At 32.0% G+C, this 115,343-nt stretch carries 112 protein-coding genes and 1 pseudogene (1 of these 113 running past the window's edge); 56 read left to right on the top strand and 57 right to left on the bottom strand.

The annotated features are described in order from the left end of the window. The 5 genes from HNQ03_RS04795 to gldG all read left to right on the top strand — a co-directional run. Positions 1-1,302 carry the 3' portion of a M1 family aminopeptidase gene (locus tag HNQ03_RS04795; RefSeq protein WP_173778527.1) on the top strand. 636 nt of this gene lie to the left of the window's left edge, so only the last 1,302 of its 1,938 coding nucleotides appear in the window; the start codon falls outside the window, past its left edge; its stop codon occupies positions 1,300-1,302. 65 nt (positions 1,303-1,367) lie between these two features. Next, positions 1,368-2,564, top strand: a complete 1,197-nt coding sequence (gene kbl, locus HNQ03_RS04790) for a glycine C-acetyltransferase (RefSeq protein WP_173778526.1) — start codon at positions 1,368-1,370, stop codon at positions 2,562-2,564. A 103-nt stretch (positions 2,565-2,667) separates the two neighbouring features. Then, on the top strand, positions 2,668-3,222 hold the full coding sequence (locus HNQ03_RS04785) for a CopD family protein (RefSeq protein ID WP_173778525.1): 555 nt from the start codon (positions 2,668-2,670) through the stop codon (positions 3,220-3,222). A gap of 51 nt (positions 3,223-3,273) precedes the next feature. Then, entirely contained in the window at positions 3,274-4,002 is a 729-nt protein-coding gene (locus HNQ03_RS04780) for an ABC transporter permease (RefSeq protein ID WP_173778524.1), read from the top strand. Continuing rightward, a complete protein-coding gene (gldG, locus tag HNQ03_RS04775; RefSeq protein WP_173778523.1) occupies positions 4,002-5,660 on the top strand; it encodes a gliding motility-associated ABC transporter substrate-binding protein GldG in 1,659 nt (552 codons plus the stop codon). The genes HNQ03_RS04780 and gldG overlap by 1 nt, the downstream gene beginning before the upstream one ends. A 118-nt stretch (positions 5,661-5,778) precedes the next feature. Here gldG and HNQ03_RS04770 read toward each other — a convergent pair whose 3' ends face one another. The 10 genes from HNQ03_RS04770 to HNQ03_RS04725 all read right to left on the bottom strand — a co-directional run bounded on the left by HNQ03_RS04770 (position 5,779) and on the right by HNQ03_RS04725 (position 14,929). Then, positions 5,779-6,609, bottom strand: a complete 831-nt coding sequence (locus HNQ03_RS04770) for a CPBP family intramembrane glutamic endopeptidase (protein WP_173778522.1) — start codon at positions 6,607-6,609, stop codon at positions 5,779-5,781. Between the two features lie 12 nt (positions 6,610-6,621). Beyond that, on the bottom strand, positions 6,622-7,050 hold the full coding sequence (locus HNQ03_RS04765) for a DUF4268 domain-containing protein (protein WP_173778521.1): 429 nt from the start codon (positions 7,048-7,050) through the stop codon (positions 6,622-6,624). Between the two features lie 532 nt (positions 7,051-7,582). After that, positions 7,583-8,305, bottom strand: coding sequence for a lipoyl(octanoyl) transferase LipB (gene lipB, locus HNQ03_RS04760; RefSeq protein ID WP_173778520.1), 723 nt, complete (start codon positions 8,303-8,305; stop codon positions 7,583-7,585). Between the two features lie 30 nt (positions 8,306-8,335). Next, positions 8,336-9,070, bottom strand: a complete 735-nt coding sequence (trpA, locus tag HNQ03_RS04755; RefSeq protein ID WP_173778519.1) for a tryptophan synthase subunit alpha — start codon at positions 9,068-9,070, stop codon at positions 8,336-8,338. Further along, positions 9,071-10,252, bottom strand: coding sequence for a tryptophan synthase subunit beta (gene trpB, locus HNQ03_RS04750; protein ID WP_173778518.1), 1,182 nt, complete (start codon positions 10,250-10,252; stop codon positions 9,071-9,073). Positions 10,253-10,284: 32 nt separating this feature from the next. Further along, positions 10,285-10,926 (bottom strand): phosphoribosylanthranilate isomerase, encoded by a 642-nt coding sequence (locus tag HNQ03_RS04745; RefSeq protein ID WP_173778517.1) that lies wholly within the window; start codon positions 10,924-10,926, stop codon positions 10,285-10,287. A gap of 9 nt (positions 10,927-10,935) precedes the next feature. Further along, positions 10,936-11,715 carry an indole-3-glycerol phosphate synthase TrpC gene (gene trpC / locus HNQ03_RS04740; protein WP_173778516.1) on the bottom strand — a complete coding sequence of 260 codons (780 nt, stop codon included), beginning with the start codon at positions 11,713-11,715 and terminating at the stop codon, positions 10,936-10,938. Between the two features lie 137 nt (positions 11,716-11,852). Continuing rightward, positions 11,853-12,839: an anthranilate phosphoribosyltransferase gene (gene trpD, locus HNQ03_RS04735; RefSeq protein ID WP_173778515.1), complete on the bottom strand. Its 987-nt coding sequence runs from the start codon at positions 12,837-12,839 to the stop codon at positions 11,853-11,855. 1 nt (position 12,840) lies between these two features. Beyond that, entirely contained in the window at positions 12,841-13,410 is a 570-nt protein-coding gene (locus HNQ03_RS04730) for an anthranilate synthase component II (RefSeq protein WP_173778514.1), read from the bottom strand. Positions 13,411-13,507: 97 nt separating this feature from the next. Continuing rightward, the gene (locus HNQ03_RS04725; RefSeq protein WP_173778513.1) at positions 13,508-14,929 is read right to left on the bottom strand and encodes an anthranilate synthase component I family protein; all 1,422 of its coding nucleotides are present in this window, start codon (positions 14,927-14,929) and stop codon (positions 13,508-13,510) included. A 363-nt stretch (positions 14,930-15,292) separates the two neighbouring features. Between HNQ03_RS04725 and HNQ03_RS04720 the strand changes: the two genes are divergently transcribed. Together HNQ03_RS04720 and HNQ03_RS04715 are read left to right on the top strand one after the other, a co-directional pair. Further along, positions 15,293-15,496, top strand: a complete 204-nt coding sequence (locus HNQ03_RS04720; RefSeq protein WP_173778512.1) for a hypothetical protein — start codon at positions 15,293-15,295, stop codon at positions 15,494-15,496. 18 nt (positions 15,497-15,514) lie between these two features. Then, a complete protein-coding gene (locus tag HNQ03_RS04715) occupies positions 15,515-15,925 on the top strand; it encodes a c-type cytochrome (RefSeq protein ID WP_226927426.1) in 411 nt (136 codons plus the stop codon). Between the two features lie 62 nt (positions 15,926-15,987). Here HNQ03_RS04715 and HNQ03_RS04710 read toward each other — a convergent pair whose 3' ends face one another. The 4 genes from HNQ03_RS04710 to HNQ03_RS04695 form a co-directional block, all read right to left on the bottom strand. Then, positions 15,988-17,118: an efflux RND transporter periplasmic adaptor subunit gene (locus HNQ03_RS04710; RefSeq protein ID WP_173778511.1), complete on the bottom strand. Its 1,131-nt coding sequence runs from the start codon at positions 17,116-17,118 to the stop codon at positions 15,988-15,990. A 4-nt stretch (positions 17,119-17,122) separates the two neighbouring features. Next, entirely contained in the window at positions 17,123-18,346 is a 1,224-nt protein-coding gene (locus tag HNQ03_RS04705) for a TolC family protein (RefSeq protein ID WP_173778510.1), read from the bottom strand. A 296-nt stretch (positions 18,347-18,642) separates the two neighbouring features. Then, entirely contained in the window at positions 18,643-21,813 is a 3,171-nt protein-coding gene (locus HNQ03_RS04700; protein ID WP_173778509.1) for an efflux RND transporter permease subunit, read from the bottom strand. A 121-nt stretch (positions 21,814-21,934) separates the two neighbouring features. After that, positions 21,935-22,294 carry a hypothetical protein gene (locus HNQ03_RS04695; RefSeq protein ID WP_173778508.1) on the bottom strand — a complete coding sequence of 120 codons (360 nt, stop codon included), beginning with the start codon at positions 22,292-22,294 and terminating at the stop codon, positions 21,935-21,937. Between the two features lie 224 nt (positions 22,295-22,518). Between HNQ03_RS04695 and lysS the strand changes: the two genes are divergently transcribed. From lysS to HNQ03_RS04660, 7 genes are all read left to right on the top strand, one after another. Further along, on the top strand, positions 22,519-24,216 hold the full coding sequence (lysS, locus tag HNQ03_RS04690; RefSeq protein ID WP_173778507.1) for a lysine--tRNA ligase: 1,698 nt from the start codon (positions 22,519-22,521) through the stop codon (positions 24,214-24,216). A gap of 30 nt (positions 24,217-24,246) precedes the next feature. Continuing rightward, the gene (locus tag HNQ03_RS04685; protein WP_173778506.1) at positions 24,247-24,708 is read left to right on the top strand and encodes a hypothetical protein; all 462 of its coding nucleotides are present in this window, start codon (positions 24,247-24,249) and stop codon (positions 24,706-24,708) included. Between the two features lie 31 nt (positions 24,709-24,739). Then, a complete protein-coding gene (locus HNQ03_RS04680) occupies positions 24,740-25,564 on the top strand; it encodes an OmpA family protein (RefSeq protein ID WP_173778505.1) in 825 nt (274 codons plus the stop codon). Positions 25,565-25,758: 194 nt separating this feature from the next. Further along, positions 25,759-27,690, top strand: coding sequence for a DNA topoisomerase (ATP-hydrolyzing) subunit B (gene gyrB, locus HNQ03_RS04675; protein WP_173778504.1), 1,932 nt, complete (start codon positions 25,759-25,761; stop codon positions 27,688-27,690). A 64-nt stretch (positions 27,691-27,754) separates the two neighbouring features. After that, positions 27,755-28,603, top strand: coding sequence for a diacylglycerol/lipid kinase family protein (locus HNQ03_RS04670; protein ID WP_173778503.1), 849 nt, complete (start codon positions 27,755-27,757; stop codon positions 28,601-28,603). Between the two features lie 40 nt (positions 28,604-28,643). Further along, the gene (locus HNQ03_RS04665) at positions 28,644-28,874 is read left to right on the top strand and encodes a VF530 family protein (protein WP_173778502.1); all 231 of its coding nucleotides are present in this window, start codon (positions 28,644-28,646) and stop codon (positions 28,872-28,874) included. 114 nt (positions 28,875-28,988) lie between these two features. Further along, positions 28,989-30,329 carry a M28 family metallopeptidase gene (locus HNQ03_RS04660; protein WP_173778501.1) on the top strand — a complete coding sequence of 447 codons (1,341 nt, stop codon included), beginning with the start codon at positions 28,989-28,991 and terminating at the stop codon, positions 30,327-30,329. A gap of 9 nt (positions 30,330-30,338) precedes the next feature. On the opposite strand, the gene HNQ03_RS04655 is transcribed toward HNQ03_RS04660, so the two are convergent. From HNQ03_RS04655 to HNQ03_RS04635, 5 genes are read right to left on the bottom strand one after another with little or no spacing between them, the layout of a single operon-like run. Beyond that, positions 30,339-31,637, bottom strand: coding sequence for a cryptochrome/photolyase family protein (locus tag HNQ03_RS04655; RefSeq protein WP_173778500.1), 1,299 nt, complete (start codon positions 31,635-31,637; stop codon positions 30,339-30,341). Then, positions 31,634-32,275, bottom strand: coding sequence for a MarR family winged helix-turn-helix transcriptional regulator (locus HNQ03_RS04650; RefSeq protein ID WP_173778499.1), 642 nt, complete (start codon positions 32,273-32,275; stop codon positions 31,634-31,636). Before HNQ03_RS04650 ends, HNQ03_RS04655 begins: the two co-directional genes overlap by 4 nt. A gap of 12 nt (positions 32,276-32,287) precedes the next feature. Continuing rightward, positions 32,288-32,998: an SDR family NAD(P)-dependent oxidoreductase gene (locus HNQ03_RS04645; RefSeq protein ID WP_173778498.1), complete on the bottom strand. Its 711-nt coding sequence runs from the start codon at positions 32,996-32,998 to the stop codon at positions 32,288-32,290. Positions 32,999-33,020: 22 nt separating this feature from the next. Beyond that, the gene (locus HNQ03_RS04640; protein ID WP_173778497.1) at positions 33,021-34,337 is read right to left on the bottom strand and encodes an ABC1 kinase family protein; all 1,317 of its coding nucleotides are present in this window, start codon (positions 34,335-34,337) and stop codon (positions 33,021-33,023) included. Then, complete coding sequence (locus HNQ03_RS04635; RefSeq protein WP_173778496.1) at positions 34,325-35,005, bottom strand: TetR family transcriptional regulator C-terminal domain-containing protein; 681 nt, start codon at positions 35,003-35,005, stop codon at positions 34,325-34,327. Before HNQ03_RS04635 ends, HNQ03_RS04640 begins: the two co-directional genes overlap by 13 nt. 89 nt (positions 35,006-35,094) lie before the next feature. Between HNQ03_RS04635 and HNQ03_RS04630 the strand changes: the two genes are divergently transcribed. The 6 genes from HNQ03_RS04630 to HNQ03_RS04605 all read left to right on the top strand — a co-directional run bounded on the left by HNQ03_RS04630 (position 35,095) and on the right by HNQ03_RS04605 (position 40,703). Continuing rightward, complete coding sequence (locus HNQ03_RS04630) at positions 35,095-36,570, top strand: phytoene desaturase family protein (protein ID WP_173778495.1); 1,476 nt, start codon at positions 35,095-35,097, stop codon at positions 36,568-36,570. 49 nt (positions 36,571-36,619) lie between these two features. After that, on the top strand, positions 36,620-37,462 hold the full coding sequence (locus HNQ03_RS04625; RefSeq protein WP_173778494.1) for a phytoene/squalene synthase family protein: 843 nt from the start codon (positions 36,620-36,622) through the stop codon (positions 37,460-37,462). Between the two features lie 123 nt (positions 37,463-37,585). Further along, positions 37,586-38,038: a hypothetical protein gene (locus HNQ03_RS04620; RefSeq protein WP_173778493.1), complete on the top strand. Its 453-nt coding sequence runs from the start codon at positions 37,586-37,588 to the stop codon at positions 38,036-38,038. Positions 38,039-38,040: 2 nt separating this feature from the next. Beyond that, the gene (locus tag HNQ03_RS04615) at positions 38,041-38,490 is read left to right on the top strand and encodes a sterol desaturase family protein (RefSeq protein WP_173778593.1); all 450 of its coding nucleotides are present in this window, start codon (positions 38,041-38,043) and stop codon (positions 38,488-38,490) included. A 306-nt stretch (positions 38,491-38,796) separates the two neighbouring features. After that, positions 38,797-39,282, top strand: coding sequence for an SRPBCC family protein (locus HNQ03_RS04610; RefSeq protein ID WP_173778492.1), 486 nt, complete (start codon positions 38,797-38,799; stop codon positions 39,280-39,282). Then, the gene (locus HNQ03_RS04605; protein ID WP_173778491.1) at positions 39,279-40,703 is read left to right on the top strand and encodes an SDR family oxidoreductase; all 1,425 of its coding nucleotides are present in this window, start codon (positions 39,279-39,281) and stop codon (positions 40,701-40,703) included. The genes HNQ03_RS04610 and HNQ03_RS04605 overlap by 4 nt, the downstream gene beginning before the upstream one ends. Before the next feature lie 255 nt (positions 40,704-40,958). Here HNQ03_RS04605 and ggt read toward each other — a convergent pair whose 3' ends face one another. Next, positions 40,959-42,647: a gamma-glutamyltransferase gene (ggt, locus tag HNQ03_RS04600; RefSeq protein ID WP_173778490.1), complete on the bottom strand. Its 1,689-nt coding sequence runs from the start codon at positions 42,645-42,647 to the stop codon at positions 40,959-40,961. A gap of 282 nt (positions 42,648-42,929) precedes the next feature. Further along, complete coding sequence (locus tag HNQ03_RS04595; protein ID WP_173778489.1) at positions 42,930-43,667, bottom strand: DUF6261 family protein; 738 nt, start codon at positions 43,665-43,667, stop codon at positions 42,930-42,932. Between the two features lie 635 nt (positions 43,668-44,302). On the opposite strand from HNQ03_RS04595, the gene HNQ03_RS04590 reads away from it, so the two are divergent. Continuing rightward, on the top strand, positions 44,303-44,707 hold the full coding sequence (locus HNQ03_RS04590; RefSeq protein WP_173778488.1) for a hypothetical protein: 405 nt from the start codon (positions 44,303-44,305) through the stop codon (positions 44,705-44,707). 149 nt (positions 44,708-44,856) lie between these two features. Further along, the gene (locus tag HNQ03_RS04585) at positions 44,857-45,819 is read left to right on the top strand and encodes an NAD-dependent epimerase/dehydratase family protein (RefSeq protein ID WP_173778487.1); all 963 of its coding nucleotides are present in this window, start codon (positions 44,857-44,859) and stop codon (positions 45,817-45,819) included. A 254-nt stretch (positions 45,820-46,073) separates the two neighbouring features. On the opposite strand, the gene HNQ03_RS04580 is transcribed toward HNQ03_RS04585, so the two are convergent. Together HNQ03_RS04580 and HNQ03_RS04575 are read right to left on the bottom strand one after the other, a co-directional pair. After that, positions 46,074-47,279, bottom strand: a complete 1,206-nt coding sequence (locus HNQ03_RS04580) for a metallophosphoesterase (RefSeq protein WP_173778486.1) — start codon at positions 47,277-47,279, stop codon at positions 46,074-46,076. A 76-nt stretch (positions 47,280-47,355) separates the two neighbouring features. Beyond that, positions 47,356-48,426, bottom strand: coding sequence for a 3-oxoacyl-ACP synthase III family protein (locus tag HNQ03_RS04575; RefSeq protein ID WP_173778485.1), 1,071 nt, complete (start codon positions 48,424-48,426; stop codon positions 47,356-47,358). 91 nt (positions 48,427-48,517) lie between these two features. On the opposite strand from HNQ03_RS04575, the gene HNQ03_RS04570 reads away from it, so the two are divergent. The 10 genes from HNQ03_RS04570 (at position 48,518) to HNQ03_RS04525 (ending at position 55,768) form a co-directional block, all read left to right on the top strand. Beyond that, positions 48,518-49,090: a hypothetical protein gene (locus tag HNQ03_RS04570; protein WP_173778484.1), complete on the top strand. Its 573-nt coding sequence runs from the start codon at positions 48,518-48,520 to the stop codon at positions 49,088-49,090. A 5-nt stretch (positions 49,091-49,095) separates the two neighbouring features. Further along, a complete protein-coding gene (gene ubiE / locus HNQ03_RS04565; RefSeq protein WP_194305154.1) occupies positions 49,096-49,815 on the top strand; it encodes a bifunctional demethylmenaquinone methyltransferase/2-methoxy-6-polyprenyl-1,4-benzoquinol methylase UbiE in 720 nt (239 codons plus the stop codon). 2 nt (positions 49,816-49,817) lie between these two features. Next, positions 49,818-50,600 carry a type IX secretion/gliding motility protein PorT/SprT gene (porT, locus tag HNQ03_RS04560; protein WP_173778483.1) on the top strand — a complete coding sequence of 261 codons (783 nt, stop codon included), beginning with the start codon at positions 49,818-49,820 and terminating at the stop codon, positions 50,598-50,600. A 143-nt stretch (positions 50,601-50,743) separates the two neighbouring features. Further along, positions 50,744-51,046, top strand: a complete 303-nt coding sequence (locus HNQ03_RS04555) for a hypothetical protein (protein WP_173778482.1) — start codon at positions 50,744-50,746, stop codon at positions 51,044-51,046. Next, the gene (locus tag HNQ03_RS04550) at positions 51,046-51,333 is read left to right on the top strand and encodes a cell division protein ZapA (RefSeq protein WP_173778481.1); all 288 of its coding nucleotides are present in this window, start codon (positions 51,046-51,048) and stop codon (positions 51,331-51,333) included. Before HNQ03_RS04555 ends, HNQ03_RS04550 begins: the two co-directional genes overlap by 1 nt. A 224-nt stretch (positions 51,334-51,557) precedes the next feature. Continuing rightward, positions 51,558-53,129 (top strand): ribonuclease Y, encoded by a 1,572-nt coding sequence (gene rny / locus HNQ03_RS04545; protein WP_173778480.1) that lies wholly within the window; start codon positions 51,558-51,560, stop codon positions 53,127-53,129. A gap of 77 nt (positions 53,130-53,206) precedes the next feature. Next, the gene (locus tag HNQ03_RS04540) at positions 53,207-54,181 is read left to right on the top strand and encodes a hypothetical protein (protein WP_173778479.1); all 975 of its coding nucleotides are present in this window, start codon (positions 53,207-53,209) and stop codon (positions 54,179-54,181) included. Positions 54,182-54,366: 185 nt separating this feature from the next. After that, entirely contained in the window at positions 54,367-54,828 is a 462-nt protein-coding gene (gene lysM / locus HNQ03_RS04535) for a peptidoglycan-binding protein LysM (protein ID WP_173778478.1), read from the top strand. Between the two features lie 248 nt (positions 54,829-55,076). Next, a complete protein-coding gene (locus HNQ03_RS04530; protein ID WP_173778477.1) occupies positions 55,077-55,430 on the top strand; it encodes an arsenate reductase family protein in 354 nt (117 codons plus the stop codon). Beyond that, entirely contained in the window at positions 55,427-55,768 is a 342-nt protein-coding gene (locus HNQ03_RS04525; protein WP_173778476.1) for an Ada metal-binding domain-containing protein, read from the top strand. Before HNQ03_RS04530 ends, HNQ03_RS04525 begins: the two co-directional genes overlap by 4 nt. A 50-nt stretch (positions 55,769-55,818) precedes the next feature. Here HNQ03_RS04525 and gcvT read toward each other — a convergent pair whose 3' ends face one another. Together gcvT and idi are read right to left on the bottom strand one after the other, a co-directional pair. After that, the gene (gene gcvT, locus HNQ03_RS04520; protein ID WP_173778475.1) at positions 55,819-56,898 is read right to left on the bottom strand and encodes a glycine cleavage system aminomethyltransferase GcvT; all 1,080 of its coding nucleotides are present in this window, start codon (positions 56,896-56,898) and stop codon (positions 55,819-55,821) included. Positions 56,899-56,944: 46 nt separating this feature from the next. Continuing rightward, on the bottom strand, positions 56,945-57,454 hold the full coding sequence (idi, locus tag HNQ03_RS04515; RefSeq protein ID WP_173778474.1) for an isopentenyl-diphosphate Delta-isomerase: 510 nt from the start codon (positions 57,452-57,454) through the stop codon (positions 56,945-56,947). Positions 57,455-57,634: 180 nt separating this feature from the next. Between idi and HNQ03_RS04510 the strand changes: the two genes are divergently transcribed. Next, a complete protein-coding gene (locus HNQ03_RS04510; protein ID WP_173778473.1) occupies positions 57,635-58,036 on the top strand; it encodes an LNS2 domain-containing protein in 402 nt (133 codons plus the stop codon). Positions 58,037-58,060: 24 nt separating this feature from the next. Next, entirely contained in the window at positions 58,061-59,023 is a 963-nt protein-coding gene (locus HNQ03_RS04505) for a D-2-hydroxyacid dehydrogenase (RefSeq protein WP_173778472.1), read from the top strand. Between the two features lie 76 nt (positions 59,024-59,099). Here the strand turns inward: HNQ03_RS04505 and mscL are convergent, their stop codons facing one another. From mscL to yidD, 4 genes are all read right to left on the bottom strand, one after another. Further along, positions 59,100-59,474, bottom strand: coding sequence for a large conductance mechanosensitive channel protein MscL (gene mscL / locus HNQ03_RS04500; RefSeq protein ID WP_173778471.1), 375 nt, complete (start codon positions 59,472-59,474; stop codon positions 59,100-59,102). Positions 59,475-59,545: 71 nt separating this feature from the next. After that, entirely contained in the window at positions 59,546-60,532 is a 987-nt protein-coding gene (locus HNQ03_RS04495; protein ID WP_173778470.1) for a DNA topoisomerase IB, read from the bottom strand. A gap of 57 nt (positions 60,533-60,589) precedes the next feature. Further along, positions 60,590-61,435 (bottom strand): prolipoprotein diacylglyceryl transferase, encoded by an 846-nt coding sequence (gene lgt, locus HNQ03_RS16165; RefSeq protein WP_173778591.1) that lies wholly within the window; start codon positions 61,433-61,435, stop codon positions 60,590-60,592. A gap of 476 nt (positions 61,436-61,911) precedes the next feature. Further along, positions 61,912-62,154, bottom strand: coding sequence for a membrane protein insertion efficiency factor YidD (gene yidD / locus HNQ03_RS04485; RefSeq protein WP_173778469.1), 243 nt, complete (start codon positions 62,152-62,154; stop codon positions 61,912-61,914). A gap of 70 nt (positions 62,155-62,224) precedes the next feature. Between yidD and HNQ03_RS04480 the strand changes: the two genes are divergently transcribed. Then, complete coding sequence (locus HNQ03_RS04480) at positions 62,225-63,502, top strand: replication-associated recombination protein A (protein WP_173778468.1); 1,278 nt, start codon at positions 62,225-62,227, stop codon at positions 63,500-63,502. 1 nt (position 63,503) lies between these two features. Here HNQ03_RS04480 and HNQ03_RS04475 read toward each other — a convergent pair whose 3' ends face one another. Then, a complete protein-coding gene (locus HNQ03_RS04475; RefSeq protein WP_173778467.1) occupies positions 63,504-63,932 on the bottom strand; it encodes a hypothetical protein in 429 nt (142 codons plus the stop codon). A gap of 135 nt (positions 63,933-64,067) precedes the next feature. Further along, positions 64,068-64,475 (bottom strand): acyl-CoA thioesterase, encoded by a 408-nt coding sequence (locus HNQ03_RS04470; RefSeq protein ID WP_173778466.1) that lies wholly within the window; start codon positions 64,473-64,475, stop codon positions 64,068-64,070. Between the two features lie 134 nt (positions 64,476-64,609). Here HNQ03_RS04470 and dnaA point away from each other — a divergent pair, with 134 nt between their 5' ends. From dnaA to HNQ03_RS04450, 4 genes are all read left to right on the top strand, one after another. Then, positions 64,610-66,064: a chromosomal replication initiator protein DnaA gene (dnaA, locus tag HNQ03_RS04465; RefSeq protein ID WP_173778465.1), complete on the top strand. Its 1,455-nt coding sequence runs from the start codon at positions 64,610-64,612 to the stop codon at positions 66,062-66,064. Positions 66,065-66,162: 98 nt separating this feature from the next. Further along, complete coding sequence (locus HNQ03_RS04460) at positions 66,163-66,597, top strand: low molecular weight protein-tyrosine-phosphatase (RefSeq protein WP_173778464.1); 435 nt, start codon at positions 66,163-66,165, stop codon at positions 66,595-66,597. 56 nt (positions 66,598-66,653) lie between these two features. Next, positions 66,654-67,352: an SAM-dependent methyltransferase gene (locus HNQ03_RS04455; protein WP_173778463.1), complete on the top strand. Its 699-nt coding sequence runs from the start codon at positions 66,654-66,656 to the stop codon at positions 67,350-67,352. Positions 67,353-67,421: 69 nt separating this feature from the next. After that, positions 67,422-67,799, top strand: coding sequence for a hypothetical protein (locus tag HNQ03_RS04450; RefSeq protein WP_173778462.1), 378 nt, complete (start codon positions 67,422-67,424; stop codon positions 67,797-67,799). A gap of 110 nt (positions 67,800-67,909) precedes the next feature. On the opposite strand, the gene metG is transcribed toward HNQ03_RS04450, so the two are convergent. Then, a complete protein-coding gene (metG, locus tag HNQ03_RS04445) occupies positions 67,910-69,943 on the bottom strand; it encodes a methionine--tRNA ligase (RefSeq protein WP_173778461.1) in 2,034 nt (677 codons plus the stop codon). Between the two features lie 183 nt (positions 69,944-70,126). Between metG and HNQ03_RS04440 the strand changes: the two genes are divergently transcribed. The 7 genes from HNQ03_RS04440 (at position 70,127) to guaA (ending at position 78,534) form a co-directional block, all read left to right on the top strand. After that, a complete protein-coding gene (locus HNQ03_RS04440; RefSeq protein ID WP_173778460.1) occupies positions 70,127-70,846 on the top strand; it encodes a pirin family protein in 720 nt (239 codons plus the stop codon). 28 nt (positions 70,847-70,874) lie between these two features. Further along, entirely contained in the window at positions 70,875-71,420 is a 546-nt protein-coding gene (locus HNQ03_RS04435; protein WP_173778459.1) for an NADPH-dependent FMN reductase, read from the top strand. A 251-nt stretch (positions 71,421-71,671) separates the two neighbouring features. Further along, positions 71,672-72,664, top strand: a complete 993-nt coding sequence (gene purM / locus HNQ03_RS04430) for a phosphoribosylformylglycinamidine cyclo-ligase (protein ID WP_173778458.1) — start codon at positions 71,672-71,674, stop codon at positions 72,662-72,664. A 151-nt stretch (positions 72,665-72,815) separates the two neighbouring features. After that, positions 72,816-73,382 carry a phosphoribosylglycinamide formyltransferase gene (gene purN, locus HNQ03_RS04425; RefSeq protein WP_173778457.1) on the top strand — a complete coding sequence of 189 codons (567 nt, stop codon included), beginning with the start codon at positions 72,816-72,818 and terminating at the stop codon, positions 73,380-73,382. Positions 73,383-73,539: 157 nt separating this feature from the next. Further along, complete coding sequence (gene purH, locus HNQ03_RS04420) at positions 73,540-75,054, top strand: bifunctional phosphoribosylaminoimidazolecarboxamide formyltransferase/IMP cyclohydrolase (protein WP_173778456.1); 1,515 nt, start codon at positions 73,540-73,542, stop codon at positions 75,052-75,054. 63 nt (positions 75,055-75,117) lie between these two features. Continuing rightward, a complete protein-coding gene (gene purD, locus HNQ03_RS04415) occupies positions 75,118-76,356 on the top strand; it encodes a phosphoribosylamine--glycine ligase (protein ID WP_173778455.1) in 1,239 nt (412 codons plus the stop codon). Positions 76,357-77,004: 648 nt separating this feature from the next. Next, complete coding sequence (guaA, locus tag HNQ03_RS04410) at positions 77,005-78,534, top strand: glutamine-hydrolyzing GMP synthase (RefSeq protein ID WP_173778454.1); 1,530 nt, start codon at positions 77,005-77,007, stop codon at positions 78,532-78,534. Positions 78,535-78,568: 34 nt separating this feature from the next. On the opposite strand, the gene HNQ03_RS04405 is transcribed toward guaA, so the two are convergent. Continuing rightward, positions 78,569-78,973 (bottom strand): hypothetical protein, encoded by a 405-nt coding sequence (locus tag HNQ03_RS04405; RefSeq protein ID WP_173778453.1) that lies wholly within the window; start codon positions 78,971-78,973, stop codon positions 78,569-78,571. Continuing rightward, on the bottom strand, positions 78,973-79,431 hold the full coding sequence (locus HNQ03_RS04400; RefSeq protein WP_173778452.1) for a hypothetical protein: 459 nt from the start codon (positions 79,429-79,431) through the stop codon (positions 78,973-78,975). The genes HNQ03_RS04405 and HNQ03_RS04400 overlap by 1 nt, the downstream gene beginning before the upstream one ends. A gap of 133 nt (positions 79,432-79,564) precedes the next feature. Between HNQ03_RS04400 and HNQ03_RS04395 the strand changes: the two genes are divergently transcribed. The 3 genes from HNQ03_RS04395 (at position 79,565) to HNQ03_RS04385 (ending at position 85,518) form a co-directional block, all read left to right on the top strand. Next, positions 79,565-81,202, top strand: a complete 1,638-nt coding sequence (locus tag HNQ03_RS04395; RefSeq protein ID WP_173778451.1) for an ABC1 kinase family protein — start codon at positions 79,565-79,567, stop codon at positions 81,200-81,202. 332 nt (positions 81,203-81,534) lie between these two features. Beyond that, positions 81,535-82,887 carry a DEAD/DEAH box helicase gene (locus HNQ03_RS04390; protein ID WP_173778450.1) on the top strand — a complete coding sequence of 451 codons (1,353 nt, stop codon included), beginning with the start codon at positions 81,535-81,537 and terminating at the stop codon, positions 82,885-82,887. Positions 82,888-82,980: 93 nt separating this feature from the next. Next, positions 82,981-85,518: a phosphoenolpyruvate carboxylase gene (locus tag HNQ03_RS04385; protein WP_173778449.1), complete on the top strand. Its 2,538-nt coding sequence runs from the start codon at positions 82,981-82,983 to the stop codon at positions 85,516-85,518. A gap of 101 nt (positions 85,519-85,619) precedes the next feature. Here the strand turns inward: HNQ03_RS04385 and HNQ03_RS04380 are convergent, their stop codons facing one another. Both HNQ03_RS04380 and HNQ03_RS04375 read right to left on the bottom strand, forming a co-directional pair. Then, positions 85,620-86,267: a DUF4279 domain-containing protein gene (locus HNQ03_RS04380; RefSeq protein ID WP_173778448.1), complete on the bottom strand. Its 648-nt coding sequence runs from the start codon at positions 86,265-86,267 to the stop codon at positions 85,620-85,622. 63 nt (positions 86,268-86,330) lie between these two features. After that, a complete protein-coding gene (locus HNQ03_RS04375) occupies positions 86,331-87,932 on the bottom strand; it encodes a S8/S53 family peptidase (RefSeq protein WP_173778447.1) in 1,602 nt (533 codons plus the stop codon). Between the two features lie 49 nt (positions 87,933-87,981). On the opposite strand from HNQ03_RS04375, the gene HNQ03_RS04370 reads away from it, so the two are divergent. From HNQ03_RS04370 to galE, 3 genes are all read left to right on the top strand, one after another. Further along, positions 87,982-89,106 (top strand): DegT/DnrJ/EryC1/StrS family aminotransferase, encoded by a 1,125-nt coding sequence (locus HNQ03_RS04370; RefSeq protein ID WP_173778446.1) that lies wholly within the window; start codon positions 87,982-87,984, stop codon positions 89,104-89,106. 5 nt (positions 89,107-89,111) lie between these two features. Continuing rightward, on the top strand, positions 89,112-89,531 hold the full coding sequence (locus HNQ03_RS04365; RefSeq protein ID WP_173778445.1) for a hypothetical protein: 420 nt from the start codon (positions 89,112-89,114) through the stop codon (positions 89,529-89,531). Between the two features lie 78 nt (positions 89,532-89,609). Then, positions 89,610-90,626 carry a UDP-glucose 4-epimerase GalE gene (gene galE / locus HNQ03_RS04360; RefSeq protein WP_173778444.1) on the top strand — a complete coding sequence of 339 codons (1,017 nt, stop codon included), beginning with the start codon at positions 89,610-89,612 and terminating at the stop codon, positions 90,624-90,626. Positions 90,627-91,687: 1,061 nt separating this feature from the next. Here the strand turns inward: galE and HNQ03_RS04355 are convergent. The 4 genes and pseudogenes from HNQ03_RS04355 to HNQ03_RS04340 all read right to left on the bottom strand — a co-directional run. After that, a pseudogene (locus tag HNQ03_RS04355) lies at positions 91,688-91,990 on the bottom strand (PIN domain-containing protein); the annotation flags it as partial. A 209-nt stretch (positions 91,991-92,199) separates the two neighbouring features. Next, positions 92,200-92,682: a hypothetical protein gene (locus HNQ03_RS04350; RefSeq protein WP_173778443.1), complete on the bottom strand. Its 483-nt coding sequence runs from the start codon at positions 92,680-92,682 to the stop codon at positions 92,200-92,202. A gap of 168 nt (positions 92,683-92,850) precedes the next feature. Next, positions 92,851-93,690: a hypothetical protein gene (locus HNQ03_RS04345; protein ID WP_173778442.1), complete on the bottom strand. Its 840-nt coding sequence runs from the start codon at positions 93,688-93,690 to the stop codon at positions 92,851-92,853. 177 nt (positions 93,691-93,867) lie between these two features. After that, complete coding sequence (locus HNQ03_RS04340; RefSeq protein ID WP_173778441.1) at positions 93,868-94,491, bottom strand: CatB-related O-acetyltransferase; 624 nt, start codon at positions 94,489-94,491, stop codon at positions 93,868-93,870. Between the two features lie 304 nt (positions 94,492-94,795). Here HNQ03_RS04340 and HNQ03_RS04335 point away from each other — a divergent pair, with 304 nt between their 5' ends. Beyond that, positions 94,796-95,125 carry a single-stranded DNA-binding protein gene (locus HNQ03_RS04335; protein ID WP_173778440.1) on the top strand — a complete coding sequence of 110 codons (330 nt, stop codon included), beginning with the start codon at positions 94,796-94,798 and terminating at the stop codon, positions 95,123-95,125. 326 nt (positions 95,126-95,451) lie between these two features. Then, positions 95,452-96,801: a histidine--tRNA ligase gene (hisS, locus tag HNQ03_RS04330; RefSeq protein ID WP_173778589.1), complete on the top strand. Its 1,350-nt coding sequence runs from the start codon at positions 95,452-95,454 to the stop codon at positions 96,799-96,801. A gap of 95 nt (positions 96,802-96,896) precedes the next feature. On the opposite strand, the gene HNQ03_RS04325 is transcribed toward hisS, so the two are convergent. From HNQ03_RS04325 to HNQ03_RS04315, 3 genes are all read right to left on the bottom strand, one after another. After that, entirely contained in the window at positions 96,897-97,163 is a 267-nt protein-coding gene (locus tag HNQ03_RS04325) for a YtxH domain-containing protein (protein WP_173778439.1), read from the bottom strand. Positions 97,164-97,290: 127 nt separating this feature from the next. After that, entirely contained in the window at positions 97,291-98,133 is an 843-nt protein-coding gene (locus HNQ03_RS04320; protein ID WP_173778438.1) for an isoaspartyl peptidase/L-asparaginase, read from the bottom strand. Between the two features lie 8 nt (positions 98,134-98,141). Further along, positions 98,142-99,029, bottom strand: coding sequence for a cyanophycinase (locus tag HNQ03_RS04315; RefSeq protein WP_173778437.1), 888 nt, complete (start codon positions 99,027-99,029; stop codon positions 98,142-98,144). A 196-nt stretch (positions 99,030-99,225) separates the two neighbouring features. Between HNQ03_RS04315 and cphA the strand changes: the two genes are divergently transcribed. After that, positions 99,226-101,853, top strand: coding sequence for a cyanophycin synthetase (cphA, locus tag HNQ03_RS04310; RefSeq protein ID WP_173778436.1), 2,628 nt, complete (start codon positions 99,226-99,228; stop codon positions 101,851-101,853). Positions 101,854-102,051: 198 nt separating this feature from the next. Here cphA and HNQ03_RS04305 read toward each other — a convergent pair whose 3' ends face one another. The 14 genes from HNQ03_RS04305 to HNQ03_RS04240 all read right to left on the bottom strand — a co-directional run bounded on the left by HNQ03_RS04305 (position 102,052) and on the right by HNQ03_RS04240 (position 114,875). After that, positions 102,052-103,131 carry a hypothetical protein gene (locus HNQ03_RS04305; RefSeq protein ID WP_173778435.1) on the bottom strand — a complete coding sequence of 360 codons (1,080 nt, stop codon included), beginning with the start codon at positions 103,129-103,131 and terminating at the stop codon, positions 102,052-102,054. Between the two features lie 169 nt (positions 103,132-103,300). After that, positions 103,301-104,083, bottom strand: coding sequence for a hypothetical protein (locus HNQ03_RS04300; RefSeq protein ID WP_173778421.1), 783 nt, complete (start codon positions 104,081-104,083; stop codon positions 103,301-103,303). After that, positions 104,084-104,569 carry a glycine-rich domain-containing protein gene (locus tag HNQ03_RS04295; RefSeq protein ID WP_173778434.1) on the bottom strand — a complete coding sequence of 162 codons (486 nt, stop codon included), beginning with the start codon at positions 104,567-104,569 and terminating at the stop codon, positions 104,084-104,086. It lies immediately after the preceding gene. A 176-nt stretch (positions 104,570-104,745) separates the two neighbouring features. Continuing rightward, entirely contained in the window at positions 104,746-105,321 is a 576-nt protein-coding gene (locus HNQ03_RS04290) for a hypothetical protein (protein WP_173778433.1), read from the bottom strand. A 235-nt stretch (positions 105,322-105,556) separates the two neighbouring features. After that, entirely contained in the window at positions 105,557-106,240 is a 684-nt protein-coding gene (locus tag HNQ03_RS04285) for a hypothetical protein (protein WP_173778432.1), read from the bottom strand. A 189-nt stretch (positions 106,241-106,429) separates the two neighbouring features. Next, entirely contained in the window at positions 106,430-106,966 is a 537-nt protein-coding gene (locus tag HNQ03_RS04280) for a hypothetical protein (protein ID WP_173778431.1), read from the bottom strand. Positions 106,967-107,085: 119 nt separating this feature from the next. Next, a complete protein-coding gene (locus tag HNQ03_RS04275; protein WP_173778430.1) occupies positions 107,086-108,048 on the bottom strand; it encodes a nuclease-related domain-containing protein in 963 nt (320 codons plus the stop codon). 238 nt (positions 108,049-108,286) lie between these two features. Then, positions 108,287-108,832 (bottom strand): DUF6624 domain-containing protein, encoded by a 546-nt coding sequence (locus tag HNQ03_RS04270; protein ID WP_173778429.1) that lies wholly within the window; start codon positions 108,830-108,832, stop codon positions 108,287-108,289. A gap of 197 nt (positions 108,833-109,029) precedes the next feature. Next, on the bottom strand, positions 109,030-109,575 hold the full coding sequence (locus tag HNQ03_RS04265) for a restriction endonuclease (protein ID WP_173778428.1): 546 nt from the start codon (positions 109,573-109,575) through the stop codon (positions 109,030-109,032). A 171-nt stretch (positions 109,576-109,746) separates the two neighbouring features. Next, on the bottom strand, positions 109,747-111,792 hold the full coding sequence (locus HNQ03_RS04260) for a DUF262 domain-containing protein (RefSeq protein WP_173778427.1): 2,046 nt from the start codon (positions 111,790-111,792) through the stop codon (positions 109,747-109,749). Positions 111,793-111,828: 36 nt separating this feature from the next. Continuing rightward, positions 111,829-112,095, bottom strand: coding sequence for a hypothetical protein (locus HNQ03_RS04255; protein WP_173778426.1), 267 nt, complete (start codon positions 112,093-112,095; stop codon positions 111,829-111,831). 223 nt (positions 112,096-112,318) lie between these two features. Then, positions 112,319-112,741 (bottom strand): hypothetical protein, encoded by a 423-nt coding sequence (locus HNQ03_RS04250; RefSeq protein ID WP_173778425.1) that lies wholly within the window; start codon positions 112,739-112,741, stop codon positions 112,319-112,321. A 365-nt stretch (positions 112,742-113,106) separates the two neighbouring features. Then, complete coding sequence (locus HNQ03_RS04245) at positions 113,107-114,030, bottom strand: hypothetical protein (RefSeq protein WP_173778424.1); 924 nt, start codon at positions 114,028-114,030, stop codon at positions 113,107-113,109. A gap of 164 nt (positions 114,031-114,194) precedes the next feature. Continuing rightward, entirely contained in the window at positions 114,195-114,875 is a 681-nt protein-coding gene (locus HNQ03_RS04240; protein ID WP_173778423.1) for a hypothetical protein, read from the bottom strand. Between the two features lie 115 nt (positions 114,876-114,990). Between HNQ03_RS04240 and HNQ03_RS04235 the strand changes: the two genes are divergently transcribed. Continuing rightward, a partial coding sequence (locus HNQ03_RS04235; protein ID WP_226927425.1) for a transposase occupies positions 114,991-115,343 on the top strand: 353 nt, incomplete at its 3' end.

Here is a 115,343-nt window from a genome sequence, read left to right as displayed (position 1 = left end):
AAAAAAAGAACCTTTTGGAGAACGCAATATCCCATGCCTGCTTATCTTGCAGCATTTTCTATTACAAATTTCACAAAATTGAATGATGTAATTGGTAATCCGCCATTTCCATTCGTGAATTATGTATATCCTTCTACGATCAATAATTCTTCAGTAATGAGTAATATTGAATGGACAAAACAAGCGATGACAACATTTGAAACTTATTTTGGAGCTTATCCTTTCCGGAACGAAAAATACGGACACATGGAATATAACTACGGTGGCGTTTGTATGGAACATCAGACCATGTCTTCTATGAGTAGTTGGGGAAAATCAGTGATTGCGCACGAGTTGGCCCATCAATGGTTTGGCGACAAAGTAACTTGCGGTGCGTGGAATGATATATGGTTGAATGAAGGCTTTGCTACTTTTGGGGAGCATTTGGTTAATGAAAAATTATTAATGACCAACGCAGAATTTTTGAATTATTTATCTGGGCAAAAATCGTATATTACAAGTTCTACCGGTGGAAGTACCTACGTTGCAGATTCTAATTTAAGTAATATAGGTGCTATTTTCAGTGGAAGATTATCTTATGCAAAAGGTGGCTACATTCTAAGAATGCTAAAATGGGTTTTGGGCGATACCGCTTTTTATCAGGCTTTGCAAGATTATCATAATAGGCCAAATTTAGCCTACAATTACGCAAGAACAGCCGACCTTACGAATTCATTGCAGTTAAGTACAAATATAAATTTTACAGAATTTTTTAATGATTGGTTGTACGGTCAAGGTTATCCAACTTATGATATCAAATACAAGCAATCTACTGCAAATCAGTCTGTTACTTTCAAAGTTTCACAAACACAAAGTAATTCTTCTGTTTCCTTTTTCGAAATGCCACTTCCAATTAGGTTAAATGGAGCAAATGGAGAAACTCTATTAGTAAGATTAGAAAATACGACGAACAATCAATTTTTCAATATACCTTGTACATTTACAGTAACTTCAGTAGATTTTAATTATGATTTTCAAATGCTAGAAAGAAACAGCACTGTTGCTTTTGATACCAATCTGCAAACCATAGAACCTATTGAAATTATTAAATCAGATATCGTATTGTATCCAAGTTTTGCCACAAATGAAATCAATTTTAAAGGTGTAGATAAAGTATCTCCTTATAAAATTTATTTCACCGATGGAAAATTAGTTAAATCTGATCTATACCAGCCAGAAAAAAGCATAAATATTTCTAATTTTATACCAGGAACGTATATTATTTCCATCGCAGATAGAAATTTTAAATTTATTAAAAAATAGCTTCAAAAGTCCTTCAAAACTGAAGGGCTTTTTTTAAATTTGCAAATACAGAAATAAATAAAACTATGATCTCACAAAAATTTTTAGAAAATCTTCAAAACGAATTGCAAGAAATAGAAAATGATGGCCTTTTCAAAAAAGAAAGAATCATCACTTCTTCCCAATCTGCAGAAATTGTTGCGAACGGAAAACAATTATTAAATTTTTGCGCAAATAATTATTTGGGATTATCTAATAATGCAGACGTAGTAGAAGCCTCAAAAAATATGATGGATTCTCATGGTTTTGGATTATCTTCAGTACGTTTCATTTGTGGAACGCAGGACATACACAAAACTTTGGAAGCAAAAATTTCTGAATTTTTGGGAATGGAAGATACCATTTTGTATGCCGCTTGTTTTGATGCGAATGGTGGTGTTTTTGAGCCATTGTTTACAGCAGAAGATTGTATTATTTCAGATTCATTAAATCATGCTTCTATTATTGATGGGGTAAGACTTTGCAAAGCAGCAAGATACAGATATAATAATAATGATATGCAAGATTTGGAAGCGCAATTGATAGAAGCTTCTAAACAAAATCATCGTTCAAAAATCATCGTTACAGATGGTGTGTTTTCTATGGATGGCATTGTTGCAAACCTTGCCGGAATTTGTGATCTTGCAGATAAATATGATGCTTTGGTGATGGTAGATGATTGCCACGCAACAGGTTTCATCGGGAAAACCGGACGTGGAACTCATGAAGCAAATGATGTTATGGGGAGAGTAGATATCATCACTTCTACGCTAGGCAAAGCTTTAGGTGGAGCAATGGGAGGTTTTACTTCTGGCAAAAAAGAAATTATAGATATGCTTCGCCAAAGATCTCGACCTTATTTATTTTCAAATTCTTTAGCACCAGGAATTGTAGGCGCAAGTTTGAAAGTTTTAGAAATGATTTCCGACGATACTTCACTTCGAGATCAAGTAATGGAAAATGCAGAATATTTCCGAACTGAAATGAAAGCCAAAGGTTTTGATGTTCCAGATGGAGATGCGGCGATAGTTCCTGTGATGTTGTATGATGCACCATTAGCTCAAAAAATGGCAGAAAAACTAATGGACGAAGGCATTTACGTTATTGGATTTTTCTATCCGGTAGTTCCAAAAGGCAAAGCAAGAATTCGTGTACAGCTTTCTGCAGCACATTCTAGAGAAAATTTAGATAAAGCAATTGCAGCTTTCGAGAAAGTGGGGAAAGAGTTAGAAGTTATTAAATAATTTGAAAATATGCTAATTTGAAAATCAAATGGTACATTCTAAAAATATTATAAGTATTCTTCATTTTCAAATTAATTAATTTTCAAATTCTCAAATTTAAAATATGCTTTACACCATAATAAAAGCCATTCACATCATTTTTATGGTGAGTTATTTTGCAGGGATTTTTTACTTGGTAAGAATTTTTGTGTACTATAAAGATACGGATGAATTTGAGGAACAAAAAAAAATGATTCTTCGGGAGCAATATGTTTTCATGGCGAGAAGATTGTGGAATATCATCACTGTTCCTGCAGGTTCTATCATGTTAGCCACTGGAATAATTTTAATTATTTTGAATACAGGATTGCTCAAAACACCTTGGTTTCATTTAAAATTGACATTTTTACTCGCACTTTTAGGCTATCATTATTGGTCTTGGAAAAAAGTTTTGCAAATAAAAGCTTTGAGTTTTCAATCTTTGCCTATAGAAAATTTAAAATTGAGACAAGCCAATGAAATTGCGACTTTAATTTTATTTTTAGTTATTTTTACCGTCATTTTAAAAGCTGGGGTGATAGAATATTGGTGGCAATTGATTTTAGGATTTCTCGCCTTTGTAATATTAATAATGGGCACTGTGAAATTGGTAAACAATGCAAGTAAAAAGAAAAAATAGAACAGCTATAAACTTCCGACTTTCGGCTTCGGATTTTAAACTTAATAATTTATGCTAGCAATTTTTAAAAAAGAAATTTGGAGCTACTTTGGAAATTGGAGTGCTTGGATTATCATCGCTATTTTCTCTATTTTAGGAGGTTTATTCCTTTTCTTTTTTGATAATAATTCTAATATTTTCGAAATTGGGACAGCTTCTTTACAAAGTTATTTTCAATTAGCACCTTGGCTTTTGTTATTTTTAATACCCGCACTTTCTATGAGATCCTTCGCAGAAGAGCAACAAAGCGGAACACTTTCTTGGTTGTTTTCTTTGCCTTTAAAATTTTCAGATTTAATTGTAGGAAAATTTTTGGCGGTTTGGTTTTTAGGAATTTTGTGTATTATTCCCTCTCTGGTCTATTTGTATAGCATTTATGTATTGGGAATTCCCGCCGGAAATTTAGATTTTGGAGCAACTTTGGGTAGTTATTTTGGATTAATTTTATTAATAGCTGCATTTTCCGCAATCGGAATTTTTTCTTCTACTATTTCTAATAATCAGATTATGGCTTATTTGATAGGCGTTTTCATCTGTTTCATCATGTATTTTGGGATAGAACAATTGGCGAGTTACAAACTATTAGGAGGTGCAGATTATTTTCTACAAAATTTAGGAATTTCTTATCACTACAATTCTTTCTCTCGCGGATTGATAGATAGCAAAGATATTTTCTATTTTTTAATCGTCATTTCTCTCGCTTTGTTTTTAGCTAAATTATCTTTAGAAAAGAAAAAATAATGAAAAATAAGTCCATTTTTATCTATAGTATTATAGGCCTATTTTTTATAATGGGAGCAGTTGGTGTATTTTCTACCAGAGTAGATCTTACGCAAGACCAAAGATATACGCTTACAAATTCTACCAAAGAAGTTTTGAAATCTGTGCAAAAACCATTGATGGTTGAGGTTTATCTAGATGGAGATTTTCCGGCAAATTTTAAACAATTGCAAAGCGAAACAAAATTTATGTTGGAAGAGTTTAAAAAAATAAATCCAAAGGTAGATTTTAAATTTATAGATCCCATAAAATCCAAGGTTTCCAAAGATTCCCTTGCAGCAATGGGTTTAGAAGCTTCTATGTTGGCAAGTAGAACAGATGGAAAAGTGAGCCAGATAGAATTGTATCCTTATGCAGTGCTAAAATACCAAGATTTGGGTGTTTCTATTCCGCTCATTGTTCAGCAAAATGGTTTGGATCAAGATCAACAGTTGTACAAATCTGTAGAAGGTTTGGAGTATAATCTTATTTCAAATATAAAAGATATTACGGTAAATAGTAGAAAAAACGTTGGGATTTTAATAAATCAAGATGAACTTCGTCCGGAAGAATTTCGCAGTTTCACCAAATATCTATTGGCAACTTATAAAACCGAACCCATCATTCCTGTAGAAAATGATGAACTTTCTTTGAAAGATTTTCCAAAATTAAAGCAGATGGATGCCCTTCTTATTGCAAAACCTCGGAAAGCTTTTACAGATAAAGAAAAGGTGATTCTCGATCAATACATCATGAATGGCGGAAAAACATTATGGATGATAGATGCTGTGAACGCAGAAATGGATTCTCTATATCAAGCCAAAAAAATAATGGCATTTCCGTATGAAACCAACTTGAACGATTTCTTTTTTAATTATGGAATCCGCATCAATACTGGTTTGGTGAAAGACATGCAAAAATCTGCCTTGCTGCGCATTGTATCTGGCGAAGTGGCGGGAAATCCGCAATACAGTTCTTTTCTTTGGCCGTATTTTCCTTTGGGAATTTCAGATAAAAACAACCCGATAACCAAAAATATCAATCCTGTAAAATTTGAATTTCCTACTTCTATTGATATTCTCAAAAGACCAGGCATCAAACCTACTGTTCTGTTTGAATCTTCTCAGAATACTTTGATCAATTCAGTACCAAATTACATCCAACTTTCAGAAATTGTGAAGGAAGATAGTATTTCACCATTTGAACAGAAAACCAAACAGCAAAATCTGGCAGTTTTGTTAGAAGGTACATTTCAATCTGCATATGCAAACCGTAGTGAAAAAAACGATTTTCCAAATTTTAAAAGTGAAAATAATAATGGAAAAATGATTGTAATTGCAGATGGCGACATTGGTAGAAATCAGATTTTGAAAGGCCAAGCTTTACCTTTGGGTGTAGATTTGCTAACCCAAGAGCAATACGGAAACGGGGAATTTCTACAAAATGCACTTTCTTATTTGCTAGATGATACCAATATAATGGAACTTAAAAACCGGGAAATTGCCGTGCGTCTGCTAGATAGACAAACGATAGAAGAAAATAAAAGCTATTGGCAATGGTTCAATATGTTATTACCACTATTCATAATCGGGATTTTCGCGGGCTTATTTTACTTTATTCGTAAGAGAAAATTTGAATAACATTATTTCAGATTACTTTTTGTCACGCTGAAAGCATCTCGTGTAATAAATATCCGGTTGGGATTCCTGCGGAATGACAAAATTAGTTGGTTAAAAAATATATATTTAAAATTACATTTTATTTTCTAACTAAACGGTTTCTATTATAATAAATTCCCACACTAAAGATAATTAGCAACATTGCGATTATCGATAGATAAGAACCTTCAAACCCGAAATTCCCACCGTTTAAGGTGTTTCCTTTGGTTATCTTAAATTCAATTACAGAATAGATATCTTGTCCACTCACGTTGAATCCTAGAAAAGATTGAAAGAAATTCCAGCTGAAGTGCAAGGCAATAGGAAACCATAAATTCTTGGTGTAAATATAAGATAAGCCCAAAAATATACCTGCCAGAGATATATTGAAAAGCGAAAATAAATCTACATTAGGATTTAAACCATGTGCAAGCGAAAAAATAATGGAAGATAATAGCAAAGCAATGTATTTGTTGTAAGATTCCATAAAGTTTTTCAAAATATAACCGCGGAAAAGTGTCTCTTCTACGACTGCAACAACTATGAAAATTAAAACGGAAATCGTCAATTCTTCCCAATCAAAATCAGTTCGGTAGAATTCTATTTCTTTTAAATAAATTAAAAATAGCCAAGCGATCAACATCACGAAAAACCCTATTAAAAATCCGGTCAGAATATCCGAAAGTCTATTTTTAATCTCAAAACCGAGATTTTGAAATTTTTGTTTATCTAAAAACTTCATGAAAACCCAGATCAAAAGAAATGTTCCTATTAATCCAAAAGTGCTAACGCTCAATAGTTGAATGGAAGTTTCTTCGCCATTATTTTTAAGTATATTTCTATCCGCAACTAGGCCACCCAAATATTGGAAAGTACCTACTACTAGGAAATAAGGAATGATCAGTAATAAATTTTTCAGCCAACCTTTCATATTTTAAGCACTTTAAACATCTTTTATATAATCTTCAAATTCTAAAAACACCATTTCAAAACCTCCCATTTTTTCCACAAAAAATTCAAAAATTTCTCGCCACGTGTTTTTATTAAAAACCGAAACTTCTGATTTTTCAACCCAAATTCTGGAAATACATTTTCCATTTTCTAGATAGAAATTTTCTTCTACTTCAAATTCGCCAATATTTTCTATTAAAAAATTTTCTAAAGAAGTTAATTTTTCCAAATATAGTAAGCGCAAATTTTCATCTTTCATTTCTATATCTAAAGAAACGATTGCTTTTTTGGAATCTGCGGTAAATTTAAAGGAAAAATCTTTAATTTTTGTATCATACAAAATCCATTTCCTCGGAAAAGATTTCCCGAAAACGGTCCAAAATTCTGTTGTTAATAGTTGTGCTTCTTTTTTGGTGAACATATTTTATTTTAACACATTAGTTTTTTTTGTTATACGCTTTATTTTAGTTTTCATTAGTTCACATAAGTCTTAAAAATCAAAGATTTTTTTGCGAATTGCTTATGTTTTCTGATATATAAACATAGCAAATAAAACTAATCTAATGTGACTTATGTGTTAAAAAATTTTGTTAAACATTTAATTTTAACACATTAGTTTTTTTTCTAAACGCTATATTTTAGTTTTCATTAGTTCACATGAGTTTTAAAAATCAAAGAATTTTTTGCGAATTGCTTATGTTTTCTGATATATAAACATAGCAAATAAAACTAATCTAATGTGACTTATGTGTTAAAAAAATTTGTTTAACATTTAATTTTAACACATTATTTTTTTTGTTATACGCTTTATTTTTGTTTTCATTAGTTCACATTAGTTTTAAAAATCAAAGATTTTTTTGTCTAATGCTTATTTTTTCTAAAATATAAACATAGCAAATAAAACTAATCTAATGTGACTTATGTGTTGAAAAATTAGTGGTTCCTAAGGTTTGTTACAAAAACTCCGCTTCAAAAACCTTTGTGAAATGATGTTTAATTTTAGATTTCACTTCTGCGACTTCCTCGTCAGAAAATTTTCTTTCCAATTCTCTTGCTAAAGATGTCACCGTTTTATCTTTTATTCCGCACGGAATAATGTATTCAAAATATTTTAAATCTGTGTTCACATTCAATGCAAAACCGTGCATGGTTACCCATTTCGAAGTTTTTACACCCATCGCACAAATCTTTCTGGCATACGGTTTTCCTACATCTAGCCAAACTCCAGTTTCGCCTTCGCTTCTTTCTCCTACTAAATTATATTCTGCCAAAACACGAATCATCACTTCTTCCAGATTTCTCATATACAAATGAATGTCGCTTTTGAAATTGTCTAAATCTAGGATTGGATAGCCCACAATTTGCCCAAAACCATGATAGGTAATATCTCCACCACGATTGGTTTTCACAAAAGTTGCTTCTATTTTATCTAAAAAATCTTGATTTGCAAGCATGTTTTTTTCATCGCCAGATTTTCCCAAAGTATACACGTGAGGATGTTCTACAAAGAAAAAATAATTCGGTGTTTCTTCGTAAATTTCATCTGTTCGGTCTCTATTTTCAATTTTTTTAGTGATGATGCTTTGCATTTTTTCCTCTTGAAATTGGAATGCATCCACATAATTCATCAAACCTAAATCTTGAAAATGCAGTTTTTTATTTTGAATAATGGTCATAATTTTAAATTGAAATTCAAATTTACGAAATCAATCTGTTATGCTATGAATAAATGCTTCACATTTTGTCTTCCAATCTTGTTCTTGTAAGAGAATATTCACAAATGCGGTTCCTATAATTCCTCCATCTGCTTTTTCGGTTACTTTTTCAAAATCCGTTTTATTTTTAATTCCAAAACCGATCATCACAGGATTTTTTAAGGGTAAATTGGCCAATCTTTGTAGATAATCTTCGTTATTTATTTCTTTAGCATCATTTCCAGTTGTAGAAGAGCTAGAAACTGCGTACAAAAACCCGGAACTTAAGGAATCTAAGTATTTTATTCTTTCATCAGATGTTTCTGGCGTTACCAAAAAGGTGAAATTAAGATTGTATTTTTCTAAAATTTTCTGATAATTATTTTCAAATTCTATGGGTGGTAAATCAGGAATTATTAAACCAGAAATACCAGATTTTTCACAATTTTGGCAAAATTTCTCAAATCCATAGCTTAAAACAGGATTGATGTAGCCCATTAAAATTACCGGGATTTCTATTTCATTTTTCACAGATTCAAATTGTTGAAAAAGATTTTCTATAGACATTCCATTTTTTAATGCCAATTCGTGCGCTCCTTGAATTACTGGTCCGTCTGCAACAGGATCTGAATAGGGCATTCCAATTTCCATCATTTTTGCGCCAGAATTTTGAATAATTCTCATTATTGATGGTACATCATTCAATTCTGGAATTCCAGCGGTGAAGTATATGTTTAGTTTTTTCATTTAGAAATTGTTTAAATAGGTTTCTAGATCTTTATCTCCTCTTCCGCTCAAGCAAATTACCACAACATCTTCTTTTTTGAAAGTTTTCTTCTCCAAAATTGTTAGTGCATGTGCAGTTTCTAGCGCAGGAATTATTCCTTCTAATTTTGTGAATTCAAAAGCAGATTTTAGCGCTTCATCATCTGTAATGCTATAAAATTCTGCTCTTTTTTGCGTATATAAATTAGCGTGAAAAGGCCCAATTCCGGGGTAATCTAAACCTGCGGAAATGGAATGTGGTTCTATCACTTGTCCGTCATCTGTTTGCATCACAAGACTTTTGCTGCCATGCAAAACACCGGTAGTTCCCAAATAGGTAGTGGCTGCAGATTTTCCAGATTCTACGCCAAAACCGCCAGCTTCTGCAGCAATTATTTTTACATCTGCTTCATCTACAAAGTGATAAAATGTACCAGCAGCATTGCTTCCACCTCCTACACAAGCGATTACATAATCTGGATTTTCTCTACCAATTTTTTCGTTTAATTGCCATTTTATTTCTTCAGAAATTACGCTTTGAAAACGTGCTACCAAATCTGGAAATGGATGTGGACCAACCACACTTCCTATAATATAATGGGTTGTAGAAGCATTATTAATCCAATCTCTTAGCGCTTCATTCACGGCATCTTTCAAAGTTTTAGAGCCCGAAGTTGCAGGAATTATTGTTGCACCCAAGAGTTTCATGCGTCCAACATTTGGGGCTTGTCTTGCGATATCGATTTCACCCATATAAACGATGCATTCTAAACCGAGTAATGCACATGCAGTAGCGGTTGCAACGCCATGTTGTCCTGCTCCAGTTTCTGCAATGATGCGTTTTTTGCCCAATTTTTTTGCGAGCAAGGCTTGTCCGAGAGCATTATTTATTTTATGTGCTCCGGTATGATTAAGGTCTTCTCGTTTTAGATAGACTTGCGTTTGAAATTTTTCGCTCAAATTTTTCGCAAAATAGAGTGGGGTAGCTCGTCCTACATAGTTTTTCAATAAATCTTGAAATTCAATTTGAAATTCTTTAGATTCTATGATTTGGATGTATTTTTCTTGCAGTTCGGCAACATTTGGATATAACATTTCTGGTACGAATGCTCCTCCAAATTCTCCATAATAACCGTTTTTGTCTGGGTTTCTAAATGTTGTCATTATTTTTGTTTATAGTGAGCGTTGTTAGAGCTTCAAGCTCTAACAACGCTGATTAATGCTTTTATTTTTTCTAAATCTTTATTTCCGGGTTCTGTTTCAAATTTTGAATTGATGTCTATTGCAAAAGGTTTTTGATTTAATTTATTAATGTTTTCTGCATTTTCTAGGGAAATTCCTCCACTTAAAAAGTACGGTTTATATATTCTTTCTTCGTTCAGAAGTTGCCAATCAAAAGATGTTCCTGTTCCACCAAAAGATTTTGAATCGGTATCAAAAAGATAAAAATCGGTATCTAATTTTAAATTATTAATTTTATCAGTCAAACCTTCTGCATTTTTTCCGATTCTAAAAACCTTTATAATTCCAACTTTTTCATCTAGTTCATCTCGTAATTCTGAAATGAAATCATCGGTTTCATCGCCATGAAGTTGAATATAATTAAGACTCGCTTTCTCCGAAATTTCTAATATTTTTGAAATACTTTCATTCACGAAAACGCCCACTTTTCCTTTGTGTTCAATGGATTTAATTTCTTCTAAATTTAAATGAGCCAAAACATAACGTGGTGATTTTTCATAAAAAATAAAGCCTAAAAAATCGATTTTCATAGCAATTAATTTTTCTATTTGATCGAGTTTCGTTAGACCGCATACTTTTAATTTTATAGAATTCATAGCGATATATTAATTGGAAATATTTAAAATAAATTCGTCAAAAGCGGCAGCTGGTTTTTCATTTCTCATAAAATATTCACCCATTAAAAAGCCGTCAAATCCTTTTTCCTTTAAAAAATTGAAATCGTCTAAAGAATAAATTCCACTTTCTGCGATAGCTAAAGTTTCCTTTGGTAGAAGGTTTTTTAAATTGACAGAATGCTGCAAATCTACCTTAAAATCTTTCAAATTTCGATTGTTAATTCCTACTAAATCTACATTTATATTAAAATGATTCAACTCATCTTCTGTATGTATTTCTAGTAAAACCTCCAAGCCAAGTTCGTGAGAAAGTTCTGTAAATTCTTCAACTTGTGCAACGGAAAGGCAACTTGCTATTAATAAAATTACATCTGCACCATTTGCTTTTGCTTCATAAAATTGGTATTCGTCTACCATGAAATCTTTTCTCAAGATGGGAATTGAAATTTCATTTCTTACTTTTAAGATATCTTCTAAATTTCCACCAAAAAATTGTTCATCGGTTAAGATGGAAATTGCGCTGGCTCCAAACTTTTCGTAAGCTTTTGCTACATCCAAAACGTCTGCTTTTTCATTGATGATTCCTTTGCTTGGCGATTGGCGTTTAAATTCTGCAATAATTCCTGTTTTGGATTTCAAAGTTTCTTTTAAAGAGAAGGTATTTCGTTCGAAATAAACGGAATCTTTGAGTTCTTGTAGAGAAATTTCCTTTTTTAATTTTGAAATTTCTTGTTTTTTATTGTCAATTATTTTGTCTAGAATATTCATTTTTATATATGATCTTTTATTGATAAAGAGTTTGCGCCCCGACCTGAATGAAGCTCTTTTTAATTGGTGACTGAGCTTGCCGAAGTCGGCAATAAAAAAAGCGGGAATGGAGGGCGGGAATTGGCGCCATAAGTAAATTAATTACTAATGTTTTGCAAACATTCCAGTGCTTTTCCTTCCGTCAAACTTGCTTTTGCGATCATCAAACAATCTTCATATTCACCATATTTTCTGGTATTTTTTAAAGCCATGGCTGCATTTGCTAAAACTACAGCGTTTTGCTCGTAAGTACCTTTACCTTCCAAAATATTTTTGAAAATTTTTGCTGCTTCGTTGGTATTTTCGCCACCAAATATAGTTTCTGGCTCTATATTTTTGAACATTAATTCTTCTGCAGAAAATATTTTTTCGCCGCGTCTGTCTATAATTTTGGTGTCGCTTGTTAAGCTAATTTCATCGTAACCATCTAAAGAATGCACCAACAAAAACTCAGATTTCTTCTTTTGAAGCAAATATTGATAAATTCTGGCAATTTCTAGATTTGCAACGCCAATCATGGTGTATTTTGGATGCGCAGGATTAATTAGCGGTCCCAATAAGTTGAAAAAAGTCTTTAAACCTATATTTTTTCGCATTGGTGCAATAGATTTTAAAGAAGTGTGGAAAATTGGCGCGTGCAAATAGCAAAAATTTCCTTTTTCTAAATCTTTTTTCAAATCTTCTTCCGTTTCTTTGAACTGATAGCCCAAATTTTCTAGTACATTAGACGCTCCGCTAATTGCAGAAGCTGCATAATTGCCGTGTTTAGCCACTTTCTGACCTGTTCCTGCAACAACTAGACTTGCTAAAGTTGAGATGTTGAAAGAGTTTTTTCCATCTCCGCCAGTTCCCACAATATCTACCAAATCGTCTGTTCCGAGATCTATTTTTGGTGCCAATTGAATGAGAGCTTCGGTGAAACCTTCTAATTCTGGAAGCGTAATACTTCGCATTAGAAATACAGAAACGAATGAGGTTACTTCTATTTCATTAAAAATATTTTTGGAAATTTCAAACAAAATTGATTTTGCTTCTGCTTTGCTCAACGTTTGATGATCAAATAAGTATTGTAATATTTCTTTCATTTTAATCTTGTAAAAAATTTTCTATAATCTGCTTTCCCTTCGGTGTTAAAATACTTTCTGGATGGTATTGAACTGCATGAACATCGTAAGTTTTATGCTGCAAAGACATGATCATTCCGCTGGAATCTATTGAAGTGATTTCAAGTTCTGCGGGAAAACCTTCCGGATTTACAGCCCAACTATGGTATCTTCCAACTTCCAGATTTTCGGGTAAATTCCGAAGAAGTTTAGCTTCGGATTTGGTAGCTTTTGCATTGGTTGCAACACCGTGGAAAATTTCGGAAAGATTGATTAAACTTCCGCCAAACGCTTCTGCTATTGCTTGTTGACCAAGGCAAACACCTAATATAGATTTTGTAGCTGCGTATTTTTTAATTAATTCAATTAAAATTCCAGCTTCTTCTGGAATTCCAGGACCGGGCGAAAGTATTATTTTATCGTACTTTTCAATTTCCTCCAAACTAATTTGATCATTTCGGAAAACATCCACTTTTTCGCCCAAAATTTGCTCAATCATTTGAACTAAATTATAGGTGAAGCTATCGTAATTATCTAGGACTAATATTTTCATAAATTTTTTTTTTAATGTAACAATGTAATAGTTGAACAGTTTACCAATTAATTTAATAGAGCAAATTGCTGCACTGTTACATTGTTATACTGGTACATTAATATATTGTTTCGGCTTTTTTAATGGCCATTTTCAAAGCATTCAGTTTATTATTTACTTCTTGCAATTCGTTTTCTGCCGTAGATTTTGCCACAATTCCTGCACCAGCTTGGTAATAAAGTGTGTTGTTTTTGCTTAAGAAAGTGCGAATCATAATCGCTTGGTTGCAACTTCCATCAAAACCTACAAAACCGATGCTTCCTCCATAATAGGAACGCGAAGTTTTTTCGTAACCATCTATCAATTGCATTGCTTTGTATTTTGGTGCGCCACTTAAAGTTCCTTGTGGAAAGGTGGTTGCAATCATCTCATATGGATTTTGATTCTCTTGAACATCTGCAGTTACTTCGCTCACTAAATGGATGACGTGAGAAAAAAATTGAACTTCTTTCAGTTTTGTAACGGTGGTGTTTTTTCCGCAAATACTCAAATCGTTTCTTGCCAAATCTACAAGCATCGTATGTTCGGCATTTTCTTTTGCATCTTTTTTCAATTCTTCCGCAGCTTCTAAATCTTTTTGAATTTCGCCCGTTCTTTTAAAAGTTCCTGCAATTGGATGTATGATGGCTTTTCCGTTTTTAATAATCAATTGACTTTCTGGACTAGAACCCATTAATTTATAATCGCCATAATCGAAATAAAATAAATAAGGTGAAGGATTGATATGACGTAAAGCGCGATAAACATTAAATTCATCTCCATTAAATTTTTGTTCAAATCTTCTGCTTAACACCATTTGAAAAACATCTCCACGGAAACAGTGTTTCTTCGCAATTTCTACCAATTCTCGGTATTCTTCATCTTCGAGATTAGAAGTTTCATTGTCTATTTTTTCAAATGGAAAAATGGGTGCGTTTTTTTGATTGATAAGGTTTTCAATTTCATAAATGTTGGATTTTAAACCTTCAATTCTATTTTCAATGATGAACATCTCATCGTTGTGATGGTTGATAGCAATTACATATTGATATAAACGATAGCGCAAAAGTGGAATTATATTTTCCTCAGATTGCTCTTTAAATTGAATATTTTCAAAGAAAGGAATGGCATCATAACTGGTGTACCCAAAAAAACCTTGCGCAGATTTTCCAATTTCTTTAGAAGGTTCTTCACAAATAAAACAATTAGAGAAATTTCGCAGAATTTCGCTTAATTTTTCATTTTTTAAAGCAATTTTTTTTGGATGATCGAGCGGAAATTTAACTTCTGCTTCATCATGATTTCTAATTTCTATACCAGCAATTGCGTTGATAGCGATAAAAGAAAAATTGTTGTCTGTGTTTTGGTTTCCAGCACTTTCTAGCAGAATTGTATCTCGGTATTTATCCCTAAGTCTTAGATAAATGCCAATAGGCGTGAAAAGATCGCTCATTACTGATTTTACGGTAGTTTTTATATTTATAGTAGTGTTAAATTGCATAATTATTTTTAAATTTTGGATAAAAAAAAGACTTCAACGAGTCTCGTCAAAGTCTTTTATATGTTTTTACAAACAGCATACAAGATTTTATTCAGACTCTATAAAAGTTTGAATGCCACCACCAAGTATTGTTTGTTAATAAATTCATGAGTATAAAATATTGTAAAAAAAAAGAAATGGGAATTTTAAATTATCTGATTCTTTTTTTCTAGCGACAAATATATAAATGTTTTTGAATTATTCTAATACATATTTGAATTAATTTTAAAAAAATGATTTACGTTGTAAAATTTTAAAATTTTTCTTGTTATAATTTGATTTTATAAAATAAAAGCGGCATTTTTGTTGTAAAATAAATTAAAAATGAAAAAAATGTTGGCAATTGCCTTTGTAGCAAGTTTAGCAGTAGTTAGTTGTGGTAATAAAACGGATGATGGTGTAGAATCTAATGTGATGCTACCAGAACCAAAAGTAGAAACAATGGATTCTACAGCGACTGCAAAACCTTCTGATGGAGTAGTAGTAGCGCAAGATTCTACTGCAGTGAAAGTAGATTCTGCAAAATAAAAACTAATATTAATAATCATGACGTATAAAATTTTAAAATGTATCTGTATTTTACCTTTGATTATGGCATGTTCTGAAAAAGAAAATGTTAGTATTCAAGGAGCACCAACTTTTGATACTTATACGGAAGCTCCTAAAATTCAAGAAGTAGCAAAACCGATTGATACGCTAAAATTAGCAGCCGAAGGTAAAGTTTTAATAGAAAAGGCAGATTGTTTGGGTTGTCATAAATTAAATGAAACAATGATTGGCCCGTCTTATGTAGATGTTGCTAAGAAATACGACTACAAAGATTTAAATTATCTTGCTAAAAAAATTGTAGATGGTGGAAGTGGAGTTTGGGGAGCTGTTCCAATGGCAGCACATAATGGATTGTCTCAAGAAAATTCACAGAAAATGGTTTACTATATTTTGAGTACTAAGAAATAGTTTTTATCTAAATTGATTTATAAAAACCCTTTTAGTTTATGCTAAAAGGGTTTTTTAATTTTTTATTCTTCTACATTTTTTAGTGCCATCAGCAATTGATAAGCACCTTTTGTCACAAATTTTTTGCTTTTGAATTCTGGTTTGAAATTCAAAATTTCTACATTACCATTTTCAGAATTTCCTATCTGAACGGGAAACATTTTGTAGGTTTTTGGCTTCACTTCTTCAAAAATATATTGTTTTTCTTCCCAAGTTACGATAGCATCTTCTGGAATCACGATGCCATTTTCTGAATCTGATTCTATTTCTGCATTCATAAAAGTACCTGGCAACAAACCTAAATTTTCATCTACAAAATGGCAATGAACCAAAACACTTCTATCTGCAGAAAAATCTTTCCCGATAATGAATACACGACCCTCATACTTTTTGGAAGGATCTTGGTTGGTGAAACCAAATACTTTCTGACCTGGCTTTATCTTTGCCAAATCTTTCTCGAAAACCTTTAATGCTAGGTGAATATCTCCCGTATTTACAACGTCAAACATTTTATCCATCGGCGAAACGTATTGTCCGATATTTACGTTTACAGTAGAAATATAACCAGATATTGGTGATACTACTGCGAACGTTCGGCGAATATTATTTGGCGTTATAGAACTTGGGTTAATGCCCATTGCTGATAAATTTTGAGCTGTACTTTTCATGATGATGTTCTGATTTTTATTTTCATTAAAAGCTTTTTGGGTTACTTTATCAGAGCTCGCTTTGTTTGCATTCAAATCTTTTTGGCGAGAAAAATCTTGTTGAGCATATTGTAGATTAGATTTTGCCAGCATATAATCTTGTTGCAGTTGCACCAATTCTGGATTTTCTAGAATTGCAAGAGTTTGCCCTTTTTGCACAAAATTTCCGGGCATAAATTTAGAAACCTTCACGTATCCGCCACTTGGCGCCGAAACGCTTGCCATTCCTTGTGGTGGAACGTCTATTTGGCCGTTCACCAAAATTTTATTGGCAATATCTAGCTTATTTAAAAAATTGGTTTCTATTGCGGCATTTTTTATTTGTAAATCTGTAAGACTTACCTGATTTTCAACTACAGCAAACACCTCCTTTTCAGTGGTTTTTTCTTCGGAACAAGAATTAAGAATCAAAAGTGCGACTAGAATTTTTATATATTTTGTTTTCATTTTTTTATAATTGAGTTAAATTATTGAGTTGAATTGTTTTTTCATTCAGCAATTTTTGAGAATCGATGAATTTATTTTCAATTTCTAAACTTTGGTTGATTAAAATAGACCATTCTAAATAGTTGATTTCGCCTTCGTAATACAAACGGTTCGCTGTTTTCATAATGGTTTCGGCGTTTTTCAGACCATTAGTTTTATAATAATCGGTTTCGGTTTTTAATTTTTCATATTCTCCAAAAAGCATTACATATTGGTTTTTCAAATTTTTAGATCCGATTTCATAATTGTTTTCGGCGATGAGTTGATTAATTTTCTGACCTTCAATCATTGATTTTTGAGCGCCATTAAAAATTGGGATTCCAACGCCAAGGATTCCAGAATGAAAACGTGCGGATCTCTCGTAAAATTGATTGTCTGCACCAGTTCCGAACATGCTAGAATTGTTGTAACCAATATTGAAAGTCGGCAAAAGTTTAGATTTTTCAGCCTGCAATTTAGCGAGTTCTATTGCTTTTTGCTGCTCTAATTGTTTTAATATATTAGGATTTCCTGCATAATTCAAATCAAAATTTTCTATATTTAATAGATAGAAATTGGAATTTTGATTGGTGTAAATTGTTTCATCATTTATTAAATAATTAAATTGATAAAGAGCAATTTCTCTATCCTTTTTCAAATTTGATAATTGAATTTCTGCTTGACTTCTATAATTTTCTGCCGTGGTTTTTTCCAATATATTGCTTTCTCCTTTTTTCAAACGAAGTTCAGCACGTTTGTAATAATTGGTATAAATGGAATCGGCTTTTATAAGTAGTTTTTCTTTTTCATTGATATAGTTGAGTTCATTGCAAACCAAAGCGATTTCTCTTTTCAATTGCCATTTTTGAACATCTAAATTTAACATAGAATTTTTCCATTCTTCTATTAAAACTTGTTTTTGAGTTTTATAAAACCCGGGTAATTTTAAAGCTTGATTTACCGAAAATTTGGTATCTGTATAAGCAGAAACGAATTGCCCGATTTCGCCAGAAATATTTAGTGGTTCGATAACGGCGTGAGAATTTTTTATTTTGTCTTGATAATCTATTCGCAGTTGTCCGTTTTTTAGATTTAAATTATTTTTAAATGCTTTTCCGTAGGCATTTTCTAAGGAAATAGGCGTTTGCGATTTTGCATGGATTCCGATTAAAACGGAAAAGATTGCTATTATTTTTATATGTTGTTTCATTTTTATTTATTTAAATTTTTTTTAACCACAAAGTCACAAAGAAGTATTGTATTAAGCCAAAAATGAGAGTTCATAGAGTGAAAATCTACAGATTTTAAAAACTTTGTGTTATTTTTTGAATTTATTAATTACTCTTTTTTTTATTTAATTTGTGATTTCGTGGGTTTAAATAATGTTTCTATTTAGCGATACTTTGCAGCCCGACTTGAGTGAAGCTCTTTTTTATTGGTGGCTGAGCTTGTCGAAGCTACCAATAAAAAAAGCGGGAACGGAAGGCGGAAATTGCTGCCCAAAAACTACTCATCATACCCATCTTCTTCGTTCGTTACTGCTACAATTTTTTCACTTTTATTTGAGAAATGTTCTTCAAACCAGATGTACATGATTGGCAGTAAATAGAGCGTGAGGAAAGTTGCTAAAAGTAAACCACCTATAACTACAGTTGCTAAAGGTCTTTGAACTTCTGCGCCTTCTCCAGTGCTGATTGCCATTGGTAAAAAACCGAGTGAAGCAACTAGAGCAGTCATTAAAACTGGTCTTAATCTGGTTTTTCCACCAATTTTCACGACTTCTTTTAGGTCTGAATTTGTTTCTTTTTGACGGTTGAATTCTGCGATTAAAACGATTCCATTTAAAACAGCTACACCGAAAAGCGCAATAAAGCCAACTCCTGCAGAAATACTGAAATTCATATCTCGAATCCAAAGCGAGAGAATTCCGCCAATCATAGAAAGTGGAATTGCCGAGAAAATGAGCAAACCATATTTTACAGATTTGAAAGCGAAATACAACATCAATAAAATAAGCAATAAACTGATGGGAACTGCGATCATTAGTCTAGAATTGGCTTGTTGTAGATTTTCAAAAGTTCCTCCATATGTAATGGAATAGCCAGGTGGAAGTTTGAAATCTTTTTCTACCACTTTTTGCAAATCTTCTACAGTAGACTGTATATCGCGATTTCTCACATTAAAACCTACAATAATTCTGCGTTGCGCATTTTCTCGTTGAATTTGGTTGACGCTTTCTTTTAGTTCAACCGAAGCGACCGAACTTAAAGGAATTTCTATACCTGAAGGTGTGGAAATAAGTAAATTGTTCACATCTTCCACATTTTTTCTTTGTTCGCCATCTAAACGAACCACCAAATCGAATTTTTTCTCGCCTTCGAAAACTGAACCTGTAGATTGCCCTGCAAATGCTGTGTTTACAATGTTATTCACGTCTTCTACATTTAAACCAAATTGCGAAAGTGCATCTCTTTTGTAAGAAATTACGATTTGCGGCATTCCCGAAATGGGTTCTACATAAATGTTTTGTGCGCCCTCTATTTTTTTAGAAATCTCTCCTAATTTTTCGGAATATAGTTTTAATGTATCTAAATTTTCGCCATAAATTTTGCAAACCACATCTTGTCTTGCTCCGGTCATCAATTCGTTGAAGCGCATTGCAACGGGATATTGGAAGGAATACGTAACACCAACTAGATTTTTCTTTAGTTCTGCCGACATTTTTTCTGCGAGTTCGTCGTAGGTTTTTGCGGAAGTCCATTCTGCACGAGGTTTTAAGATAATCATCAAATCACTTGCATCAATTGGCATCGGATCGGTTGGGATTTCGCTGCTTCCTGTTTTTCCCACAATTTTTTCTATTTCTGGGAATTTTTTGAGTAAAATTCGCTGTGATTTTAGAACCGCTTCCGTAGAAGTTTTTAAATTACTGCCGGGCAAAACTCTCGTATCGACGGCAAAATCTCCTTCTTGAAGTGATGGAATAAATTCACCACCTAATCTGGACATCACGAAGAGAGAGACGAAAAATAAACCAACAACGCAAAAGAATATTATATTAGGAATTTTCAGAACTTTTTGTAGGGTTTTGTGGTAAAAAGATTCTACTTTTTCCATCATTTTATCTGAAAAGTTTTTCTTCAAATCTATTTTTTTAGACAAGAAGATAGAACTCATCATCGGAATATATGTAAGCGATAGAATAAATGCGCCCAACAAAGCGAAAATTACGGTTTGCGCCATTGGTTTAAACATTTTTCCTTCGATGCCTTGCAAAGTAAGAATCGGTAAGTAAACGATTAAAATAATTATTTGCCCAAAAACCGCAGAATTCATCATGGTACTAGAAGAAGTATAGACTTCATTATCCATCATTTCTTGAGAAATTTTTTGATCTTGAAATTTATTTAAATGTTTGAATCTGTGTAAAATGGCTTCGACAATAATGACGGCTCCATCTACAATTAGCCCGAAATCTAAAGCTCCTAAACTCATTAAATTACCAGAAACGCCGAAAATATTCATCATAATAATGGCAAAAAGCATTGCTAATGGAATTACGGAAGCCACCAACAAACCTGCTCGGAAATTCCCAAGAAACAAAACCAAGACGAAAACCACGATTAATGCGCCTTCTAATAAATTTTTACTCACGGTTCCGATGGCATTATTCACCATTTTTGTACGGTCTAGAAAAGGTTCTATTTTCACACCTTCTGGTAGGGTTTTTTGAATTTCTGCAATCCTTTCTTTTACGTCGGCAATAACTTCGTTAGAATTAGCACCTTTCATCATCATTACCACTGCACCTGCAACTTCGCCTTTTCCGTTGTAAGTCATTGCACCATAGCGAATTGCTTTTCCATATTGCACTTTTCCAATGTTTTTGATGAGAATTGGCGTTCCATCTGGAAGATTTTTAACAACCGTGTTTTCAATATCAGGAATTTTACTCATCATACCTTCCGTTCTAATAAATAAAACACTTGGTCCTTTTTCGATATAAGCGCCACCAGTATTTTGATTATTTTTTTGAAGAGCGGCGAAAACTTCCGTTATCGTAACACCCATTGATTTTAAAATGGCGGGATTTACGGCAACTTCATATTGTTTTAAATTTCCCCCAAAACTGGCAACATCTGCCACACCTGGTGTTCCGAGTAATTGTCTGCGAACAATCCAATCTTGAATGGTGCGTAATTCCATTGCATTGTAACGGTGTTCAAAACCGATTTTCGGCCGAACAACGTATTGATAAATTTCGCCTAAACCTGTGGAAATTGGCGCCATTTGTGGAACACCCAAATTGGTAGGAATATCTTTTGAAACTTGCTGAAGCCGTTCTGCAACTTGTTGACGAGCCAAATATAAATCTACGTCATCTTTGAAAACAATGGTAATTACCGAAAGACCAAAGCGCGAAAAACTTCGCATTTCTTTGATTCCTTGGATGTTATTGTTAATTTGTTCTAGTGGGAAAGTGATGAATCTTTCGATATCTGGAGCACCCAAACTTGGGGAAACCGTGATGATTTGAACTTGATTGTCCGTAATATCTGGAACCGCATCTATGGGTAATTTTTTGAGTTCGAAGAGTCCATAAATAATTAAACCAAGCGTCATTAATATGATAATCAGTTTATTTTTTATAGAAAATTCTATAATTTTATTGAGCATTTTGTAAAGTATTTGTGCGCAATTTTTGAGTTTAAAACCCGAAAATGCTTAAGTTAAAGATAACTTGCTTTGATCAAAATTTATTAAATTTTGACACAATGAAACACGATAAGTTGATCAATTAAATTTTAGGAGGTTCCCAAATTGTTTGGAAAATAGAAGGATAAAATTTCTCAGAATAAGGGAAGTTAGAAGAATCATCTACATAAATAGAATGCAGTTGTATTTGATAATATTGTTTTTCTGGGGGAATATTTAATGCGATGGAAATACTGGAAAAATCATGCTTTTTGAAGGGCAATTGCATATCTTGATTATAATCTTTATCTTTTTTCTGTTCATCAAGATAATGCATTTTAAAAAAATCGTAAGCAGATAAGTTTACGTTCGCATTTTTATGTTGAATGTAATGTTCGATAAGATTTGGCAATTTCACAAGCTGACGCAATTCACTAAAGGAAGTAAGATACGTGAACATCATAAAATAAATTAGCCATTTTTTCACAACACAAAATTATTAAAAATTTTAATTCAAAAATAGAAATCACTTAATTTGTAATCAATTTAAATAGAAAAATGGCTTTTGGTTTAAAATTTAGATGAAAGTCCCATTGAAAAAATTAAAACCCGTTTTTAATGGAAATTAAGCCTGCAGTTTTTTGCTAAAAAATCACTAAATTTGCAGTCTTAAAATTAGCAAGCAATATGCAGTTATCCGAACAAGAAATTATCCGTAGAGAAAAATTATCTAAACTAAATGAATTGGGCATCAACGCTTTTCCGGCGGAAGAATATACAATCACCGATTCTACAAAATCTATAAAAGAACAATTTTCCGAAGGGAAAAAGGTGAAGATTGCAGGTAGATTGATGAGCCGAAGAATACAAGGAAAAGCAAGTTTTGCAGAATTACAAGATTCAGACGGAAAAATTCAAGTATATTTCAATAGAGACGAAATTTGTACTGGCGAAGATAAATCGCTTTATAACGATGTCTACAAGCATCTTTTAGATATTGGTGACATTATCGGAATTGAAGGAGAATTGTTCAACACGCAAGTTGGAGAAATGACGGTAAAAGTGACGAATTTCACACTTCTAACCAAAACTTTACGTCCGCTTCCGCAAGCTAAAACCGATGAAAATGGAAAAGTTTACGATGCTTTTAATGATGCAGAATTACGCTACAGACAGCGTTATGTAGATTTAATTGTGAATCCGCAAGTGAAAGAAATTTTTGTAAAAAGAACAAAATTGTTCAATGCAATGCGAAATTTTTTCAATGAGGCTGGTTATTTTGAGGTTGAAACACCTATTCTACAATCCATTCCTGGTGGAGCTGCAGCAAGACCTTTCATGACGCATCACAACGCGTTAGATATTCCTTTGTATTTAAGAATTGCGAATGAATTATATCTAAAAAGATTGATTGTTGGAGGTTTTGATGGTGTTTACGAATTTTCCAAAAACTTTAGAAATGAAGGAATGGATAGAACCCACAATCCAGAATTTACGGCGATGGAAATTTACGTAGCCTACAAAGATTACAACTGGATGATGGATTTCACCGAGAAATTGTTAGAATTCTGCGCAAATGAAGTAAATGGACAATCCGAATCTACTTTCTGCGAACATACAATCAGTTGGAAAGCGCCGTATCCAAGAGTTTCTATGACGGATGCAATTATTAAATTTACAGGTTTTGATATTACCGGAAAATCTGAACAAGAACTTTTCGAATTTGCTAAATCTGCTGGAATTGAGGTAAATGAAACGATGGGTAAAGGAAAATTAATTGATGAAATTTTTGGTGAGAAATGCGAAGGTAACTTCATTCAACCAACTTTTATCACAGATTACCCGATAGAAATGTCGCCTTTAACCAAAAAACATAGAAGCAAAGAAGGATTGACAGAGCGTTTTGAACTCATGGTTTGTGGAAAAGAAATAGCCAATGCATATTCAGAATTAAATGATCCTATCGACCAAAGGGAGCGATTTGAAGAGCAATTAAAATTAGCCGAAAAAGGCGACGATGAAGCAACTGGCTTTATTGACGAAGATTTCCTTCGTGCTTTGGAATACGGAATGCCGCCAACTTCTGGTTTAGGAATTGGAATGGATAGATTAATCATGTTTTTGACAAACAATCCATCCATTCAAGAAGTGTTATTCTTCCCACAAATGCGTCCGGAAAAGGTGGTTCAAAGCATTGTTTTAGAAGAAGATGAAAAATTAATCCTCGAAATATTGAAATCTGGCGAAGCAATGATGCTTTCTGAAGTGAAAGAACAATCTAAACTTTCTGGTAAAAAATGGGATAAATCTTCTAAAATTTTAACAAAAGGAAATTTGGTGAAAGTGGAGAAGATTGATGATGTGGTTTGGATGAAGTTGGTGTAAGGAAAATAAATTTGAGGACAATTTTCACAAATGAAAAAAGTTTTTGTATTATCCATTTTTTGTATTTTAATTTCTTGTTCAAAAATAAGTCCTGCAAAGTTTTGGCAAGATTTTCATTCAGATTTAATTATAACTGAAAATTCTGATCAAGGACCTTTTGGTGGAACTGCGGAAATTATTTGGGATAATAATCTGCAGAATATTGATAAATCAGATTTTTTAAAATTTGCTTTTGAAAATGGTTGGAATTTAAAAGATAGTTTGAAAGTAAAAAATGGAATTTTAAATGAGAACAGTTCTGATTTTTCGTTCCAGTTAATAAATCAAAATAATTTGATTAATTCTGATTTCAAAGATGCCACGATTTATATTTTTCAGACCGATTTATTAAAATTAAAAGCCGACACCGAAATAAGTACCGAAAATAATGCTTTTCTATTCATCAATAAAGAAAATTCAAAATTGAAAATGTTCAATATTTGGGGTGAATAAATTTTATTTTAAAATTTAACTATTTTTAAATATGAAAAATATAATTCTGAAATTTTTATTTTTTTTAAGTAGTTTTGTTTCTGCCCAAACAATACAATCCCTCTATTTCCAAACCAACAAAGCAGATTTAAACCCAATTTCAAAATCAAAATTAGATAGTTTAGCCAATTTAAAAGCTTCCTTGACATTTAGAATTTTCGGAAACGCAGATTTTACAGGTTCTGCAGAAGCAAACAAAGTCTTGTCTGATAGAAGAGCGAAAGCAGTGCAAGATTATTTACAAGCCAGAATTGGCGAAAATTTAAGTATCGGAAATACAATTGGTTTAGGTGAAACCAAACAAATTAACGATAATTCTACAGAAGGTCTAAAACAGAAAAATAGAAGAGTAGATATTTTTATCGAAAGAAAATTTGAACCTGGCGAAAAAATATCGCGCAAAGATTTGCCCAATTTTTTGAATGTAAAAGTAGCATTGATGAAAGTGAAGGATACATTTTCGCTTCCAGATGTCAATTTTATTGGAGGTCGCCATGTTTGGTTGCCACAAAGTTATTATCAATTGGGAGAATTGTACAAAAAATTAAGAGACAATCCCAGTTTAATCGTAGAATTACAAGGTCATATCTGCTGTGAATATGATAATTTTGATGGTGAAGATTTGGATCTCGGCACATTCAACCTATCTTGGACTAGAGCAAAAGCCATCCAAGATTTTCTTTTAAAACAAGGTATTGCGGAAAATAGAATTCAAATTATTGGTCTCGGACATCTCAATCCGGTGGTTTATCCAGAAGTTACAGAAATGGATATGACCCGAAATAGGCGAGTAGAAATTATGCTGATTGATAAATGATTGGTGGAATTTCATTAACATTAAATTCTTCAAAATATCGTATAATATTTAAAGAATTTTCTGGCAATTCGCGGACAATTAGGGCTAGTATTCCTTTCACAATCCAATAAAAAAGACGATATTTGTAAGTCTGTGTTTTTAGCACATTCAAATATATATTAAAACGTTATAGAATTCAATTAGAAAAAATATTTATGAGTCAGAAAGATTATAATGCTGGTAGTATACAGGCTTTAGAAGGAATGGAACACGTTCGTCTTCGTCCATCCATGTATATTGGAGATGTTGGCTTACGCGGTCTTCATCATTTGGTGTACGAGGTTGTAGACAACTCGATTGATGAAGCTTTAGCAGGATATTGTGATACTATTTTAGTAACCATTCACGATGGTGAGAGTATTTCTGTAAAAGATAATGGCCGAGGTATACCAGTAGATTTGCACGAAAAAGAGCAAAAATCTGCACTAGAAGTGGTAATGACCAAGATTGGTGCGGGTGGAAAATTCGATAAAGATTCTTACAAAGTTTCTGGTGGTTTGCATGGAGTAGGTGTTTCTTGTGTGAATGCACTTTCTACGCTTCTTATTGCAACCGTTAGCCGCGATGGGAAATTATATCAGCAAAAATATTCCGAAGGAAAAGCTTTAGCAGATGTTGCAGAAATAGGAACTACAGATGAGCGTGGAACAGAGATTTTCTTCCAACCAGATGGCACTATTTTTCAAGAATTAATTTATAATTACGATACTTTAGCCAATAGATTGCGTGAGCTTTCTTTTTTAAATAAAGGAATAACGATTACTTTAGTGGATGAAAGAAAACCTGAAGAAGACGGAAGTTTTCCCTCAGAAGTTTTCCATTCCGAAGGAGGTTTGAAGGAGTTTGTAGAGTATATAGACGGTAATAGAGAATCCATCATGCAAAACGTCATCTTCATGGAAGGCGATAAAGATGATATTCCTGTAGAAGTTGCGATGAGATACAATACTTCCTACACAGAAAATCTGCATTCTTATGTAAATAATATCAATACGCACGAAGGTGGAACTCACCTTGCAGGTTTCCGTAGAGCTTTGACGAGAACACTGAAAAAGTTCGCAGATGAATTGGGAATTCCACAAAAAGAAAAAGTAGAAATAACCGGAGACGATTTCCGAGAAGGTTTGACCGCCGTAATTTCTGTGAAAGTTATGGAACCTCAATTTGAAGGACAAACCAAAACAAAATTAGGAAATTCAGAAGTTGCAGGAGCAGTTGATAGAATTGTGGGTGAGATGCTTTTTAATTTTTTAGAAGAAAATCCTACAGAAGCAAAAATTATCGTGCAGAAAGTTGTTTTGGCCGCAAAAGCAAGACAAGCAGCTAAGAAAGCAAGAGAAATGGTGCAAAGAAAATCTCCGATGGGAGGTGGAGGTTTGCCAGGTAAATTATCTGATTGCTCTTCCAAAGATCCTGCAATTTCAGAATTATTTCTAGTAGAGGGAGATTCTGCAGGTGGAACAGCAAAGCAAGGTAGAGATCGTCATTTTCAAGCAATTTTGCCTTTACGAGGTAAGATTTTAAATGTTGAGAAATCTATGGTTCATAAGGTGTATGAAAACGAAGAGATTAAAAACATATACACTGCGCTTGGAGTTTCCGTGGGAACAGAAGAAGATAGTAAAGCATTGAATTTAAGTAAATTAAGGTATCATAAAGTAGTCATTATGTGTGATGCTGATATTGATGGTGCGCATATTTCTACTTTGATTTTGACTTTCTTTTTCCGATATATGAAGGAATTGATAGAGCAAGGCTACATCTACATAGCGCAACCTCCTTTGTATTTAATAAAAAAAGGTAGTAAAAAAGTGTACGCTTATAATGAAAAAGAAAGAGAACGAATTACGTTTGAACTTTCACCAGATGGAAAGGTAGAATTACAGCGTTACAAAGGTTTGGGGGAAATGAATCCTGAGCAATTGTGGGATACAACATTAAATCCAGAGTTTAGAATGCTAAAACAAGTAAATATTGAAAGTCTTGCAGATGCAGACAAAGTATTTTCTATGTTGATGGGAGATGAAGTTCCACCAAGAAGAGAATTTATTGAAAAAAATGCAATCTATGCAAATATTGATGTGTAATTTTTTTTAAAATATATAGACCGTTCAATTTTTTGGGCGGTTTTTTTTTAAAATATTTTAAATTATGAAAAATGTAGCATTCATTATCAATCCATTTTCGGCAAAAAAAGAATATCATAGTTTCGTAAAATTACTGGAGGATAAGGTTGAAAATCCATTAGTTTCAATTTCAAAATCAATAAAAGATTCTCAAAGTTTTATTAAAAAAAATTGGGATAATGTAGATATATTTGTAGCTGTGGGTGGAGATGGTACCATTTCTACCATTGCAAAAGAGCTTATCAATACAGATAAAATTCTTGCAGCTTTTCCCGCCGGTTCTGGAAATGGATTTGCGAGAGAGTTAAATTTTACAAAAGACTTAGATTTACTTTTACAAAAAATTAAAGTAAAAAAGAGCATACAAATAGATACTTTTACCATCAATGAAAGGCTTTCCATCAACGTTTCTGGTGTTGGTTTTGATGGTGCAGTGGTGAAGGACTTTGAGAAAACAAATCGAGGTCTATTTAATTATGCTAAAATTTCTCTTAAAAATTATTTAAGTTTTAAACCAATTGAGGTTGAATTTGAAACAAAATATAAAAGTTTTAATGGTAAATATTTGATGATTAATCTTGCGAATACCAAACAATTTGGAAATAATGCGTTCATCGCACCAAAGGCAGATTACACAGACGGGATATTAGAAATTGCTTTGGTGAAAAAATTTCCTTTCTACTATTTTGCAAAGTTTGGATATCAATTGTTTAACAAAACCCTGCAATCCAACAAGTTTTTAACCTACATTTCAACATCGGAAATTTCTTTTAAAATAAATACCCAAAACTGGCATTTAGATGGAGAATATAATCAAATTTCTTCACCAGTTCACATCAAAATAGTACCGAAAAGCTTGCGTGTTTTGGTTTAATTATCAAAACATCAGCACCAATCACCATTTATTTTTATATATGCATCAAAAATTAGAAGATCCATTACACGGAAAAAGACTAGATACTATTTTGGAGGAATTAGTAGATTATTACAATGGTTTTGAAGAATTGGGAAAACAGATTAACATTAAATGTTTTAATGAAAATCCAAGCATAAAATCTTCCTTAAAATTTTTAAGAAAAACAGATTGGGCAAGAACCAAAGTAGAAAGTTTGTATCTTTATGTTTTGAGACAGAAAAATTTATAAAAACTAATCAGGAAAGTAATCAGACTTTCTAATTTTAAAAAAAATCCAATTAATTCTTAACTCAGTAGTTTTACAATAATATTCAATCCAATTTTCTATATTAAATAATTCGAAATGAAAAAATATTTCCTTTTTATATTAGCAGCTAGTTTTTATTCTGGACAAACTATAGTAAAAAAAGATCCTGAGATTTCAATTTATACATCTCAAGTAAATGCTGATTCTTTACAATCTCATGTAGAAAAATTGGTGAGTTTCGGTACAAGACACACCATGAGTTCTACTACAGATAAAAAACGTGGAATTGGCGCTGCAAGAAATTGGGTACTTTCTCAATTTAAAAATTATGCGAAAAATTCTGGCGGAAGAATGGTTGTAGAACTTCAAAACGAAGATTTGCAAGCAGATGGTAAAAGAATTACAAAATTGACAAATCTTGGAAATCCTACAGCAATATTGAAAGGAACCGACCCAAATGATAATCGTGTTTTCATTATTTCTGGGCATTTAGATTCTAGAGTTTCAGATATTTTAAATTTTAAAGATGATGCTCCCGGCGCAAATGACGATGCAAGTGGAGTAGCTGCTGTTATTGAATCTGCACGAATCTTATCTCAATCAAATTTTCCTGCAACTATTGTTTTTGTAGCTGTTTCCGGCGAAGAACAAGGACTTTTAGGAGCAAAAATGCTTTCTGATAGAGCCTTAAAAGAAAAATGGAATGTAGTTGCAATGCTGAACAATGATATGATTGGCAACAATGAAGCTTCTGACACAAAGAATATAACCAATACCCAACTAAGAATTTTCAGCGAAGGTTTGCCGTTTGTAGACTTAGACAAAAAAGCAAAAACAATTCGTGCTTATGGTTTGGAAAATGACGGAAACCCAAGGCAATTGGCAAGATATTCCAAAGAAATAGGCGAAAGATATATTGATAATTTAGAAATGAAATTGATCTATAGAAACGACCGTTTTTTAAGAGGTGGCGATCATACTCCTTTTGTGGAAGCGGGTTTTGCTGCAATTCGTTTTACAGATTTTAATGAAAATTTTGACCATCAACATCAAGATTTACGCACAGAAAAAAATGTAGAATTGGGTGATTTAACAAAATTTATGGATTTTGAATATTTACGAAAAAATACCGCCGTCAATGTTTCTATACTTTCCAATCTTGCAAAAGCACCTTCTGCACCAGAAAACGTAAAAATGGAAGTGAAAGAATTATCAAATTTTACGAGCTTAAAATGGACTTCACCTGAAGTTGGAAAGGTAAATGGATACTATATTTTGATAAGGGAAACCGACCAGTCTATGTGGCAAAAGAAAATTTTCACCAAAGATTTAGCAATTAAAATTCCGTATTCAAAAGACAATTATTTCTTTGCGGTTCAAAGTGTTTCTGAAAGTGGCAATGAAAGCTTACCGGTAGTTCCTGAAGTTGAAAGATAATGCTAATTCCTAATCTTGCAGACCTTTTTTATAAGCGTCCAATGTTCGCAATCTCGCTTCTTTGTGATCTACGATAGGTTTTGGGTACAAATCTGTTCCAAATTCTGGAACCCACTTTTTAATATATTTAAAATCTGGATCAAATTTTTCTTGTTGGGATGTTGGATTGAAAATTCTAAAATAGGGTGCTGAATCGCAACCAGTTCCAGCTGCCCATTGCCAATTTCCGTTGTTAGAAGAAAGTTCGTAATCTAATAATTTTTCTGCAAAATAAGCTTCCCCAACTCGCCAATCTATCAGAAGATCTTTTACCAGAAAACTTGCAGTGATCATACGTACTCTATTGTGCATAAATCCCGTTGTGTTCAGTTCTCGCATACCCGCATCTACAATAGGAAAACCTGTTTTTCCTTCGCACCATTTTTTTAAATCTTCTGCGTTTTCTTTCCACTCAATTCCATCGTACTTAGATTTAAAATTATTATGGACCACTTTTGGAAAATGATATAAAATCTGCATAAAGAATTCTCGCCAGATTAATTCTTTTAAGAATACTTCGTTTAAATCTTTAGTTTCTTTTATTATTTTCCGTATGCTTTTAGTACCGAATCTTAAATGAAGAGATAACCTTGTAGTTGCATCTTTTGCGGGCAAATTTCTATTTTCGTCGTAAGTTTGTATTTGTTTTTTAGTCACATTACCCTCAGGAAAAGGAATGCTAGTTTCTTCAAAACCAATATCTTGAAGAGTCATATTCTTATTAAAAAATGGAAGTAAATTTTCAAGTAATTTTATCGAAGGAAATTCCTCTAAATTCGATTCTTTGAAAAGTTTTAGCCAAATTTTTGAATATGGGGTGTAGATTGTATAAGGTTTTCCATCAGCTTTCATCACTTCATCTTTATGAAAGATAACTTGATCTTTAAATAATTGAAAATCAGATTGATGATGTTCTAAAAGTTCTTTAATCCTTACATCTCTTGCTATTGCTTGAGGTTCATAATCTTCATTAGCGAAAACACATTTAAGATTATATTTTTTGTTTAATTCTTCAAATATTTCTTCAGGTTTCCCAAGAAAATACTGAATCTGATGTCCATCAGTTTCAAGAATTTTATTCATTTCTTCCAAAGAATTGTAGATAAATTCTACACGGGCATCTTTTTTATTTGGCAATAATTCAAGTATAGTTTCATCAAAAATAAAAATTGGTAAAACGGGTAATTTGCCCTTCAAAGCTTGATAAAATCCATGATTATCATCTAATCTCAAATCTCTTCGAAACCAAAAAATATTTATATCTTTCATACCATTTTTTCCAATTCGTGTATATTTTCATTTCGCATCGTACTGTATAAAGTATGATGAAACAGATTTAATTTTTTTAATAAATTCAAAAATGTTTCTTTTTCCTTAATATCAAAATCGCCGCAAATAATTTTAGAAGCCAAAGTTATTTTGTCCATACTTTCTGCAAAAATTGCTTTTCCTTTTGCTGTTACAGAAATCCTCACGCTGCGCTTATCTTCAAGATCTGGAAATTCTTCTATTAAATTATTTTTCACCAATCTTTTGATAATTTCTATACCTGTTTGTTTTTCGTGACCATTTTTTTCTACCAATTGGGTTTTCGTAAGAGAATCAAAATCCATTAAACGAAAAAGATAGGTGAAATCCTCATTCACTAAATCTGGAAAGTCATGCAATGCCTTTTTCATCAATAATTTTGCATATCTATTCAACAAAATAGTCTGTTTTGCTATTTCGTTTTCTACGTCATTCGCAACAATATTATATTTATCGGTAAGGCGTTTTGGTGTTTCTTTCTCGTAAGCTTTTTCATTCAAAAAATTTCTAAAATCTTCTATAGAAAGGTTGCTCTTGTGGTTTTTCGACTGAAAAGCTTTTACCTCATTCAGTACGTCTATTGCTAAATCTATTTCCATATTGTATTTTTTTTAATTTTTAATACTTCCCATTCCACCATCAACAGCAATTACTTGTCCTGTAATCCAAGATGCATTTTCAGATAAAAGAAAACTTGCAATTTTTGCCATTTCTCCTGGATTGCCTACTCTTTTCAATGGATGTCTGTTTGCAGAAGCTTCCATTTTTTCCGGAGATGATAGTAATTTTTCCGCTAATGTAGTGTTTGTTAACGAAGGTGCAATTGCATTCACCCGAATATTAAAATTTGATAATTCTGCAGCCAAACTTATGGTCAATCCTTCTATTGCACCTTTGCTGCTTGCAATAGAAGCGTGAAATGGCATTCCAATTTTTGCAGCAACTGTACTAAAAAATACAATACTTGCATTTCTAGATTTTTTTAAAGCTGGCAAAAAGTGCTGAACGGCTTTTACAGCTCCCAAAAAATTTATTTGAAAATCTTCTATAAAATCTGATTCAGACAATCTGTTGAAAGGCTTTAAATTAATACTTCCTGGACAATATACCAATCCATGAATTTCTTCTGGAAATTCAAATTGATCATAGGTATCTGATAAGACATCAAATTGATGAAAATTTACATTTAGATTTTTAATTTCTTCTGTAGAAGTTCTTGAGAGCGCATAAACAGAATTTTGTAAAGCTAAATTTTCTACAATTTTTAATCCTATTCCTTTTCCAGCTCCTATTACTATTATATTTTTTTTAGATTCGTTCATCAATATTTAGTTTAGATTATATTTAAGAAATGTATTTCAAATAATGATTGATTTCTATATTTTTTGCACCAATATCATGCATTAAACTATACAGACCAAAAAAAGTTCTGTTGATATAAATGAAATGTTTGCTTCCTCTATTTCCATTCATTTTTTTCAGTTGTGTATTTTTCGCATATTTCTGACCAAGATCTGCAATGTCTTGGAAGAATTTTTCGTTAGAAAAATCAAAATATTCATCTTGTAAAGGTTGTGTGAATAAAAATAATAATTCTTTGAAAATTTCGGAGAAGAAAGCGCGTTCTTCTGCAGAGTCGTCTTCTCGTAATATTTCTAAAGCAAAAAGTTTTTGTTGAAAAATTTCTGGATTATTCAAATTTGATCTGTCTGATAATTCAAAATAAGGAGTGTAAAATTCCATCGGAATATTTTTCATACATCCAAAATCTATCGCTATTAATTCAGAATTCTCTGAAACCAAAAAATTTCCTGGATGAGGATCTGCATGTACTTTTTTTAAGATATGAAGCTGATACATGTAAAAATCCCAAAATGTTTGCCCAATTTTTTGACGATTTTCTTGAGAAGCATTGGATTTAGAAAATTCTGAAAGTGGAACTCCATTCATCCAATCCATCGTGATGATGCGATCTGTAGAAAATTCTGGATAGTATTCTGGAAATAGAAGATTGGGAATATTCTTGCAATTTTCTGCAACTTCTCTACTTTGTTTTAATTCTAAAATGTAATCCGTTTCTTCCAACAATTTATTTTCAACCTCTTTGAAATATTGATCAGAATCTTTCCCTCGAATATTAAACATTTTGATGGCAATAGGTTTTACCATTGTCAAATCTGAGGAAATACTATCCGAAACTCCAGGATATTGAATTTTTACGGCTAAGTTTTTACCATCTTTTTTAGCTTTGTGCACTTGGCCAATACTTGCAGCATTCACAGAATTTAGATCAAACTCGTCAAAAATTTCGCTAGGATTTTTTCCAAAATATTTTCTAAAAGTTTTTTGTACTAGTGGCGCAGATAGTGGCGGTACAGAAAATTGAGAGAGCGAAAATTTTTCTACATAAGCTTCTGGCAATATGTTTTTCTCCATGCTTAGCATTTGAGCAACTTTCAACGCACTTCCTTTCAATTCCTTCAAACTGTCGTAGATATCTTCTGCGTTGTTTTTATCTAAATTACTTTTGGCTTCTTCTTCAGTTTTTGTTATTTTTTCGCCATAATATTTTAAATAATTTACGCCTAGTTTTGCACCAGTTGTAATTAATTTACTAGCTCTCTGTATTTTTGATGTTGGTATTTTATCTAAGGTTTGCATGCTTTATATTTTGTTATTTGTTCTTTCAAAATAAATTTGCCAAAATCGACTAATTTTTTGAAAGGTTCAGCTTCTGTTAATTCTAAACTTGCAGCTATTGATTTTTCTATAAATAAATCTGTTTTTTCAAAAGATGGAGATTTATCTTCCATCCAGAATTTAAAAGTGGCAGCAAAATTTCCCCAAAAAATTTCTTCTACACCTTTCTTTTGTAATTTTGCTAGTTTTTCTACATCTTGCATTGTTGCATTCATATCAAACGATTGCAGATTCAAACCTTCTACAAAATGTAAAAATGAAGACTTTAACTTTGAAAACAAGACGAACTGTTTCAAAGGACTTTTATGTTTATTAAATAGATAAAGAACTAAACTTCTATTCAAAGTCAATTGTTCGAAAAAAGTATAGTAAAGGGAAAGTAGTTTGTCATTACCCTCAATTTGTAAATAATTTTCATCTCCGATGATTAAGGTTTTGCTTTCCTCAAAAAAATAAATAAGATATTCCTTTTCTATTTCCTCGAAGTTTGCAAAATATTGATAAAATTCTTTTTCCGTTAAATCAATATGGTTGCAAAAAATAAAAACATTTTTTGGTGGATGATTGTTTTCTAAAATAAAATTTGAATAGCTTTCTAATATTATTTTTTTTATATTCGTTTCTTCCATAAGTATAAATTTTATGATACAAAAGTAGTAAAAATATTTTCTAATTTTAAAAAAAAAGTATATTTTTGTGCTAATATTTTCTGAGACGTATGAATGTTATTATTATTGGTTCTGGTTTTTCTTCTTTAGCATCTGCTTGTTACATGGCAAAAGCTGGACACAAAGTGCTTGTTCTAGAGAAAAATGAACAAATTGGTGGTAGAGCATCGATGCTAGAAATAGAAGGTTTTCATTTTGATATGGGTCCAAGTTGGTATTGGATGCCAGATGTTTTTGAGAAATTTTTCAGTGATTTTGGTAAGAAAGTTACAGATTATTATCACTTGGAAAAATTATCGCCAGCTTATAGAGTTTATTTTGGAGAGCAAGATTATATAGATATTGAAGATGAACCAGAAAAAATAATTCAAACTTTTGAAAATATTGAAACGGGGAGTGGCAAGCATTTAAGAAATTTTTTGAAAAAATCTGAAGCAAACTATAAGATTGCAATGCAAGATGTGGTTTATAATCCAGGGAAATCTTTGTTAGAGCTTGTTTCTTGGGATACTGCCATTCGCTTACCTTTATTTGTACAAAATATTTCACAATCTGTGAGAAAAAATATTAAGAATAGCAAACTTCGCAGTATTTTAGAATTTCCAGTTTTATTTTTGGGTGCAAAACCTTCAGATACTCCCGCTTTTTATAATTTTATGAACTTTGCTGATTTTGGTATGGGAACTTGGTATCCGAAAGGTGGTTTTAATGCTGTTGCAAAAGGTATTTTTAATTTAGCGAAAGAATTGGGTGTTGAATTTGTGATTGAAGAAGAAGTGAAAAAACTTCAAACTGAAAATGGAGTGGTGACAAATGTTATTACTTCAAAAAATTCTTATAAGGCGGATATTGTAATTTCTGGTGCGGATTATGCGCACACAGAAAAATTGTTGAAGCAAGAGGAGAAAAATTATTCCGAGAATTATTGGCAAAAGAAAACATTTGCACCATCTTCTTTTTTATATTACGTAGCTTTTGATAAAAAAATAAAAAGCGCATTACATCACAATCTTTTCTTTGATACAGATTTTGAAGCACACGCAGAAGAAATCTATGATCATCCTAAACTACCAAAAGCACCTTTGTTTTACGCAAATTTTTCTGGAAAAACAGACGATACATTAGCACCAGAAGGTAAAGACGTTGGATTTTTTTTAATTCCAGTCGCGGTAGATTTAGTAGATTCTCCAGAAATTCATGACGAGTATTTTGAGAAAATTTTAGAAAGATTTGAAAAAAATACTGGCGAAAATTTGAGAAATTCCATTATCTTTAAGAAAAGTTTCGGAGTACAGGATTTTAAAGATAGATATAATTCTTGCCGTGGAAATGCTTATGGACTTGCAAATACGCTATTACAAACATCCATTTTAAGACCACAAATAGATAATAAAAAAATTAAGAATTTATTTTACACAGGACAGCTTACTGTTCCTGGTCCTGGAGTTCCACCCGCTTTAATATCTGGAAAAGTAGTAACAGATTATATTTTAAAAAAAATTAAAGCAAATAGTTTTCAAAATTAGAAGTTAAAAAGTACTTTTATATAAATTTAGTAGAAATATAACATAATGCATGGTTCAAAATCTTCATAATTCAGTAAGTTTTAATTGTAGCAAACTCGTAACACAAGCTTATAGTAGTTCATTTTCGCGTGCAATTTTACTTTTTCCTACAGATATTCGTGAGGGAATTTATAATATTTATGGGTTCGTTCGTTTTGCGGACGAAATTGTAGATAGTTTTCACGACTATCCAAAGAAAGAACTTTTGGATGATTTCGTTTTGCAATTAAACGATGCTTTAGCAAAAGGAATTTCCCTGAATCCGATTCTTCATTCATTCGCTTATACAGTGAAAAAATACAATATTGAGAGACAATATATAGATGCTTTTTTGGATTCTATGTACAAGGATTTGGAAGATATTAAATATGAAACCGTAGAACAATACGAAGAATATATCTATGGAAGCGCAGAAGTGGTAGGTTTGATGTGTCTAAAAGTTTTTGTGAACGCAGATCCAAAGAGATATGAAGAATTAGAACCTTACGCAAAAAGTTTGGGTGCGGCGTTCCAAAAAATTAATTTTTTGAGAGATATCCGTGCAGATTTTCACGTTTTAAACAGAACTTATTTTCCAAAAGTTGATTTTCAAAAATTCAGTTTAAGAGATAAACAAGAAATAGAATTAGATATTGCAAAAGATTTTGAAAATGCGTTAATCGGGATCAAATTATTGCCTGTCACCAGTAAATTTGCGGTTTATATGGCGTACAAATATTACATCAATTTATTCAAAAAAATTCGCAATACGGAACCAGAAATATTATTATCAAAAAGAATTAGAGTTTCAAACGCAAGAAAGGCATACCTTTTGGGGGAAATGATTTTGAATAAAAACCTCAAATTGGTTTGAAATCGGCCCTAGAAATTTTGCAAAAAAAAATAAAATCTGTCAAATTGGATAAAAATATGGTTTGTGAAATAAATAGAAATTTAAGTAGGGCGATTTTATATGACCATTAAGTAAAATGTACATATGAAAAATCTACTATTTTTTCTTTTGTTTTCAACTTTTATAAACGCACAATCTACTATGCAATATAAAGAGCAATGCGCAAAAGCAGAAAATTCTACTTCCGCAGCAAAAGAATTAATTAAAAATGCAACCAAAGACTTTGCAAATACGCAACAGCCTATTTATCTTGCTTTTTCTGGTGTAGGAAATTTATTTATGGCAAAGCACGTCTTCAATCCGATATCCAAAATGTCTTATTTTAAAAAAGGCAAAACAGAATTAGATAAAGCCATACAATTGCAACCAAAAAATGTAGAAATAAGATTTTTCCGATTATTATCACAATCAGAAATGCCGAAACTTCTCGGATATTACGAAAATATAGAAGAAGACAAAACGTTCATCAAAAATAATTTCCAAGATTGGAATGATGAAGTATTAAAAAAAGAAATTAAAAATTATTTAAAGTTATAATGATGTTGATATTATTTTATATTTCAATTACGATTGTCTCATTTGTACTTATGGAATGCGCAACTTGGCTCATACACAAATACATCATGCATGGTTTTGGCTGGTATTTTCACGAAGATCACCACCAACCTGGTTATCCTCACGTCTTCGAAAAAAACGATTGGTTCTTCGTTTTCGGAGCAATTCCAAGTATAACGTTATTTTATTTCGGAACTTGGTATGGCATCAATTACCTGTTTTTTATAGGTTTAGGAATATTATTCTACGGAATGGCCTATTTTTTCATTCACGATGTGCTCATTCACAGAAGATTCAAATGGTTTGATAAAACCAACAACAAATATCTGCGAGGTCTAAGAAAAGCACACAAAATACACCACAAACATTTAGGAAAAGAAGAGGGAGAATGTTTTGGAATGTTATACGTTCCAATCAAATATTTCAGAATGTAATATTTTTTTAAGCAAATTTTTTGGGCGCCATATTCCGCCTTCCGTTCCCATTATTTTTTTTGAAAAAAAAAGGAATTCCACTCAAGTCGGGGCGCAAAGTATATATAAATTAAAAGATATTTCCAGTTGAAATAGCAAAGATTAATAGTATTAATTAATAATTCAATATTTTAACCTTAAATGAATTTAACCATTAAGAGTTTAAGAATCATTAAACCTTAATGATTCTTAATTCCTTAATGGTTTAAAAAATATTTAACAATTTTAAAATTATAAATGGTATAATTTTATAAAAATTAGAAATTCATGAAACTCAATATCACCAAACAATCTGGAATTTACACCTTAACTTCCGAACAAATTCTTCCAATTTCACTAGATAAAGCTTGGGATTTTTTTTCAAAACCAACCAATTTAGATAAGATTACTCCAGAAGAAATGGGTTTCACCATCACCAACAATCCTCCCAACGAAACATATCTGGGGCAAATAATCACCTATGAAATTGGTATTTTACCCATGATTAAAGCCAACTGGATTACAGAAATTACCCATTTAGTACACAAAAAATATTTTGTAGATGAGCAGCGTTTTGGTCCGTATGCAATGTGGCACCACGAGCATCATTTTGAAAAAGTGGGAGAAGATAAAGTAAAAATGACGGACATTGTGAATTATAAATTGCCCTTAGGTTTGCTAGGAGATTTATTTGGCGGTGCAATTGTCAAAAATAAAGTTCAATCTATTTTCCAAGGTAGATTTTCTATCTTGGATAAACTTTTTCCATCATGAGAATTTTATTAACAGGAGCAACCGGATATATTGGTAAAAGAGTGCTCATCCAACTTTTAAAAGAAGGTCATCACGTTATTTGTTCCGTACGAGACAAAAGAAGATTTGGCACAAAACTATATGAGGAAAATTTAGGACAAATAGAAATCATAGAAAATGATTTTTTGGATGAATCTACACTGCAAAATTTTCCGAAAGATATAGATTTTGCTTATTATCTGATCCATTCCATGGCTACTTCCTCAGATTTTATGGAAAAGGAAAGCGTGTCTGCTCAAAATTTTAGAATAGCAATAGAAAAAACAGACGTCAAACAAGTCGTTTTTCTCACGGGAATCATCAATGAAGAAATCTTATCAGACCATCTGCAATCCAGAAAAAATGTAGAACAAAAATTAGCCAGTGAAAAGTATGCATTAACCTGCCTTCGCGCAGGCATCATCGTTGGTTCTGGCTCCGCATCTTTCGAGATTGTGCGAGATTTGGTAGAGAAATTGCCAATAATGGTCGCCCCAAAATGGTTGAAAACAAAGTGCCAGCCAATTGCAATTCGCAACGTTCTGCAATTTTTAATAAAAGTTTTGGGCGTAGAAAAAACCTACAACAAACATTTTGATATAGCCGGAGACGATATTCTCACCTACAAAGAGATGCTTTTGCAATACGCCGAAGTTCGAAAATTGAAGAGATACATTTACACCGTTCCTATCATGACGCCAAAATTATCTTCTTATTGGCTCTATTTCATCACATCTACGCAATATTCTCTTGCACAAAACTTGGTAGATAGTATGAAGATTGATGTTGTAGCTACACCAAATGCGCTTGCAGAAGATTTTGGAATTAAATTATTTAGTTATAAAGAAGCCATCGTTTTGGCATTTGATAAAATAAAACAAAACAACGTACTTTCCAGTTGGTACGATGAATTTTCAAGCCAATTTCACCAAAGAAATGTTTGGCAATATCTCGAGGTTCCAGATGAGGGTTGTTTCAAAGATTCTCGATCTATGAAAGTAGATGATGTGCAAGAAAGCATCAACAAAATTTTTAGTATTGGTGGCAATACAGGTTGGTATTACGGAGATTTTCTCTGGGAAATCCGTGGATATATGGATAAATTAGTTGGTGGAGTAGGCTTAAAACGAGGCCGAAGAAACCAAACTGAGGTAGAAGCTGGAGATTCCATAGATTTCTGGCGCGTATTATATTCTAGCAAAGCAGAAAAACGATTACTACTATTTGCAGAAATGAAACTTCCCGGTGAAGCTTGGTTAGAATTTAAAATAATTGATGGAATTTTATATCAAAATGCTACTTTTCGTCCTTTAGGTTTATCCGGCAGATTGTATTGGTATTCGGTTTTGCCATTTCACGGATTTATTTTCAAAGGAATGTTGCGGAAATTGGCAAAAAAGTAAGCATTTTAAAGTCTGAAATTGGAAATTATAAATCGAATATTTTAATTTTTATATAACTTCTGTCAAAGGTTAAATATTACATTGTAATAATGAATTTACTTTAATTAAATTTTCTTTAAGACCATCAGCACCACAAGAAAATTCGCCTTAATGATTCTTAATTCCTTAATGGTAAAATGCATAATTAAATTTAAGCACGAAGGCAAAATATTTCTTTGTAATCTGCGCGTTTAGAAAAAATTCAATGTTTAAAATCTATTCCGCTGCCACAGAATCATCTCCACGTCCATCCGCAACTCCTATCACACTACCATCGTTCTGCACCAATATCATCTCCGTTCTCCCAATTTGATTGCGATGTTCAATTTTATAATTCAATTTTTCTAAATTTTTAATAGAACTTACTGGAAATCCCGTTTCAACCATTACCGTTTCTGGCAACCATTGATGATGAAATTTCGGTGCATTCACGCTCATATTTGCATCAAATTTAAAATCAATCACATTCACCACAGATTGAAAAACCGAAGTAGGAATGGTAGTTCCACCCGGAGTTCCCACCACCATAAAAGGCTTTCCATTTTTCAAAACAATGGTTGGCGTCATAGAAGAAAGCATTCTTTTCCCAGGTTGAATTGAGTTTGCTTCACCACCAACTGCGCCGTACATATTTGGAACGCCCGGTTTCACAGAGAAATCGTCCATTTCATTATTCAATAAAAATCCTGCACCAGAAACGACCACTTTGCTGCCGTACAATCCATTTAAAGTTGTGGTTACAGAAACGGCATTTCCTTCTTTATCCAAAATGGAAATATGTGTGGTTTCTAAAGACTCGCTAAGAAGTGTTGCTATTTTCCCAACTGCTGCACTAGGAGTAGCTTTATTGATATCAAAATTTTCCCAGCGCTTTTTTAGATAAGCATCAGAGATCAACATTTCAGTTTTATTATTGATGAAATCTGGATCTCCCATATATTCTGCGCGGTCTGCAAACGCTCTTCTTTCTGCTTCCACCATTATTTGCACGGCTTCGGTAGAGTTGTGCTGGTGCTTTTCAAGGTTTTCAAATGCCGACATTTTCAGCATTTGTGCCAGTAGAATTCCGCCGCTAGAAGGCAATGGCATAGAGATGATATCAAAACCTTTATACTTAAATTGGAGGGGTTTTCTATTCACAATTTTATAATCTTTCAAATCATTTAAAGTAATGATGCCGTTTCCGCGTTTCATCTCGGCGACAATTAAATTTGCCGTTTCACCCTCGTAGAAACCTCTTGCGCCATTTTTTTGAATGAGTTTCAAAGTTGCTGCCAATTGTTTTTGTATTAAAAAATCTCCAGATTTCCATCCACCATTTTTAAAGAAAACCGTTCCTTTCGGATTGTTTGTGTTAAAAATCTCTTGATGAGCATTCAGCAAATCCGCTTCCCTTTCTGTGATGGCAAAACCCTTTTCAGCAAGATCTATCGCGGGCTGAATAAGTTTTTCCATCTGAAGTTTTCCGCTTTTTGCAGTCTCAAAAAAACCAGCGACAGAACCTGGAATACCCACAGACAATCTTCCTTCTTGAGAAAGATCGGTATTGGCGTTTCCATTTTTATCCAGATACATATCTTTAGTCGCATTTTTCGGCGCCGTTTCTCTATAATCTAGCGTAAAAGTAGAACCATCACTTTTTGATGCCACCAAAAAACCACCACCGCCCAAATTTCCCGCTTGCGGATAAACCACTGCCAAAGCCAATTGCGTTGCCACCATCGCATCAAAAGCGTTTCCGCCTTCGCGCAAAATTTTCGCACCCACTTCGCTCGCCAAAGGATGCGCAGAAACCACCACACCTTTATTCTTTACATGAATTTCTTTGGTAATATTGAAATCTGTGAATTGGGAGAAGCAGAATTGAGAAAAGAGGAAGAGGAATAGGAAGGATGATTTAAACATGATTTGGTTTTACTAGAATTAAAAATTGTTATGCACGACCGTCATAGCGCCACGCTATCATTGCCCCACACTGTCATTGCGAAGAACGAAGCAATCCATACATACACATACTGTCATTGCACCCACACTGTCATTGCGAGGAACGAAGCAATCCCCTATATGCAGTAGTACGGTGCGTATGGATTGCTTCTCCCGATAGTTATCGGGATTGCAATGACGGACGTTGAAGGATTTCTTCTCCCGATAGATATCGGGATCGCAATGACTGATTGTTGAAAAGAATTAAGCAGGATTCTCTGGCTCTTCCGGTGGCAACCCATCATTTCTCTTCACCAGCAACACATTATACTGCTCCGTCAAAGCATTCAATTGATTAATCACTGTAGCATAAGGCGATGGTGGGGTTTCTACCAACGTATGCAGCGCATCTATACGATCCCGAAGCGCATAGTAAGCATCATTGGTTTCCTCTCTTTTAGATTTGATGGTATCTGGGTTCGCATCGCCGTATTCCTGTGTTCGGGAAAGGTATTCGGTGTTGAATTGCGTGTTGGCATCCGACAATTCATCTACCCAAGCGTTCAGTGCAAAAGATGTTACAGCATCTTTCAAATCGGTTTTCTCTTCCCAATCGCGGATCATATTGTTGAGCGTTGCCGTTTCAGATTGATAATTTTGGCGGGCAATACCACTGCCATAGATGTTCATATTGGCGAGCAGCAATTGTGCATTTCTCTTTTTATCTTCCTCAAAATGATAGGCATAACCTTGTAGAAAAAAGAAAATACCGTTGATGGCATCATCTCGTCTTTCATCCAATGCGAGTATTACTTTGGTGCGATCGTTGGCAAGGGCTTTTTTAAATAAATTTTCCAGCTCCACGGTTTTAGCATTAAATGCCGAAAGTTTGGCATCTATCTGCAAAGCAGCAGGATTATTCAGGTTGATGATGCCCGCAAAATCTTTCATGTATTGCAGATATTCTGCGTTGCGGAGTTTTGGTAAGTCAATGGAATTCATATTCTCTGTTCTTAGGTTAAATGTATTATTAAATGAAAAAACGTTTTTTTTAAAGATTTTCCTCCGAAAGTTCCAAGCTAGGGTGAAGGAGGTTTTCGGAGGTGTCCGAAAGTCTCTTACTAGGGTGCGAGAAGCTTTCGGAGGTTCCCGAAAGGTCTAAACGAGGGTGCAACAACTTTTCGGGAAGTTCCGAAAACCTATTGCGAGGGTGTTTGAAGTTTTCGGGTAATTTGGTGGCATCTTTACGATATTCTATAAAAAATAAATTGAATAGTGCCCACATCTTCTCTTTTTGCTTTACTCAAAATTAGGTAAAATATTGATGTGTTGACAATAAATTTTAGAATAATTTAGTACATGTATAAGTAGGTGAAGATTTGTTAGTTTATTTGCAATTAAATGATTGTGATGGATGGTGTGCTGGTAAATTTATTTATTTTAGCAAGGGTAAAACATGGTTGATGTATATGAAACGAACTTCTTTAGAGTGGTGGAAATTTGCATTTTTTTTATTAATTCAAAAATGTTTTTACTGTAATTAAAAAAAAGTTTGTATGAATTATTTGCCATTTATTGTATTTCCCATTTTCTTTCTGCTTATTTTCTTGGACAGATATTATTCTCACAAAAAAGTTGTGGAAGCATTACGTGGATTAAAGAAAATTCAATTTAAATTAGTTAATAAAAAAGAAAATGTGCAATGTAATTCATTAACCATTGGAAGAAAAAATCTTAATTTTTTGTTTCGTACAGCCGACCTCTATTTTATTGATGATGCATTAATTATTGCGGGATATTACAATTTTTTTAAACGTAAAGCTTTTCGAAGTGTAATAATATTGACTAGAGAACAAGAATTTTATATGCAGAGTTTTGCTAACGCAAATAAAATAACAACACCTACAAGATTAAATTTAAATTCATCTAATAATGATGTTTATATTGAGTTTGGAGAAGCTAGTTTCTCGAATACCAATGTGCAAATATGGTTAAAGAATTTAACAGAAATAGAAAAGTCTCAAATAAAATTTACTAAGTAAACCTTTTACAGTTGCCACTCACACGAAAAGGATAAACGCTGCCTTATCAAAAATGGGAATCTTAATTTCATTTGATTTTCCAAAAATCAATACCATAGATTCCCCTTTATTTTCCTATTTTTGTGAACCTTTTAAATAAAATAGTTACAATGGCAAATTCTACGGAGAAAATACTCATCACAGGTGCTCTAGGGCAAATAGGAACGGAACTTACGAATAAATTGGTAGAAATACACGGTGCAGAAAATGTGATCGCTTCTGGCCTAGATCGTTGGGACAAAAACCTTACTTCTGCAGGATTCTACGAAAGAATGGACGTGACCAATACACAATTGGTGAAGCAAGTAATAAAAGATTACCAAATAACAACCGTCTATCATCTCGCTTCTTTACTCTCGGGAACATCCGAAAAGCAACCACTTTTTGCTTGGAAATTGAATGTAGAACCTTTGCTGGAATTTCTAGAAATGGCAAAAGATGGTATGATTCAGAAATTGTTTTGGCCTAGTTCTATCGCTGTTTTTGGGAAAGGAATCCCAAAACATAATGTGGGGCAAGAGGTATTGCTAAACCCGACAACGGTATATGGTATTTCTAAATTGGCTGGGGAAAAATGGTGCGAATACTATGCAGAAAAGCATGGAGTAGATGTGAGAAGCATCCGCTATCCTGGTTTAATATCTTGGAAAACGGAAGCAGGTGGTGGAACTACAGACTATGCAGTAGAAATTTTCTACGATGCTTTGGAAGAAGGAAACTACACCAGTTTTATTTCTGAAAATACGGCAATGCCGATGCTTTATATGGAAGATGCCATCAATGCGACTTTGCAAATAATGGATGCTCCAAAAGAAAACATAACGGTGAGAAGTTCTTACAATTTGGGAGGCATGAGTTTCACGCCGAAAGAATTGGCGGCAGAAATAAAGAAAGAGATTCCTGAGTTTGAAGTGGAATATCAGCCAGATTTTCGCCAGCAGATTGCAGATTCTTGGCCAGCTTCTATAGATGATTCTAAAGCGAAAATGGATTGGAACCTCAATTATACTTTTGGACTTGAAGAAATGACGAAAGATATGCTGAAAAACCTAAGAGTGAAATTGGGGAAGTAGCTTTAGAAAGTAGGAAGTGATAAGTTGAAAGTTTAAATTTATTAAGAGCTTGTTTAAATTTTATAATTAAAAAGTTTTGACCACAGAAGGAACAAAAGGATGAGCTTAAATAATTCTTTTTAAAGATAAAATAAGATCAAACACGATTATCTTCTCTTTAAAACGATTACAAGTTGCTTAAACTCTTGTACCTTTTGTGGCTTTATTAAATTTAAACGAGCTTTAAAACCTTCTACTTGCTAATTTTTTAAACTTTATTCCAAAGTGAACACCGTTATTTCTGGCTTAATGCCTACTCTTCCTGGGAAACCTAATACTCCAAAACCTCTATTTACGTAGAGGTTTTTGCCTTCACTTTCATATAAATCTGCCCATTTTTTATAGCGAAACTGCACTGGAGACCAACGTACATTTTTTAAATCTATCCCGAATTGCATTCCGTGCGTATGCCCAGAAAGGGTGAGATGCACGTTGCTTTTGTGGGTTTTCACCACGCGATCAAAGTGTGTAGGATCATGGCTCATCAATATTTTGGCCGCTTCTACTGGAATTCCGGCAGAGGCTTTGTCTAAATCTCCATACTGTGGAAATGGTTTTTCGCCCCAATTTTCTACACCAAGAATGTAGAGTTTTTCTCCATTTTTCTCAATGATTCTATGCTCGTTTCTCAACATTTCAAAACCAGCTTCTTTTTGAAATTGGATCAATTTTGGGATGTTTTGGGCTTTCTCTTCGGGAGATTTCCAGTCTGCATAATCTCCATAGTCATGATTTCCTAGTACAGAAAGTTTTCCATCTGGAGCTTTGATGGTAGAAAATAAAGGGATGAATGGTTGAAATTCTTCGGCGAAATTATTTACCATATCTCCGGTGAAAAGTACTAAATCTGCTTTTTGTTCATTAATTAAATCTATGGCATGCTGCAATTTTTCTGGATGAAAAAAACTTCCGCTATGAACATCTGAAATTTGCACAATTTTGTATCCTTTAAAACTTTCTGGTAGATTTGGTATTTTAATTTTAACCTGTCTTGCGAAGTGGCGGTATTTTCCAAAGATAATCCCATCTATCACCAATGCTGCAAATACACCTGCAATTGCCAAACCTGATACGCTGAAAAATTTTCTTCTAGATGGATAATAAGTCTCTGAACTTGCAAAGATGGTAGTTATATATTTGAGCAATCTTATTAGATCGTCTACAAATAGAAATAAGATTACCATCAATTTAGGTATCATGAATATTAGAAAAATAGAGGCTACAATCTGTATTCTATGATGATCTCTATCTGCTCTGTTCACATTTAAAACTTCGTATAGAAGTACGCCATAAACGCCAATAGTTAGCACCCAATAGGCGATACGAAAGGTGGTATTGGCGGTGATTGTTTTGAATGCTTGGTATACATAAAATTCTAAAACAAATAGAATTCCTGCGACAATTAATATATTTTTTTGCATTATTTTTTTTGAATAAAAAACCTCAAACCATGATAGCAAGAGGTTGTTATTTTTGAATTAAAATTTGTTGAAAATTTTATTTGGGAAATTTATATATGATACAATTGATGTGCATACCTGCGCCAACGGAAGCAAAAACTACATTGGTATCATTGGTAAACGTTTGATTCTCCATTTTTCCTTTTCTCATCAAATCATACATTGTTGGTATGGTTGCAACGGAGGAGTTTCCAAATTCTTGAATCGTCATTGGTGCGATTGCATGATCGTAATCTTTGACATTATATAGTTTGTAAAGTCTGCTAATCATAGCATAGTCCATTTTTGCATTCGCTTGGTGAATCAAAATTTTGTTTATATCTTGAATTCCAAGTCCGGCCTCGTCTATGGTTTCTTTTATAGCTGCAGGTACATTTGTAAGTGCATATTCATATATTTTTCTACCCAACATGGTAATATGAATAGGGTCTTGATCTGCATTTTTGTTTACAGATGGACTATTGATAAGGTAGTCTAGTTCTATAGCATTGTCACAAATTGTATTGTGCGCGATAATACCAACACCTTCTTCCTCTGTAGCTTTCACTACAACTGCACCAGCTCCATCTGCGAATATCATGCTATTTCTATCATATTTATCCGTGGTTCTGCTCAATGTTTCGGACCCTATTACTAGAATTAATTTTGCAGTGCCCGCTTTTATGAAATGATCTGCTAAAATCATCGCTTCTACCCAACCAGGACAGCCAAAAATCATATCATAAGCGATACACTTTCTATTTTTGATGCCTAATTTATTCTTAACTCTTGCGGCCATATTAGGTACAAAATCCGTGTAGCCTTTCGCAGAAACATCGCCAAAATTGCTGGCGAATATCACATAATCAAATTCCTCTTGGTTGACGCCTGCATCTGCAATTGCTTCTTTCGCAGCTTCGTAGGCTATATCAGAATTATTTTGATTGTCTTCTACATATCTTCTATTTTCAATTTCTGTAATTTCTACAAATTTTTGGATGATTTCTTCATTCGGTTTGGTAAGCTTTTCTCCTTCATCAGAATAAAATTCAGAATTCATAAAAAAATCTCTTCCAATAATTTTAGATGGGAGGTAACTTCCAGAACCGATTATGATTGTATTTGGCATATTTTAATTTAAAAAATTATGCACAAAGTTAATCATTAAAATTTATAAGCAAAAAGTAAAATTATTCTTAAATTTGCAGTAGAATAAAATTATGAAAATCACTGCTTCTACAAAAGGACTTCTTATTTCTCTTGGTGTCTGCATCGCAGCATTTGCGATTTATTTTTTATTTTTAGCCAAGAAAAATGAATATTTGATTGATAACCCAACGAATGACACGTATTATTTTAAAATTAATAATGGCAATGAGCAAACAATAGCATCTGGTCAATATTTTAAAGTTGATTTAAATAAAGGTAAAAATAACATCCAAGTTTTTGATAAACAAAAAAAGTTATTGTACGATTCTGCGTTTGAAGTAAAGAAATATCGTGGCTTGATAAATATCACGCATCAAGATTATTTTGTACATACTCAATATTACGGGTACAATATTAAGAAAGATTCCTTACTTTTGACGCTAGATAAAACAAACATTGATAATGAGTTGTATTTGGGTTCTCCCAAAAAATTCAACTCACTTTACACAGAAGCATTTTATTACAATATTGATGAGAAATATGATGCAATTGTGAAAAATGTACAAAAAGTAGAATCTAGATCTAAAATTTTTAGAAAACAAGATTTTTTGAATTATTATAAAGAATATTATCCAAGTAAATAATACAATTGAAACAAGTAACACCCTATAATTCTGATACCTCTAAAAAAGAGCAAGTAGAAGAAATGTTTGATAACATTGCAGAACGATACGATTTTCTAAACAGAGTACTATCTTTAAAAATAGATGTATTGTGGAGAAATAAAGTTGTGAAATGGATGAACCAAGATCCTCCAAAGCTTGTCTTAGATGTAGCAACTGGAACAGCTGATCTCGCAATTGCTGTAGAAAAAGGAACGAAAGCAGAAGTTATCGGTTTAGATTTATCTCAACAAATGTTAAATGTTGGCATTATTAAAATAAAAAAACTTAATTTAGACGGCAGAATTTCCATGGAAAAGGGAGATGCAGAAAATCTACGTTTTGAAGATAATTATTTTGATGCTGTTACGGTTTCATTTGGTGTTAGAAATTTTGGAAATTTAGAAAAAGGACTTTCGGAATTGAGAAGAGTAGTGAAAGATAATAAAAGTATTTTCATTTTAGAATTTTCTAAAGTTGAAGGATTTTTAGGATCATTTTATATGTTTTATTTCAAGAATATTCTACCAAAAATTGGAAGTTTAATATCTAAAGATAATAGAGCGTATACTTATCTACCAGATTCTGTGAATACTTTTCCATACGGAGAAAAAATGAAGTCTATACTTTTAGAAACTGGTTTCAAAAAAGTAGAATATAAAAAATTGAGTTTGGGCATTGCCACTATTTATAAAGCAACTAAATAATTATGAATAAAAATTTACTAAAAGCATTTTTGATAGCTTCTTTATGTTTCGCAACATTTGCAGATGCGCAATTCCGAAACAGAGATAGGATGGATAGATTAGAATCTATAGATGAACAAAAGTTCTCTTGGGGATTTTATTTGAATGGTGTTGTGTACGACTATCATTTGGTTCTAGATCCAAGATATGGTACAGATCTCAACAAGAGTTTAGTCACATCCAAAGGAACAGCAGGTTTTGGTGCAGGATTGATAGCTAAAATTAAATTAAATAGTAATTTTGATCTTCGTATAGAGCCAGGTTTGCAATTTGTAGAGAGAGAAATCACTTTTGATACGCAATCTAATGATTTGTATTCTGCAGGATCTCTTACCAATCTTCCATTTACACCACTAATTCTTACGGATAAAGACAAAGTAAGAAATATAAAATCTACCTTACTAGATATTCCAGTAATGATAGAAATTCACGGAGATAGATGGTACAATTCTAGACCTTATGCAGCTGCAGGTGTAAATTATATTGTGAATTTGCAATCCAACTCATCAAGCAATGATGATAACCAGCAACAAGTTTTTCGTTCAACTACGCAAAATTTTGCATGGTCTGCGGAAATGGGAATTCAATTATACTTCAAAAGATTTAAATTGACGCCGGGAGTTAGAGGTACATTCTTTATGAATAATGAAGTTGTTGCAGATAATGTAAATACTCCACCATACTGGACAGCAGCACTTTCTACAGCGCAATCTAGAGCAATAATGTTTGTATTAAAATTTGAATAATACAAAATGTGAGCATATTTGAAGAGGGTTTTTTTTAAAACCCTCTTTTTTTTGCTATTTAGATAAAATTATTAACTTAAATAGTTAATATCAAGCTAAATTTTTCTATTTTTGCTAGATTGTTAGAATTTAAACAGCCGAAGATGTTACAAGATTTAGAAAAAAATTTTTCGGAATTAGAAAATAAAATTGAAAATCTAAATAAGAGTTACCAAAAACTTCAAGAGAATTATTTTATACTAGAAAAGGAACATCAAAAAGCAATAGAAAAATATGAAGGTATTTCTAAAGAAAATGAAATATTGACAGAAAATTATAAGAAAGTAAAACTTCATTCAGCTATTTCTGGAAATCCAGAACACAATAGATTGATGAAGAGCCACATCAACAGATTGGTGAAAGAAGTAGATTTTTGTATAGCACAACTTCAAAATAGTGGATTGTAATGGAAGTAAGAAGAATAACCCTAAATATAGCTGGAAGATCTTACCCATTAAATGTTCCTGTTGCAGAAGAGCATACATTAAGAAAAGTTGGAAAACAAATTGAAACGATGATCAAAGAATTTGAGAATAGTTTTGATGTAAGAGATAAACAAGATGCTTTGGCAATGTGTGCTTTAAAATTAGCAACCAACGCGGAAGTAGCAATTCAAAATAACGAAAGAAACATAATCGCGGTAAATGATAGAGTGAAAAACCTCAATCAAATATTGCAAAACGAGGGGAAGTAGATTTTTCTTTTCCGAAAACATTGCCTACAATAATTCTAACACATTACAGGTGAACTCAACATTATTACTATAACCGGACAAAAGTCTATGGAATGGCGCGCCGATTTGCTCGGATTACAGACCAAAGAAATCAGTCCAAAACGTGTTGATTCGGGGTTTACTCTATATCATTGGATTATTGTAGGTTTTTTTATTTTAAAATAATTAAATTAAACTCAACATATATGAATAGTATAGGAATAATAATTAGCATTATTTGCTTGATAATTGGAGGTGTCGCAGGATTGATGTTTTCTCGAAGTGGTCTTAATTCTAAAGCAAAATACATCATAAAAGATGCAAAGAAAAATGCAGATAATCTACTAGATAAAGCAAAAATAGAAGCAGAATCTGTAAGAAAGGACAAACAATTGCAAGCGAAAGAAAAATTTTTAGAATTAAAATCTTTGCATGACGAAGATGTGCAATTAAGAGAAAAAAAGATTGCAGATATAGAAAAACGTACAAAGGACAAAGAACAAAAACTAAACGACGAATTAAGCAGAACAAAAAAGCTTGAGACTAACTTAGAAAAACAAGTTGAAGACTACAGTAGAAAGCAAGAAATTATCGATAAAAAGAATACAGATCTTGATGCTGTAATTGCTCAAAAAGTAGGAATTTTAGAAAAGGTAGCCAACTTTACAGCCGAAGAAGCAAAAGCGGAATTGGTAGATGCGCTAAAAGCTGAAGCAAAAACCAAGGCGCAAGCTCACGTGCAAAATATAATGGAAGAAGCACAATTGAACGCCAAAACAGAAGCGAAAAAAATTGTGATACAAACCATACAAAGAATTGGTACAGAGCAAGCAATAGAAAATTCGGTATCCGTTTTTAATATTGAGTCTGATGATGTTAAAGGAAGAATAATCGGTAGAGAGGGTAGAAACATCCGTGCTTTAGAAGCTGCAACAGGAGTAGAAATAATAGTAGATGATACACCAGAAGCTATTTTGCTCTCTTGTTTTGATCCTGTGAGGAGGGAAATTGCGAGATTATCTTTACACAGATTGGTTACAGATGGTAGAATTCACCCAGCGAGAATTGAAGAAGTTGTAGAAAAAACAAGAAAATCTATAGACGAAGAAATAATTGAGGTAGGGAAAAGAACCGTTATAGATCTAGGAATTCACGGAGTACATCCTGAATTGGTGAAGGTGATTGGTAGAATGAAATACAGATCTTCTTACGGTCAAAATCTTTTGCAACACTCTAGAGAAGTTGCGAATATAGCTGCTACAATGGCTGCAGAATTAGGATTGAATGTGAAATTAGCGAAAAGAGCTGGTCTTTTACATGATATTGGAAAAGTACCAGAAGAGGAATCTGAACTACCGCATGCACTTTTAGGGATGCAATGGGCAGAAAAATATGGAGAAAATAAAGAAGTTGTAAATGCAATTGGTGCGCATCATGACGAGATCGAAATGACTTCACTTTTGTCCCCAATCATTCAAGTAGCAGATGGAATTTCTGGTGCAAGACCAGGAGCTAGAAGACAAGTTCTAGAATCTTACATTCAAAGATTAAAAGATTTAGAATCCACAGCTATGAGTTTTGAAGGCGTTTCTAGCGCTTATGCAATCCAAGCAGGAAGAGAATTACGCGTAATGGTAGAAAGTGGAAAAGTGAACGATGCCGTTGCTGCACAGCTATCTTATGATATTTCAGAGAAAATTCAAAATGAAATGACTTATCCTGGTCAAGTGAGAATTACAGTAATTAGAGAAACAAGATCTGTAAATATCGCGAGATAAATTTTTTAAATTTTAATAAAAAAATGCCTGTAATTTTTGCAGGCATTTTTTTAATTTTTAACAATAATTTTAGTTAAATGAATGTAGAATTATACAATCCTTTCACAGATTTAATATTTGATGAGCGCTTCTGCTTTCTTACCGGTGATTTAACCACCGATACGATGACGGTTTTCCCAAAATGGTTGATGGATCATTTCAAATTTGGCGCAGATCACATAGAATTAATGGACAAAAGTAAAAACTATACTTACGAAGATTTAGTATTACCGTGCTCGCCAAAAGTAAAAAATGCTTTTGAGGAATTAGACAAAATAATTCAAGATGCATATAAAAATGGTTTTGATGGAATAAATTCTCTTGATGAATTATTATTATTTCAATGGAGTGGGAGAATGGTCTACGGGCTTTTATACTATGAAATGGTCTATGAAAAAAATCGTTTGCAAAAAAGAGGTGAAGAATTTCAAATATCCGACGGATTAAAGGAAAGATTCGGTAATTTTCATTTTATGTTGCAATCCCTCATAAAACCCATCAAATTTGAGGGTAAAAAACCATGGAGCATTGCAGTTTTCCCTTTAAAATATTCTGCGGATATTTTTAGTTTCCGAGACGATACGGTAAATTTATTATTTTCATTTGGCGTAAATGGATTTGGTTTTATAGCTTGTTTGCAAGATAATGGCGTGCTTGGGGAATATCAGAAAGATATTTTACAAAAAATGAAAGGTCATATTCTGCACCCAATTCAGTTTGAAGAATTGTATGCAAGATTCCATTATTCAGATTATATATTGCAATATAGCAGAAAATATGTAATAGAAAATAATGCGGAAATAATGACAATAAGAGTAAATGATACTGTCGCGGATCCAACTTTTCAATTTTGGGATGAAGATATTTTTGCACAATTACTTTCCAATTACTGGCAAGTATATGGTATTGCAAAGGAAGATATTTTGCAATTTCAAAAGCCGCCATTAAGTTTCTTAGAAAATCCATATTCCAAAGATTTCATTCTACCAGATAGTATTTCTCTACCTTTTTAAATTAATTGAAACAATAAAAAATGGGTTTTTTACTAGAACTGTTAGTTAAGTATCATTAAATCAGTGTATTAAAAAAGTATTTAGAAAATTAACATTCTTTAGCAATTTATTTGAACTTTTATTGTTAAATTTGAGAGTCTTTGATAGTCAAAGGCAACACATTAAATTTATAAAACTATTTTAAAATGGGATTAGGTTCATTCTTAAAGAACGTAGGTTCGAAAATTTTTGGAGGTGGAGAAACTGCTGAAGAACAAGCGCAAAAAGTTAGAGATCACGTTGCAAAATTTGGTTTTGATGTCTCTGGATTGACTTTTACAGTTGCAGACGACAAAGTAACCATTGCTGGAAATGCAAAAAACTGGGAAGAAAAAAACAAAATTTATGTAGCTGCAGGTAATGTAGAAGGCATAGAAGAAGTTACGGATAACATGACTGTTGCAGTGCAAGAAGCTGAAGTACAAGTTGCAGATATTGTGGTACCAATGATTAGATTTCACGCGGTGGAAAGTGGTGATACACTATCTAAAATTGCAAAAGAAGCTTATGGTGATGCTAATGAATATCACAAAATATTTGAAGCAAACCAACCAATGCTTACAAGTCCAGATAAAATTTATCCAGGTCAAGTATTGATTTTGCCATAATTTTTCGGCATAAAATTTTTAAACATATCCATCTGCTAAATTGCAGATGGATTTTTTATTTTAAATAATATCCCAATTATATTGCTTTATAACAATTTAAATTCAATGCATCGGAAAAATAATAATTGATTTTTTTATTTATTCTTCTTTCAAAATTCTATTGCAAAATACATTTTCAGCAAAATTAAGATGAATGATATACTTGTAATAAGTATTTAAATATTATTAAAATTTTCTTACATTTGAAAATGAAGAAAGTTTTTTACTTAAAAAATTGCAGTACTTGTAAAAAAATAATGTCAGAATTTGATTTATCTAATTGGAAACTGCGAGAAATAAAAACGCAGCCAATTTTGGATGATGAACTTGCTGCAATGCATTCTTTTACAAATTCCTACGAAGATTTATTCAGCAAAAGATCTACCCAAATAAAAGCCGAAAATTTAGATGTAAAATCTTTCAAAGAAGAGGATTTTAAAAATTTAATTTTAAAGCATTATAGTTTCTTAAAAAGACCCGTATTTCTTACAGATAAAGAAATTTTTGTAGGAAATGCGAAGGAAAATATAGAAAACTTACGGGAATTTTTTAGGGTAAGATGATAAAATTTCTTTCTCTATTATTTTTTGCTTTAAGTCTTAATGGATACTCTCAGCAAGTTTTTACAACACCATCTGGTACAAAATATCATTTAGCAACTTGTAGAATGGCTAGAAATGTATCGTATTCTTCGTCAGTAGAAAAAGCAGTTTCTAAAGGGTTTATGCCTTGTAAAATTTGTAAACCACCAACGTCTACAAAACTAAGCAAAGGTACTTCCCCAAAAAAAGCAAAAGGAGTAAATGGATTAAGCCAATGCAAAGGCAAAACGAAAAAAGGAATACGTTGCAAAAGAAAAACAAGGATAGGAAACGACTACTGTTTTCAGCATATTCCATAAAAAAACCGTTTAATAATTTAAACGGTTTTTGTTATTTATTTGTAAAATAATTAGACGAAAGGCATTTTCACAATCTTCGCAGGTACATTTTTATTTCTTATTTTGATAAAAATATCTGTACCTAATTTGAAGTGAGGTTTATCTACATAAGCCATCCCAATTCCTATTTTTTTCATAGGGCTCATTGTGCCAGAAGTAACTTTTCCAATGATGTTTCCTTCTGCATCTACCACTTCATAATCATGTCTTGGAATTGCCTTTTCTTGCATTTCAAAACCAACTAATTTTTTTGTAATTCCATCTTCCTTCAATTTTGCAATGCGCTCTTTATCTACAAAGTCAGTATCCAATTTCGTGATCCAACCCAATCCTGCTTCTAGTGGAGAAGTAGTGTCGTCTATATCATTACCGTACAAAGCAAAACCTTTTTCTAATCTCAATGTATCTCTGGAAGCCAATCCGCAAGGTAAAATTCCAAATTCTTCGCCAGCTTTTAAGATGGAATTCCACAATTTTTCCGCAACTTCATTTTTAAAGTATAATTCAAAACCACCACTTCCAGTATAACCTGTGTTCGAAATAATTACATCATCCACACCATCAATAGATCCTGTTGAAAAATGATAATACGGAATTTCTTCTAATTTTGTATCCGTTAATTTTTGCAAAGTGGCTGTTGCTAAAGGACCTTGCAAAGCTATTAAAGACATTGCATCGGATGAATTGGTCATTTTTGCACCAAAATTTTCATTGTGTTTAGAGATGTGATTCCAATCTTTCTCTATGTTAGAAGCATTTACAACTAAAAAATATTTATCGTCGCTCATTTTGTAAACGATTAAATCATCTACAATTCCGCCGTTTCCGTTTGGCAAACATGTATATTGTGCTTTTCCATTTTCTAGAAGATTTACATCATTTGTAGTTACAAATTGCAAAAGATCTTTGGCCTTTTCTCCTTCCACGAAAAATTGTCCCATGTGAGAAACATCAAACATACCTACTTTTTCTCTTACGGCAAAATGTTCTTCGTTGATTCCAGAATATTGCACGGGCATTTCAAAACCTGCAAAAGGGACGATCTTTGCTCCCAGCGAAACGTGCGTATTGTACAAAGCTGTTTTGTTCATATTTTTTTATTTTTATTTTAAATTATATTATTAATTATCAAATTTTCTACAAATTTTCTTTGTACTCTTTCAAAATAATTTTAAACCATTCGGTGAAATTTTCAGGATTTTCGTTCATTTCCTTTTCAAGATCTTCCATCAAAATGTATCTAATTTCTGACACTTCTTCTGTATTTAAATTAAAATTTCCTTCATAAATACCAGTGAATACGTAGTCCAATTCGTGTTCCCAAAGATTCTGCCCAACATTTGCTTTGTAAATAAAATGGAATTTCTCTTCAATATCTGTAGAAATTCCTAATTCCTCTTGCAATCTTCGTTTTGCACCAGTTTCATACGTTTCATTCCATCTTGGGTGGGAACAAACTGCATTCGTCCATTGGTTGGGAGAATGGTATTTAGAAGCGGCTCTTTTTTGCAAAAGAACTTCACCTTTACTATTAAACAAAAAAACAGAAAATGCACGATGAAGAAATCCATTTTCATGTGCTTCCATTTTGTTCATAGAACCTAATATTTCATCTTTTTCATTTATTAATACAACTTCTTCTTCCATAAAAACAAATTTAACGATTAAAATGGAAGTTAAGAAATATGCACCAAGAATTCATCAAATTAATTTTAAAAAATTAATTCAAGTTCAGAAAATTACTAAATTGTTAATGTTTTTACAAAAAGTTTACAATTTTTTCATTCCCATTCCTTTTTTGTATTTTTGCAGCTTTAAAATTAATATATGGAATTAGATTATCAAGAACATTTGAGCCCAATGCTAAAAGGTGATATTAAAAACTATTTAATAGATATAGATGGTACCATCACAGACGATGTGCCAAATGAAGAACCTGAAAGAATGGCAACTTGTGAACCGTATCCAGATGCATTAAAAACATTGAACAAATGGTATGATGAAGGCCATATTATTTGCTTTTTTACCTCTAGAACAGAAGATTTAAAGCAGATCACCATAGATTGGTTGGATAAGCATGGATTTAAATACCATAGCGTTTTGTGCGGAAAACCACGTGGTGGAAATTACCATTGGATAGATAATCATTTGGTAAAAGCAACGAGGTATAAAGGTAAATTTACAGAATTGGTAGAGAAAAAAGTTACCATAGAAGTTTTTGAAGATTAAAAAATAATAGAAAAAAAATATTAAATGAAGATATTAGCAAACGATGGCTTAGATCAATCTGGTATAGATTATTTAGAAAAGGAAGGTTTTCAGGTAATTACAGAAAATGTAGCTGCGGAAAATCTTGTCGATTACATTAATGAAAATCAAATAAAAACGATATTGGTAAGAAGTGCTACAGAAGTTCGAAAAGATTTGATAGATGCTTGTCCAACCTTAGAAATTATTGGAAGAGGTGGTGTAGGAATGGATAATATTGATGTAGAATATGCAAGATCTAAAGGTTTGCACGTGATCAATACTCCTTCAGCTTCTTCTGCATCTGTTGCGGAATTGGTGTTTGCACATTTTTTCTCTGGAGCTAGATTTTTATCCGATAGCAATAGAAAAATGCCAATTTCTGGACAATCAGATTTCGCCAAATTGAAAAAATCTTATTCTAAAGGAATAGAATTAAGAGGAAAAACGATCGGAATCGTAGGAATGGGAAGAATAGGACAGGAAGTTGCGAAAATAGCGCTTGGTCTTGGTATGAGAGTAATAGCTGCAGATAACCAGATAGGAAAAGCGAGTATTAAGGTTAAATTCTACAACAATCAATATATTAATGTAGAAATTGAAACAGAACCTTTGGAAGATGTTTTGCAGCATGCAGATTTCATCACCTTACACGTTCCGTCGCAAAATGGGCAAAGTTTGATCAGTGATAAAGAATTTTCAATGATGAAAGATGGAGTTGCCATCGTAAATTGCAGTAGAGGAGGTGTGATAGACGAAGATGCTCTTATAAATGCTTTAAACTCTGGGAAAGTTGCTTTTGCAGGTTTAGATGTTTTCTTAAATGAGCCTACTCCTTCTGAGAAAATTTTGAGCCATGGGAAAATATCTTTAACTCCACACACTGGAGCATCTACGCTCGAAGCTCAGGATCGTGTTGGTATTTCTTTAGCAGAACAAATTTGCAGTATTCTGAAAGTAAAAAATTAGAGTAAAATATTTTAAATAAAAATCGCCTTCAATTTGTATTGAAGGCGATTTTATTTGAATTAAATATTTGAAAATTTTATTTATTCTTCAATAAATCTCTTATTTCTGCTAGCAAATCTTCTTGTGATGGTCCTGCTATAACTTCTTCTACTTCTTCAACTTTTTTCATTTTGTTGATACCTTTGACCATCATAAATATTGCTAATGCTACAAAGAAGAAATTTATAATGGCAGCTAAAAAAGCACCATATTTTACACTTCCCCACATTAACTCTGCAACATTAGATACACCAGCTTTTTCCAATGCTGGATTTAGTATTAATGGCGTGACTACATCTTCTACAAATGAAGTTACAATTTTACCAAAAGCTGCACCAATTATTACCGCAACTGCTAGATCTACTACATTACCTTTAATAGCAAATTCTTTAAATTCTTTTACAAATCCCATTTTTTATAGTTTATTATTAATTGCAAAGCTAGCAATTAATATTTAAATCAATAATTTATGAGAAATGTAAGTTAATTTGACTTTAATTTTTCTTTCAATATGCAGAGTACACCAATTTCTTCCTTGGATAAATTTTCAGCCTTTTTTAGCAATTTTTCTATCTCTTTTTTGAAATAATACATGTTTTTACCTTCTGTGTAAGCTTCTATGATTCGAGGGTCTATATATGAGCTTCTTGCAACTGCCGGAGTATTTCCAAGAATTTCAGAAACCTTTATCACTGCGTCTTTTATTTTTTTATCTAAATTTTTTTGGTCATCTATGCTAGAGACTCCCAACTCCTCTAGCGCTAGTGCGGCAACCATTGTTCCTCCCCAAGTCCGAAAGTCTTTTGCAGAAAATTCTTCCCCCATCACTTCATGAATGTATTGGTTTAGATGATGACTGTTCACGTCCACCAACTCACTATTTTCGTTATAAAATTTAAAAATTTTGTATCCTGGCAATTCATCTAACTCTGCAACAATATTTGCCAGTTTTTTATCTACCACATGCCGTTCTTGCTTTTTATGAGATTTTCCGACATAGGAGAATATGAGTTCGTCATTTTCTATTTTTAAATGTTTGCTGCGGATTGTTGTCAAACCATAGGTAGAATTTTTTTTAGAATAAGAATCATTGCCTGGTCGAAAGTATGCGGTATCTAAAAGACGGACCATTGTTGCCAAAACTTTCTCTTGCGTCATTTTTCTTTTTCGCAAATGTTGGCCTGTCACACGTCTCATGTGCTCTAGATTTTCTGCAAATTCTAGAATTCTATCGAATTTTTTTTGATTTTGAGCCTCACGAAATTGAGGATGGTAAATGTATTGTTTTCTATTTTTTTCATCTCTACCAACAGCGAGAATTTTTGCTTTTTGGTCTTCAGAAATTTCTACAAATTTCCAAGCAGGTGGTATGATAAGAGATTCTATCCATTTCCTTGTTTTTTTATCTACTAAGCTATTATTTTCATCTCTATAACTGAAACCTTTTCCAGATTTTTTTCTTGAATACATGTTTAAATTTTATAAAACACTAAATTATAGTATTTTGTAAAATTTAATTTACACAATTTAAGAAATATTTTCCGTGCTAGGTTTTTCCTTATTAAATTGAGAGTACCACATGATGACGAATCCCGCAATCATAAATGGAATTGATAAAACTTGACCGGTGTTTAGATTTCCAATATGGATGAATTCATCTCCTTGAGCTTCTTTCAAAAATTCTACGAAAAACCTTACCGCCCAAAGTATGATGAAAAATAATCCAAAAAGCCAACCTTGTTGCTTTTTCTTATCCGTATATTTATAAAAATACCACAATATAAAGAACAACATCACATAGCCGAAAGCTTCAAACAATTGCGTAGGATATCTAGGCACAGTTACTCCATATTCACCGCTCATTTGTGGAAAAAGAACTGCAAAAAAGGAATTTTCATCAACAGGTTTTCCGATGATTTCGGAATTGAAAAAATTTCCAAGTCTTACGAAAGCACCTCCTAAAGCAACTACAATCCCGATACGATCATAAACCCAGAAAGGATTTTTCTTAATAATTTTGTATGCGTAATATAAGGTTGTGAAAATTAATGCAATTGTAGCGCCATGACTTGCTAATCCAGAAAAACCGGTAAATTCAAAATTTGGAACTGTTCTGATCGGAAGAAATACACTCCAAAAATCTTGCTTAAATAATTCTGGTTGATAGAAAACAACATGTCCTATTCTTGCTCCAAGTATCGTCCCAATTAAAGTCCATGTAAAAAAAGGTTCTACAAATTTTTCGTCAACACCATCGTTTTTGAAAATTTTTGTCATGATGATGTATCCAAAACCAAAAGCGAAAATAAACATCAAGCTGTAAAAATGAAGTTTAAATTTTCCGAGCTGCAAACCAGTAGAAGGATCCCAAATTTTAAATTTTGTTTCTAATTCTACATTGTCTTCGGGAGAAAGCTTTTTTTCTTCACTTTTAAAAAGGTATTTTGCCTCAAGAATATTTTCAGGAGTTAAACTAATATCTTGATAAGGATGAAATTTTTTATCCAATATCTGAAAACCTGCATTTTTGTATTTATCTAAAATAGAGGCATTATAATTAAAACCATTTTGATTATCAAACGTTAAGTTTAAATCATTTAAAATGACCAAAATAGATTTTTTTTCTAATCCTAAATCATTATTGTTCAATTGATCATTAGACGCTGTAGAAAATATTTTTACAGGAATTTCTTCTTTATTTTCAATTTTTAAAATTCCATCCGACATTCCGTCTGGATAATTTTGAGCTATTAAATTTTGTACAAAAAAAGCAAAAATCAGAAGATAAAATCTTAGAAAAGTGGAACTCATAGTTTAGTTTTTAATATAAATTTTGAAATAAAAGAAAATTAATCTTTCGGTGGAACGGGATCATAACCTTCTTTTCCCCAAGGATGGCAACGAGAAATTCTTTTCAAACCCAACCACAAACCTTTGAATATACCATGTATTTGCAAAGATTCTACCATGTATTGAGAGCAAGTAGGTTGGTATCTACAATTTTTTGGTAACCAAGGCGAAATAGCATATTGATAAAATTTTATAAAAATTACCAAAGGAAAAGTTATTATTTTATTTATGCTTCTATTCAAAACATTGCAAAAATAGGATAATAATTGGTAAATTTGAAGTTAGTTTTTTTAATTTATATAAATTTTAACATTGATTTCTAATATTCCACTTGCAGAGCAGCTTCGTCCAAAAAATTTAGACGAAGTTTTGGGGCAAGAACATCTCACCGGAAAAACCGGACCTATTCGCAAAATGTTGCTAAACAATACATTAAGTTCAATCATTTTTTGGGGACCACCTGGAACGGGCAAAACTACATTGGCAGAAATAATTTCTGAAAAATCTGGTAGAGAATTTTATAAATTGTCTGCGGTTTCCTCAGGTGTGAAGGATGTGCGTGAAGTTATAGATAAAGCAAAAAATAGTAATTTATTTTCGGGAAAATCACCCATTCTCTTTATAGATGAAATTCATCGTTTCAATAAATCTCAACAAGATTCCTTACTTCATGCTGTAGAAAAAGGTTGGATAGTATTAATTGGTGCCACTACAGAAAACCCAAGTTTTGAAGTCGTTTCTGCCTTGCTATCTCGGTCTCAAGTGTATGTTTTGCAATCCTTGACTTTAGAAAAATTAGAAGAATTAATAACTATAACTGTAAAAAAATATAATAATTTCCATTCTAAAAATTTTTCTTTTGAAACCACAAATGCTTTAGTAAAAAATTCTGGTGGAGACGCTAGGAAATTGATCAATGCAGTGGAATTGGTTTTAAATCAATATTTGGATCAAGAAGAGAAGACGATTAATGATGCAGATGTGTTATCTATTTTACAAGAAAATATCGCACTGTATGACAAAGATGGAGAGCAACATTATGATATTATTTCAGCTTTTATTAAATCAATTCGTGGTTCAGATCCAAATGCCGCAGTATATTGGTTGGCGAGAATGCTGAGTGGAGGAGAAGACGTAAAATTTATTGCGAGAAGATTGTTAATTTTGGCTGCGGAAGATATTGGTCTTGCAAATCCAACAGCGTTGACTTTGGCAAACACTTGTTTCCAAGCAGTAAATGTAATTGGAAATCCAGAATCTCGAATCATTCTTAGCGAATGTGCCGTTTATCTAGCGGTTTCTCCAAAAAGCAATTCTGCATACCTTGCAATTGATGAAGCAATTGCCTTTGTGAAGAAGACTGGAAATCTTCCAGTTCCGCTTCATTTGAGAAACGCTCCTACCAAATTAATGAAAGAAATGAATTATGGTAAAGATTATGCCTATGCTCACTCTTATGAAGGCAATTTTGTAAATATAGAATTCTTGCCAGAAGAAATTTCTGGTACAAAATTTTATAATCCTTCCGATAATTCTACAGAAAATAAAATTGCTGCAGAATTATCTAAGAAATGGAAAGGAAAATATTAAATTAAGATTTTGGTGTAGAAGAGATGTTCAAAACCTTTTTGCCGTCGATCGTTTTTACTTGAATATCTTGCATTACATCACCATATATAATAACGCTGGTGTTTGTAATTTTCATTCCATCGTACATAACGGGATTATTTGCATCCAAATTATTTTGAAGATTCATATCTGCAAGAGAAATCTTATCATAATAATCATCTTTCAAAACGATAGTAATTACGCTTTTTTTAGAAAAATCAGAAATATTACTTAACTCTTGTGGTAATTTTGCATTATCTACAAAAGTTTTTTGAGATTTTACATTTTTAGCATTTGCTTTCATGAAAGTAGAGCTAGCCAAAATTCCATTTGCAGTTACAACTGCTGTAGCTTTTTGAGCAGAAAGCGTAAAAGATGCGGCTATAAATAAAGAAAATAATACTTTTTTCATAATTGTTTCATTGTATCTAACAAAAGTAGGTAAAATAATTTAAATTATAAATCCTTATTTATCACTTTTACTAAAAGTAATTTAATTTTTTGTATCTTTATAAGGTATTTTTATAATGCTCTAAGATAGTATCATTTACTCCCAATTTTCTTCGATCAACTCCAGGAGAAATTTGGGGCATTTTATCACCTTATTTTTTTCTGCCTCTAAGAAAAATAAAGTAGTAGAAGCAATAGAAATTTTTTCACCTTTTTCATTGTAAATTTCGTATTCAAATTTTATTTTTGCACCAGGAATTTCTTTAATAAAAGTATGAATTTCTAGAACTTCATCGTAAATGCCTGGCTTGATATATTTTATCTGAAAATCTAAAACGGGAAGCCAAATTCCACGGTCTTCAATTTCGGAATATGATATACCCAAACTGCGAAATAATTCTACACGAGCAACTTCCAAATAGGTAGCGTAATTGCCGTAATAGATGTATTTCATAGAGTCTGTCTCTACGTAACGTACTCTTAATGAGTGAATTGTGTGTATCATTGTGGATGTTTTTTATATCATACAAATATATTTTTTAATAATCAAGAGTGCAAACATTTTTTTTTAACTTTAAAAATTGGCACCTTTGTAGACCGTAAAATACATAGAAAAGAAAGAAAAATTGCAGTAGAATAATGAACGAAAATTTAGCCTTGGTTTGGGAAAATTGCCTCCACTTTATGAGGGATAATCTTAATGCCGCAGAAGACCATTCCGACCTAAAAAAACTAGAAAATTCTTTCGATTTATTGTTTGATAAAGTAGAACCTATATCTTTGATTGACAACAATCTTACATTAATGGTTCCCAGTGATTTTTACAAGGAATATATAGAAGATAACTATCTTTCTTTACTTTCCGCTGCTCTGAAAAAATATTTAGGTAAAGGTGTGAAATTGTGGTATTCTGTAATGGAAAATAAAGCAATTGGTAAAACGCAACCTATTACGGTAAACATGAAGGGGAAATCTATTGCAACCCCAAAAATGCAAGAATCCGTTCCACCAAAATTTGCGGGTAATATTGTAAATCCTTTCGTGCTCCCAGGAATAAAAAAGGTAAATATTGATTCTAATCTAAAAGCAGATTTTTCTTTTGATAATTATATAGAAGGCGAAAGTAATAAATTTGCATCTACTGTTGCAAAATCTATTGCAAAAAGACCTGGTGCAACTGCTTTCAATCCATTATTTCTTCATGGTGGATATGGTGTAGGAAAAACGCATCTTAGCCATGCAGTTGGCTTGGAAGTTAAAAATTTATTTCCAGATAAAATTGTTGTTTATCTTTCTTCAGAAAAATTTATTCAACAATTTGTAGCAGCTGCAAGAGCGAAAAATCAAACAGAATTTGCGAATTTTTACCAAATGGTAGATGTTCTTATAATAGATGATATCCAGTTTCTTTCTGGCAAAGCGGCAACACAAGATAGTTTTTTCCATATTTTTGACTATTTACATCAAAACGGTAAACAAATAATTCTTACATCAGATAGAGCACCAGTTCATGTGATGGATATTCAAGAAAGAATTGTCTCTCGTTTTAAGTGGGGATTAACCGCAGAAATAAAAGCTCCAGATTTTGATACAAGAAAGAAAATTATTGTAGATAAATTGGATAGAGATGGCATTCAATTAACGGACGATATGCTAGAATATCTAGCAACAGAAGTCAATAGCAGCGTAAGAGATTTAATAGGAGTTATTAATTCTGTGATTGCTTATTCTACAGTTTACAAAACGGATCTTTCTTTAGAATTATTAAAAGAAACCATTAGTAAAATTGCTTCTACCAAGAAAAAAATTATCAATATTCCGTATATTCAAGATGTAGTTTGCGAGTATTTTGGGATTAAACTAGATCAATTACTAAGCAAAACAAGAAAAAGAGAAATCGCACTGCCAAGACAATTAGCTATGTATTTTTCTAAAGAATATACCAACTCTACTTTTGCAAAAATTGGAGAAGAAATGGGTGGTAAAGATCATTCAACAGTAATGTATGCTTGCGAAACTATTAAAGATGTTTCCAAAATAGACAAAGAAATAAAGAAATTTGTAAAAGATTTAAACGAAAAAATTAAACAATAAATTTCAATTTTTTAACTAAAAATTTTGAAATAGGGATTAAATATTTAATCCCTATTTTTATTTTTAATATATCAATCATCAGCTATCAAATATCAATTATGAAAATATTAATGGTTTGCCTTGGCAATATTTGCAGAAGCCCTTTAGCGGAAGGAATTTTAAAATCTAAATTAAATTCTAAATTTTCTATAGATTCTGCCGGAACTTTAGATTTTCACCAAGGAAATAAACCAGATAAACGTTCTATTTCTGTCGCTTTACGGCATGATGTAGATATTTCTCAACAGAAATCTAGACCAATCCAATCAGACGATTTTGAAATATTTGATAAAATATATTGCATGGATAAAAATAATGTTGAAGACGTTTTGAAACTTGCAAAAACAGCAGAACAAAAGGCAAAGATTTCTTTAATTTTGGAAAACGATCAAGAAGTTCCAGATCCATATTATGGAAATGAAGAAGATTTTGAAAATGTTTATCAAATGTTAGATATTGCTTGCGATAGAATTGCCATTGAATTATTAAAATAAATTTAATTATTTTTAAAAGATTTACCTTTATACTTTCACCTTTTTACCTTATTAATATGTTGTATTTACTCCCCGCTTATCTTTCCGAAAATTCACCAAAATCTGCCTTTGCTCCAGAAATTTCTGAAATTATTTTAAATGTAGATCATTATATCGTTGAAAATGAAAAGACAGCGCGCAAAATGATTAAATTTTATTGTCCAGAAAAAAAACAACCAGAATTAAAATTATTTTTATTAAATAAAAATTCTACCAATGCAGATTTGAAAGAAATTTTTGGCTTAATGAAATCTGGAACTGATGTTGGTTTACTTTCTGAAGCAGGCTTGCCTTGTATAGCAGATCCTGGAAATATTGCTGTAAAATGGTGTCACGAAAATTCAATAAAAGTTATTCCTATTAATGGTCCAAGTTCTATCATTTTAGCATTAATTAGTAGTGGTTTTAATGGTCAGCAATTCACGTTTCATGGATATTTACCAATTGATAAATCTGAGAAAAGGAAAAAATTATTAGAATTAGAAAAATTGGTGGAAAAAACGGGTTACACTCAAGTTTTTATGGAAACTCCCTATAGAAATATGCCCATGATTGAAGATTTGTGCAGTTCTATTTCTGGGAATACCTTATTATGCATCGCTGCAAATATAAATGATCCAAATTCTGAATTTATTAAAACTAAAAAAATATTAGATTGGAAAAAAAACATACCCGAGTTACATAAAGTTCCAGCAATTTTTTTGATAGGAAAATAAAAAATCTTGTAAAATGTTGAACACATATTTATTGTAACTTCGTAATTATTAATTTAAAAATAAAATATTATGAGCGACAAGAAATTAGCAGGAATTTGGATGGATACAGAACATGCAACGGTAGTGAAAAATCATGATATAGAAACTGCAGGCGCATTTTTTATTTGCAGTCCAGTAGAAAGAGATGTGCAAGGATGGAATTCTAGCGAGAAAAATGCAAATAATGTAGAGCAAACCAATATTGCGAAATACTTCAAACAATTGGAGCATTTATTAACCAATACTCAAGAAGTTTATATTACTGGAACTGGTACTATTCAAGAACAATTTAGAAATCATTTGGCAGAAACGGCACAATTTAAAAATTTAAAAGTGACTTTAGCAACAGATCAAAAAATGAGTGATGATGCATTTTTGAAAGAAGTAAAAGATCATTTTAACGCTTAGTATTTTAATACAAACAAAAAAATCCGAAATTTGTAATTTCGGATTTTTTTATGTTTAAAATTTTAAATGAAAAGGTTATTTTTAAAATCGACTATTCAAAAAGAAAATCGCTATCCAATCTCAATACCATTCTCAACCTTCACTTCTGGCGTCACAAAAACCAATTTTCCATCTGCATTATTCGTTAAAAGCAACATTCCTTGAGATTCTATTCCACGTATTTTTCTCGGAGCCAAATTTGCCAAAAGCATCACTTGTTTTCCTACGCATTCTTCTGGAGTAAAACTTTCTGCAACACCAGAAACTACGGTTCTTACATCAATTCCAGAATCTACAGAAAATTTCAACAATTTATCTGCTTTTTCTACTTTTTCTGCAGTTAAAATAGTGGCAGTTCTTAGATCAATTTTAGTAAAATCGTCAAATTGTATTTCGTCTTTCATAGGATTTGCATTTGGGTTTGTTTTTTTATTTGATGATTTTGTGTTTTCTAATTTTTGAAATTGAAATTCTATCGTCTCGTCTTCAATTTTGGAAAATAATAATTCTGAAGGATTGATTTGATGTCCTGTTTTAATTAAGATCTTCTCATTTTTAAGATCGCTCCAATTTAATTGAGAAACATTAAACATTTTCTGTAATTTTTCTGCGCTGAAAGGCAAGAATGGTTCGCAAATTTGCGCTAAACCAACTGCAATTTGTACTGCAATAAATAGTGAATTAGCTGCTTTTTCAGGATTTTCTTTTATGGTTTTCCAAGGTTCTTCTATTTGCAAAAACTGGTTTCCAAAACGTGCCAAATTCATCATGGAAGTCAAAGCATTTCTAAATTCAAAATTTTCTAGGAAATTTTCAACTTCAGTTATTGCTTTTGTAATTTCATTCAGTTCTTCGGCATTTTCATTTCCAGCAGGAATTATTCCATCATAATATTTATGAATTAAAACCGCAACTCTATTAATAAAATTTCCAAAAATTCCAACCAATTCCGAATTATTTTTTGTCTGAAAATCTTTCCACGTAAAATTGTTGTCCTTTGTTTCTGGTGCAGAAGAAAGTAGAGAATATCTCAAAACATCTTGTTGTCCCGGAAATTCTTCAATATATTCATGTGCCCAAACTGCCCAATTCCTAGAAGTTGAAATTTTTTCGTTTTCTAGATTTAAAAATTCAAAAGCAGGAACATTCGTTGGCATTTTATATTCACCATGCGCTTTCATCATCGCAGGAAAAATAATACAATGGAAAACGATATTGTCTTTTCCAATGAAATGTATTAATTCAGAATCATCACTCTGCCAATAATCTTTCCAATTTTTACCATTTTTATCTGCCCATTCTTGGGTGAAAGAAATATAACCAATCGGTGCATCAAACCAGACATAAAGTACTTTTCCCTCGGCATTTGGAAGCGGAACGGGAACACCCCAATTCAAATCTCTCGTCATTGCTCGTGGTTTCAAACCTTCTGTAATCCAAGATTTCACTTGTCCGTAAACATTTGGTTTCCAATCATTTTTATGTCCCTCAATTATCCACTCGTTCAAAAAATCTTCATATTCATTCAAAGGTAAATACCAGTTGTTGGTCTCCTTCAAAATGGGAATATTTCCACTTAACATAGATTTTGGGTTGATCAATTCTGAGGGAGAAAGTGTAGTTCCGCACTTTTCGCATTGATCTCCGTAAGCATTTTCATTCCCACAATTTGGGCAAGTTCCTACAATATATCTATCTGCCAAAAATTCTTTGGCCTCTTCATCATAATATTGCTCAGAAGATTCTTCTAAAAATTTGTCTTTATTGTATAATGTTTTAAAAAAATCCTGACTAACTTCCTTATGTTTTGCAGAAGTGGTTCTGGAATACTCATCAAAAGAAATTCCTAAATCTGCGAAAGATTTTTTAATAACTGTATGGTATTGATCTACAATATCTTGAGGAGAAACGCCTTCTTTTTTTGCACGAATGGTAATAGGAATTCCATGTTCATCGCTTCCACAAATAAAGGCAACATCTTTTCCCAATCTTCTATTAAATCTTGCATAAACATCTGCCGGAATATAAACACCCGCTAAATGCCCAATATGAACGGGTCCGTTTGCATATGGCAAAGCTGCCGTAATCATCTTTCTATCTGACATATTTTCTATCTAAATTTTTGCAAAGATAAGGTAATTTAAGATTTTAAAAGAATTGATAGGATAGCAAATAACCGCTGTTTTAATATAATAGAAAATTCAAATTGCTATAATTGATAATCTTCTGATATTAATACGTTTTTATTCAAAATATAGGAATATTTTTGTGTAATAAAATTTTAAAAAATGTCGTTCACTTTACACAAATCTGAGGAAAGAGGTCATCAAAATCACGGTTGGCTAATCGCAAATCACAGTTTTTCTTTTGCTAGCTATCAAAATACTAAAAGAATGCACTTTGGCGTTTTGCGGGTTTTAAATGATGATTTTGTAGAAAAAGGAATGGGATTTGGCACACATCCACATTCTAATATGGAAATTATCACCATTCCGCTTTCTGGTGAGTTGCAGCACAAAGATTCTATGGGGAATTTTGGCAGCATCAAAAAAGGAGAAATTCAAGTAATGAGTGCTGGAAGTGGCGTAGAACATTCTGAATTTAATGGTTCTTTAGAAGATCCCGTTACTATGCTACAAATCTGGATTATCCCAAATAAGATGGAGGTCGAGCCAAGATATGATCAGATTTCAATCAATCAAAGTCCAAACGAATTGCATCAAATTCTATCCCCAAATCCAGATGATGCTGGAAGTTGGATTCATCAAGATGCCTGGTTTCATCTAGGAAATTTCAATAAAACAAGTGTTGTAAACTATGATGTTAAGAAAAATGGAAATGGTATTTTTGTATTTGTAATTAATGGATCTGTCGAAATTGAAAGTCAGGTTTTAAATAAAAGAGATGCTTTAGCAATTACCAATGTAGAAAATTTTGAAATGAAAATATCAGAAAATTCCGAAATATTAATCATGGATATCCCGATGATTTTACCAAAATTAAACTAAAAATAAATTATAATAAATAAATTAAAATATGAAAATACTCGCATTTGCCGGAAGCATTTCTTCAGATTCTATCAATCATCAATTTGTAACCTACGTTACGACACTATTTCCAAATCAGGAGATAGAAATTTTAGATTTAAACGATTATCAGATGGAAATGTTCAGTTCTGATAAAGAAAAAGAGATTGGAGTGCATCCAGTTGCCAAAAAATTTGCAGAAAAAATCGACGAATCCAACGCAATTTTTATATCGCTTGCAGAATATAATAGTTCTTATGCAGGAGGTTTTAAAAATACTTTTGATTGGCTTTCTAGAGTAAAAGACAGAAAACATTTTGGGGAGAAACCAATGTTTTTACTTTCTACTGCACCTGGACCAGGAGGTGGAAAAAATGTTTCCGCAGAATTTATGAGAAGAGCGCCGTTTTCTGGAGCAAACATCATAGCAGATTTTTCGCTTCCGAAATGGAAAGAAAATTTTGAAGCAGGAAAAGGTATTACAAATGAAGAATTGAATCACGATTTTATGAAAAAAATAGAAATTGTAAAGGAATCTCTGGGTATCTCAAATTAAAATCTCTATTTTTGCAGAACTAAAATTTTTAAAGTGAAAATGCAGAAATTACATTTATCAAAAGATAAATTCCAAGAACTTGGAGATGTAATCGACGCTGAAAAATAAATAAAAAGCCGACGGTCAGAATGATTGTCGGCTTTTTTATTGTAAAACTATTAAACATAAAAATAAACTATTTTACCTTTTGAGATTTTTAAAATATTGAAGAATTGGTAAACTGTTACACTAATATATTGTTAAATTAAATTATGAGCAACACCTACAAATCTGCCGGAGTCGATAAAGAAGAAGGTTACAAAACCGTAGACAAAATAAAAACTGCAGTTGCAGAAACACATAATAAAAACGTCCTAAAAAATTTAGGAAGTTTCGGCGCTTTTTATGAATTAGGAAAATACAATAATCCAGTTTTAGTTTCTGGAACTGATGGAGTTGGAACAAAATTGAAAATAGCATTAGACACGAAAAAGTACGATTCTATCGGGATCGATTGTTTCGCGATGTGTGCAAACGACATTCTTTGTCACGGTGCAAAACCACTATTTTTTCTAGATTATATTGCTTGTGGAAAATTGGATGCAGATGTTGCCGCAGAAATAGTTTTGGGCATGGTAAATGCTTGTAAAGACAACGAATGTGCTTTGGTAGGCGGAGAAACGGCAGAAATGCCCGGAATGTATCAACCAGGAGATTACGATGTTGCCGGATTTTGTGTAGGAATTGTAGAAAAAGAAGACATTATAGATGGTTCCAAAATAAAAGTTGGCGATCAAATAATCGCTTTGCCAAGTTCCGGTTTTCATAGCAATGGATTTTCTTTGGTAAGAAAAATTTTCCCAGATTTTAATGAAGAATTTGAAGGAAAACCAATCCACGAAACACTTTTAGTTCCAACAAAATTGTATTATCAAGACGTTTTTAAAATCATTAAAGACGTAGAAGTTGCTGGAATTGCACATATAACTGGAGGTGGAATTATCGAAAATATCCCAAGAATCATCCCGGAAAATTTATCTGCGCAAATAGAAATTTCTAAAATTAAAATTCCAAGCATTATGTTGGAATGCGAAAAACGCGGAAACATAGAAAGAATGGAAATGTTCGGTACCTTCAATATGGGAGTTGGAATGGTAGTAGTAGTTGATCCAAGTAATGTTTCTTCTGTTTTAAATTTAATTCCAGATGCTTACGAAATTGGAACAATAACTGAAAATTCTGAGAAAATTGTTTTAATTAAATAATGTAGCAATCTAAAAATGTAGCAATGTAACAATGTAAAATGTTGATAATTAAATTTATAATTTTAAATTATTGCTAAACTGGTAAATTGTTAAACTGGTACATTTTCAAATTGGTAAACTGTTAGATTAATACATTGTTAAATTATTTTTTATGAAAAATATTACCATACTAATTTCTGGATCTGGTACAAATCTTCAAAGAATTATTGATGCTACAAAAAGTAGTGAAATAGAAAATGCAAAAATCAATTTGGTTATTGCAGATCGGCCATGTTTTGGTTTGGAAAGAGCTGAAAAAGAAGGAATTGAAAATATTTTAATAAAAAGAGGAAAAGATTTTTCTGAAAATTTAGAAAATCAAATTCCAGAAAATACAGATTTCATTATTCTTGCCGGATTTCTATCCATTTTGACCAAAGAATTTTGCAATAAATATGAAGGAAAGATTATCAATATTCACCCTTCACTTTTACCAAAATTTGGTGGAAAAGGAATGTGGGGGCATCATGTTCACCAAGCAGTTTTGGATGCAAACGAAAAAGAAAGTGGAGCTACCGTACATTTTGTTACGCATGGAATTGACGAAGGCGAAATTATTTTGCAAAAATCTTTTCCAATAGATGAAGGCGATACCGTAGAAATTTTGCAGAAAAAAGTTCATGTAGTTGAGAAAGAAATATTTCCAAAAGCAATTAACTTAGTTTTAAATAAAGTCTAAACATCCAGCCACGAAGTGGCGAAATCAAAAGCAAAGGGTAATGCCCTTTGAAAAATAATAAAAATCCCGAAGCGATTAAATTATAGTAACCATAGGTGAAAACCTATGGAAAAATGAAAACATAATCAAAAAAATCCCGAAGGGATGAAATTATTATATGAAAAAAAGAGCCCTAATTTCCGTTTCCGATAAATCTAATCTCACAGATGTTGCAAAATTTTTAGAAACAAATAATTACGAATTAATTTCCACCGGCGGAACATTCAAACATCTAAAAGAAGCTGGTTTAAGCCCAATTCAGATTGATGAAGTAACCGATTTTCCAGAAATGTTAGACGGAAGAGTAAAAACCTTACACCCAAAAATTCATGGTGGACTTTTAGCTGTAAGAGATAACGAAAACCACATGAAAACCGTTCAAGAATATGAAATTGGTTTGATTGATATGGTAATCGTCAACTTATATCCTTTTTTTGAAAACGTAAATAAAGAAATAAATTTAGCCGAAAAAGTAGAATTTATAGATATTGGCGGACCATCAATGTTGCGTTCTGGTGCGAAAAATTTCCAAAGTGTAACCGTTCTTACCGATATTTCAGATTATGAATTGGTTCAAAATGAAATAACAGAAAACGGAGAAACTTCAATAGAAACAAGAAAAAAATTAGCCGGAAAAGTCTTCAATCTTACTTCAGCTTATGATGCTGCAATTTCTGCCATGCTTTTGGAAGAAGAATATCCACAATATTTGAATGCTTCCTACAAAAAAGTTTCAGACTTGCGATATGGAGAAAATCCACATCAAACAGCAGCGTATTACGTTTCAACTTTCGAAAATGGCGCGATGAAAGATTTTGAAATTTTGGGAGGTAAAGAATTGTCTTTCAATAATTTAAGAGATTTAGATTTATGCTGGAAAGTAGTTCATGAATTTCATGAAGAAATGGTTTGCTGCGCAGTAAAACATTCTACACCTTGCGGAGTTGCAACAGGAACAACTGCCATAGAAACCTACAAAAAAGCCTTCGAATGCGATCCAATGTCCATCTTTGGCGGCATAGTTGGGATGAATTTTACTGTAGATGCAGAAACTGCAAAAGAGCTCAACAATACTTTTCTAGAAATTGTAGCCGCTACAGATTTTACAGAAGAAGCCTTGGAAATTTTAAGAAAAAAGAAAAATTTAAGAATTTTAAAAATTAAAAATCCAGTTTCAGATTCCAAAACTTTGGTAAAAATAGATGGTGGATTATTGGTACAAAGCACAGATCAGCAATTTTCAGCGGAAATAGAATGTGTAACCGAAATAGAACCAACAGAAGCGCAAAGAAAATCATTATTATTTTCGCAAAGAGTTTGTAAATATGTGAAATCCAATGCAATAGTAGTTTCCAACGGAACGCAAGCCTTGGGAATTGGTGGTGGACAAGTGAATAGAATTTGGGCAACAGAGCAAGCTATTTCTCGTGCAAAAGAAAAATTTGATGGAGAACTAGTATTGGCTTCAGATGCGTTTTTTCCGTTCAGAGATGTGGTAGATTATTGTGCAGAGCAAGGTATTTCCGCAATTATTCAACCAGGAGGTAGCATGAAAGATCAAGATTCTATAGATGCTGCAAACGAGCACAAAATTCCGATGTTGTTCACAAAAATGCGTCACTTTTTTCATTAAAAAAAAGACCAATTAAGGATTGAAAATTGTAAATTTGTAAAATATTAAAAATAGAAAAAACCAATGAGAGTATTAATTATAGGAAATGGTGGAAGAGAGGCTGCTTTTGGAAAAAAACTAGCTCAAGATAAAAGAATTACAGAAATATTTTTTGCTAAAGGAAACGCGGCTACAGAAAATATTGGCACAAATATATACATCACAGAAATTTCAGAATTACTGCATTTTGCAAAGAGAGAAGCTATAGATCTTACTATTGTAGGTCCAGAAGCACCTTTGGTAGATGGTATTGTAGATGAATTTAAAAAAGCTGGTCTTCGTATTTTCGGCCCAGAAAAAAAGGTGGCAAAACTAGAAGGGAGCAAAGCTTACGCAAAAAATTTCATGAAAGAATTTGGCGTAAAAACTGCGCGTTCTATGGTCTTCAATTCATTTGTAGAAGCAAAAGAATATCTACAAAAAGAAAGCTATCCGTTGGTAATCAAAGCTTCCGGATTGGCACAAGGAAAAGGAGTAGTGATAGCCGAAGATTTTGATGAAGCATTAAAAACTATTCATGATTTCATGATTGAAAAAATCTATGGAGATGCTGGAATTCAAGTGGTTATAGAAGAATTTTTAAAAGGATTTGAAGTTTCTATCATCGCTGTTTCCAACGGGAAAGATATTTTCCCGATGATTTCTGCCAAAGATTACAAAAAAGTAGGAAACGGCGGAATTGGTGCAAACACTGGTGGAATGGGAAGTTTAGCGCCAAGTCCAGATTTCACACTCATTCACAACAGAGATTTTCTAGATAATATTCTAAAACCAACGCTAGAAGGTCTGAAAGACAACTACTTAATGTTTACAGGCTTCATGTTTTTCGGTCTATTAGTTACCGAAAATGGTTGTCATCTTTTAGAATACAATATGCGTTCTGGAGATCCAGAAACTCAGGTTTTAATGGAACTTTTGGATAATGAGCTTGCAGATGTAATAGAAGATTGTATAGATGGGAGAGAAATAAATCTAAAGTTTAAAGACGAAAAAGCCGTTTGTTTGGTACTTGCATCTGGCGGATATCCAGGTCATTACGAAACAGGATACGAGATTACAGGCTTAGAAAAAGTACAGCATTCTAGCGTCTTTTTGTCTGGTGCAACCAACAAAGCTGGCAAAAATTTCACAGCAGGTGGTCGCGTGTTAAACATCATCGCAACCGGAAAAACTTTTGATGAAGCAAGAGAAAAAGTATATGCAGATGCACTTCCCGTAAAATTCGATTACGCATTTTACAGAAACGACATCGCAAAATTTTAGATTAAAAATAAAGGTTTGACGAATAGTCAGACCTTTTTTATTTAAATTTTTTAGGAGCTTAATCCTGCTTTCCGTTATATCTTTTTTTTATAACTAGCGCATATGTTTTCAAAAGTTTTTTCAGGTTTAAAGTCTATATTTTTTCAGAAAATTTCAGACAAAAAAAAGGATGCCACTTCAATCAGGGCTAAAAAGCAGATATCAATATAACCATCAGTTAAAAATTAAAATTTAGGAAATTCAACCTTGTCAAGGTTCCAAACCTTGACAAGGTTATTTTAAAATCATAAAAAAAATCGTAGATTTTTAAAACTTATGTGTCCTAATATAAACTAAAATCAAAAGAGTTAAACTTAAACTAATGTGTTAAAAAAAGTTCAAGTCAAAAGCGCAGATCTACTATAAAAAGAGTAAAAATAATCGTAGATTATTAAAACTAATGTTCACTAAAGCAAACTAAAATAAAAAACATAAAAAGTAAATCTTATGTGTTAAAAAAAGTTCAAGTCAATAATTTTAAACGAGTAAAAATAATCGTAGATTATTAAAACTAATGTTCACTAAAGCAAACTAAAATAAAAAGACATAATTATAAAACTTATGTGTTAAAATTTTCGCAGTAAAATTCAATCATCAATAATCCTCTATATGCAAAACGGCATCATCATCTTAGACTTCGGCTCACAATACAACCAGCTCATCGGAAGAAGAGTACGAGAAATGGAAGTCTATTCAGAAATAATCCCTTTCAATACACCATTATCAGAAATTTTGGAAAAAAAACCAGTCGGAATTATCCTTTCTGGCGGACCAAGTTCTGTAAATTCCGCAGAAGCACATTTAATAGAAAAAGAAATCTTAGAAAGTGGCATTCCAATTTTAGGAATTTGCTACGGAATGCAATTGATTGCACATCTTTTGGGCGGAAAAGTTTCTAAAGGAGTAAAAGGCGAATACGGAAAATCTCAACTCAACATAGAAAAAAGCAACGCACTTTTAGACGGAGTTTCTCAAAATTCTACCGTTTGGATGAGCCATTTTGATGAAATAGAAAGCATCCCAGAAGGTTTTGAAATTTCTGGCAGAAGTGGAGTAATTGCAGCGATGGCAAATTCAGAAAAAAACATTTTCGCCTTGCAGTTTCACCCAGAAGTTTCGCATACAGAAGAAGGTGGAAAAATGTTGGAGAATTTTGTTTTCAATATTTGTAAAGCAGAAAAAAACTGGAAACTCACCAATTATATAGAAAAAACAGTAGCAGAAATTAAAGAAAAAGTAGGAACATCCAAAGTAATTCTTGGACTTTCTGGTGGCGTAGATTCTTCTGTTGCGGCAGTTCTTATTCACAAAGCAATCGGCGATCAGTTGCAATGTATTTTTGTAGATACAGGTTTGTTGCGTTTAGATGAAGGCGCAAAAGTAATGGAAAATTACGGCGATTTTTTCAACCTAAAAATTGATAAAGTAGAAGCTGGAGAACGTTTCCTCAAAAAATTAGAAGGAATTTCGGATCCAGAAGAGAAAAGAAAAATAATTGGTGGCGAATTTGTGGCTGTTTTTGATGAAGAATCAAAGAAATTTAAAGACGCAAAATTCCTTGCACAAGGCACCATTTATCCAGATGTGATAGAATCTCAATCTGTAAAAGGACCATCTGCAGTTATAAAATCTCATCACAACGTGGGAGGTTTACCAGAAGAAATGAACTTGGATTTGCTAGAACCTTTGCGAGAACTCTTCAAAGATGAAGTGAGAAAAGTAGGTGAGGAGTTAGGAATTCCACATCATTTGGTGCATCGTCATCCTTTTCCTGGTCCAGGTTTGGGGATTAGAATTTTGGGAGCAGTTGATGCAGAAAAAGTAGAAATTTTGCAAAAAGCAGATGATATTTTCATCGAAGAATTGTATGCTCACGATTTGTACGAAAAAGTTTCTCAAGCATTTGTGGTTCTTCTTCCCGTAAAATCTGTAGGAGTAATGGGCGATGAAAGAACCTACGAATACACCGCAGTTGTTCGTTCTGCAAACACCATAGATTTCATGACGGCAACTTGGAGCAGATTACCTTACGAATTTTTAGATCTCATTTCCAGCAGAATCATCAACGAAGTCCGTGGAATAAACCGTGTTTGCTATGATATTTCCAGCAAACCGCCTGCTACAATTGAGTGGGAGTAGGTTTTAAATGTTGATGAAAATTAATTTGCAAAAGTTAATTTTCATCAATCGTTTTTCCACAAATGTTTAAGCAATCTATAAGTATTAATCTTGGTTCTTCTTCACCAAAAAATTCACCTTCAATATATAAAAGAGTATCTCCAAGTGTTTTGTATCTATACGTTAAATTTGCATCTGTTTTTACAATAAATTTATAAGTTTTTCCAGTATCTAACTTTTTCTTAAAATAACTTTGACATATTTTTTCTTTAGAAAAATAGGCTTTTATGGTGTCATTTTTTATAAAATAAACATAATCATTTTCTGTAGAATCTATTTTGTCTAATGTAGCATTTAGTTCGATAGTTTCAGATTTAAAATGAATTTCTTTCACTTTGTATGTTGCGCAATTAATCAATAAAAATAAGATAATAACCGCTAATAGATTTTTACCAATCATTATTTCGTATTTTTTGGTTCTTTAGGATCGATGTACTTAATTAATGTAAAACGTGGATTAATTTTTTTACCTATAATATTTTCACAGTCTACAAAATAAGAAGATTTCATTCCTGTTTGCCATACTAAAACGTTGTTTTCTGTATAAGAAACCTCTTCGGTTTCAGTTCCAAAGCAACTCGCATAACTTAATTGCTTATTTAATACCAATGTGTATTTTTTATTCAATTTAATTTTTCTAAAATTGGAATTCGTTAAAATTGAATCTGAGGCTTTCACGAAAACACCTTCAATAGCATCATTTTTAAAATGATAAATATGAATTCCATTTTTGGTTTCAATTTTGAAAAATTTAGCCCTAAGAATAACTGTACTTTCATTCAAAACATATTTTTCGTTGTTTCTTGAAATACAACTTGTGAAAATTATCAATGTTAATAGTAAAAGTATTTTTTTCATTTAGTTTTGTTTTAGACACCTTCTTCATGAATATAAATGTACAATTTTTAATACTAAAATTATATTTCGGTATTAAATTTATTTTCTTTCCTTATCTTCGAACTTCAAACATCCAACTTCCAACTTTATAAAAATGTTTCAAAACCAACAACTTAAATTAAAACGAACCGCAAAACTCATTTCAGTGTTGTCCAAATACGGTTTTAAAGAAGTTTTGGCAAGGATGAATGTTCAAAATAAGGAGCAAGAAGCTACGGAAGAAATTTTCAATAAATCTGTTTATGTGAGAATTCGGATGGCTTTGGAAGAAATGGGACCTACGTTTGTGAAGTTCGGACAAGCTTTTTCCCAACGAGAAGATTTGCTTCCAAAAGAATTAACTTTAGAATTACAAAAATTACAAGATCAAGTTCTATTAGAAAATTTTGATTTAAAAGCTGTTTTATCAGAGAATTTTGGAGAAAATTACCAAGATTATTTTTTAGAAATTTCTATAGAACCAATCGCATCTGCTTCTATCGCGCAAGTTTACAAAGCAAAATTGAAAACTGGAGAAGAAGTAGTTTTAAAAGTGAAGCGTCCGAAAATTGAAGAAATCATCAAAGGTGATTTGCTTTTGATGAAAGATTTGGTAAAAACTTTAACCAATTATTTTGAATTTACCGAAAATTTAAACCTTGAACAAGGCATAAATACTTTTGAAAAATCTCTATTATCCGAGCTTTCTTTTGTGAATGAACGAGAAAATATAGAACGATTTGCCAAAAATTTTAAAAACGATTCTCGCACTTATGTGCCAAAAGTATATTCCCAATTATGCAACAACGATGTGCTTTGCATGGAATTTATAGATGGTTTTAAATGCACAGATTTTGCTGAAATAGAAAAGAATAATTTGAAAAGAAACGCAATTGCCGACGATATTTTGCAATTGTTTTTAGCCCAAATTCTAGAACACGGCTTTTTTCATGCAGATCCGCATGCAGGTAATATTTTGGTAACCAAAGAAGGCAAAATTGTTTTTATAGATTTTGGTGCTGTTGGTATTATATTTCCGTCTGATAGGCAGTTTCTAGAAGATTTAATCATCAATTTAATTCTGAAAAATACGGATCAATTAATCATTAATTTAAAAAAAGTAGCATTAAAATTTGAAATTAAAGATGAAAATCGTCTGAAAAGCCAAATTTTAGAAATTTTGAATTTAGTAGATTCTAGTGCTTTGCAAGATATAGATTTGAACAAAATGATTGAAAAATTTCAAGCTATTTTGTTTGAAAATAAAATCGTGATGCCAGATTATTTTATATTACTTTTTAAAGGAGTTACTTTAATAGAAGGAGTTGGCAGACAATTAAACCCAGAAATGGATGTGATAAAAAGCGCAAAACCTTACATCAATAAAATTCTATTGCAACGTTTGAATCCTAACTATTTACTAGAAAAAGGGATGCAAAAATTTACTGAAATTCAAAGTCAGTTTTCAAATATTCCGACAGAAATTAGCAGCATTATTTCAAAATTAAACAACGGAGAGCTGGAAGTTAAAAGTAGAAATGAAGAACAGAAACGCAGCAATGTACTCATCAAACAAAGCGTTACGAATCTTATTATCGCTATCATTTTGGGTGCAAATATGATTGCAACTGCTTTGATTATTAATTCTAATAGTCCTGCACAATTACTTGGATTACCTTTATTAGCCATTTTTGGATTGCTCTTTTCCGGAATTTTAGGTTTAGTTTTGATTTTAAGGTTAATAAAAAGATAATATGATTACCTGTTTTGCATTTGGGAACAAATTTTTTACTGCACAGAATTTCAGTCACTTACATTTATTTTAAGTAAGCAAAGAATACGAATATTCACATTTGAAGCGAACGCTTAATCAAATCTGCTTGCAGATTCCTCTTTGCTAACTTATATATGACCTAAAAAAAATACATTTTGCGTTTAATTTTTCTTAATTAAATGATAATATGAGTTTTATATTGTAAACTCTAAATGCACAACAAGTTATTATTATTTTAAACGCTAAATTCTTAAAATTTGTAATTGCAATTTCCATTTAATTTTCCCGTATCAAATGCTTATCTTTGCAAAATGAAAATAAAGACTTTTGCAGATTTTGAATTGCCCGAAAAAATATTGGATGTTTTAGCAGATCAAAACTTATTTGAGCCAACACCAATACAGAGAAATAGTTTCGGACAAATACTTTCTGGAAGAGACATTATGGGAATTGCCCAAACTGGAACCGGAAAAACTTTAGCCTATTTGCTTCCTGTTTTAAAGCAATGGAAATACAACAAATCTGGAAACCCAACAGTTGTTATTTTAGTGCCGACCAGAGAATTAGTAGTTCAAGTTGCAGGAATTGTAGAAAAATTGTGCGAAAATTTAACTGCAAGAGTTTTAGGGATTTATGGTGGTGTGAATATTAAAACTCAAAAATTAATGTTTGCAAATGGTTGTGATATTTTGGTGGGAACGCCAGGTAGAATAATGGATCTTGCTATTGATAGCGCCATTTCTTTGAAAGAAGTTCAGAAATTGATCATTGATGAATTTGATGAAATGCTAAACCTTGGTTTTCGTCCACAACTGACGCACATTTTTGAAATGATGAAACCAAAAAGGCAAAATATTCTGTTTTCTGCAACCATGACGGAAGCAGTAGATGCACTTTTGGTAGAATATTTTGCGAATCCTATAGAAATTTCTCTTGCAAAATCTGGAACGCCATTAGAAAAAATTGAGCAAACAGGAATTTTAGTTCCTAATTTCAATACTAAAATAAATGTATTAATTCATCTCTTGAAAACGGATGAAGATTTTTCTAAAGTTTTGGTCTTTTGTAATAATAAGCGCCATGCAGATTATTTATTTTTAAAATTACAAGAATTATTTCCAGATTCGTTTGATGTAATTCATTCCAATAAATCTCAAAATTATCGTTTGCGAGCGATGAATAAATTTGAGAAAGAAGAAATCCGCGGATTAATCACTACTGATATTATGGCGAGAGGTTTGGATATTTCAAACATTACCCACGTTATCAATTTTGAAGTTCCAGAAGTTCCAGAACAATATATTCACAGAATTGGTAGAACAGGACGTGCCGAAAAGGATGGAAAAGCCATTACATTCATTACTAAAAAGGAAGAAGTTCCATTGAAAGGGATAGAAGTTTTGATGAAAAAAGATCTGGAATTGATAGAATTTCCAATGGAAGTGAATATTGATCCAAAGAAAATTGCTTCGGAACAGGATGAGATCGTGATGAGAAATGCGACTACCGTTACCTTAAATGAAGGTGGTGCAGCATTTCATGAAAAGAAAGAAAAAAATAGAAAAGAAAACTGGGGTGGACCAAACGCAAGGAAAGAACCAAAAAAATACGGAGCTAATAGAGCACAACAAAAAGCGAAAAGCAAAGCAAAACGGAAGAAATAATTTAAGAATTGAAAATTTTGAAAATTTGCTAATTTATTAAAACAACTTTTCTGCGGTTCCTCATTAAATATTTCACTTTATATTTTTATATCCATGAATCAACAAGCTCAAAAAGATAAATTTCGCCAAATAGTAGAAAATAAATTTCAAATTTATAATTCTCTTTTCATGAGTTTACCTTATGATAAAATGACGAATATTGGCATGTTGCTTCCATTTTTATATCAGGAAAGTAAAGCTGGATATGAAAATCGTGAAAGTCCCGTAGAAATTTTAGAAGAATTTTTCTCAAATCATACCGATTTGCAAACAGAAGAAGAGCAAATAGAATTGCTTTTCAAAATTGTGCAATATATAGAAAGGCAGGTTGTTTTGTTTGATAGTATAGAAGACGCCGCTTTCAATTCTTTGCATACAGAAGCAGATCGTGGTACCATTAGCAATCTGGATGAAAAATCTATGCAGTTTCATCAAAAAGAAGAGGTGCAAAAAATGCTGGAAAAATTTTCTACTAAAATTGTTTTTACAGCACACCCTACACAATTTTATCCTAATTCTGTGCAAAGAATTATGCATGATTTGCGCAGCGCTATATCTCATGATTCTATCACACAGATTGATATGCTTCTGCAGCAATTGGGGAAAACACCCTTCGTAAACAAAGTAAAACCTACACCTGTAGATGAAGCTTTGAGCATTATCTACTATTTGAGGTATGTATATTACGATACAATTGGCGAATTGTTTACCAAAATAAAAAGCACTTTTGGAGAAAATGGTTTTCAGATCAATAAAGACTTGATACAATTGGGATTTTGGCCAGGAGGAGATCGAGATGGAAACCCTTTTGTAACGGCAGAAACTACGTGGCAAGTTGCACAAGAGTTGCGTTTGGCTATATTGAAATCTTACTACAGTCATCTAAAATTTATCCGAAGAAGATTAAGTTTTGGAGGAGTTTCAGAAATTTTGAAACAATTGAGTGACGATTTGTACGCGGCAATATTTAGTGGTGCAGCGATTTCTTCGGAACATATTATTTTAAAAATAGAAGAAGCGAAAGGTATTTTAATAGAAAACCACAATTCTTTATTTTTAGATATTTTAATTAATTTCAAAGATCGAGTTCAGATTTTTGGGACGCATTTTGCAACTTTAGACGTAAGACAAGACAGCTCTAAACACCAAGAAATCATCAATTTAATCTATGAAAAACATTTTGGAGATGAGAAAGTAGATGATGAAAGAAAATTCTATGAACTTATTCAATTTGTATCTGAGGAAAAACTAGAAGATCATGAAGAAGGTTTAGCAAAAGACACCTTAAAAAATATACGTCAGATTGCAAAAATTCAAGCATTAAACGGCGAAAGAGGAATGAATAGATACATTATTTCTAATTCCGAAGCGGTGAAAGATGTAATGAATACGTATGCACTTTTTAAAATTTGTGGCTATAAGGAAGAAGAAATGTGTGTGGATATTGTTCCACTTTTTGAGACAATGCAAGGTATGGCAAATTCCGAAAGCGTAATGCGAGAGCTTTATCAAGACGATTTGTATAAAAAACATTTGCAAAGAAGAGGCAACAAACAAACCATCATGCTTGGCTTTTCTGATGGGACAAAAGATGGTGGATATTTGAAGGCCAATTGGGAAATTTATACTACAAAAGAACGTTTAACGAAAATTTCTCGTGAATTTGGAATAGAAGTTTCATTTTTTGATGGAAGAGGAGGTCCACCTGCAAGAGGAGGCGGAAAAACCCATGATTTCTATGCCTCGCAAGGAAATACAATCGCCAATAATAAGATAGAACTTACCATACAAGGACAAACAATTACGTCTACTTTTGGAAATAAAGAACAAGCCACCTACAATTTTGAGCAATTAATTACTGCCGGAATTGAGAATGATGTATTCAAAAATTCTAAAAAGGAATTGAGCAAAGAAGAAAGAAAATTGATGGACACTTTGGCGAATATCAGCTATCAAAAATATGTTGATTTGAAAAACCACAAGCTTTTCGTACCATATTTGGAAGAGATGAGCACTTTGCCTTACTACGGGAAAACCAATATAGGAAGCAGACCAAGCAAACGTGGAGGCGGAGATCAACTCAATTTCAAAGATTTGCGTGCGATACCTTTTGTGGGAAGTTGGAGCCAATTGAAGCAAAATGTTCCAGGATTTTTTGGCTTTGGTTTCGCGTTACATAAAATGGCAGAAGAAGGCAGATTTGATGAAGTGAAAGCTTTGTACAACAATTCGGATTTCTTCAAAACACTTGTTTTAAATTCCATGATGAGCATGAGCAAATCTTATTTTCCACTTACATATTACATGGAAAGAAATGAGAAGTTTGGCGGATTTTGGAAAATTTTATTTGAAGAATTTAACTTATCAAAAAAGTTGATGTTAGAATTAACAGGTTTTGAAACGCTAATGGAGGAAGAACCGATCTCTCAAAAATCTGTAAAAATCCGCGAAAAAATTGTTTTGCCACTTTTAAGCATTCAGCAGTTTGCATTAATGAAGATTGGAGAAGGAAGCGCTAACACCGAAATGTATGAAAAATTGGTAATGCGTTCTTTGTTTGGGAACATCAATGCGAGTAGGAATTCTGCGTAGCGTTTTTTTTGAATTATTTTTGAAATCAGAATATTAGAATTCGATTTATTATAAAAATTTTATTACTTATTGAATTTAGTTTGTAAAATTTTTAGCCTTTTCTAGTCTTTAAAACGATTTCCAGCAGTATATAAATCAAAATCAATCGATAAGCCTAATTCGTGTAGAAGTTTGAGATTTAAACTTGATAAATTTGGACCGCCAATCATTCCATTTCCATCATGAAATTCCATTACAACTTGTATATAACCATTTGCAATTTCACTTAGCTTTTTTATACCTTTTTTATCTTGATTTAATAAATTGATAATTTCGGAAAGTTTTATTTGAAAAGTACTTGGTTTTACGTTAGGTTTAATAATTATGCAGCTAAAATTATAATTTCCAATTCCGAATTTTCTGTGATCACCTTTATTCCAACCTTTTGAAATTTCTATACTCGTACAATTTTTTAGTTCATTTATAGTTAGATTTTCAGAAGTTGCCTTAAAATAAATTGAAATGTATGCTTCTGTAGAAATACCAATAATTTCATTTTTTATAGAATCGATGTAAAATATTAAATAGAATTTTTCATCTTTAATCGGTAGATAGACAGTTATTTCGTTTTCAAATTCTACAACATTTGCAAATTGAATTTTATCATCAATATAATCTGGCGAATGGATTTTTAAAATTTGTTCAGTTATCCCCCAAGTTTTATCTATAAGTTCATGTTGGATAATTTCAATTAATTGTTCTTCTCTCATTGCAAAATTATAATCATTCAGTTTAAATTCATAAAACTTTAAATTAATTTATCAATTACCAATCTACTCTTTTATCAGCTTCTTCGTGTAAGAATTTTTTTCAGTGTTAATAATTAAATAGTAAACACCAGTTTCCAAATTACTTACATTTAATTTATTATCATTTATTTTTTCAGATTTAATTATTCTTCCCAATTGATCAAATAATTTTATACTTAAAATTTTTTCTTTTGTTTTAAATTGAACAAAATCTCTTGCAGGATTTGGAAACATCTCGAAATCTGAATGTATCGTAGTTTCTGCAGTATTTAAAACTGCTAAAACTGCCCCAAAATTTAAAATTCCGTAACCACCTTGCGCAGTTGGATTTGGAAATAACGAAGCTGTTTCCCGAAGTTTTGTTTTAATAAAATCTCTAGAAATATTTGAGGGAAGTGCTTGCAAAAGACAAGCAACTCCACCTGCTGCTACAGGTGCAGCAAGAGATGTTCCACTTGCAGCAGTTGCAGTATTATTAAAAACCGTTTCTGTAGCAGTTCCTCTCGCTGCTGCATCTGGTTTTATCACGCCTGCAAAATTGGGCCCGAAAGAAGAAAAACCAGATACGATTCCGCTGGAATCTACCGCTCCAATAGTGAAAACTTTTGCATTATCTGCAGGAGCAGAAATATATTGCCAAGGAACTTCTCCAGAATTTCCGGCGGCAGAAAGTACAAAAATTCCCTTTTCGGCGGCTATTTGTGCAGCTCTAGAAATAAAAGTGCTTGTACCATTCATATCTGCATAAGTATAATTATATCTCGCATCATCAAAAACTGTGTAGCCCAAAGAAACCGTGATGATATCTACACCTTTTCTATCCGCATCTTCGGCAGCTTCTATCCAATACAATTGTTCTTCTGGAATTTCTACAGCGCCATTTTCTGTAGCGTACAAGTAGAAATCTGCATCGGGTGCAGAACCTACAAATGAATTATCTATAAATCCTGCAATTGCCCCAAAAACTATAGAACCATGGTTGTTTAAAGATGTATTATAAATGTCTGCATTTTTTGAAATGAAGTTGTAGCCACCTTTTATATTACCAAGATTTCGTATTCTTTGATAAGTAGATCCTGTATCAACCGTTGGAAAACCGCTATCTAACACGGCAATGGTAATTCCTGTTCCTGTAAATCCATTTACGTGCAAACTACGAAGGTTTATTTGGTCTATTTGTGCAGAAGCTTGTCCATAATTAAAGTTCGTTAATAAATTTTTATTAAATTCCTCCAATTTATTTATCTTTTCAGTTTTGAAAACGACCGTAGAATTTTTCGCGAAACTTTCTACACTTTGCACATAAGGTTGCGCTTGCAAAACTAAAACTTGCGCGGCAGTAGCGTTTACCGCAACACCATTCAACCATTTAGAATAATCTGTAACCGTGAAACCAAGATTTACAATATTTTGTATGTAAGTAGGTTCTATCGGAGCATCTTGATCATTTAACGAAATGCCTAAATTGCTGCGTCTATCCAAAGATTTCTGGGTCAATTCTGAATTTGGATTGGCATAAAATGCAGCCTTATTGGGTTTTGCATTAAAATAAACAAATACTAATTCACTTTGAGCATAAATAAAATTTAGCGAAAATATAACTATAAAAAGTAAGACTTTTTTCATTTTTTTAAATTATCAATTATGCGTAAATTTACGCAATAAATATTTCTATATGAAAAAAATCCAGATGGTTGACCTTCAAAGTCAATATTATAAAATAAAAGCAGAAGTAGACAATGCTGTAGCAGGCGTTATGAATTCTGCGGCTTTCATCAATGGGCCAGAAGTTAAAAATTTCCAAAAAGAATTAGAAGATTATTTGGATGTTCCGCACGTTATACCTTGCGCAAACGGTACAGATGCGCTACAAATAGCTTTGATGGCATTGGATTTGAAAGAAGGAGATGAAGTCATCACTGCAGATTTTACTTTCGCTGCAACGGTAGAAGTAATACATTTATTAAATTTAAAAGCGGTTTTAGTAGATGTAGATGCAGATACTTTTACCATGGATATTGATAAAATGAAAGCTGCAATCACAGATAAAACGAGAGTTATAATTCCGGTTCATATATTTGGGCAATGTGCCAATATGGAAGAAATTATCAATGCTGCTGCACCCAACAATATTGTGGTTTTAGAAGATAATGCACAAGCGATAGGTTCGGATTATCACTTTTCAGATGGAACAGTAAAAAAATCTGGAACAATGGGAAAATTAGGAACTACATCTTTTTTCCCTTCAAAAAATTTGGGTTGTTATGGAGATGGAGGAGCAATTTTCACTACAGATGACGATTTGGCGCATAAAATAAGAGGAATTGCAAACCACGGAATGTACGAAAGATATTACCATGATGAAATTGGGGTAAATTCTAGATTAGATAGTATGCAAGCCGCAGTTTTGAGAAAAAAATTGCCACATTTAAATTCTTACAATGAAGCAAGATTAAAGGTTGCAGATTTTTATGATGAAGCATTTGCGAATCATCCAGAAATAGAAACACCAACTAGAGCAGCATATTCTACACACGTTTTTCATCAATATACTTTGAAAATTAAGAACGGAAAACGCAACGATCTGCAAAAATTTCTAGCAGAAAAAGAAATTCCTGCAATGATCTATTATCCAGTAGCATTAAGGAAACAAAAAGCCTATTTTCAAGAAAGTAATGATGCAGATTTTGTGAATACAGATATGCTTTTAGAAGAAGTAATTTCTTTGCCAATGCACACAGAAATGGATGAGGAACAATTGATTTACATTACAGATTCTGTTTTGGAGTTTTTTAAGTAGATATTATGAGTGTTAATAAAATCTTTTCTAACAAGATAATTTATATTGTTAGTATGATTTTATCAATTTTTTCAATAATTATTTATGTATTGGCAATAATAGTTAGATTAAAAAATATAAATAATAGCGTAGTAGGTTTAATTGTAATATTTTTAATTTCAATAATTGCTTTTCTGCAAACTTATCTTTTGATCACAAATAATAGAAAGGCAATTTTTTATATAAATATTCACCTTACATTTTTACTGTTTATTGCTATTTATGAACTTATAAATGAATTTTTAAATTATGGTTTCACCAAAGTTATTAACGGTGTTTTTTATATAATAATTTTTCTATTAATTTCTTTTTATATTGTCAACAAAAATAAAATTTCAAAGTTTAATTCTGGCGAAATAAATAAAATTGGAGAAAGAGAAATTTAATTTCTTTTAAAAATTCATTTTATTCAACTATCAACTATCAACTATCAACCATCAACCATCAACCATCAACAAAGCTAAATGACAATACTCGTAACAGGCGGATTAGGCTACATCGGTTCTCACACCGTTGTAGAACTTTTAAATAATAATTTTGAAGTCGTGATCGTCGATGATCTATCCAATACAGAAAAATTCATCCTTAAAAATATTGAAGAAATTACGGGGAAACGTCCAACTTTTTATCCTTTTGATCTTCGCAGAAAAGAATTGCTAACGCAAGTATTTGATGCTCACGAAATTGATGGTTGCATCCATTTTGCAGCCTACAAAGCAGTAGGAGAGAGCCAAGTGAAACCGCTGGAATATTATGAAAATAATCTGGTAACATTAATGAATGTATTGCAGGAATTTAAAATTCGTGATCTTACAAATTTTATTTTTAGTTCTTCTTGCACCGTTTATGGTCAAGCAGATGTTCAGCCGATAGACGAAAATACTCCTTTGAAAACGCCAGAATCTTCCTATGGAAAGACAAAACAAATGGGCGAAGAAATCTTGGCAGATTTTGCAAAAGCGTACAAAAAGAAGGTGAGTATTTTACGATATTTTAATCCAATTGGCGCGCATCCATCGGCAAAATTGGGAGAATTGCCACTTGGAATTCCGAATAATTTGGTGCCTTACGTTACCCAAACTGCCGCCGGAATTCGCACAGAACTTTCTATTTGGGGAAATGATTACGAAACGGAAGATGGAACTGCAGTTCGTGATTATATTTATGTGGTAGATCTTGCAAAAGCACATGTGAAAGCCTTGCAGAAATTAATTGAGGAACAAAATGATGAACTTGTAGATATTTATAATTTAGGTACAGGAAAAGGTTCGTCGGTTTTGGAAGTCGTACAAGCTTTTGAAAAAGGAAACAACGTAAAAGTGCCCTACAAAATTTGCGATAGAAGAGCAGGAGACATCACGATTGCCTTTGCAAACGCAGATAAAGCCGAAAAAGAGCTCAACTGGAAATCCGAAACTTCGCTAGAAGAAAGTTTAAAAACAACTTGGGAATGGCAAAAGTATTTGGATAGTAGAGCCTAGAATAACAAATAAAAAAGGGATGATTTTAAATAAAATTTTCCCTTTTTTATTTTAAAGAATATCTGTGATTAAGCTTTAAAACAAGTTGCAAAGTCAATTTTTTTAGCAATATAAATTATTGATTTTTTTGAATTTAAAGTTATATCTGGATATTGCTTTTTGAAAAGTTATTCATTAAGAAATATCGAAATTATATTTGACTTCTGACGGTAAATTTTACGATACTTTTGGATTTACGATACTGCGAATTTTTCACCCAGGTTTTTTGGCTAAAATTATATTTCTTTTGATACAAGAATGTACCACAATTCTCTAAGTTTTTGCAAACGGCTGTTAGCAGTTCGTTCTTTTTACATAGATAGTAAATTAGGAAATCTGCATTGTATAGCACATTGTTTTGGTTGTCGGTTCTATAAAAATATATAAATTTCCATCACACCAAAAGTTTAATTTTTGAAAATATTCATCCATTCCTTTTGTCGGTTTTATGTTGCTGTATGTTGATTTAATTTCACTAAAACTTCCCAGTTGACACAAAAACCTCATTGATTTACCACTTTTCGGACATTTTGGAATTTCCGCTTCTTGCAACCATTCTGGTTCCCCACAAATTCCTATGCTTTCATATTCATCAATTTCTTCTTTTTGCGCTAAACTTACTTTTATTCCTTCCCAAATAATTTTTGAGTTTTTGTTTATTTCATCAAATGCACTTGTTGACGAAGAAGTGTCTTCAGGTTCGATAATTGTCGGACTATTTGGATTTGAATAATCTAGAAATACGAAATATTCATCAGTATAAATTGGATGAATTAAGTTAACGCAGAAAGGTAACCAAGAAAATAATGGGTCATAATTATCTATAAAACCTAAATATTGAAAACCGGCTAAAAATTCATTATTTGGAATGGTAAAATCAGTTGGAATTTCTCAGCCTATTTGGTGCTTGCCATTTTCGTATCTTATCATTTCGTATTGCATGTTACTTGTTTTAAAAATTTTGTTGAATAATTCTATTCCTCTCAGTTGTCAATTGTCTTTTTTGGTAGAAAGTGCAACTTTTAGTTCCCTTGGTCAAAATCATTCTCTCCGAGAGTTGGATTTTTTTTATCAATATCATCAAGCTGAATTAAAAGTTCTTGCTTTAAATCGTTTTTTGCATGTTTAGCGACCATAGCTTTTACTTTTTTAAAGTGGCTCGATAAACTTTTTCGTGCGGCTGAAATTATTCTCTCTCTATTTCTATCGAATTCAGAAAAAATAATTTCAGGTAAAATTAATTGTACTTCAACTTGCTCAATAAATTTAGAAAGTAAATTTAAAATTTCTTTGCTTTTTGATGTTTTAGCGATGTCTAACCAAACGCAAGTATCGAGTTATAGTTTAACCATATTTTTAATTTTTTTTTAGGACAAAATTTTTTTATATTTCTGATTTTCAATTCGTTGTGGTAAGCTTGCATACAACGTTTGAAAACATGAAAAGTTGCGGCTTGAAATGCGAGAACTTTCAGATAAAAACGAAATTTCGTAAATAGCGAAAATCTTCGATTTAGTACAGAACTCGCTATTTTTTACTTATCGTGTTGTGCTTTCGTTATTTTTTTCATTAATCCAATCCATTTTTTAATTCCGATTGTTGCTGGGAATTCAGTTTCAAAAGGTGAAATTTTTTCTCCAAGATAATTCTCAATATTTAAAATCAAATAGTTTAAGTCAATTTTTTCATTAAAATGCTTTTCGTAAATATTATATCCGATGTCATTTTTTAATTTTTCAAAATCTTTTTTTTCCATTAGAAATAGCTTTTTGAAATCGACAACCGCTTTTAGTTTTCTTACTTGAATATTTATATATTCTATAATATTATCACTATCTGTTAAATTCAAGGTTTCTCCGCAATCGCATTTAATAGAACCAACCTGACCATATCGAGAACCATTATGCTCGTAAATTTCAGTCATATAATTTCTACAAGAAGGGCAGAATAAAGGGAATTTAGCAACATTCAGTTGAACTTCACATTCATTTCCTCTTACTATTAATTCAAATTCCATTTTTAATTTTATTTCTGGTTATCTGCGTCTCACGATTAATGAAGCAAAACGTGTTGCGGCTAAAAGAAGTGGCGAACTTCGTAACCGATTATTTTCGGCTAAGATAAAATTTCTTGCGAAAGAGGAACGTCCGGCTACCACAAATTTCGCAGTAGCGCAAAATGTGTGTTATGCGGTCGTTCTATTTTCTTCTGTTATTTTTGTTAGTTCTTTAATGCGGTTTTTTAATTCCTCTTTCCATTCAGTATTTATTGCGTTATCTTCTTCTGCGTTTTTTAAATTTTGCTTAAGTAAGGGTAAAAAATTCTTATTTTTCGTATAGTTAATTGCTTCAAAAAGCAAAATACCATATTCTCCGTCCATAACTTCACGCTCTATTATTTCGTTTACTCGATTGTCTTTTCGTTTTGCCAATCCTACAATTGCTTCAAGTTTTGTTTCTTGATGCTTGTCGTTAACTCTTTTCCATAAAGCTTCTCGAATATTTTTATTATTATTTTGGATTTGAGTTCCAAGTCCAAAAGTTGCCCAATTTCTAATATGACTTAATTTGTCTGACGAAAGCTTTATTAAAGTTTGAATTGCGTTTAAGTTATCAATTCCAAGCAACGCATAAACTAAACCTTCTTTTACCCAATTATTTTCGTTCTCTATAAATGAACATATTTTTTCAATTTGATCATTGTCAAGTCCGTCATTATTGTGTCCAATAGAATACAGTAGAGACATTAAAACGTCTGGGTCTGTTTCAATTTCAAGTAATTCAAAATAGATTTTAAGCGTTTCAACTAAAAATGGTCTTGGAGGTAAACCAAACTGAGCTAAAATATCAATTCCTATTTTTCTGATTTTTGTGTTGTCAGATTTGATCAGCTCTAGACACTTTCGAAAAAGTTCTTCACTTGGTCGCTTTCTTAAAATACTGATATTATCCCAACGAGATTTGTCCGTCTTATTATTTATAAGCCGAAAAATTAATTTTTCGTCAGTCCAATTTTTTCTACTCATTTTCTTTTTTGCAGTGTCGTTTTAGAATGCTACAACGTGTCGCGGCTTGCAGAAGTGTCGAACTTCGTGACCGATTATTTTCGGCTAAGATAAAATTTCTTGCGAAAGATAAACGTGAATTTACCACATATTTCGCCATTTTTGCAAACCGCTGTTGTGCGATCGCTTTTTTATTTATTAAACATTTAAGTCATCAAAATTTTCGCTTGTCAAATTGTGAATATTTTCTGTAATTTTTTCAATTTCCCAATTCCACCATTTTATTCCTAATAGTTTTTTAATTTGTTCTTTTGAAAATCTTTTTTTTATTTCTTTTGCTGGATTTCCACCAACAATTGTATATGGTTCTACATTTTTAGTTACAGTTGAATTCGTAGCGATTATTGCTCCATCGCCAATTTTCACACCTGGCATGATTGTAGAATTAAATCCAATCCAAACATCGTTTCCGATTTCTGTATTTCCTTTATTTGGATATTGTTTTCCTTCCATTGCATCTTTCCAATCTTCTCCAAATATTGCGAAAGGATATGAACTTATTGATTTAGTCAAATGATTCGCTCCATTCATTATGAATTTGACATCAGAAGCAATCATACAAAACTTACCGATTATTAATTTATCACCAATAAAATCAAAATGATATTTTACGTTTTTTTCAAAATTATTAACATTTTCAAAATCATCATAATAAGTATAATCACCAATAATTATGTTTGGATTTTTAATGATATTTTTTAGAAAGCAGAGTTTTTCATAATTTTCAAGAGGAAATTTTATGTCTTTATTAGGTGCTTTCATTTTTGTCATTTTTCTGATTTATTTCTTTTTTACGATTTCTACCAATGTGTCGCACAACACACAAATATAAGCAAGTTTTATTCTATCACAACTTATATCTATCTACAGAATTAAAATATTAAATAGTTTTGAATAATTTTAAATAATTTAAAATCAATAACTTATCCATTTGCAAACGACTACAAATGGTAATAAGTGTTTTCTAACCGAATAAGTTTTGTTTCCCGCCACATCTTTGCAGCAGAGAAATGAGAAAAATAATTAACGTCTCTTTTCTAAATATTAACAAATAAATTTTAAAGTTATGTCATTAAGAAACAAAGTTACCTTAATCGGTAGAACAGGGAAAGAAGTAGAAATGCTAAAATTCGAAAACGGTCAACTTGCCAAAGTTAGTCTTGCAACCACAGATCATTATACCAATGCAAAAGGTGAAAAAGTAGAAGAAACGCAATGGCACAATTTAGTTTGCTACGGAAAAACAGCAGAAATAATGCAGAAATATGTAGAAAAGGGAAAAGAAATTGCCATCGAAGGTAAAATTCAATATAAAACCTACGAAGATAAAGATGGACAGAAAAGATATTCTACAGAAATAAAAGTAGATGAATTGCTTTTGATGAGCTCTAAATAGTACCCTAAATGCGTCACCTGAATTTTATTTTGGTGATGCATTTTTTTTAAATATTTACTAGAAAAAATATAATTCTTAAATACTAATACTATAAAAAATCTTCCAAGCAATAACATTTGATAATGAAAGCAATATAAAATTGTAAAATAAACAGATATGCGATAATATATTAAAAATATTGAGCAAAATTTAATCGCATACTTTTAATTATGGAAAAAAGTTAATTTTATTCAATTTCAAATTTTTTTTTACTTTTCATTTCCTTATTTTTGCCATCGTACTTGCAATCAGTCAATAAATTGCACGTTTAAATAAAATAAAAAATGATGAAACCCGGTTTAGCTAAAGGAACTAGAGATTTTTCTGCAGAAGAAATACAAAGGAGAAGACTGATTATCCAAACCTTACAAAACAATTTTGAAAATTTTGGCTTTCAACCTTTGGAAACACCAAGCTTTGAAAATCTTTCTACACTTACCGGAAAATATGGAGAAGAGGGCGATCGTCTGATTTTTAAAATATTAAATTCTGGAGATTTTGCAGCCAAAACGAATGATGAATTTTGGAATAGAAAAGATTCTCAAAAATTAACCAAAGAAATTTCTGAAAAAGCGCTCCGCTATGATCTTACAGTTCCATTTGCAAGATATGTTGCGATGAATCATGGTCAGTTAAATTTTCCTTTTAAACGTTATCAAATACAACCGGTTTGGCGTGCAGATCGTCCGCAGAAAGGCAGATATAGAGAATTTTTGCAGTGCGATGCAGATGTTGTAGGCAGCACAAGTTTGTGGCAAGAAGTAGAGTTGGTGCAATTGTATTTAAAATCATTTCAAGATTTGAAAGTGCCAGTTCAAATAAATATCAATAATAGAAAAATTTTGACTGGTTTGGCAGAATATGCCAACATTCCCGAGCAAATTATAGATTTTACGGTTGCTTTAGATAAATTAGATAAAATTGGAAAAGATGGAGTAATAAAGGAACTTTTATCCAAAGATATTGCTGAAGAAGCTATTGAAAAACTATCCTTTTTATTTGAAAATAAGTCTCAAATTGAAGTTTTAGAATTGCTGAAAATTTATTTCGCAGATGTAGAAATTGGTAAAAAAGGTGTAGAAGAATTAGAGTTCGTTTTAGAAAATTGCAAGAAATTAGGTATAGAAAATGAACTTGTTTTCGATATTACTTTGGCAAGAGGTTTAGATTATTACACGGGAGCAATTTTAGAAGTAAAGGCGCACAATGTGCAAATGGGATCCGTTGGTGGTGGAGGTAGATATGATAATCTTACCGAAGTTTTTGGGGTGAAAAACGTACCGGGAATTGGAATTTCTTTTGGTTTGGACAGAATTTATTTGGTAATGGAAGAATTAAATTTATTTCCAAAAGATTCTGTGCAAAAATTGCAATATCTATTTGCGAATTACGGCGAAAAAGAAGCTTTTGAAAGTTTAAAAATAATTCAAAATTTGAGAGAGAAAAATATAAGTGCAGAGCTTTATCCGGATGCAGAAAAAATGAAAAAATTCTTCAATTACTCTGAAAAACGTGGGGTAGAAAATTTAGTTTTTCTTGGAGAAGAAGAAATTGCTGCAGGTAACATTACAATTAAAAATCAATTGAATGGTGAACAAAAAACTATTTCTCAGAATGAATTTTTAGCTCAGTTTTAGTGATTATTTTTTGTAATATAATTTACAATGTTTAGCATAAAAAAAGACTGTTTTCCTAGAAAAACAGTCTAAATGTAATAAGAATGTGAAAAGTATTACATTGCGTTGTTGACGTCAGATTTTACATCGTCAATTTTATTTTCGGCCTTGTTAGAATATTCATTTGCTTTCTCTTGCACTTGAGATGCAACATCATTAGCTTTGCTTTTGATATCATTTCCCCACTTGTTCAAGTTATCTTTAGCGTTATTCACTTTATCTTTTACCATTTGCTTTTCTTCAGTAGTAGCGTTTTTGTATTTCCACCAAGCTAATGCTCCAAGACCTAGTAATGCGATTAATCCTCCTTTTTTAGATGCCATAATATTTAATTTTTAATGTTAACAAATTATTTTGTTGATATACAATATGTAAAATCTATGCCAAAGAGTGGTTAAAATTTTTTATTATTTAATAAAAAATTTATAGAATTAAATATGAATTATTTTTTTAAGCAAAACACTCAAAACTTTCTCCATCATAGCTGGCAAATACCATCGTAGGGTGAGAATCTTGATGAAAAATATTTCCCGATTTATCTATCGCAATTGCACCGGCGAAACCATCGTAGACTTTCAATTCCTCAAATGTTTTTTTAAATGCATCTTTTAAACTAAATCCATCAGTAACTCGGGTTACAATTTTGGTAGCCGTTGCATTGCTCACAATATCTTCGCCAACTCCTGTACAACTCACTCCGCAAAAATTATTGGCAAAATTCCCAGCAACCGTTGCAGAATCTGAAATTCTACCTACCAATTCAAAACCTTTTCCACCGGTAGATGTTGCCGCAGCTAGTTTTCCCTCAGCATCCAAAGCTACACAACCTACTGTACCAGTTCCCAAAGCTTTTTTCTTTGCTTCGTATTCTTTTCTTCTCACTGGTAATTCTGTAGAAAAATCTTCAAAATTATTTTCATCGGCAAATTTTTTGGCTCCTTCGCTTCCTAAAACACGATCGTCCTCTTGCATCAGTTTTTCTGCAACTAAAATAGGATTTTTTACATTTTGAATATTGATTACTCCAGAAAATTTTTCTGTTTCCCCATTCATTATTGCAGCACTCATGCGTATTTTGCCATCACTTTGTATTTGCGAACCTATTCCTGCATTATACAATTCGTCATCTTCCAATAGAGAAACAGTATAGACTACAGTTTCCGTCGCGGTGTGATTTTGTAGAAATTCGAAAGATTTTTTAGCAATACTTTGCAAGGAATTTTGCTTTGCAATTTTTGTTTCAGCACTTTGGTCGCTTTCAGAAAAGAAGCCACCGTGTATAATGATTTTCATAAATTTTATTAATATGGAATAGAAATAGGGTTGGATTGCGATTTAAAAATCTTGAGATCTTTTGTATTAAAATCAAACTGATCATCTCTACTCAAGACATTTACCACTAAGTTTTCTATAGAAATTGGTTCGCCCAATTCAATATTTGTAAGATTGGTATCCTTTATAAATCTACCATCTACCAAAATTACCAAGCCAGAACCAACTGCCGTCATGATATTATTTTTAATAAAAAGGCCAGTATCTTCTCCAAGACCGATGCCTAAAGTTCTAGGATTGTTTACTACAGCTTGAAAAAGCCTTCCAATTCTGCCACGTTGAACGAAATGCGTATCTATAATTACATCCGTGATGAAACCAAGACCTTGTGTTGTTTTTATCTCTCCTTTTAATAATGCTTCTCCACTTGTTCCTTGGTAGATCATGTTTTCCGAAGCTGCAGCAGCTCCTGCAGAAGTTCCTGCATACACGAAATCTGTTTCTTGATACTTTACCAAAATGGCGTCGTGAAATCTTGTTCCACCCAAAATAGAGGTCAATCTTAGTTGATCTCCACCTGTAAACATTACAACATCTGCAGCATTGGCTCTTGCAACAATAGCATCAGAATTTGCTTGCTCTCTATTTTGAATATCCAAAACGTTCACCGTTTTTACACCTAAATATTCGAATGCTTTTTTGTATTCTGGTCCTACAATTTGCGGGATTTGCGAAGCAGTGGTGATAATCTCTATCACAGAATCTTCTTTCAATCGAGATTCGTCGATTATTTTTCTTAAGATTCCTCTTTCAAAGAAATTTAGATTTTTTTCTACGTTTTGATCAAAATCTATTTCACTAAAACTGCCTTTATTTACAGCACCGCCTATTATAACTAATTTTCCTACTGCTTCCATTACTTGCAAATTTAAAAAAAATAATTGGGACTTTTTATTTATTTATGTCGATATTCTTCTAAATATTAGTAATAAAAAGCGATTATTCTCCATTTATTTTAATAATATTGATAAAGTAATAGCCGATTCTTTACTTTTTCTTTTATCTTTGAGTTGACTTAAAAATAATTTCCCCAAAAACAGATATTTATACTATATGAAAATTGAAAAAATACAAATTTTAAGAGGTCCAAATGTTTGGAGTATTAGAAGAACAAAATTAATCCAAATGCGATTAGATTTGGAAGAAACTGAGCAAACTCCAACCAACGAAATAGATGGATTTCTTGAAAGAATAAAAAATTTGCTTCCTTCTTTACAATCTCACAGATGCTCTGAAGGTGTAGACGGCGGATTTTTCATGAGAATAGAAATGGGAACTTGGATGGGACACGTGATAGAACATATTGCCCTAGAAATTCAAACATTAGCAGGAATGGATACAGGTTTCGGAAGAACGAGAGAAACCAAAACACCAGGAATTTACAATGTTGTTTTCACTTATATAGAAGAAAAAGCCGGGGTATATGCGGCAGAAGAAGCTGTGAATATTGCTAAACATTTGATGAGCGGAGAATATTACGACTTAGAGAATTGCATACAAACATTAAAAGTACTTCGCGAAAGGGAAAGATTAGGACCATCTACCGGAAGTATTGTAGAATCTGCTGTTGCGAGAAATATCCCATGGATAAGATTAGGTACAAATTCTCTGGTGCAATTGGGATATGGTGTAAATCAACAAAGATTCCAAGCAACTATTACTGGTTTGACGAGCTCTATTGCGGTAGATATCGCTTGCAACAAGGAATTAACAAAAAAAATGCTAGAAGATTCTGCGATTCCTGTTCCTTCTGGAGATATTGTAGTGGATGAGGAAGATTTGACTTCGGCCATCAATAAAATCGGATATCCAATCGTATTAAAACCACTGGACGGAAATCATGGAAAAGGTGCTTCTATCAATGTAAATGATTGGGAGAATGCATTGGTTGGTTTAGATCACGCGCAAAAATATAGTAAGAAAGTAATTGTAGAAAAATACATAACGGGCTATGATTTTAGAATTTTAGTCATCAATCACAAAATGGTAGCTGCTGCGAGAAGAGTGCCCGCAAATGTAGTGGGAGATGGGAATAATACCATCCAATTCTTGATAGATCAAGAAAATGAAAATCCGAAAAGAGGATATGGTCATGAAAATGTATTAACTGAAATTGGAATAGATAAAGATACAAATGAACTTTTAGCAAAATTAAACTACACTTTAAATACCATTCCACAAAAAGGCGAAATAGTTTATCTAAAATCTACCGCCAATCTATCTACAGGTGGAACTTCCATCGACGTTACAGATATGGTGCACCCAGAAAATGTAACGATGGCAGAGCGCGTTTCTAGAATCATTGGTTTGGATGTTTGCGGGATAGACATCATGGCAGAAAACCTAACACAACCATTGAAAGAAAGTGGAGGTGCCATCATAGAAGTAAATGCTGCGCCAGGTTTTAGAATGCATCTTGCGCCAAGCGAAGGTTTGCCAAGAAATGTAGCTTCTCCGGTTGTAGATATGCTTTATCCACAAGGAAAACCATTCAGAATTCCAATAATTGCGGTTACGGGAACCAATGGGAAAACTACAACTACAAGAATTATCTCCCATATTGTAAAAACTAATGGATACAGAGTAGGTTTCACCACATCGGATGGTATTTATATCCAAAATACAATGCTTACGAAAGGAGACACAACCGGACCAATTTCTGCAGAATTTGTACTAAAAGATCCAACCGTAGAATTTGCAGTATTAGAAACTGCAAGAGGTGGAATTTTGCGCTCTGGTTTGGGATTCAATAGATGTGATATTGGAGTCTTAACGAATATAAAAGAAGATCATCTTGGTTTAAGTGATATTCACAATCTAAAAGATCTTACCAAAGTAAAAAGAGTCGTTCTAGATGCCGTGAAGAAAGATGGATGGAGCGTTTTGAATGCAGACGACGAATATTCTATGCGATTAATGCCAGATTTAGATTCTAAAGTTGCTATTTTTAGTTTAGATGAAAATAATCCTTTCATCAAAAAATTTGCAAAAGAAGGAAAAGTTACCTGTGTGTTCGAAGAAGGTTTTGTTACCATCAAAAAAGGAGATTGGAAAATTAGGATTGCAAAAGTGCAAAATATTCCTATCACCATGGAAGGGAAAGCAAGATTTATGATTTCCAACGTATTGGCAGCAAGTTTGGCTACGTACCTGTATGGTTTTGAAATAGAAGATATTGCCAATGCATTACGAACATTCATCCCTAGTGCACAATTGACACCTGGAAGATTGAACGTTTTTAAATTTAAAAATTTCAAAGTTTTAATAGATTTTGCGCACAATGCAGCAGGATATGAAGCGATAGAAGATTATCTTAAAAATGTAGAAGCAACCAAAAAAATAGGAATTATCTCTGGAGTAGGAGATAGAAGAGACGAAGACATCCGAGAATGTGGCAAGATTGCAGGTAGAATGTTTGATCATATCATCATCAGAAATGAAAAGCATTTGCGTGGCAGAACCGAAGAAGAGATAAGTGCTTTGGTGATAGAAGGCATCAATTCTTCTGAAAACGAAGTAACCTACGAAATTATACCAAAAGAAATAGAAGCATTGAAACACGCCATCAATAAAGCGGAAGAAGGAACGTACATCACCGCTTTAAGTGATGTAATAGCCAATGCAATAGATTTGGTGCAAGAATACCAAGCAAAAGAATTGCAAGAATTACAAGAATTATAATAGATTTTTTTGATATTGAAGAAGCCTGTCGTTTGACAGGCTTTTTTTTTGTTAAATTATTTTGCTCTTTTCAATTCAAATGGATGCAAGTGACTAATAGTATGAAAAATTTTATTTTGTAATTTTAATCTTTACGTTTCATTCTGCAATCCTTTCTATAAAAAAGATGAGCATTATGAATTATATTGAGCTTGAAGATCATCTTATTTTTGGTCTGATGAGAAAACAATTGCCATTTTGAATATCAAATAAAATTAAATAATTTCCATTCTTAGGTTTGTAGTAGGAATAAGTAAAATTTTCTCTTAAAGAATCATCATCCAGATAAAAAGAAACATTTTGTTTAAAATGTAATGTACTTCTAGGCATTTTTATATCGTAATAACTAAATCCTGTCCAGCCAATAGCAGCATTTCCATTTCCGCCCCAACGTAAATTGAAATGCCAAAAAGATTTTCCTATCCATTCTTCCTTTTGGGAATATACTCTATGTATAACGCTTTTTGGGTCATCAATTTTATAAAATTTTTGTTTGTTTTCTTCATTATCCTCTGTTCCCGGTGCTATTGATGGTTCCTCATCAACTGGATAAAAATATTCTGCAGTAAATTTATTAGGAGCGTATCCTTCGGATTCGTGCCAATGTTTATCTGAGTAAAAATAAAACCATTGATCATCTTTAAAAATAATGACTTTATTTTTTGAATCTTGCCCATTTTCACCTAAATAAATATAATTTGACTCAATAAGATTCTTATTATCGCCAATAATTTCGTTTGCTTCATCTTTAGAAAATACTTTATCTTCCTCTATCACATTGAATGAATACCAAACAGGATCGCCATTTTCTAGCCACGTATTGAAGGTGTTTTTCCCTGTATCGATAATGAAATTGTTTACGGTTTTGTAATGATGATCTTCTTTTAGAGTATTATAAGCATAATGAAGAGAATCTTTTATCTGTCCTTTCAGATCTATTTTGTACCAGGTATCTTCAATATCCTTACCTCCGTCTTTGCCATCGTTCATGCTATAGGACATGATGACCACCGTACTATCATTTATTTGGAGTAAAGGTTCATCAAAATGATTATTGATCGCAATTTCTTCATAAAAATCATCTTCCAAATTATAAATTTCTCTGTAAGATTGATAAATTTCTGGCAGTTTCTGCGATTGTAATTTATATTTTTCATAATGCATCGGTATATCTGGAAGAATAACGATAATTGCAATAATTACAACAAATAAGATTATTTTTTTTAGGGTAATTTTCATTTATTAATTTTAAAAGTTGTTGTTGATAAGAATACTATAAATTTAAACAATCTTGATCTCGAAAATTTAAATGAATAGATATTTATCAACTTATATTACTAATTGTAGATAAAAAACTTCGTAAAATTATTTGATATAATAGATTGTAGAAAAACCATATTAATTAAAATCAACTACAACCACCACATCCTCCACAACCAGAACATCCGCTGCAACTACTACATCCACTATCACCAGAACTACCACTATCGCTGCTACAACCACTATCAAAATCTGAAGAATAATCGTTTAAATTAAAATCCCAACCAGAACATCCACTGCTTGCATCTGCCATTGCCGTTCTTCTCTCAAATGCGAAATCTGCATCCATCTGATCTAGAAAATCATAATTGATATTTGGAATTAAAAAAATGCTGCCAGCAAACACAGAGATCATTTCAGCTGCTTTTCTGTCTTTTATATTGGTGATTTTTGAAAATTGATCTGTCAGATATTTTAATTCTGTTTCAATATTTCTTTTTAAAATAGTTCCCTTCTCGTTCAAAGAAAAATGCGCCAATAGTTTCTGAAAAAAATTTTGAGAAATATAAGTCTTAAATTTTTCATTATTAAAAATTTCTTGCTTAAAATGATAATAAGATTGAGAATTTTGAAAACCAATCTTCACCATATTTTTAAATTGTATTTCTATCTTCGGATCTTGTCGGAAGGCCGAAAGAAAAAAGTTTTCATGCGGTTTTGCAAGGTAAGATTTAAAATTCTCGTCGATAACAATGTACTTATACAAGTAGGCCTTTTGCCGATCGTTACTTTTTATTTCTACTTGAAAAATTTTCAAAACCTTTTTCAAAATCAAATCAGCTAAAGTGATTTTCAGCAATTCCTTTTGTGTAGATTTTCCCTTCACAATCAAAATGGCTTCTGCCGGTGTATATTCTGTAAGATGTTTCATCTAAAAAGGTTTTTTTAAAATCCAATTTCTCTTCATGTTCACTCGTTGAAAATTTATTTCTGAAAATCTAATTTTGCTAGAAGGCCAAATATCTGCACTAGGTGCATATTTGAAAACGGAAATATACAATTGTTTTGTTTTTTCATACCAATTTGTAAATTTATCAATCTCTTTGTTTCCTCCTTTTGTTGGACCATGGTGTATTTTCTTTCCCAACGTATGCTCGCAAAAATCTTCCCAATAAGATTGCGTGTAGAGTAGGTGCAAATGCCAAACTTGGTCAACTTGATCAGAAGGCGTCAAAGGATGATCTGCAATCATTAGTAAAAATATAAATTTTTTGTATTCTAAAACTGCCCGCACAGAAAATTCTACAGACCAGCCATTTTCTCGCGCCAAACGATCTGTGAAACTCAGTGAAGAATCTACCTCATCCAATTCAAAATTTTTGATTTTGTTCCAGAGAATTTTTTGGGTTTCGTTCATTTTTTACTAATAATCTTTTTCGTTTTTAATATAGTTGAATTGCAACTACTGTGTATTTATGCAGGCGGGATAAAAATACAAAAACTTTCTACTTGCTAAAAACTTATCAATCGCTAAAATCTTCCATTTAGCACTAAATCCGCTATTTTTAATATACAGTTTGAGTAGCATTGCTTTTATTTTATGATTTGATCTGCTAATATTCCTAAGACAAATCCTCCAATTATTCCGAACATTCCTGATATAATCATTGGTATCGCCAAAAATGTAAATACTTGTGACTGTGATTCTCTAATTTGAACATAAAATTTAGTCATATCAATTGATTTTGAAGGTATCGCTTTTGCAATAAGATTTTGTAAACCAAATAAAATTGTTCCTTCTTTAAGTTCTATTTTATAGCTACCAATAGGTGCATAAAAAGTAAATAATTCCATTCGTCCTGTCGAAAAATCGTTTATGCGAGGACTTAATAAAGAGTAATTTAGCTTCAACTCTTCCTTTGTCAATTCACTATAAATAAATGGTCTTAATTTATCAATTGGGGTTCGCGTAAGTGATTTTCCTTTCTGCCAAATAGAAAAAGTTCCTGCTTTTGCAACATAAAATTGGCCACTTAATTGTGAAAATGGAATTTCTAATAAGACTTCTCCACTAAAAGATTTTCGGATTAATTTAATTCCTTTTAATAATGCGAAAACACCAATTGGAATTAGACAAAAAAATAAAATTCGAATATGATTTATTTCCATTTAACGATTTAATTTCAATTCTGTTTTTTATAGCAATTCTGCTAACGGTTTTGTATAAGAAAAATAAAGCCTTTGAATGTGGTAATTTTTGGGTAATAACTAAAAATTAGAAAATGGCAAAAGTCTTCGATTTAGCACCGAACCTGCCATATTGTCAAACTAATTTTGTGCGATTGTGCTTTACCTATTTTGTTTCTTAACCTCATATATCACATCATTTCATCAAGTAATAATGTCAATAAAACCAATAATATTTAGTTTTTCCAATTACATTATTTTTAAAGTTTTCATATTCTTTCTTATTTGTCAAATATAATTCGGCTACAAAACTTTTATCGTTATCTTTTTCATCTTCTACATTCAGAATTAAGTTTATAACAAGGTCTTCAGTTGTCCATTCATAATATTCTTTGTGTTCTAGGTTTTCCTTTATTATTTTAGGTTTTCCATATTCAATCTCTAATTTTTGCTTTAAAGTATTGAAGTTTTTTTTACCATCTTTATATGCGTAAGAAATGGCTCTTAATGACTGAAAAACATTTGAAATATTAGTAAACATTTCTATCTTTTCAAATTTGATACCTTCAAATATGGCTAAAGTATCTTTAGTAGCCATTCCTTCCATTCCATAATAAAGTAGTGGTACATTATCATCAATAGACAACGTATCAATTTTTTCTACGAATTTATAATTTTTTAGTAATTCGTCAGATACTGATTCTTCAAATTTCCCTTGAGAAAGTAATTCTCTAGATTTCTTGTGAATTTTGATTTGATTTTTATAAAAATCATTTGCATTAAAACTTATAGGGAATGTTTTTAAATCTATTATATCTTTGCCCAATTCAGGGTTTTGTGCACAAGATTTCATTGTAAAAATAAATACAAATAAAATTGATAATTTGAATAATTTTTTCATTAATTTACTTTTAATGACTTTGTTTTAGCATATCGCACAACACGTTAATACCCACTACAAAATAGCGCCAATCAAAACAAATTACGTTAGATATCCGCTACTTCAATCCTTCCCCTCACAAATATAAAATTATTTTTTCTACAAATAGCGCGTTCAAAATAATTTTCCAAATGACCTTTTGCGCTACACTCAATTGCTTTTCACGGTGTGATAGGTAGAAAATGCGGTATATATTCGCGTTTCTTTAAGTTTTCCCTTTTGGTAAATTTCTATTTTATCGGTATCACCACTTTTTTTGTCTATGTATCTTATTTTTTTTAGGCGCTTTTTTCCATCAAAATATTCTGTTCTAGAGTTTCTACCTTCTTTTTGATAATGGATAAAGTCTATATTTCCATTCTTTTTATAGTGGTAGCTTTTGGAATCATAAAAAGAACCCGCGTCTTTTCCTAAACCTTTATTGGTTTCATTAAAAACATATGTACCCTCCAAAGTCAGCTGTTTTTCTTCATTATAAATAATGTAGTAGGCGCCATTTTTAGGATTTTTTAAATAATAATTGGTTTCCAACCGAGGTTTTTGGCAAGGTCTATGTGCCAGCAAGGTGATTTTTTCAAAAACAAGCGGATCTGCTTGAGATACAGATATGGTATCAACTTTGCCCTCGTTTTGAGCAAAAATTAATTGAAATCCCAATATTAAAATGAAGAAAATTATTTTTTTCATGGTTAAAAATAGCATAAATATTTAGATAATAAGAGCAGTAAAAATCAAAGGTGAAAAATTACTGCAAATGGCAGATTGCGAAAAACTTAAAATGATATTCTTCTTGGTTATAATTTTTATTAAAGCAATTTGTTTGTAATAAAATCAATCTGATTTTCTGTTAAAACAGGTTCAAAAAATTTTAGATAATCATTAAGTTCGTTTAAGAGTTTAATTTTTACATATTTAAATTTACCTATTGGCTTATTATTAATCATCACAATAAGATTTCTTATAGGAATTTGTTGTTCTCCCCAATGATGCTCATTTAATCTAATATTTTCCGAGATATACACATAAAGTGCAAAACTAGATCTTTCAATTTGTTCAATCGGCGACCTCAAATTGATAGTATCGACAGATGATTTGCTCCAGTTCTTTGTTTCTATGATAAAAATTCCTGCTTTGGAAATTAAAAGGTGGTCTATTTGTACAGAGTATATCCTTTGATTGTGCTTTTTGTAAAAAATCGGACGAGAAAATTTTAAATTGAAATTATTAATTAATACATAGTCATCTGAAAGTTTCTTTATTTCTTTTACAACTAAATTTTCCCCTATCGCTCCAGAAATTAGATTTCTTGAGTTTTCTAAAACATTTCGTGTATATTCTAATCTTTGAATTTCTGATTTTGCTCTTTCTGCAATTAAATTTTCTATATCAGCTTCGTATTCTCTTATGAAAATCTCATCATTTTCAATGCTTCTCGTAATCTCTTTTACTGAAGCATTTACCAATTCATTTCTATTTTTAACGAGGTAATTCGATTGCTTTTTTAGGGAATATAGTTTTACACTTGAGATTATTTTTTTTAAAAAGTTAATATCGTTAGTATTAATGATGTTAATTTTTCTCTCTAAATCAGAAATTCGATCATCAATTTTTTCAGTTTCGAAATTGATTATTTCAGTTTTGTTCTGTATTCTTTGTTTAAGATTAGAGCAGGTTTCAGAATGTTTTACTGCTAATTTCTCTACTTCATAATTGAGGACAATGCGTTTTTCCGAATTATAATTTAATAAAAAATCCTTAATTTCTTTCACAGAATTAAATCTGTAAATTCCATTACGCTCTAATTCAGATTTTAGAGTTTTTAGAGATTCTATTTTTCCTTATATTATTGCCATTTACGAATTTCTCACAGATTACGTGATTTTATATGATTTGTGCGTCTAAAAATCAGATATTTTTCGGTGGTAGCAAATCGTTTGCTGAATGTTTGTCAGTTTGTACTATTTCAAATTGAAGTATAAAAAATATGAGCTGGTACGTGTAGTATTTTTACTTCGGATTAAACATAATGTTGAAATACTTTAAATATTCCTCTATTGGTTCCATACCCATTTCTTTTCTTCTTACGTTCACAGTTTCAGGATTTTCTAATGTATACAATTTGCCATTTTCTATTTGAGAACCATATATTTGTGGTTTTCCTTCGTCCATCAAAATCCTATCCTTCATCAAGGCGTATTGTTGTTTAGATAAGTCTCCATTTTCAACCGCTTTCTCTACTTGTGGCCAATACTTTTTTCTGATTTCTTCCTCAGAACTATGTTGCAGTCCCAACCAGATAGCATCCATATGTTTTTGTCCCACCTCCTTTAATGTTGGCATACCACACTTTTCAATAATGCTAATCACTAATTCTTGATTTCTATGATCTTCTTTAGCGAATTTGATTAAATCACTTTCTTTTCTAATCTTTTGATCACTTTCTAAAACTTCGCTCAAGATTTGAAGTTTTTTGCTGCAATCGACTTCAATAATATCTACTGAACCTACATAGACGAATTTATCTCTATTCATATAAAGGAATATTGATATCATTAATACAAGAGCAGCTAATATGCTGAATACTATTTTTTTCTTTTTCATATATTATTGGTTTATATTACATGTAACATTTTTGTATATGATAAGTTGTATGTATAAGCATCTAATTACCGAACAAGAAAGTACAAGAGGACTTTTATAAGTAGGCGAGAAGCCAGCAATAAATTTTATATGGTGTTAGCTGTAGACTCTTACTTATCATATATAAAATCTTCTAATGTTTCTAAATAACCTTTTTGCAAATAACAAATACCATTATCCGAATAATTATATTCTCCAACATATTTTGGTATTTCAAAAAATTTTAAATATTCTTCACTGATTTCAGTTTTTTCAGCACTTTTTACACCTACAGTCAATTTTCCTTCAATTACATTAATAAGAGCAATTCCGTGTTCTTTTGCAAATTTTTCAGCTCCACTTTGGAAGCCACTTGTAGCGAATATAATTCCTTTATGACTTCCTGTGGCTCTTAACTTATCAAAAAGTACTTGAACTGTCTCTCTCTTTATTTTATTTTTATGTTTCTTGCATTCAACAAGAACTCTTATTTCTGTGCCTAGCGCTTCAAATTCAGCAAAAACATCAATTTGATAGTCTCCATCAAATGATTTTATTCTAACATTATGAGTTGCTTTAAAATTTTTTAAAGTTCCGCTTATTTCAAGAAAGTAATCTTTTACTAATTTCTCAAATTCTATAGGTGAAATTTCTGTATTATATCCTTTAATTTCCAAATTACTATTTTTATTTTCAGCTTAAAGCTTACAGCTAACGTGATTGTATATAGTTAGTTGCGTGTTTCAAGCAACTAATTTAGTAAATAATTACCGACCAAGAAAGTCCGCGAGGACTTTCGTAAGTAGGCGAGAACTAGCAATTACTTACAGTCAGTATTGTAAGTAGTACTAGTTATTTAAAATACTATCTCTTTTCTTATCAAAAGCATCAAGAATCATATTACCTCGTAAATTTTTTAATTGTTCAAGATTATTCAATTCTGAAAATGTAGTAAATTGATTTTCCTTTATAAATGCATATTTTTCAATTTGATCTTTTAACCATTGATTAGAAATTTCAACTAAACGTTTACTGCTCTTCGAAATATTATCATCTTTTGGAAGTAACGCTAGGTTATATAAATTATGTTGTAATGAGTCTCTATCTCTTAAAGCAGATTTATTAAAAATTGATTGAGGAATTATGTGATCAACTTCTATTTTATAGAATGAATCTGGACCTTGAATTTTCGATATACAGTAAAAGTGATATAAAATTGGCTCCATCATCTTTTGAGTTATTTTGTCAGAATCTATAGAATTTGAATCTATTATTTCATTTAACAAAGTTCTCCATCTCGCTTTAGTAATTGGTTCAAACAATTCAGGTAAACCACCAAAGTTATTTAGGTTTTTAGCAATTTTTGAATCACTTGATCCTCTCCATTGTTTATTAACATATTCAAAAATTAGTTGATCTATTAATATGAAGCTATTTTTCTGGAATTGCTTTGCTTTTGTGTCAGAGCCTACTGGTTTACCTTTTCTTACCCAATCTTTATAAAGAATTATGACGAAGTTTAGTGTAATGGCATCAGTTAAAAGATCCATTATAGAAACCTTCCAAGATTTAAAATATTTAAAATATTCATTACTTAATATTATTTTACTAAAAAGGTCTACTTCATTAGCAAGGTTTTCAATATCCACCTCCCAATTAATATCTTTGTTTCTGCTTAAATCATCAATATCTTCTTTTTTTACACCTCCTTGTATTAATCCACTAACTAATTTAAAACCTAATGTTAATTGTTTTTCAAAATCAGCTTTTGAGTCTGTAAACTCTTTGAAAAAGGAAGAACCATTTTGAATTACACTTAAGAATGTTGCTGGTAAATCCCATTTAACAATATTCTCATATCTTACTTCAATTTTAGTATATAATTCTTTAGTAGCAACTATTTGCTTTTGAGTTGGGTTTTTAATAATAATATTCCAGCTAGGTTTTGCAGATAAAATCTCAACAGCATTAAGTTTCGTTCCTTTTGAGTTAATAATATTGAATATCTTTTGAGAGTCAGTACTAGCAATATCTTTGACTTCAATAAGTCCAATTTTAGCTCCTATTAGTATGTTTCTTATTTTATTTAGAATGTCAATTCTAGCATAAATATTATCCCAATTTTGTGTTATTTGAGCTTTTAAACTTTGTTTTGTACTTGAATCTAAATCAAATCTTTGAAACATAAAACTTTCAAATGAAACTTTTGAATTTAAATCTAGTAACTCATCTTTACAATAAGTCTCATATTGATTAATAAAACTTTTTAATTTTTTTGAAGTTAGAGTTCGTTTTCCGTTTACAGTTGTCTCATATGGAAGTCTTTTTATTAATTTAGTGAAATCAAAAGGTCTTGTGAAACCACTAAATTTTGTTGTTTTATTATGTATTAGCTTAATAATTTCTAAAAGAAATTCTAAACCGGACGAGTTTAAATTAAATTCTTCTTCTTCATCACTTGATAATGAATCATCTAAATCTTCATTATTTTCATCATTTAGATCAGAATCAATTTCATTATTTTCATTTTCAACAACATCCTCTTCTAAATAGTCGTTTATACTTTCCCAAAATTTTTCTTCTACATCTGCTAATTGGTCATTATTTTTTAGTTTAAGCCATTTTTTTGCCCAGATATAAATTTGTTCTGGATCATCCCAAATAGTTGCTAAAGCGTTTCTTCTTTGACGTCCATCTAACAACCATTTTGTTTCAACACCATTTTGCTTTTCAAGATTTAATATACACACTCCCATAGGATATTCTTTGAAAATACTTATACATAATTCAAAATTTTTCTTGTCATCCCAAGTTTGTTTTCTTTGAAATCTAGGAAGTTTTATGCTATTGTCTTCAACAAAAGTTTTTACACTTTCTGGTCTTATTTCATACATGTTTTTTCTTTTTTAGGTATTACATACAACTCGTTATTACTCGCTACAAACTTGAATGAATCGACACAAAATAGCTTGTATAAGCGCTCCTTTAATTGTTGTACTCACAAATATATCAATATTTTTTCTACAAATCATCAAGCATCTGTTTATCCCACAATAATTATCCGAATTGCCACTTTCACCACTTATAAACAGTTTTAAATACTGAAAATCCACTCTTTTTCCCTCTCCATCCACACTTTCAGCTTCTCCACCCACACTTTCACCTGGCATACCCACACTTTTATCTGACCTACCCACACTTTCATCTGACAATCGAGCCTTTTAGTCTCGCCATCCAGTCTATTTGCCTCACTGTCTAGACTTTTTACATCACCATCCAGTCTTTTAGTCTCGTCGTCCAATCTTTTTGGCACGCCATCCAATCTTTTAGGCTCGATCTTCAATCTTGTGAAATGAAAACGACCCTTTTTTACTCGTCATTGAGTATAAAAGGGTCGAGTTTTAAATGAGGGAAGATAGATTAGTCCTTTGGTTTATCTTTCTTGAAGTTTTGTCGCATAAATCTTTGGCTAAGATCATCGTAGATAGGTTTTGCAGTGGCAACTCCTTTGGATTCCGCTTCTTTTACAGCGCCGTAATACATAAGTGATGCCTTCAAGGCTTCGCTGCCTGCAAGCGTCATGGTATCTGATAGATCGGAAGCCAATTGATTGCAGAGATTTACGAGGGGATCTAGTTGGGTAACTACGATTTCATCTTTCACAAATTCTGCCAGATCCATATAGTTTGGATTAAATTCTGGATTTGTGCTGGTGTAGCTTTTTACCTTCTGCACGGTGGCTACGGTTTTGTCTCCCATTTTGAAGAGCGATTGTTTTTCTTTGTCCGTCAAGCCTTGTAGATAAGGGGCAAGAGCGGCTTTCACTTTTTGTAGATCTTGCAATGCCTAATCTAAAATTCCCTGCGGGATCTCGATGCTGATTTGATTGTTTGTACTCATTTTTTTAAATTTTGTGTACTCATAGCTATAAAATAATTTTCATTAATTGTGGAATAAAATTTTAATTTTTTTAGGGGATTTTTGATGGTGGTTATGATTGAATTTAATAAGCACTTTTGTGAATTTTTTTGGTGAATTTTATTAAAAAAAACCCTCTTCAGTTTTTGAAGAGGAAATTTTTGTTATGGGTTTCTTGCTAACGTTTAGTATAAGAATAGTAGCCGACTGCGTGGCATTTTCCTGTCAAAACACAAGAAAGTTGAAGCGGGCTACAACCCTTGAATTTACTGCTGTTCCGGCTATTATTTTTATACATTGTTAGGTTGCGTTTTTCTTTTCAGGATTATCTCTTTTCCCTTCTGACTACTAAAATGTAGTATACTTTTAGATTCACATAATCCACATACCCAAGTTTGATATTTCACTTTTCCAAACCAGTTTCTAATGTTCTTTAACTTAGGTTTCTCAATCTTGTCACAAGATTTACAATATGCTAGTTCTCTAGTTTTATCATCAATTTTATACTTCTCAGTTTCAAGGAATAATTCAAATTCTCTTGTTATATACTTGTCCGCATTTTTTAAAGTCAATCCTGAGTTGAAAATTGTATGATTATCATATTTTAAGTAGTCCAAGTCTTCGTCAATCTCGTAAAATTGAACATACCTTTTAGAATAATCTGTGGAACGAACGATATCTTGCATTATTGTCAGTCCGTCCTTTGGCGCAATCTTTTTGTTTACAACAGATTCCGCAACATAAATTGCATAATTCTCAATTAATTCAAAATCAGTCCTGTTAATGTCAAGTCCTAATTCGTCAATTGTCTGCCAAAAATATTGCTCGCGCTCTTCTGTTGTATCAGAATTTAGTCCAGCAAGAATTATCAGACTTTCTGAATCAAATCCCTTGCCCATAAGCATTATCGCCCAGTCAATAAGTTTTTTACTATCAAAATGCGACAACACTCTTTGAGCTAATATTTTATTGGTTTCTTCTTGTACGAAACTTATATCCTTGCTGTCAACCCAATTAGTCATAGGTACCTTATATTCCTCGAATGCAAAATTGATTACCGTTTCTAAATCATTTTGCAAATGGTCTGCGATACATTTACCTTTTTGGTCATAAACGTAAAGATACCATCCAACATCTGGCAAATCTTCCTCAATCTTGAATCGTTTGTCTCCAAACTTACATTCTAGTATCTTATATTTTATCTCTGTACCCATTGATTCTGTGCTGTCTGCAAATGCAATTTAACGTGTTTGTGTATGATTAGTGGCGTATTTAAGCACTTAATTTAGTAAATAAAAACCGAATAGAAAATCCGCGAGGGTTTTCGTAAGTAGGCGAGAACCAAGCCATTAATTATACACGGTGTTGCCAACAGGCTTTATATTTTATGTTCATATCCAATTTCATCTAAATCAGATTTCAGTTGTTCAAAATCATCCAATTCAGGATTTATTTCAAGAACTAATTCTTTTGTAATTATAGTTCCGTTATAAATTTTTTCTACAAGTTCCAATTTCAGTTCGTTTTCTTCAAAATTTTCCTCATAATATTCTTCTGCCCAATTTTTGTATGTTAATGGTTTTCCGTCCAATAAATGTAATAAATCAGAAGAACCATCTTTATATTCGTCTTTTGGTAAATCGATTTTTCCAATTTTCCAATTTTTATCCTTTTCAGTTTGCCATATGCAAAATGTGGTTCCGATACTTTTTACTGGTTCTCCAAATATGAACTCATTAAATTCTTTCGGTAATTCGTCTATAATTCCGTTTGATATTTCTTGTTGGGAATTATTTTTCCAACCATTCATTTCACTTTCGTGAGCGAATCCGTTAATACAAGTTCCCTTTTCGCTAAAAGTGATTAACATTTGGTCTCCTTGTCCGTTTCTCATTTCGCAAAACTCTTCGGTCTTACTCCAATCTTTTTGGTAAGAATAATATCTATATTCCCATTCAGGACAAATAATTGATTCCAATGCAGAAATTGATTTACAAATCTTTTGTAATTCACTCGGATTTGGTAGAAGATTTAGATTTTCAGACGAAAGTTTGTTCATTTGCAGGATTTTTTTTCAGCTTGTTGGTAACGTCAGTCTGTGAAAAAACCTTCGTTTATTATATTCAAAAATAGGGAAATAATTTTAATAATTCGCTTCTATTTTCGTATATTTAATGATGCAACATATCACTGGAATTGCCCGCAACCAAATGGTTTTTACGAATTTAGAAGATCCGATTTCTCAGGATAATCCTGTACGGTTTGTAGATGCTTTTGTGGAGAGTATGGATTTAAAAGCATTAGGTTTTGAAGTACAAACGCTTAAAACAGAAGGTCGACCAAGTTTTAATACAAAGGTTTTTCTTAAAATCTATTTATACGGCTATTTGAACGGAGTGCGAAGTTCACGGAAACTCGAAAAAGAATGTGTCCGAAATATAGAATTGCAATGGCTTTTGACAGCAATAACGCCCAATTATCATAGTATTTCTGATTTTAGGAAAAATAATCCTTCTGGCTTGAAAAA

The organism is Frigoriflavimonas asaccharolytica, assembly GCF_013294015.1.
Lineage (GTDB): Bacteria > Bacteroidota > Bacteroidia > Flavobacteriales > Weeksellaceae > Frigoriflavimonas > Frigoriflavimonas asaccharolytica.
The sequence above is the reverse complement of the archived record's forward strand: the minus strand, read 5'-3'. Positions and strand labels throughout refer to the sequence as shown.

Bases quoted from the DNA above. Each gene is read 5' to 3' on its own strand.
- kbl (WP_173778526.1), top strand. From the start codon at position 1,368: ATGATCTCACAAAAATTTTTAGAAAATCTTCAAAACGAATTGCAAGAA.
- HNQ03_RS04785 (WP_173778525.1), top strand. From the start codon at position 2,668: ATGCTTTACACCATAATAAAAGCCATTCACATCATTTTTATGGTGAGT.
- HNQ03_RS04780 (WP_173778524.1), top strand. From the start codon at position 3,274: ATGCTAGCAATTTTTAAAAAAGAAATTTGGAGCTACTTTGGAAATTGG.
- gldG (WP_173778523.1), top strand. From the start codon at position 4,002: ATGAAAAATAAGTCCATTTTTATCTATAGTATTATAGGCCTATTTTTT.
- HNQ03_RS04770 (WP_173778522.1), bottom strand. From the start codon at position 6,609: ATGAAAGGTTGGCTGAAAAATTTATTACTGATCATTCCTTATTTCCTA.
- HNQ03_RS04765 (WP_173778521.1), bottom strand. From the start codon at position 7,050: ATGTTCACCAAAAAAGAAGCACAACTATTAACAACAGAATTTTGGACC.
- lipB (WP_173778520.1), bottom strand. From the start codon at position 8,305: ATGACCATTATTCAAAATAAAAAACTGCATTTTCAAGATTTAGGTTTG.
- trpA (WP_173778519.1), bottom strand. From the start codon at position 9,070: ATGAAAAAACTAAACATATACTTCACCGCTGGAATTCCAGAATTGAAT.
- trpB (WP_173778518.1), bottom strand. From the start codon at position 10,252: ATGACAACATTTAGAAACCCAGACAAAAACGGTTATTATGGAGAATTT.
- HNQ03_RS04745 (WP_173778517.1), bottom strand. From the start codon at position 10,926: ATGAATTCTATAAAATTAAAAGTATGCGGTCTAACGAAACTCGATCAA.
- trpC (WP_173778516.1), bottom strand. From the start codon at position 11,715: ATGAATATTCTAGACAAAATAATTGACAATAAAAAACAAGAAATTTCA.
- trpD (WP_173778515.1), bottom strand. From the start codon at position 12,839: ATGAAAGAAATATTACAATACTTATTTGATCATCAAACGTTGAGCAAA.
- HNQ03_RS04730 (WP_173778514.1), bottom strand. From the start codon at position 13,410: ATGAAAATATTAGTCCTAGATAATTACGATAGCTTCACCTATAATTTA.
- HNQ03_RS04725 (WP_173778513.1), bottom strand. From the start codon at position 14,929: ATGCAATTTAACACTACTATAAATATAAAAACTACCGTAAAATCAGTA.
- HNQ03_RS04720 (WP_173778512.1), top strand. From the start codon at position 15,293: ATGAAAAAAATGTTGGCAATTGCCTTTGTAGCAAGTTTAGCAGTAGTT.
- HNQ03_RS04715 (WP_226927426.1), top strand. From the start codon at position 15,515: ATGACGTATAAAATTTTAAAATGTATCTGTATTTTACCTTTGATTATG.
- HNQ03_RS04710 (WP_173778511.1), bottom strand. From the start codon at position 17,118: ATGAAAACAAAATATATAAAAATTCTAGTCGCACTTTTGATTCTTAAT.
- HNQ03_RS04705 (WP_173778510.1), bottom strand. From the start codon at position 18,346: ATGAAACAACATATAAAAATAATAGCAATCTTTTCCGTTTTAATCGGA.
- HNQ03_RS04700 (WP_173778509.1), bottom strand. From the start codon at position 21,813: ATGCTCAATAAAATTATAGAATTTTCTATAAAAAATAAACTGATTATC.
- HNQ03_RS04695 (WP_173778508.1), bottom strand. From the start codon at position 22,294: ATGATGTTCACGTATCTTACTTCCTTTAGTGAATTGCGTCAGCTTGTG.
- lysS (WP_173778507.1), top strand. From the start codon at position 22,519: ATGCAGTTATCCGAACAAGAAATTATCCGTAGAGAAAAATTATCTAAA.
- HNQ03_RS04685 (WP_173778506.1), top strand. From the start codon at position 24,247: ATGAAAAAAGTTTTTGTATTATCCATTTTTTGTATTTTAATTTCTTGT.
- HNQ03_RS04680 (WP_173778505.1), top strand. From the start codon at position 24,740: ATGAAAAATATAATTCTGAAATTTTTATTTTTTTTAAGTAGTTTTGTT.
- gyrB (WP_173778504.1), top strand. From the start codon at position 25,759: ATGAGTCAGAAAGATTATAATGCTGGTAGTATACAGGCTTTAGAAGGA.
- HNQ03_RS04670 (WP_173778503.1), top strand. From the start codon at position 27,755: ATGAAAAATGTAGCATTCATTATCAATCCATTTTCGGCAAAAAAAGAA.
- HNQ03_RS04665 (WP_173778502.1), top strand. From the start codon at position 28,644: ATGCATCAAAAATTAGAAGATCCATTACACGGAAAAAGACTAGATACT.
- HNQ03_RS04660 (WP_173778501.1), top strand. From the start codon at position 28,989: ATGAAAAAATATTTCCTTTTTATATTAGCAGCTAGTTTTTATTCTGGA.
- HNQ03_RS04655 (WP_173778500.1), bottom strand. From the start codon at position 31,637: ATGAAAGATATAAATATTTTTTGGTTTCGAAGAGATTTGAGATTAGAT.
- HNQ03_RS04650 (WP_173778499.1), bottom strand. From the start codon at position 32,275: ATGGAAATAGATTTAGCAATAGACGTACTGAATGAGGTAAAAGCTTTT.
- HNQ03_RS04645 (WP_173778498.1), bottom strand. From the start codon at position 32,998: ATGAACGAATCTAAAAAAAATATAATAGTAATAGGAGCTGGAAAAGGA.
- HNQ03_RS04640 (WP_173778497.1), bottom strand. From the start codon at position 34,337: ATGCAAACCTTAGATAAAATACCAACATCAAAAATACAGAGAGCTAGT.
- HNQ03_RS04635 (WP_173778496.1), bottom strand. From the start codon at position 35,005: ATGGAAGAAACGAATATAAAAAAAATAATATTAGAAAGCTATTCAAAT.
- HNQ03_RS04630 (WP_173778495.1), top strand. From the start codon at position 35,095: ATGAATGTTATTATTATTGGTTCTGGTTTTTCTTCTTTAGCATCTGCT.
- HNQ03_RS04625 (WP_173778494.1), top strand. From the start codon at position 36,620: ATGGTTCAAAATCTTCATAATTCAGTAAGTTTTAATTGTAGCAAACTC.
- HNQ03_RS04620 (WP_173778493.1), top strand. From the start codon at position 37,586: ATGAAAAATCTACTATTTTTTCTTTTGTTTTCAACTTTTATAAACGCA.
- HNQ03_RS04615 (WP_173778593.1), top strand. From the start codon at position 38,041: ATGTTGATATTATTTTATATTTCAATTACGATTGTCTCATTTGTACTT.
- HNQ03_RS04610 (WP_173778492.1), top strand. From the start codon at position 38,797: ATGAAACTCAATATCACCAAACAATCTGGAATTTACACCTTAACTTCC.
- HNQ03_RS04605 (WP_173778491.1), top strand. From the start codon at position 39,279: ATGAGAATTTTATTAACAGGAGCAACCGGATATATTGGTAAAAGAGTG.
- ggt (WP_173778490.1), bottom strand. From the start codon at position 42,647: ATGTTTAAATCATCCTTCCTATTCCTCTTCCTCTTTTCTCAATTCTGC.
- HNQ03_RS04595 (WP_173778489.1), bottom strand. From the start codon at position 43,667: ATGAATTCCATTGACTTACCAAAACTCCGCAACGCAGAATATCTGCAA.
- HNQ03_RS04585 (WP_173778487.1), top strand. From the start codon at position 44,857: ATGGCAAATTCTACGGAGAAAATACTCATCACAGGTGCTCTAGGGCAA.
- HNQ03_RS04580 (WP_173778486.1), bottom strand. From the start codon at position 47,279: ATGCAAAAAAATATATTAATTGTCGCAGGAATTCTATTTGTTTTAGAA.
- HNQ03_RS04575 (WP_173778485.1), bottom strand. From the start codon at position 48,426: ATGCCAAATACAATCATAATCGGTTCTGGAAGTTACCTCCCATCTAAA.
- HNQ03_RS04570 (WP_173778484.1), top strand. From the start codon at position 48,518: ATGAAAATCACTGCTTCTACAAAAGGACTTCTTATTTCTCTTGGTGTC.
- porT (WP_173778483.1), top strand. From the start codon at position 49,818: ATGAATAAAAATTTACTAAAAGCATTTTTGATAGCTTCTTTATGTTTC.
- HNQ03_RS04555 (WP_173778482.1), top strand. From the start codon at position 50,744: ATGTTACAAGATTTAGAAAAAAATTTTTCGGAATTAGAAAATAAAATT.
- HNQ03_RS04550 (WP_173778481.1), top strand. From the start codon at position 51,046: ATGGAAGTAAGAAGAATAACCCTAAATATAGCTGGAAGATCTTACCCA.
- rny (WP_173778480.1), top strand. From the start codon at position 51,558: ATGAATAGTATAGGAATAATAATTAGCATTATTTGCTTGATAATTGGA.
- HNQ03_RS04540 (WP_173778479.1), top strand. From the start codon at position 53,207: ATGAATGTAGAATTATACAATCCTTTCACAGATTTAATATTTGATGAG.
- lysM (WP_173778478.1), top strand. From the start codon at position 54,367: ATGGGATTAGGTTCATTCTTAAAGAACGTAGGTTCGAAAATTTTTGGA.
- HNQ03_RS04530 (WP_173778477.1), top strand. From the start codon at position 55,077: ATGAAGAAAGTTTTTTACTTAAAAAATTGCAGTACTTGTAAAAAAATA.
- HNQ03_RS04525 (WP_173778476.1), top strand. From the start codon at position 55,427: ATGATAAAATTTCTTTCTCTATTATTTTTTGCTTTAAGTCTTAATGGA.
- gcvT (WP_173778475.1), bottom strand. From the start codon at position 56,898: ATGAACAAAACAGCTTTGTACAATACGCACGTTTCGCTGGGAGCAAAG.
- idi (WP_173778474.1), bottom strand. From the start codon at position 57,454: ATGGAAGAAGAAGTTGTATTAATAAATGAAAAAGATGAAATATTAGGT.
- HNQ03_RS04510 (WP_173778473.1), top strand. From the start codon at position 57,635: ATGGAATTAGATTATCAAGAACATTTGAGCCCAATGCTAAAAGGTGAT.
- HNQ03_RS04505 (WP_173778472.1), top strand. From the start codon at position 58,061: ATGAAGATATTAGCAAACGATGGCTTAGATCAATCTGGTATAGATTAT.
- mscL (WP_173778471.1), bottom strand. From the start codon at position 59,474: ATGGGATTTGTAAAAGAATTTAAAGAATTTGCTATTAAAGGTAATGTA.
- HNQ03_RS04495 (WP_173778470.1), bottom strand. From the start codon at position 60,532: ATGTATTCAAGAAAAAAATCTGGAAAAGGTTTCAGTTATAGAGATGAA.
- HNQ03_RS04475 (WP_173778467.1), bottom strand. From the start codon at position 63,932: ATGAAAAAAGTATTATTTTCTTTATTTATAGCCGCATCTTTTACGCTT.
- HNQ03_RS04470 (WP_173778466.1), bottom strand. From the start codon at position 64,475: ATGATACACACAATTCACTCATTAAGAGTACGTTACGTAGAGACAGAC.
- dnaA (WP_173778465.1), top strand. From the start codon at position 64,610: ATGAACGAAAATTTAGCCTTGGTTTGGGAAAATTGCCTCCACTTTATG.
- HNQ03_RS04460 (WP_173778464.1), top strand. From the start codon at position 66,163: ATGAAAATATTAATGGTTTGCCTTGGCAATATTTGCAGAAGCCCTTTA.
- HNQ03_RS04455 (WP_173778463.1), top strand. From the start codon at position 66,654: ATGTTGTATTTACTCCCCGCTTATCTTTCCGAAAATTCACCAAAATCT.
- HNQ03_RS04450 (WP_173778462.1), top strand. From the start codon at position 67,422: ATGAGCGACAAGAAATTAGCAGGAATTTGGATGGATACAGAACATGCA.
- metG (WP_173778461.1), bottom strand. From the start codon at position 69,943: ATGTCAGATAGAAAGATGATTACGGCAGCTTTGCCATATGCAAACGGA.
- HNQ03_RS04440 (WP_173778460.1), top strand. From the start codon at position 70,127: ATGTCGTTCACTTTACACAAATCTGAGGAAAGAGGTCATCAAAATCAC.
- HNQ03_RS04435 (WP_173778459.1), top strand. From the start codon at position 70,875: ATGAAAATACTCGCATTTGCCGGAAGCATTTCTTCAGATTCTATCAAT.
- purM (WP_173778458.1), top strand. From the start codon at position 71,672: ATGAGCAACACCTACAAATCTGCCGGAGTCGATAAAGAAGAAGGTTAC.
- purN (WP_173778457.1), top strand. From the start codon at position 72,816: ATGAAAAATATTACCATACTAATTTCTGGATCTGGTACAAATCTTCAA.
- purH (WP_173778456.1), top strand. From the start codon at position 73,540: ATGAAAAAAAGAGCCCTAATTTCCGTTTCCGATAAATCTAATCTCACA.
- purD (WP_173778455.1), top strand. From the start codon at position 75,118: ATGAGAGTATTAATTATAGGAAATGGTGGAAGAGAGGCTGCTTTTGGA.
- guaA (WP_173778454.1), top strand. From the start codon at position 77,005: ATGCAAAACGGCATCATCATCTTAGACTTCGGCTCACAATACAACCAG.
- HNQ03_RS04405 (WP_173778453.1), bottom strand. From the start codon at position 78,973: ATGATTGGTAAAAATCTATTAGCGGTTATTATCTTATTTTTATTGATT.
- HNQ03_RS04400 (WP_173778452.1), bottom strand. From the start codon at position 79,431: ATGAAAAAAATACTTTTACTATTAACATTGATAATTTTCACAAGTTGT.
- HNQ03_RS04395 (WP_173778451.1), top strand. From the start codon at position 79,565: ATGTTTCAAAACCAACAACTTAAATTAAAACGAACCGCAAAACTCATT.
- HNQ03_RS04390 (WP_173778450.1), top strand. From the start codon at position 81,535: ATGAAAATAAAGACTTTTGCAGATTTTGAATTGCCCGAAAAAATATTG.
- HNQ03_RS04385 (WP_173778449.1), top strand. From the start codon at position 82,981: ATGAATCAACAAGCTCAAAAAGATAAATTTCGCCAAATAGTAGAAAAT.
- HNQ03_RS04380 (WP_173778448.1), bottom strand. From the start codon at position 86,267: ATGAGAGAAGAACAATTAATTGAAATTATCCAACATGAACTTATAGAT.
- HNQ03_RS04375 (WP_173778447.1), bottom strand. From the start codon at position 87,932: ATGAAAAAAGTCTTACTTTTTATAGTTATATTTTCGCTAAATTTTATT.
- HNQ03_RS04370 (WP_173778446.1), top strand. From the start codon at position 87,982: ATGAAAAAAATCCAGATGGTTGACCTTCAAAGTCAATATTATAAAATA.
- HNQ03_RS04365 (WP_173778445.1), top strand. From the start codon at position 89,112: ATGAGTGTTAATAAAATCTTTTCTAACAAGATAATTTATATTGTTAGT.
- galE (WP_173778444.1), top strand. From the start codon at position 89,610: ATGACAATACTCGTAACAGGCGGATTAGGCTACATCGGTTCTCACACC.
- HNQ03_RS04350 (WP_173778443.1), bottom strand. From the start codon at position 92,682: ATGGAATTTGAATTAATAGTAAGAGGAAATGAATGTGAAGTTCAACTG.
- HNQ03_RS04345 (WP_173778442.1), bottom strand. From the start codon at position 93,690: ATGAGTAGAAAAAATTGGACTGACGAAAAATTAATTTTTCGGCTTATA.
- HNQ03_RS04340 (WP_173778441.1), bottom strand. From the start codon at position 94,491: ATGAAAGCACCTAATAAAGACATAAAATTTCCTCTTGAAAATTATGAA.
- HNQ03_RS04335 (WP_173778440.1), top strand. From the start codon at position 94,796: ATGTCATTAAGAAACAAAGTTACCTTAATCGGTAGAACAGGGAAAGAA.
- hisS (WP_173778589.1), top strand. From the start codon at position 95,452: ATGAAACCCGGTTTAGCTAAAGGAACTAGAGATTTTTCTGCAGAAGAA.
- HNQ03_RS04325 (WP_173778439.1), bottom strand. From the start codon at position 97,163: ATGGCATCTAAAAAAGGAGGATTAATCGCATTACTAGGTCTTGGAGCA.
- HNQ03_RS04320 (WP_173778438.1), bottom strand. From the start codon at position 98,133: ATGAAAATCATTATACACGGTGGCTTCTTTTCTGAAAGCGACCAAAGT.
- HNQ03_RS04315 (WP_173778437.1), bottom strand. From the start codon at position 99,029: ATGGAAGCAGTAGGAAAATTAGTTATAATAGGCGGTGCTGTAAATAAA.
- cphA (WP_173778436.1), top strand. From the start codon at position 99,226: ATGAAAATTGAAAAAATACAAATTTTAAGAGGTCCAAATGTTTGGAGT.
- HNQ03_RS04305 (WP_173778435.1), bottom strand. From the start codon at position 103,131: ATGAAAATTACCCTAAAAAAAATAATCTTATTTGTTGTAATTATTGCA.
- HNQ03_RS04300 (WP_173778421.1), bottom strand. From the start codon at position 104,083: ATGAAACATCTTACAGAATATACACCGGCAGAAGCCATTTTGATTGTG.
- HNQ03_RS04295 (WP_173778434.1), bottom strand. From the start codon at position 104,569: ATGAACGAAACCCAAAAAATTCTCTGGAACAAAATCAAAAATTTTGAA.
- HNQ03_RS04290 (WP_173778433.1), bottom strand. From the start codon at position 105,321: ATGGAAATAAATCATATTCGAATTTTATTTTTTTGTCTAATTCCAATT.
- HNQ03_RS04285 (WP_173778432.1), bottom strand. From the start codon at position 106,240: ATGAAAAAATTATTCAAATTATCAATTTTATTTGTATTTATTTTTACA.
- HNQ03_RS04280 (WP_173778431.1), bottom strand. From the start codon at position 106,966: ATGAAAAAAATAATTTTCTTCATTTTAATATTGGGATTTCAATTAATT.
- HNQ03_RS04270 (WP_173778429.1), bottom strand. From the start codon at position 108,832: ATGATATCAATATTCCTTTATATGAATAGAGATAAATTCGTCTATGTA.
- HNQ03_RS04260 (WP_173778427.1), bottom strand. From the start codon at position 111,792: ATGTATGAAATAAGACCAGAAAGTGTAAAAACTTTTGTTGAAGACAAT.
- HNQ03_RS04245 (WP_173778424.1), bottom strand. From the start codon at position 114,030: ATGGGTACAGAGATAAAATATAAGATACTAGAATGTAAGTTTGGAGAC.
- HNQ03_RS04240 (WP_173778423.1), bottom strand. From the start codon at position 114,875: ATGAACAAACTTTCGTCTGAAAATCTAAATCTTCTACCAAATCCGAGT.